A 112,753-nucleotide genomic window follows, 5' to 3' on the forward strand; every position below is an offset into this window, starting at 1 on the left:
GGGGAGTTCTAGATGCTGTTGAGCCTTGAGGACGCGACCGTAGGGTTCGGTGCCCGGCCGCCATGGACCGGTGCGTCACACGGACGCGGTCTCCGGCTCGTCCGAGGAATCGGCGGACTCGGCGGCCGACTGGTCCGGCGCTCCCGCCTTCTTCGCCCGCTTCGCCGCCCGCTTCTTCGCCCGGCGCTCCTTGCGGAGCTCCAGCATCGCGTACAGCGTCGGGACCAGCAGCAGGGTGAGCAGGGTCGACGTGACCAGGCCGCCGATCACGACCACCGCGAGCGGCTGGGCGATGAAGCCACCCTGGCCGGTGACGCCGAGGGCCATCGGGAGCAGCGCGAAGATCGTGGCCAGGGCCGTCATCAGGATCGGGCGCAGCCGGTGGCGGCCCCCTTCGACGACCGCCTCGACGACGCCGTATCCCCGCTGTCGGTACTGGTTGATCAGGTCGATCAGCACGATCGCGTTGGTGACCACGATGCCGATGAGCATCAGCATGCCGATCATCGCGGGGACGCCCATCGGGGTGCCCGTCGCCACCAGCAGACCGATCGCGCCGGTCGCCGCGAACGGGATGGACACCAGCAGGATCAGCGGCTGGGCCAGCGAGCGGAAGGTCGCGACCAGGAGCATGAACACGATCGCGATGGCCGCGAGCATCGCCAGGGCCAGGTTCTTGAACGCGTCGTCCTGGTCCTGGGAGACCCCGCCGATCTCGGCCGTGGCGCCCGCCGGCAGCTTGAGCGAGTCCAGCTTGGACGTCAGGTCCGCGCTCACCGCGCCCGTGTTGTCGCCGGTCGGCTTCGCCGTGATGGTCGCGGCGCGCTGACCGTCGATGCGGGTCATCGCGACCGGGCCGTCGACCAGCTTCACGTCCGCGATGTCACCCAGCTCCACCGGACCCAGCCGCAGGTTCCGCAGCTGGTCCAGCGTCCGGGCCGGCTTCGCCGACCTGATGACGACGTCCCGCTCCGTGTCGTCCAGGATCGCCTTGGCGGCCGTGGTGCCGCGGACGGCCTGGCCGACGGCCGCGCCGAGGGTCTGGTCGTTGAAACCGGCCGCCGCCGCCTTGGAGTTGGCCTTGACCGAGATGCGCGGGACGCTCTGCGAGAGGTCGCTGGTGACGTCCGTGACGTCGTCCAGGCCCGCCACGGTCTTGCGGACCTCCTCCGAGGCCTCGCGCAGGACGTTCGCGTCGGCGGCCTTGACGACCACGCTCAGGTCCTGGCTGCTGAAGCCGTCACCGGCGGCGACCGTGGTGGTGCCGATGCCGGACAGCTTGTGCAGGCCGTCCTCGATGGCGCTCTGCACGTCGTCGAACGACGCCGAGTCGTTCAGCATCACCTGGTACGACGCCTGGTTGGTGTCCGTGCCTCCGCCGAAGGCCGCCAGGAAACCGGAGGAGCCGATGGTGACCTGGTAGTCCTTCACGCCCTTGGTGGCGGAGAGCAGCTTCTCGACCTTCTTCGCCTGGGCGTCGGTCGCGGCCAGGCTCGCGCCGGGCTTCAACTCCTGCTTGACGGTGAGGACTTCCTGCTCGCCCTGGTCGAAGAAGTTCGTCTTCAGCAGCGGTGCCATGCCGAAGGTGCCGACCAGAATGACGGCGGCGAGCGCCAGGCTGGTCAGACGGCGCCGGGTGGCGAACTTGAGGACCGGGACGTAGAGGCGCTGGAGCCTGCTCCTCGCCTCCTTCTCCTCGGCCTGGCGGCGGGCTTCCTCGGCGTCCTCGGGGGTGCCCTTGGGGACCCGCAGGAACCAGTACGACAGGACCGGGACGACCGTCAGCGACACCAGCAGGGAGGCCAGCAGGGCCGCCGTGACGGTCAGGCTGAACGAGCCGAACAGCTCGCCCACCATGCCGCCGACCAGGCCGATCGGGAGGAAGACCGCGACGGTGGTGAGCGTCGAGGACGTCACCGCGCCGGCCACCTCACGGACCGCCTTCAGGATGGCGTCCTGCCGTTCCTCGCCGTAGCCGAGGTGACGCTTGATGTTCTCCAGCACGACGATCGAGTCGTCGACGACCCGGCCGATGGCGATGGTCAGCGCGCCCAGCGTGAGCATGTTCAGGGACAGGTCACGGGTCCACAGCACGATCAGCGCCAGGACCACGGAGAGCGGGATGCTCACCGCCGTGACCAGCGTCGAGCGGATCGACGCCAGGAAGACCAGGATGACGAGGACCGCGAAGAGCAGACCGAGGGCGCCCTCGGTGGTCAGGCCCTCGATGGCCTTGGAGACGGCCGGGCCCTGGTCGCTGACGACCGTGACGGTGGCCCCGGAACCGAGGTCCTTGCGCATGTCGGACAGCTTGTCCTGGACCGCGTCGGAGATGGCGACCGCGCTGCCGTCGTGGTCCATGGTGACGGTGACCGCGAGGCTCGGCCTGCCGTTCGTGCGGGTGATGGAGTCGGCGACGGCCTGCTGCTGCTCGACCGTGGCCACGTCGGCGAGACGTACGGGCTTCTTGCCGCCCTGGCCCGTGACCATCAGGTCCTGGATCTGCTTCAGCGAGGTGAAGCCGCCGCCCACCTGGACGGTGCGGTTGCCGCCGTCCTCGTCGAAGGACCCGGCCGGGACGGTCGCGCCGCCCGCCTGGAGCGCCTGCGAGAGGTCCTGCGAGGTCAGCCCCGCCTTCGCCAGCTTCGCGTCGTCGGGGGTGACGGTGACCTGGAGGTCCCGTACGCCGTCGACGGTGACCTGACCGACGCCGTCGATGTCCTTCAGATCCGGTACGACGGTCCGGTCGAGCCGGTCGGACAGGGCCTGCTGGTCCTGGTCGGAGGTGACGGCGAGGACCACGGTCGGGATGTCGTCCGTCGACCCGGCGACGACCTGCGGGTCCACGTCGTCGGGGAGCTGGACGCGGGCCCGGTTGACGGCCTGCTGGACGTCGGCGACCAGCTGCGCGGTGCCGGTGCCGTAGTCGAAGGACGCCATGATCAGGGCGTTGCCCTCGCTCGCCGTGGAGGTGACGGACGAGATGCCGTCGACGGCCTCCAGGCTGTCCTCGAGGGGCTCGACGACCTGCTTCTCCACGACGTCGGGAGCCGCGCCCTGGTAGGGCGCCAGCACCGACACGACCGGCAGTTCGATGGTGGGCAGCAGCTGCTGCTTCAGCTGCGGGATCGCGATCGCCCCGAAGGCGAGCGCGATGATGGACATCAGGCCTATCAGGGCCCGTTGCGCGAGGCTGAATCTCGACAGCCAGGACATGGGTGGGGGTCTCTCTTCTGGAGCGGCAGAAGTTCAAGCGGCCGCACATGTGAGCGCCCGCCCCTAGGGGGTGTTTCGAAAGTCCTGTGCGGTGCCCGCGGTGTCCGGTGCGGCGAGGGTGCGTGCCGGGCGCCGTGGGTGCTGTGCGGGACTTTCGAAACACCCCCTCAACCCTGTGCCATGCGAGGGTGCCGATCCGTAGGCCCCAGGTCCCGTTCCTTATACGGCGCATACTCCGCGCGCAGTACGGCGAGGTCGAGCTCACTCCACCCTTGGACGTACCAGGCCCGACTCGTACGCGATCACCACCAGTTGGGCCCGGTCCCGGGCGCCCAGCTTGGCCATGGCCCGGTTGACGTGCGTCTTCACGGTGAGCGGGCTGACCTCCAGCCGTTCCGCGATCTCGTCGTTGGAGTGCCCGCCGGCGACCTGGACGAGCACCTCGCGCTCCCGCCCGGTGAGCGCGGCGAGGCGCTGTGCGCGGGCGGGGTCGCGGTCCTCGTCCGCGTCGCCCTGGGCGAGGAAGCGGGCGATCAGCCCCTTGGTGGCCGCCGGGGACAAGAGGGCCTCGCCGCCCGCGGCGACCCGGATGGCGCTGAGGAGTTCGTCGGGTTCGGAACCCTTGCCGAGGAACCCGGAGGCGCCCGCGCGCAGCGACTGCACGACGTAGTCGTCGACCTCGAAGGTGGTCAGGATGACCACGCGGACATGGGCGAGGGAGGCGTCGGCACTGATCATGCGGGTGGCCGCGAGGCCGTCCGTGCCGGGCATCCGGATGTCCATCAGGACGACGTCGGCGCGCTCCTGCCGGGTCAGTCGGACGGCCTCCGCTCCGTCGGACGCCTCACCCACCACCTCCATGTCGGGCTCGGAGTCGACGAGTACCCGGAAGGCGCTGCGCAGCAGGGCCTGGTCGTCGGCGAGCAGGACACGGATGGTCATACGGGATCCCCCGGGCTCTGGGTGACGGCGGTGCGGGTCTTGACCGGCAGGATCGCATGGACCCGGAAACCGCCGCCGTAGCGGGGACCGGTGGTGAGGGTGCCGCGCAGGGCGGTCACCCGCTCCCGCATGCCGAGCAGTCCATGGCCGCCGCCGGTCTGCGGGTCGCCGTCCTCGCCCTTCCCGTCGTCGAGGACGGTGATCTCGATGTCGGGTCCCACCCGGACGACGCTGACCTCCGCCTTCGCCTCCGTCCCGGCGTGCTTCTGGACGTTGGTGAGGGCCTCCTGCACGATCCGGTAGGCGGCCAGACCGACGGCGGCGGGCAGGGTGGTGCCGTGGTCGGCGCGGGCGACCTCGACCCGCAGTCCGGCGCTGCGGAAGGTGCCGACGAGTTCGTCGAGCCGGTCCAGGCCGGGAGCGGGTTCGGTCGGCGCCTCCGGGTCCCCGGACTGGCGCAACAGGCCGACGGTGGCGCGCAGTTCGTTGAGCGCGGAGCGGCTGGCCTCCCGTACGTGGGCCAGCGCCTCCTTGGCCTGGTCGGGCCGCTTGTCCATGACGTGGGCGGCGACCCCGGCCTGGACGTTGACCAGGGCGATGTGGTGGGCGACGACGTCGTGCAGGTCACGGGCGATGCGCAGGCGTTCCTCGGCGACCCGGCGGCGGGCCTCCTCCTCGCGGGTGCGCTCGGCCCGTTCGGCGCGCTCCCTGATGGCGTGGATGAAGGCGCGGCGGCTGCGGACCGCGTCGCCGGCGGTGGCGCCGATGCCGGTCCAGGCGAAGATCGCGAGGTTCTCCTGGGCGTACCAGGGCAGCGGGCCGGCGAGCATGGAGGCGCCGGTGAGGACGGTCATGGTGAGAAGGCCGGCGCGCCAGGTGGTGGAGCGGTCCGTGGTGGCGGCGACGGTGTAGAGGGCGATCACCGCGGACATGGCGACGGGGGCACGGGGGTCGCTGGTGACGGCCTCGACGAGGGAGAAGGTTCCGGTGAGGGCGAGGACCGTCATGGGGGCTCGGCGGCGGAACACCAGGGCCACGGAAGCGAAGGCGATGAGGACCAGGCTCAGCGGGTCGGGGGTGCGGACGCCCCAGCTGACGCCGTGCTCTCCGTGCGGGTCCACGAACGAGCCGGCCACCATGCAGACGAGGACGCCGGCGGCGATGGCCGCGTCCAGCGTCAGGGGGTGCGCCTTCAGGTGACGCCGGGCGCGGTCGAGGGTGCTCACGTCTGCCAACGGTACGGGTGCCCTCGCGGCGGCGGAACGGGGGCCACCTGTACGTTTCCCGCCCGCTTCAGGTGTCGGCGCGGGGGTGTGCGGTGGGGGCTCAGCCGGGGATCAGTCCGTCGTCGCTCAGCAGTTCCCGTACGTCCTCCAGGGTTGCGTCCTGCGACGGGAGGATGAGTTCCGACGGCTCCAGGAAGTCGTCGGGGAGCGGCTCGCCCAGTTCGCGGACCTTGGACAGCAGGGCTTCCAGGGTGCGGCGGAAGCCGGGGCCGTCGCCGTTCTCCATTTCGGCCAGGAGCTCGTCGTCCAGCGTGTTCAGTTCGGTGAGGTGGCTGTCGGCCAGCCTCACCTGCCCCTCCCCCATGATCCGTACGATCATGTCGCCCTCCTCAGGCGTGGGCCCTACTGCCCGTCACTGCTGTCCGTGCTTGGTCTCGCTGTCACTGCTTGTCGAAGCGCGGGGTGTCCTGCGGCTGCTGCTGGGTCTGCTGCTGGCTCGTGCCACCTTCGATGGCCTGCTGCCCCGAGGTGCCACCGGCCAGCTCCGCCTTCATGCGCTGCAGCTCCAGCTCTACATCCGTACCACCGGAGAGCCGGTCCAGCTCGGCCTGGATGTCGTCCTTGTGCATGCCGGACTGGTCGTCGAGGGCGCCGGAGGCGAGGAGTTCGTCGATCGCTCCCGCCCGGGCCTGGAGCTGCGCCGTCTTGTCCTCGGCACGCTGGATGGCCAGGCCGACGTCGCCCATCTCCTCGGAAATGCCGGAGAACGCCTCGCCGATCCGGGTCTGCGCCTGGGCCGCCGTGTACGTGGCCTTGATCGTCTCCTTCTTGGTGCGGAAGGCGTCGACCTTGGCCTGCAGCCGTTGGGCCGCCAGGGTGAGCTTCTCCTCCTCGCCCTGCAGCGTGGAGTGCTGGGTCTCCAGGTCGGTCACCTGCTGCTGGAGCGCGGCGCGACGGGAGAGCGCCTCACGGGCCAGGTCCTCGCGGCCCAGCGCCAGCGCCTTGCGGCCCTGCTCCTCCAGCTTGGACGACTGCGACTGCAGCTGGTTCAGCTGGAGTTCCAGTCGCTTGCGGCTGGTCGCCACGTCGGCGACTCCACGGCGCACCTTCTGCAGCAGCTCCAGCTGCTTCTGGTACGAGTAATCGAGGGTTTCGCGCGGGTCCTCGGCCCGGTCAAGGGCCTTGTTCGCCTTCGCGCGGAAGATCATCCCCATACGCTTCATGACACCGCTCATGGGCTTCGCGCGCCCCCTTCTGACGGACTCCAGCTCAGCTGCTGCGACAGAACCCACAGTACGGGCCCTGCATCCATTACCGCACTGTTCAGGGACTGATGCGCTCATCCCCAAGGACGACTGCGCCAGGCCCCGCTCCCGCGTAGGGAGTAGGTGACTTTCAGGGTGGGCACCGGGTCACCGGGTGAGTACCGGGTCCCCGACGTCCCCTTCTGTCCCCTGTACAGACGACTGGTGTTGCCGGATCGTTCCCCACCGGGCTGGGGCCCACACGTGTGCACCCCGTACCCTTGGGTTTTGTGTTCCGTAGCCGTGCGAAGGATGAGAAGGCCCCCGCCGCCGCCAAGGCGTCGCTGACCGACTCCAAGCAGACCCGTGACCCGCAGGCCCCGAAGGGCCGGCCCACACCCAAGCGGAGTGAGGCCCAGTCGGTGCGCCGCAGCGTGGCCAACACGCCGACCTCACGCAAGGAGGCCAGCAAGCGTCAGCGCGACGAGCGCCGGGCGCAGATGGACCGGCAGCGCCAGGCGCTGGCCACCGGCGACGAGCGGTACCTGCCCGCGCGTGACAAGGGCCCCGTGCGCAAGTTCGCCCGCGACTACATCGACTCGCGGTTCAACGTGGCGGAGTTCTTCCTGCCGATGGCCGTGGTCATCCTCGTGCTGAGCATGGTGCGGGTGGGTTCGCTGCAGAGCATCGCGCTGCTGCTGTGGCTGGTCGTGATCGTCCTGATCGTGCTCGACTCGATCCTCACGGGCTTCCGCCTGAAGAAGCGGCTGGCCGAGCGCTTCCCTGACCAGAGCCGCCGGGGCGCGGTCGCCTACGCGCTGATGCGTTCCCTCCAGATGCGCCGGCTCCGGCTGCCCAAGCCGCAGGTCAAGCGTGGAGAGCGGCCCTGAGCACGACGCCGTTCACCGGGGGCGCGGCGGATGCCTGGCTGAACACGCTGGGCGGGCTGCGGGATGTCGTACGACAGGAGCTGGTGACCCGGCAGCTCGACGAGCAGATAGCCGGGCGGTTCCCGGTGGGGCAGCGGCTGCGGGTGCTCGACGTCGGGATGGGTCAGGGCACGCAGGCGCTGCGGCTGGCCCGGGCCGGGCACAAGGTCACCGGGGTCGAGCAGGACCACACGATGATCTCTGCCGCCCGGGAGGCCCTCGCCGCCGAGCCTGAGGGGATCCGGGCGCGGGTCCGGCTCGTCCAGAGCGACGGCCGGGACACCGGGGTGCACTTCCTACCGGGCAGTTTCGACGTGGTGCTGTGCCACGGCGTGCTGATGTACGTCGAGGAGCCGGATCCGCTGCTGGCGGGGCTGGCCCGGATGCTCGCCCCGGGCGGACTGCTGTCACTCCTGGTGCGCAACGGGAACGCGCTGGCGATGCGGCCGGGACTGACCGGGGACTGGACCGCGGCGCTCACCGCCTTCGACACCACCGCCTACGTCAACCGGCTGGGCCTCGGCGTCCGGGCCGACCGGCTGGAGACGCTGACCGCGACGCTCGCCGGCATCGGGGCGCCCTTGCAGGCCTGGTACGGCGTCCGGGTCTTCACGGACACGGCCGAGGACGGGGCCGAGGTCCCGGCCGACCTGTCGGCCCTCCTCGCGGTCGAGGAACGGGCGGGGCGCTCGGACCCGTACCGCGGAGTGGCCGCCCTGCTGCACCTGTGCGGAGTGCGCGGCTGAGCCGACCCGGGCCGCCGGGGACCTGACCCCGGCGAACTCCGAGACGGGGCGACCGGCGCACGGCCGCCCCGGTCCCGCCAGGCAGGACCTGGGCCCGCGAGCCCGGCGTGATCCAAACGAGAGGCCTACGCCTCTTCCGCCGCGCGCAGGCTCATCGGCCCATAGATCTCCGCGGCCTCCTCGAACAGCCGTACCTGTTCCGCGCCGCCGGCCAGCAGGTCCTTCCAGTACTCCCCGAGCCAGGACTCGGCGTCCCCCTGCGTGGTGAATTCCTCCGGCTGCACCGCGGGCTGGACCTCCGCCCCGTCGGCCTTCTCGAATCGCCACGTCCATGCCGCCATGTACGCCTCCCACGTCTGAGCACCAGCAGAGCAGAAGCCGGATCTTGGTCCGGCTCCTCTCCGCAGCCTATTCGCTCCGCTGGGTCAACTGTGAAGAACGGGGGGAGGTCCGTGCCGCGGGGGCGGTGCGGGCCGGGCGGCCCATGGGTGCCGGTGAGGGCTGCTGAGAGCCCGATGGGGAGCGCTCGCGCCGCCCGGCGGGGCCCCGGCCGGGAGGATCCCGCGCCCCTCGGGGGACTCGGGCGCGCACGAGCAGCGGCGACCGGCGAGAATCGGGGCCGTGGAAGCGACTCTGCTCGGTACCGGCGCCCCTGAGGGGCTCCCCCGCCCCGACTGCCCCTGCGCTGTGTGCGCCACCGCCCTCGGTGCGGCCGCCCGGGCGGCCACCGCGGTGCTCGTGGACGGGACGCTGCTGCTGGATCTGACACCCGGTGCGGCGTTCGCGGCGGCCCGGGCGGGGCATTCGCTGGGCCGGGTACGGCAGGTGCTGCTGTCGCATCCGCACGACGGGCCGGCGGTCGAGGTGCCGGCGGGCCTCCCGCAGCCCGGACGGGTGCCGGACGGGCGGGAGTTGGCGCTGCTGACGGGGCATCGGGTACGGGCGGTCGCGATGGACGCGCCGGGCACCGGGTACGCGGTGGCCGGGCCGGACGGGCAGCGACTGCTGTACCTGCCGCCCGGGGGCGCGCCCGCCGGCCTCGCGGAGGGCGCCACGGAGACGTACGACATGGTGGTCGCGGATGTCGTGGGTCGGCCGGACGCCCTGGCGCGGCTGCGGGCGGTGGGGGCGGTCGGACCCACGACGGACGTGGTCGCCGTGCACCTCGACCACGACGCGCCGCCGGGGCCCGAGATGCGGCGCCGGCTGGCCGCGGCGGGGGCGCGGGCGGTGCCGGACGGGACGACTCTGGCGGTGGGCGTGTACGAGGACGTACCGGATGTGCCGCGGCGGACCCTGGTGCTGGGCGGTGCCCGGTCGGGCAAGTCGGTGGAGGCCGAGCGGCGGCTGGAGGCGTTTCCGGACGTGCTGTATGTCGCGACCGGCGGAACCCGCAAAGAGGACGGCGAGTGGGCGGCCCGGGTCGCCGCGCACCGGGAACGGCGGCCGGGGTCGTGGCGTACGGCGGAGACCTGCGACCTGGTGCCGCTGTTGGAGGAGGACGGGCCGCCGTTGCTCGTCGACTGTCTGTCGCTGTGGCTGACGGACGCGATGGACGCCGTCGGGGCGTGGGACGACGCCCAGTGGGCCGACGGTGGCGAACGGGCGTTGCGGGCGCGGGTACGGGAGTTGACGGAGGCGGTCCGCGCCACCGGGCGGACCGTGGTCGCGGTGTCGAACGAGGTGGGCTCGGGGATCGTGCCGGCCACCGCGTCGGGGCGGCGTTACCGGGACGAACTCGGGCGGCTGAACGCGGCGTTCGCGAACGAGTGCGAGCAGGTACTGCTGGTGGTCGCGGGTCAGGCGCTGGTGCTACGGGGTTGACGCCTCGCGGCGGGCGATGAGCCGGTAGGCGTTGGCGAAACGGGTGAGTCCGAGCAGCGGGGCCAAGGCGTGGTCCAGCGCCCTGGCCGTGGCCACCAGGGGTCTGGTCACCCAGGGGGGCAGGAACCCGGGCAGGGACAGGGACAGCGCTGCCGACAGGTCGTCGGGGAGGTGCGCGACCCGGCGGTCCGTCCGGACGATCGCGCAGCCCTGGGACTCCAGTTCCGCGCACAGGTCGTCCAGGGACAGCAGCCGGAACCGGTGGGCCCGTGGCAGCCACCGTTCGCCGAGCAGCGCGGCGAACGCGCTCTGCGGGTCGGGGGCTTCGAGCAGGAGATGACCGCCGGGACGCAGGACGGCCACGGCCGCCTGGAGTTCGTCGCGGGGGTCCTGGGTGTGCGGCAGGTGGTGGAGCATGCTGACCACGTCGTAGCGGGCGCGCAGCCGGGTCGTGATCCGCGGGTCCGTCAGCAGGCCCACGTGGGCCTCCTCGACGCGCTCGGCGCGCCGGGCCTGCTCGACCCGGGGCGTGGCGTCCAGGCCGTCGAAGGACGTGTACGGGAAGAACTCCTTCGCCGCCTTCGGGAAACGGGCCTCGCCCGTGCCCACGTCCAGCCAGCTCTCGGGCTCGGGGAACGGCAGTATCGCCCGGGCGATGGAGCGCAGACGCCGCGTGGAGAGGGCGGACAGTGCGGGCATGGGCGGCTCCCAGGGACGTATGACAATCCGCTGCAAAACGGAACGTATGGGATGGCGATCTGGAGCGCAACGACGTCGCCCCGTCGTCGTGGCGACATGCCGCCGTCCCGTTCGATCGCGGCCGGTACTGTTCGGCGAATGAGCTCGCTTAATCTCGACGACTTCACCGATCTGATCGAGCGCCCCGACGGTGGTGTGCGCCGCGACGCCGAGGCGCGCCGGGAACGTCAGATCGTGCCGCCCGGAGCACTGGGCCGCCTCGACGACCTGGGTGAGTGGCTGGCCGCGGCCCAGGCCGCCGTGCCGGTACGCACGATCGAACAGCCGCGGGTCGTGCTGTTCGCCGGGGACCACGGGATCGCCGAACTGGGCGTCTCGGCCCGACCCGCGGGCACTGCGGCGGAGTTGGTGCGGGAGGTCCTGGAGGGCGGCCGTCCGGTGTCGGTGCTCGCGCGGCGGCTCGGGGTGCCGGTACGGGTGATCGACATGGCGCTGGACTGTGCGCCGGATGCCCTGCCCGGCGACGTCACGCGGCACCGGGTACGGCGCGGCAGCGGGCGCATCGACATCGAGGACGCGCTGACCCTGGAGGAGGCGGAGGCCGCGTTCCGTGCCGGGGTGGCGGTGGCCGACGAGGAGGCCGACTCCGGTACGGATCTGGTGGTGCTCGGCGATGTGAGCGTGGGCGGCACCACGGCGGCGGGCGTGCTGATCGCCGCGCTGTGCGGGACCGACGCGTCCGTGGTGACCGGGCGGGGCGGCCTGGCGATCGACGACCTGGCGTGGATGCGCAAGTGCGCGGCGATCCGGGACGCGCTGCGGCGGGCCCGGCCGGTGCTCGGGGAGCAGTTGCGGTTGCTGGCGACGGTGGGCGGAGCGGACCTCGCCGCGATCACCGGGTTCCTGCTGCAGAGCGCGGTGCGCAAGCTGCCGGTGATCCTGGACGGGGTCGTGGTGGCCGCGTGCGCGCTGGTGGGCCAGCGGATCGCGTTCCGGGCGCCGGACTGGTGGCTGGCCGGGCACAGCAGCGGGGAGCCGGGGCAGGCGAAGGCGCTGGACCGGATGGCGCTGGAGCCCCTGCTGGACCACGGCGTGACCGTCGGCGAGGGCGCGGGGGCGCTGTTGGCGCTGCCGCTGGTGCAGGCCGCGGCGGCGCTGGCGGCGGAGCTTCCCGAGAAGCCGGAGAAGCCGGAGAAGCCGGAGGCGCCTGAGGAGCCGGAGGAGTCCGGGGCACTGGAGGACTCCGGGGTGCTGGAGAAGGACGGGGTGCTTGAGAATGACGGGGTACTGGAGGAGGACGGGGCGCAGGCGAAAGACGTGCCGCCCGAGAAGGAGGCGTAACCTCCGGCGCGACGCTGGGGAGGGGCAGGCGCCGTCGCGGGCTCGCGCCGTTGTGCGACGGCGTCGTCGCGGGCTCCACGTCGCGCCGGGCGTCGTCGTGGCTGAGGGTCACGGCGGTGGAAAACGGGCATGATCCCCGTTCATGGGAGATGTCCGAATTGCCTCGGAACAGGACCGGCCCCGTACCCCACCGGGCACCACGGCCCGACCGGGTACGGCAGCCCCACCGCGTACGCCGGACCGGCGCGGGAGCACAGCGGGCCGGCGGTCGACGGCCGCTTCGCGGCGGGCCGCCGGGCTTGCCGTGTGGTACTTGCGAGCCGTCGCGTCCGTCAACTTCCTCGGTGCGGTGTGGGTGTCCCTGGGTCAGGACGTGCGGCGGCACAACCAGGAGAACTACTTCACGCCGTACTTGCTGACCGCCGGTTTCGCCTCCGGTGCCTTCACGGTGTTCCTCGCGATCACCATGGGGCGGCGCAAGCGGGCGGCGTGGATCCTGAACCTGGCGCTGGCCGGGCCGTTCCTGCTCCTGTTCACCTTGGCGATGGCGGCCCCGGAGGTGCGGCGGTACGCCCAGAACTGGATCTCGCTCGTCCTCACCGCCGCCTTCGTGACCGCGCTGCTGGTCGGGCGGCGGGAGTTCTACGCCAAGGGCGACCGGTCCAACCCGAGACTCGCCGCCGCCGTCGCGGTCGGCGGGCTGCTCGTCTCCTCGTTGCTCGCGGCGCTGCTGGTGACCGTCACCGACCAGGCACCCGGCCCGTCCGACTTCACCCAGCGCTGGCGTTACGGCGCCCTGCGGCTGGTCTCGGTCGCCGCAAACGACTCCCACCTCCCCGCAGTCGCCCCGCCGAACTGGGTGAACGTCGTCGTCAACGTGCTCAGCACGGTCCTCGTCCTGGCCGTCCTGTACGCCGCCTTCCGCTCCCGGCGGGCCGTGGACCCGCTCACCGAGGACGACGAGAAACGGCTGCGGGCTCTGCTGGAGCGGCACGGCGAACGGGACTCGCTCGGGTATTTCGCGTTGCGGCGGGAGAAGAGCGTCGTCTGGTCGCCGACCGGCAAGGCGGCCGTGGCGTACCGGGTCATCGGCGGGGTGTCGCTGGCCTCCGGTGATCCGCTCGGCGACCCGGAGGCCTGGCCCGGCGCGATCGGGCCCTGGCTCGCCGAGGCGCGGGCGCACGGCTGGATCCCGGCGGTGATGGGCGCGGGCGAGGAGGCGGGGACGGTGTACGCCCGACACGGTCTGGACGCCCTCGAACTCGGGGACGAGGCGATCGTCGAGGTGGCCGACTTCACGCTGGAGGGCCGGGCCATGCGGACCGTGCGGCAGGCCCACAACCGGGTCGGCCGGGCCGGGTACGCGGTACGCGTCCGACGGCACGAGGACATTCCGGCCGCCGAGATGACGTGTCTGCTGGAACGCGCCGACGCCTGGCGGGACGGGGCCACCGAACGCGGGTTCAGCATGGCGCTGGGGCGCCTCGGGGACCCGCGGGACGGGCGGTGCGTGATGATCGAGTGCACCGACGCCCGGGGTGAGTTGAGGGCCCTGCTGTCCTTCGTGCCCTGGGGACCGCACGGGCTGTCCCTCGACCTCATGCGGCGCGACCGCGACTGCGACAACGGCCTGATGGAGTTCATGGTGATCGAACTCCTGCGCCGCGCCCACGAGATCCAGGTCACCCAGGTCTCGCTCAACTTCGCGATGTTCCGTTCGGTCTTCGAACGAGGCGCACGTCTTGGTGCCGGACCGGTGCTGAGGCTGTGGCGGTCGCTGCTCAGCTTCTTCTCGCGCTGGTGGCAGATCGAGTCGCTGTACCGCGCCAACGCCAAGTACCGGCCGATCTGGGAGCCGCGGTTCCTGCTCTTCGAGAAGAGCGCGGACCTGCCGCGCATCGGCATCGCGTCGGCGCGCGCGGAGGGGTTCCTCAAGGCGCCGGGACTGCCGAAGCCCACAGCGACGGGAACGGAGGCGGGGCCCACCTGATGAGGACGCTCGTCCGCTGGGCCCGCGCCGAATGGGGGCTGTTGTACGTCACCGTGCGCGAGCCGCTGCTTGGGCGCGGGTGGCGGGCCGTCCCGATGACGCTCGGCGCGGTGTGTCTGACGGCGCTTCTGCACATGCTGCAGCACCAGTCGTGGGGCTACCGGTTCGTGCAGGACATCGGGGCCGTGCGCGCCGCGGACCCCCTGTGGCTGGCGCTGCTGCGCACCCCTTGCTCCCTGTTCGTGCCCGCGCTTGACCTGCCCGTGTGGGGTGCCCTGGCGCAGATCCTGCTGGTGTTCGGGATCGCCGAGATCTGCCTGGGCCGGTGGCGGACGCTCGCCCTGGCCTACGCCGCCACGCTCGCCGGGACCCTGTACGCGCGCCTCGGCATCCGGCTGGGCCCCGACCGTCCCCTGGGCCTGCCCGGCTCGGACGCGTACGTGGTGGACACCGGCCCGTCGGCGGCTGTGGTGGGCCTCGCGGTGTTCCTCGGGTGGCGCTACGGCGCCTACGTCACCGCAGGTGGGGTGATCGCCGCGATGGTGGCCGAGGTGGCGGTGCGGGAGAACCTGGCCGGCAAGGAACATCTGGCGGCCATCGTGGTGGTCCTGCTGCTGTGCGGGGTGTCGGCCCTGCGTCACCGGCGTGCGACGGCCGGGTCCGGCTTGCCGCCGATCAAGTCCTGAAGCCTGCGGCGGGGTCCCGCCCAGCGGCGGTCGTGGCGGTAGGCACGCAGGGTCGACCTGGCGCGGGCCCGTGGACGGCTCCGGTAGAAGCGCTTGGCCCAGGGGGATCCCGGGCGGGCCAGCCGGATGGCGCCGACCAGGCCGATCAGCGGGATGACCACGCTGAAGATCGCCATCCGGGCCTTGCCCTTGCTCAGCACCAGCAGGGCGAAGAGGAAGTTGACCGCCACGGTCGAGATGACGCCGCCGCGGTCGTGGAGCTCGTCGTCGGACATGCCGTTGACGCCGAGCGGCGAGAACCCGGCGAGCATGAGGCCGACCAGGGCCGCCGTGAGCACCACCACCTCGACGCTCTGCCGGCCGGCCTCGGTCCAGTAGACGTCGTCGAGGTGCAGGATCAGCGCGAACTCGTCCAGGACCAGGCCCGCGCCGATGCCGAAGACGACCGCGAAGGCGCCCGAGCCGAAGCCGTACCGGCTGCTGGCGACCGCGCCGAACCCGCCGAGGACGGTGAGGACGACACCGGGGACCACGTGATGGATGTGCACTCCCCCGGCGCTGACGTTGCCGAAGGGCCCCTTGCCCGCCCTGATCATGCGGGTGACGACCCGGGTGATCGCGAAGGTGAGGACGAAGGCGGTCAGGGCCAACAACAGCGGGAGTTTGCCCGGTTCGACGATGTTGCGATGCAGCCAGTGGCCCATGCCCCCAGTCTTCCGGGCAGCGGGCGGGCCCGCCCGGCGGACGTGGCGTCCGGGCTAGTTAGTCTTCCGGGGTGTCCCTGGCCCCGCCGCTCGACGGCTTCCGTTTCGCCTTCGGCACTCTCAGTGTGCTCCCCGTCAGGGTGAGCCGCTGGGACCGTCAGGCCGCCCGGGGCGGAATGCTCTGCGCTCCCCTGGTCGGAGTGGTGCTGGGCGGCCTCGCCGCCGTCGTCGGGCTCCTGCTGCTCCTCCTCGGTGCCTCGTCCCTCCTCGCCGCCGTCGCCACCGTCGCGGTGCCCGCCGTCCTCACCCGGGGTCTGCATCTCGACGGGCTCGCGGACACGGCGGACGGGCTCGGCAGCGGCAAGCCCGCCGAGGACGCCCTGCGGATCATGAAGCAGTCGGACATCGGGCCCTTCGGGGTGATCGCCCTCGTCCTCGTCCTGTTCGCGCAGGTGGCGGCCCTCTCCCAGCTGTACGGCGACTCGTGGACCCGGGGCGCGGTGGCCGCGGTCGTCTCGGCGACCGCCGCCCGCCTCGTACTCACCCTGGCGGCCCGCGCCGGGGTGCCGGCCGCGCGGCCGGAGGGGCTGGGGGCGGCGGTCGCGGGCGTGGTCCCGGCGGGCGCGGCCCTGCTCACCGCCCTCGGCACCGTCGTGGTCGCGGCCGGCGCGGGCGCGTTCCTCGGGACGTACGACATCGTCCGCACCGCGCTCTCGGTCCTCATCGCCGTCGGGGTCGCCGAACTCCTCCTGCGGCACTGCACCCGGCGGTTCGGCGGGGTGACGGGTGACGTGTTCGGAGGGCTCGCGGAGACGGCGGCGACCACCGCGCTCGTGGTGCTGACCCTGGGGTGACAACCGGGGTGTCAACAGGCCTCGCGCCACACCCCCAGGTCGTACTTCTTGAGCATCGAACTCAGCTTCAGACGGCGGGAGTCGGCGCAGAAGCGGTCGGTGGGCAGTTCGTACTCGACGTGGAACACCGCCTTGTCCGCCGCGATGAAGGGCTTCAGGTCCGCGCATTCCCCGTACTGGGCGCACTGTTCGTTGACCGCGAAGTCGAAGTCGTCCACCAGTTGCGGAATCTGGTCGAGGTCGTTCTTCAGGCCCACGGCCAGACCGCGGTCGTGGGCGAGCCTGGCGACCAGGCGGTTGTAGCGGAGTTGGTCGGCGGCCCTCAGCGGGAAGCCGGTGCGGTTGCGGTAGCCGTCCATGTTGTCCGGCTCCACCGCGTCGAAGCCCTTGTCGCGGCACATGTCGATACGGGCCGCCATCAGCGGCTCGAGGACGTCCGTGCGGCGGATGTCGAGCCAGCGCTCGCCCTCCCAGCCGTTGCCCTCGCCCAGCACCGACCGAGGGAACTTCTCGGCGTCGGGCCGCCAGTCCTCCCAGGCGCCGGTCGACAGGTAGCAGATCACCCGGCGGCCCTCGTCGTGCAGCGTGGCGACCGTGGCCTCGGACTGGTCGAAGCCATCGATGTCGTAGACCGGGACGTCGACGCCGGTGTCGACCCGGCCGGTGAGCTGCCACTGCCAGGCGACTGCGGGGCGCGGCCGCCAGTGTCCACCGGCCTGCCGGCCGACGTCCTTTCCGGGGGCTGTCGTACAGGCCGTCAGCAGCAGAATCAGGGCTGCGAACAGGACGGGTCGTCTCACCGGGCGGGCTCCAGAGTGTGCGGGCTGGGTACCCCCAAGGATGATCTACGGGGCGGGCTCGTTCCCCCGAACCGCGTGCGGGCCGACAGCCCGGGACCCGTGTGAGCACGCGCGGCCCCGAGCGTAGGCTCGTGCCGGGGCTCTGTCCGCCCTGTAGAGACCGTTCCGCAGGAGGGCTCCAGGGTCGCTAGTCGGGCCCGGTCGACCCACCCGTGTTCGGCCACAGCACACTTCAACGGAAGCGAGATTTCACCACCGTGACTGCTCTCACTCTCAGCACCGCCGGGGCACCCGGCCTGCGGGCCGACGCGATCGTGATCGGTGTTGCCAAGGGTGCCGAAGGCCCGGTCGTCGCACCGGGCGCCGAGGCCGTGGACAAGGCGTACGACGGCAAACTCGCCGGCGTCCTGGAGACTCTCGGCGCCGCCGGTGCCGAGGGCGAGGTGACGAAGCTGCCCGCGCCGGCAGGCTTCAAGGCGCCGCTCGTGGTGGCGGTGGGCCTGGGTGCCGAGCCCGAGAAGGACGCCGGGTTCGACGCGGAAGCGCTCCGCAAGGCCGCCGGTGTCGCGGCCCGGGCCCTCACCGGCACGAAGAAGGCCGCGTTCGCGCTGCCCCTCGCGGACGCCGCCGACGCCGGCGCGGTCGCGGAGGGCGTGCTGCTCGGCGCGTACCGCTTCGACGCGTACAAGGACAACGGGGGCGCGGCCGGCAGGGGCGCCAAGGCCAAGAACAGCAGGTCGCCACTTGGCGAGGCCGCGCTGCTCGGCGGCAAGTCCCGCGACCGGGCGTACAAGGCGGCGCTGGAGCGCGCCACCGCCGTGGTCGAGGAGCTGAACCGCGCCCGCGACCTCATCAACACCCCGCCGAACGACCTCGACCCGGAGGCGTTCGCCGCCGTCGCGCAGACCGCGGCGAAGGAGCACGGCATCAAGGTGCAGGTGCTCGACGAGAAGGCCCTCGTCAAGGGCGGCTACGGCGGCATCCTCGGGGTCGGCGCCGGGTCCGCGGCGGGCCCGCGGCTGGTGAAGCTGTCGTACACGTCCTCCAAGGCGAAGAAGCACCTGGCCTTCGTCGGCAAGGGCATCACGTACGACTCGGGCGGCATCTCGCTGAAGCCCGCCGGCCACAACGAGACGATGAAGTGCGACATGAGCGGGGCGGCCGCCGTCTTCGCCGCGGTCGTCGCCGCCGCGCGGCTGGGCCTGGAGGTCAATGTCACCGGCTGGCTGGCGCTGGCCGAGAACATGCCGTCGGGTTCCGCGACCCGGCCCGGTGACGTGCTGCGCATGTACAGCGGCAAGACCGTGGAGGTGCTCAACACGGACGCGGAGGGCCGGCTGGTGCTGGCCGACGCGCTGTGGGCGGCGTCGCAGGAGAAGCCGGACGCGATCGTGGACGTGGCGACGCTGACCGGTGCGATGATGCTGGCGCTGGGCAACCGGACGTTCGGGATCATGGCGAACGACGACGCGTTCCGCTCCGCGGTGCACGAGGCCGCCGAGGAGGTGGGCGAGCCGGCCTGGCCGATGCCGCTGCCGGAGCACCTGCGCAAGGGGATGGACTCCCCCACCGCCGACATCGCGAACATGGGTGAGCGGATGGGCGGCGGTCTGGTCGCCGGACTGTTCCTGCGGGAGTTCGTGGGCGAGGGGATCACCTGGGCGCACCTGGACATCGCCGGGCCCGCGTTCAACGAGGGCGGCCCGTTCGGATACACGCCCAAGGGCGGTACGGGCACGGCCGTGCGCACGCTGGTCCGGCTTGCCGAGCTGACCGCGGCGGGCGACCTGGGCTGAGTCGTGGTCGGCGGGGCCCCGCGTGCGGGTAGTACGGGGCCCCGCCACCCCCGACAGCCGGGTCAGCGCTCTCACGTGAGCGTGGTGCGTCTCACAGCCCGGCCCGGCGTCTCTTTCCCCGGCGACAGGTGCGAAGATGGGGCTCGGCAGGACAGGGCCCCCACCGAAGGGCCGAAGAACGAGCGGCCGGACACCAGCCGCCGACCGGTCACTGGAGACCGGCGTGGCGCACATGCATGGAGGACGTGACGTGGCGAACGACGCCAGCACCGTTTTCGACCTAGTGATCCTCGGCGGTGGTAGCGGTGGTTACGCCGCGGCCCTGCGCGGAGCGCAGCTGGGCCTGGACGTCGCCCTGATCGAGAAGGACAAGGTCGGCGGTACCTGCCTGCACCGGGGTTGCATTCCCACCAAGGCCCTGCTGCACGCGGGCGAGATCGCCGACCAGGCCCGCGAGAGCGAGCAGTTCGGTGTGAAGGCCACCCTCGAGGGCATCGACGTACCGGCCGTCCACAAGTACAAGGACGGCGTCATCGCGGGCCTGTACAAGGGTCTGCAGGGGCTCATCGCCTCCCGCAAGGTGACGTACATCGAGGGCGAGGGCCGGCTGTCCTCGGCAACCTCCGTCGATGTCAACGGTCAGCGCGTCCAGGGCCGCCACGTGCTGCTCGCGACCGGCTCCGTGCCGAAGTCGCTGCCGGGCCTGGAGATCGACGGCGACCGGATCATCTCCTCCGACCACGCTCTCGTGCTGGACCGGGTGCCGAAGTCGGCGATCGTCCTCGGCGGCGGTGTCATCGGCGTCGAGTTCGCCTCCGCCTGGAAGTCCTTCGGCTCGGACGTCACCGTGATCGAGGGCCTCAAGCACCTCGTCCCGGTCGAGGACGAGAACTCCTCCAAGCTTCTCGAGCGCGCGTTCCGCAAGCGCGGCATCAAGTTCAACCTGGGCACCTTCTTCTCGAAGGCCGAGTACACCCAGGACGGCGTCAAGGTCACCCTCGCCGACGGCAAGGAGTTCGAGGCGGAGGTCCTGCTGGTGGCCGTCGGCCGCGGCCCCGTGTCCCAGGGCCTGGGCTACGAGGAGCAGGGCGTCGCCATGGACCGCGGCTACGTCCTGGTCGACGAGTACATGCGCACCAACGTCCCGACCATCTCCGCCGTCGGTGACCTGGTCCCGACGCTCCAGCTCGCGCACGTCGGCTTCGCCGAGGGCATCCTGGTGGCAGAGCGTCTGGCCGGTCTCAAGACCGTCCCGATCGACTACGACGGTGTCCCCCGGGTGACGTACTGCCACCCCGAGGTCGCCTCCGTGGGCATCACCGAGGCCAAGGCCAAGGAGATCTACGGCGCGGACAAGGTCGTCGCTCTGAAGTACAGCCTCGCGGGCAACGGCAAGAGCAAGATCCTGAACACCTCGGGCGAGATCAAGCTCGTCCAGGTCAAGGACGGTGCCGTCGTCGGCGTCCACATGGTCGGCGACCGCATGGGCGAGCAGGTCGGCGAAGCCCAGCTGATCTACAACTGGGAGGCGCTGCCCGCCGAGGTCGCGCAGCTCATCCACGCCCACCCGACGCAGAACGAGGCGATGGGCGAGGCGCACCTGGCCCTGGCCGGCAAGCCCCTCCACGCGCACGACTGACCCTCGGTCGACAACGCGACTCCGCGACGAACCCAGACTTCCGCAATTCGTAAGGAGCAACCGAAACCATGGCGGTTTCCGTAACCCTTCCGGCGCTCGGCGAGAGCGTCACCGAGGGCACCGTCACCCGCTGGCTGAAGGCCGAGGGTGAGCGCGTAGAGGCCGACGAGCCGTTGCTCGAGGTCTCGACCGACAAGGTCGACACCGAGATCCCCTCGCCCGCCGCAGGTGTCCTGGCGTCCATCAAGGTCGCCGAGGACGAGACCGTGGAGGTCGGCGCCGAGCTCGCCGTCATCGACGACGGCACCGGCGCGCCGGCTGCTGCCCCGGCCCCCGCCGCCGAGGAGGTCGCGCCGCCGGCCCCCGAGCCGGAGCCGGCCGCCCAGCCGTCCACCGAGCAGGCCGCCCCGGCGCCCGCTCCCACCGCTGAGGCCGCCACCGGCGGCGGCAGCGCCGAGGGCACGGACGTCGTCCTGCCCGCGCTCGGCGAGTCCGTCACCGAAGGCACCGTAACCCGGTGGCTGAAGGAGGTCGGCGACTCCGTCGAGGCCGACGAGCCGCTGCTCGAGGTCTCCACGGACAAGGTCGACACCGAGATCCCGGCGCCCACCTCCGGTGTGCTGCTGGAGATCACCGTCGCCGAGGACGAGACCGCCGAGGTCGGCGCCAAGCTGGCCGTCATCGGCGCCCCGGGCGCGGCTCCGGCCGCCGCCCCGGCCCCCGCCGCCCCGGCTCCGGCCCCGGCCGCCGAGGCCCCCGCGCCCGCTCCGGCTCCCGCCCCGGCCGCCCCCGCGGCCCCGGCTCCGGCTCCGGCCCCGCAGGCGCCCACGGCTCCGGCCCCGCAGCAGCAGACCACCCCGGCTCCCGAGCCGGTCCCGTCCGCTCCCGCCCCGGCTCCGGCTCCGGCTCCGGCTCCGGCTCCGGCTCCGGCCGCGCAGGCTCCCGCCGCCACCTCCGGTGACGACGGCGCCTACGTGACCCCGCTGGTGCGCAAGCTCGCCGCCGAGAACGGCGTCGACCTGGCCACCGTCAAGGGCACCGGCGTCGGCGGCCGCATCCGCAAGCAGGACGTCACCGCCGCCGCCGAGGCCGCGAAGGCCGCCGCTGCCGCTCCGGCTCCGGCCGCCGCCGCTGCCCCGGCCGCCAAGAAGGCGCCGGCCCTGGAGGCGTCCCCGCTCCGTGGCCAGACCGTCAAGATGCCGCGCATCCGCAAGGTCATCGGCGACAACATGGTCAAGGCGCTGCACGAGCAGGCGCAGCTGTCCTCGGTCGTCGAGGTCGACGTCACGCGTCTGATGAAGCTGCGCGCCCGGGCGAAGGACTCGTTCGCGGCCCGCGAGGGCGTGAAGCTCTCCCCGATGCCGTTCTTCGTCAAGGCCGCGGCCCAGGCGCTGAAGGCGCACGCGCCCATCAACGCGAAGATCAACGAGGCCGACGGGACCATCACCTACTTCGACACCGAGAGCATCGGTATCGCGGTGGACTCCGAGAAGGGCCTGATGACCCCGGTCATCAAGCACGCCGGTGACCTCAACATCGCCGGTATCGCCAAGGCCACGGCGGAGCTCGCGGGCAAGGTCCGCGCCAACAAGATCACTCCGGACGAGCTGTCCGGCGCGACCTTCACCATCTCCAACACCGGTTCGCGCGGTGCGCTCTTCGACACGATCATCGTGCCGCCGGGCCAGGTCGCGATCCTCGGTATCGGTGCCACGGTCAAGCGTCCGGCCGTCATCGAGACGGAGGAGGGCACGGTCATCGGCGTCCGCGACATGACGTACCTGACCCTGTCCTACGACCACCGTCTGGTGGACGGCGCCGACGCGGCCCGTTACCTGACCGCGGTCAAGGCCATCCTGGAGGCGGGCGAGTTCGAGGTCGAGCTCGGCCTGTAGCCCCCAGCGGCAGCTGCACGGTGCCCCCGTCCGGAGTTTCCGGGCGGGGGCACCGCTTTTCCCACCTCGGCCGAAGACGCCCAGTTGAGAGCGTGTAAGCCTCGTCTCACCTGCGCGAAAGCGCCCCCGTGCGCCCCTCCTGGACGGGTCGGCGGCCGTATTGTCTAAACGTCAAACGCGCCAGGGGCCGAGGGGCGGCCCCTTTCTAAGGAGCTCTCATGACCGCGCCCGTCGTCCACTCGCTGCGCGAACAGATCCGCGAGCACATCGTGGAGGGGATCGTCAGCGGGCGCTGGCAGCCGGGCGAGCGGATCGTGGAGCGGCGGATCGCGACCGAGCTGGAGGTCAGCCAGACGCCGGTGCGGGAGGCGCTGCGCGAGCTGGAGTCGCTGCGGCTGATCGAGTCCGCGCCGAACAAGGGCGTGCGGGTGCGCAACCTGTCGGCGGCGGACCTGGAGGAGAGCTACCCGGTCCGGGCCGGTCTGGAGGCGATCGCCGCTGAGTTGGCGGCGGTGCGGCTGGCGGAGGACTGCTCGGCGCTGGAGCCGCATGTCGCGGCCCTGTACGAGGCCGACCGGGAGGCCGACGGCACGGCCCAGGTGCGGCACACGGTGGGCTTCCACCGGGAACTGGTCCGCGCGGCCGGCAACTCGGTGCTGCTGCACACCTGGGAGGGCCTGGGCATCGAGGTGTTCACGGCCCTGTCGATCCGCTGGCTGGGGACGGTGCAGCAGTCGTACGCGGAGGAGCACGAGGAACTGGTGCAGGCGTTCCGCAGGCGGGACCCCAGGATCGCGGAACTGGTCAAGGCACACGTGCTGGGGTGCGCTCCGCGAGCCTGACGCAGCCGAGCACACCGACGCTCACCTGCGAAAACGCCCGAAATTCCCGGCACGGCGTGCCTGTTCGAAAGGCACCGGGTGCCTACTTTCTCGTTATCAAGAAGTTTTACCCGCAACCCTTTGATCGATCATCGATCAGGGAGTTAAAGTCACCGACGGGCCGCGCGGCGCAAGCCGCAAGGTGTCACAGCACCGAGGCCCTCGCCCTGTCCTGCCAAAGACCAAGGGCACCCCGAACCCTTACCGATGAGGGAACCCCCCTTCGACTGAGGAAGGCGGCGACATGACCGACCTCAACGCCATCCAGCCGAGCGCGCTCGACCAGCTCCCGGACCGGGACCCGGAGGAGACCGCCGAATGGCAGGCCTCCCTGGACGCGGTCACCAAGGCCGCCGGGCCGCACCGTGCCGCGTACCTGATGCGGCGCACGCTGGAGCGTGCCGAGGGCAACGGCATCGCGCTGCCCAAGCTGCTGGAGACGGACTACGTCAACACCATCCCCACCGCCGCCGAGCCGTCCGTGCCCGGTGACGAGGAGATGGAGCGGAAGATCACCGCGTGGAACCGCTGGAACGCGGCCGCGATGGTCACCCGGGGCTCGAAACACGGGGTCGGCGGCCACATCGCCACCTTCGCCTCCGCGGCCTGGCTCTACGAGACCGGCTTCAACCACTTCTTCCAGGGCAAGGAGTCCCAGGAGTCGCCCGGCTCGGGCGACCAGCTCTACATCCAGGGACACGCCTCCCCCGGCATCTACGCCCGCGCCTTCCTCGACGGCCGGCTGGACGAGTCGCACCTCGACAACTTCCGCCGCGAGGCGGGCGGCGGCGGTCTCCCGTCGTACCCGCACCCGCGCCGGCTGCCCTGGCTGTGGGAGTTCCCGACGGTGTCGATGGGCCTGGGCCCGCTGTCCGCCATCTACCAGGCGCGCTTCAACCGCTACCTCACCAACCGCGCCGTCAAGGACGTCTCCGCGTCCCACGTGTGGGCGTTCCTCGGTGACGGCGAGATGGACGAGCCCGAGTCGACGGCGGCCCTCGCGCTCGCCGCCCGCGAGGAGCTCGACAACCTCACCTTCGTCATCAACTGCAACCTGCAGCGCCTCGACGGCCCGGTCCGCGCCAACTTCAAGATCGTGCAGGAGCTGGAGGCCCAGTTCCGCGGCGCCGGCTGGAACGTCGTCAAGACGCTGTGGGGCACCGCCTGGGACGAGCTGTTCCAGCTCGACACCACCGGCGCGCTGGTACGCCGGCTGCGCGAGGTACCCGACGCCCAGGTGCAGACGTACCAGACCCGCGACGTCGCCTACATCCGCCAGGACTTCTTCGGATCCGACCCGGCGCTCGTGGAGCTGTCGAAGCTGCTGAGCGACGACAAGATCCTGGAGTGTTTCCACCTCTCCCGCGGCGGTCACGAGGCCCGCAAGGTGTACGCGGCCTACAAGGCGGCCGTCGAGCACAAGGGCGCCCCGACGGTCATCCTGGCGCAGACGGTCAAGGGACACACCCTCGGCGAGGGCTTCGCGTCGAAGAACGCCAACCACCAGATGAAGAAGCTCTCGGTGGACGAGTTCAAGTCGATGCGGGACCTGCTCGAACTGCCCATCTCGGACAGCCAGTTCGTCGACGGCGTGGTCCCCTACGGCCACCCGGGCGCCGACTCCCCCGAGGTCCGCTACCTCCAGGAGCGTCGCGCGGCCCTCGGCGGCCCGGCCCCGGCCCGCCGCGTCCACCCGGTCGCGCCGCTGCCCGCCCCGGCGGACAAGGCGTTCGCCTCCTTCGACAAGGGCTCCGGCTCGCAGAACGTGGCCACCACCATGGCCTTCGTCCGGCTCGTCAAGGACCTGGTCCGCGACAAGGAGACCGGCAAGCGCTGGGTGCCGATCGTCCCCGACGAGGCGCGCACCTTCGGCATGGAGTCGCTGTTCCCGTCGCTCGGCATCTACTCGCCCAAGGGCCAGACGTACGAGCCGGTCGACCGCGACCAGCTGATGTACTACAAGGAGGCCCAGAACGGCCAGATCCTCAACGAGGGGATCACCGAGGCCGGTTCGATGGCCGACTTCATCGCCGCTTCGACGTCGTACGCGACGCACGGCGAGGCGATGATCCCGTTCTACATCTTCTACTCGATGTTCGGCTGGCAGCGCACGGCCGACCAGATGTGGCAGCTCGGCGACCAGCTCGGCCGCGGCTTCCTGGTCGGCGCCACGGCCGGCCGGACCACGCTGACCGGTGAGGGTCTCCAGCACGCCGACGGGCACTCCCCCGTCATCGCGGCGACCAACCCCGCCGCCCTGTCCTACGACCCGGCGTTCGCCTACGAGATCGCGGCGATCGTGAAGGAGGGCCTGCGCCGGATGTACGGCGAGGCGGCCCCGGGCGAGGACCAGAACGTCTTCTACTACCTGACCGTGTACAACGAGCCGATGCCGCAGCCGGCCAAGCCGTCCGGCGACGGCGTCGACGAGGGCATCGTCAAGGGCCTGTACCGCTTCAACACGGCGGAGTCGGCCGGGCTGTCCCCCGTGGCCGACGCCCCGCGGATCCAGCTGCTGGGTTCCGGTACGGCGATCCACTGGGTGCTTCAGGCGCAGCGGCTGCTCGCCGAGGAGTGGGGTGTGGCCGCCGACGTGTGGTCCGCGACCTCCTGGACCGAGCTGCGCCGGGACGCGCTGGAGGCCGACGCGGACCTGCTGCGCGGCGAGGAGCGGATCCCGTTCGTCCGTCGGGCGCTGCAGGGCGCCGAGGGCCCGGTGCTCGCCGTCTCCGACTACATGCGCCAGGTCCCGGACCAGATCGCGCAGTGGGTCGAGCAGGACTACTCCTCGCTGGGCGCCGACGGCTTCGGCCTGTCGGACACCCGTGAGGCGGCCCGCCGCCACTTCGGGGTGGACGCCGAGTCGGTCGTCGTGGCGGCCCTGGCCCAGCTGGCCCGCCGCGGCGAGGTCAAGGCGGCCGCGGTGAAGGAAGCCCGGGAGAAGTACGGCCTGTAGGAACCGCACATCGATGGACGGGCCCGGCGTTCTCGCCGGGCCCCTTCGTTGTCGGTGGCTGACGGCATCATGAACGTATGCGTGCCGCCCGTCTCATCAAAATGGTGTTGCTGCTCCAGTCCCGGCCGTCCATGACCGCCGCCGAACTGGCGCGGGAGCTGGAGGTGTCCGAGCGGACCGTCACGCGGGACGCGCAGGCGCTGTCGGAGGCGGGGGTGCCGGTGTACGCGGACCGGGGCCGGGCGGGTGGTTACCGGCTGATCGGCGGGTACCGCACCCGGCTGACCGGGCTGGCGCGCGGTGAGGCCGAGGCGCTGTTCCTGTCGGGGGTACCGGGGGCGCTGCGCGAGATGGGCCTCGAGGACGTGGGCTCGGCGGCCCGGTTGAAGGTATCCGCGGCCCTGCTGCCGTCGGTGCGGGACGCCTCGCGCACGGCGGCGCAGCGGTTCCATCTGGACGCGCCGAGCTGGTTCAAGGAGCCGGAGACACCCGAGCTGTTGCCGGCCGTCGCGGACGCGGTGTGGGACGACAGGTCGATCACCGCACGCTACTGGCGCGGTGAGGGCGAGGTCGTGCGGGAGCTGGAGCCGTACGGGCTCGTCCTGAAGGCGGGTGTCTGGTATCTGTGCGCGCGGGTGGCGGGGCACGGGTCCTACCGGGTGTACCGGATAGACCGGTTCACGGAGGTGGGTGCGGGGGTGCACCGGTTCGCGCGGGACGAGGCGTTCGACCTGCCGGGTTTCTGGGCGGAGCGGGCCGAGCAGTTCGCCCGCTCGATCCTGCGCTGCGAGGTCGTCGTACGGCTGTCCCGGGACGGGGTGCGGGCCCTGCCGTACGCGGTCGACGCCCCGTCCGCGCGGGAGGCGCTGCAAGCCGCCGCTCCCGCGGACGAGTTCGGGCGGGTGACGGTGACCCTGCCGGTGGAGTCCGAGGAGGTCGCGCACAGCCAGCTCGCGGCGCTCGGGCCGGAGGCGGAGGTCCTGGCGCCGCAGAGTCTGCGGGCACGTTTCGCCGAGGACGCGATACGCCTCTCCGCCCTCTATCGGACATAGCGCCGTGCGGGACATAACAATCCGTCGCACTCCACGTGCGCCCCACCCTCCCAGGGCCGATGCTGGACCCGTGATGGACGAGACGGAGTTCTGGGAGCTGGTGGACGCCACCCGCGAGGCCGCCGGCGGCGACCCCGAGGAGCAGGCGGACCTGCTGGTGGAACGGCTGCTCCAGCTCGACCCGGAGATGGTCCTCGACTTCGCCCGTCACTTCGAGGCCCGCTACAACCGCGCGTACACCTGGGACCTGTGGGGCGCCGCCTGGGTCCTGCTGGACGGGGCGAGCGACGACGCCTTCGACTTCTTCCGGTGCTGGCTGATCGGCCAGGGCCGCGAGGTGTACGAGGGTGCCGTGCACGCCCCGGACTCCCTGGCCGACCTCCTGAACGACTTCGACGAGGACCTCGACGGCGACGGCGAGGAGCTCGGCTACGCCGCGGACGAGGCCTACGAGCAGCTCACCGGTGCCGTCGCCCCCGACCTGGGGATCCCGCCCGCGGCCTCGGAGCCGGTCGGGGCCCCGGTCGACTTCGAGAACGATCGGGCGCTGGCGGAGCGCTATCCCAGGCTGTGGGAGCGGTTCAGGGACTGAGGGGCCTGAGGGGTCCTGGGGGCTACGCGGTGACCCGGCGGCGGGTCGGGTCCGTCGGGATGTACGCCTGTGTGCGGTCGGCTGTCAGGCTGGCCCGCACGGCGTGGTGCATCGGTGCCTTGTTGGCCTGGTCGAGGGCGGACGCCGTCACGGCGGCGGGCCCCAGGACTACGGCCGCGACCGTGCAGACCACCGTCCAGACCCGCCTGTTGCCGCTCATGCCTTGGCTCATGATCCCCACCTCCGGTCGACTTGTGCTGACGACCGTAGGGAGCGGATCTCGCAGTTGCCTGCGGGTGGGCTGTGGCGTGCCTGTGGGTCTCGGCACCCTCAGGTCCTGCCCTGGAGCCGTGCCGCCCGCTCCCTGATCTCCGGCAGCCGGGCGCTGAGGGCCGCGCCGGGGCAGGTCGTCCGGTAGGCGTCGTCGTGGCCCGAGAGGGCGGGCAGCAGGGCGGCGGTGCCGGACCGGTACCGGCTGAGGCTGTTGCTGGAGACCAGGCGGACCTTCGCGCGGGGGTCGATATCGGCCAGGCCCAGCTTCCAGGCGGCCAGCGCGGCGATCGAGTCGGTCATCGCCTTCGGCACCGGCACTCCGGCGGTGAACGTGCCGAGGGCGGCGATGCCCGTGGTGCGGTGGTTGAAGCCCTGGGTGTGGGCACCGGTCACGGGCCGGCCGGGGCCGCCCGCGCGGCCCTCGTAGATGGTGCCGCAGCGGTCGACGAGGAAGTTGTAGCCGAGGTCGTCCCAGTCCCGGGAGCCGGTCTGGCCCGCGTACAGGTAGCGGATGATGCGGGGCGTGTCGGCACAGTCGTAGGCGTTGGGCGAGTCGGTGTGGTGGACGAAGACGGCGACGACCTTGTCGTCGTAGCGCGGCGGCGGCTGGGGGCGGCGGGTGTCACCGTCCAGCCAGGCGGCGCGGGGTCTGATGGGCGGTCTGGCCGCCAGGTGCGGGACGGCGGCCCGGCGGGGGACGGTCGCCCGGTGGGCGGCGTGGTCGGTGGCCGCGTGCTCGACGCCCTTCGCGCACAGCACCAGCGCGGCGGCCGCGGCCAGACCGGGCAGGCAGCCCAGCAGCACGAGTGCGGCGCCCGGTGTCCGGCCCGCGCGTCGTCTCCGTGCCGGCCGCTGTCGCCCCGGCCGTCGCGAGACACCCATGAACCCACTGTCGGCCTGATCCGGTGCGCCCGCGATGTGTGCTGTGCCACCCGGTGGAACCATCGTCCGGGTCCGCGACGTTTTTCCAGGTGCACGCACGCGTGGCCGGTTCCGGTGGCCATGCGCGCGGGTGACTGATCACTGGGACCGTCCCGCGCGTACTAGGAGAGACGCCCTCTGAGGGTCCGATAGAAAGGCGGCTCCGTGGACCTGCTCGACATCCTGCTGTTGCTGGTGATCCTCGCCTACGCGGCGTCCGGCTACCGGCGCGGACTGGTGGCCGGCTGTGTCTCGTTCGCCGGTTTCGTGGGCGGCGCGGTCGTCGGCGTGTGGGTGCTGCCGTGGATGATGGACCTGGCCACGCCGGGGACGACCGCGGCGACGGTGACCGCGGTGCTGACCGTGCTGGTTCCGGCGGTGATGGGCCACGAGCTCGCGGGGCGGCTGGCGCTGAAGCTGCGCCGGGAGCTGGACCGGGGAGTGCTCAGGGCGGCCGACGGGGTCGGCGGGGCCGTGGCCAACTCGGTGGCGGTGCTGGTCGTGGCGTGGGTGGTCGCGAGTGTGCTCGGCGCGTCCTCGTCACTGCTGGTCACGACCGCTATCCGGGACTCCGCGCTGCTGGGCGCCGTCCAGGACACCATGCCGGACACGACTCCCGCCTGGTTCTCGCGGGCCACGTCCGCGCTGACCCAGGCGGGCTTCCCGCAGGTCTTCAACCCGTTCGAGAACGAGTCGACGGCCGAGGTCGCCAAGCCGACCGGCGACAGTGTCACGGCGAGCGCGACGAACGCGGCCAAGCTGAGCACCGTGAAGATCGAGGGCGTCGCGGGCACCCAGGGCCGCGAGGGCAGCGGCTTCGTGTACGCCCCGCAGCATGTGATGACCAACGCGCACGTGGTGGCCGGCATCGACAGTCCCAGCGTCCGGATCGGGGGTGTGGGGCGGGCCTACGAGTCACGGGTGGTGCTCTTCGACCCGAACAAGGACGTGGCGGTGCTGTACGTCCCCGAGCTGAAGGCCCCGGTGCTGAAGTTCGACGACACCGCCAGACGCGGCGACTCGGCGGTGGTCGCCGGCTATCCGCAGGACGGCGACCTGAATCTGCAGGCGGCGACGGTGGCGAACCGGGTGCAGGCGACCGGCCAGAACATCTACAGCGACGCGACGGTCACCCGCGAGATCTACTCGATCCGCTCCACCGTCCGCCCCGGCAACTCCGGCGGCCCGCTGCTGACCACCGGCGGCCAGGTGTTCGGCGTCGTCTTCGCCCGCTCCACCTCGGACGACGAGACGGGGTACGTGCTCACGGTGAACGAGGTCGCCGACGACGCCCAGCGCGCCGCCGACGCGACGGCACCGGTGGACACGGGCGACCTGGTCACGTCCTGAGCAACGCGGATCCGTGGGGCGCCGCGCCCGGCCCCGCACGGGCGTACGACCGCACCGCGGAGCAGGTCACAGGGTGCGGCCCATGAGCACGTCGTCGACGTAGGCGCCCTCCAGCCAGAACTCCTCGGGCAGGATCCCCTCCACCACGAAGCCCTCGGACTCGTACAGCCTGCGTGCGGGGGTGTTGTGCCCCAGCACCCGCAGGGTGAGCCGGCGCGCCCCCTGCCGCCGGGCCTCCTCCCGCACGGCCCGCAGCAGAGCCCGGCCGACCCCCGCGCCGCGCGCCTGGTCGGACACCACGAGCCCCTGGATCTGGCGGACGTGGGCGTTGCAGGCCAGCGATGTCGGGTGGGCCAGCCGGACGTAGCCGACGAGGGTCCCGGCCAGTTCGGCGACGAGGTGGTCCCGGGGCCCGAACCGCTCGTTGTAGAAGGGTTCGTAGGGCGGCCGGGGGCGTGGCTGGACGGAGTGCAGCGGGGACCACGCCTCGCGGTCGAGTCGGCCCAGCGTCTCCTCGTCGTCGAGGGCGGCGTGGCGTATGTGAGGTACCGGCATGCCGGTCACCCTAAGCCGGGGTACGGACGGACCCCGATCGGGCCGGAGCGGGAAAGCTGAGCGAGGATGACGCTCATGACACGTTCGCGAATCGCGGTGGCCGGCGCGTCCGGTCTGATCGGCGGTGCTCTGGTGCGGTCCCTGACCGCGGACGGGCACGAGGTGGTGCGCCTGGTCCGCCGGGACCCCCGGGCGCGGGACGAGGTCCGGTGGGACCCCGCGTCGCGGTACGTCGACCCGGCCGGGCTCGTCGGGTGTGACGTCGTGGTCAACCTGGCCGGGGCGGGGGTGGGCTCGCACCGCTGGACGGACGCGTACAAGGCGAGGATCCGGGACAGCAGGGTGCTGGGCACGGCCGCCCTCGCCGAGGCGATCGCGTCCCTGGAGGCGCCGCCGCGTGTCTTCGTGAACGGCAGCGCGATGGGGATCTACGGCGAGACCGGTGACCGGCCCGTCGACGAGGACGCGCCGCCCGGGGAGGGCTTCCTGCCCGAGCTGTGCGTGGAGTGGGAGGGTGCCGCGGCACCGGCCCAGGAGGCGGGCGTACGGACCGTGTTCACTCGGACGGGTCTGGTGGTGGCCCGGCAGGGCGGGGCCTGGGGGCGGCTGTTCCCGCTGTTTCAGGCCGGGCTCGGCGGGCGGATGGGCGACGGGCGGCAGTACTGGTCGTTCGTCTCGCTACACGACGAGGTGGCGGCGATCCGGCATCTCATCGACACCGACGGCCTGTCGGGGCCGTTCAACATCACCGCTCCGCGGCCGCTGACGAACCGTGAGATCACCGCGGCGATGGGGCGGGTTCTGCGTAGGCCGACCCTGTTCGCGGTGCCGGCGCCGGTGCTGCGGGCCGTGCTCGGGGAGATGGCGGGGGACGTTCTCGGCAGCCAACGGGTGTTGCCGATGCGGCTGTTGGAGTCAGGGTTCACCTTCGCGTTCCCGGAGATCGAGGAGGCGATCCGGGCGGCCCTGTGACCGCTGCGATCGAATGCGACCGTCGTGCGACCGTGCCCTGTCGATGCGCGACTGTCCGCGACCGATCACGGCCCTACCCTCGACCCGAACTCGGGTATCCCTGAGGCCAGTCGGAGGCGGGACGTCTCCCCCGGCCGCGCAACCTCGAGGAGGGGCACGTGCTTGAGCCCGCGTACCAGGCGGACGTCGTGATCGTGGGAGCCGGTGTCGCCGGGCTCGCCGCGGCGCATCGACTGACCAGCGCAGGAGTGACGACCGCGGTGCTGGAGGCCGCCGGGTGGGTCGGTGGCCGCATGTCGACGGAGAAGGTCGACGGCTTCCGGCTCGATCGCGTCGGACAGCTGCTGTCCACGGCGTATCCCGACCTACGGCTGACGCCGGGGCTGGACGCCCTGGTCCTGCGTCCCTTCGCCCCCGGTGTCCTGCTGCACAGCGACGGACGCCATCACCGGGCGGCCGCCCTCGCCCACCCGGGGGGCGCACGGGGCGCACTCCATGCTGTGCGCGCCCTGGCGAGCGCCCCCAGGCCGTCCGTCGCACCGAGGGGACGGGTTCTGTCGCGCCAGGCCTCCGTGTCCCGGGACTGGGGGGAACCGGTACCGGCCACCGCACAGAGGGGCCGGGCGGGTTCTCGGACCGTCGGCGCGCCCGGCGCCGTCCGCACCGCCCCCCGAGGCACGTCACCGCTCGGCACCGCCGTCGACCAGGCCCGGCTCGGTGCCGCGCTCACCCGGATCGGGGGGCTGCCCGTCGAACGGCTGCTGGCCCGGCCCGAGTTGCCCGCCGGGCAGGCCCTCGCGGAGCGCGGGGTGCCCGCCCGCACGATCGACGGCTTCCTGCGCCCGCTGCTCGCCGCGCTGCTGTGCGACCCGGAGCTGACCACCTCCAGCCGGTGCGCGGACCTCGCGCTGCGGGCCTTCGCCCGGGGTCGCCTGTGTGTGCCGGAGGGTGGTGCCGAGGCGCTGCCGGAGCTGCTCGCGCGGACGCTGCCCGCGGGCACCGTGCGGACCGGGGTCCGGGTCACCTCGGTCTCCACGACCTCGGTGTCGACCGCCGAGCACGGTGAGATCCGCTGCCGGGCGGTGCTCGTGGCGACCGACGCGCGGGCCGCGGCCGAGCTGCTGCCAGGCCTGCGGGTGCCGGAGTTCCACCCGGTGACGGTGGTGCACCACACGGCGGACGAGCCCCCGGCCACGGGCGCGTCCCTGCTGCTCGACGCGGACCGGGGCGGTCCGGTCGCGCACACGGCGGTGGTCAGCCGGGTCGACCCGGCGCGCGCGCCGGCCGGCCGCACCCTCGTCTCCTCGACGGTCCTCGGCCCGCCCCCGGCCGACCTCGACGCCGCCGTCCGCACCCACCTGGCACGCCTGTACGGCACCTCGACCCGACGCTGGGAGACCCTCGCCGTCCACCACACCGCCGAGGCGGTACCCGCCATGCGCCCACCACACGACCCACGCCGCCCGGTACGCCTGCTGGCAGGCCTCTACGTATGCGGCGACCACCGCGACACCAGCACCGTCCAGGGCGCCCTGCACTCGGCCCACCGAGCCGCCGCGGCCATCCTCACGGACCTGCGAGCCGCCGGCTCCCTGCACAGGGCAGACCCCCCGAGCACCCCCCTACCGAGGGCCGCCTGACCCACCAAAGGGGCGCGGGGAACCGCGCGACCAGCCCCAACGAAACCCGCACCCACCCCCCACCGCCCGCAGCCCGACCACCTCCCCACCAAGGGCCACCCGACCCACCTAAGGGGCGCGGGGAACTGCGCGCCCAGCCCCAACGACAGCCGCACACACCCCCCACCGCCCGCAGCCCGACCACCTCCCCACCAAGGGCCACCCGACCCACCAAAGGGGCGCGGGGAACTGCGCGCTCAGCCCCAACGAAACCCGCACACACCCCGCACGGGTCGAAGCCAAGGCCGACACCCCCTAGCCCAGCGCAGCGACCTTGTCCCGGTACCCCCTCACCGGCGTCGCGTCCTTGTACGGCTCCAGCCTCCGCTCGAAGTCCCGCACGTACTCGATCGCCCGCACCGACCGCATCTCGGCCGCCGCACAAGCCGCCTCGGCACCGAGAACGCAGGCCTGATCGAGTTCACCGAGCCCGAGGCGGGCGGAGGCCAGCACGACCCGGCAGAACAGACGGCTGCGGGCGTACGCGGGGGCGCGCAGTTGCAGCGAGCGTTCCGCGTGCTGGGCAGCCGCGCGGAACTGCTGGAGGTCCCGGTGGCAGTGCCCGAACTCGTCGGCGAGCTGCGCCTCGTCGAAGAACCGCGCCCAGTGCGGGACCTCGTCGGCGGGCCGGGCCGCCTCCAGCGCGCGCTCGGCCCGCACCAGTGAGGCGGTGCAGGCCCGCACCTCGCCCAGTACGCCGTGCGCGCGTGCCTCGACGGCGTGCAGCAGCGCCTGGACGAGCGGCGGGGCGCCGGTCCCGACGCCCTGCTGCGCCACCCGCGCGAGCTGCACGGCCTCCCGCCCGTGCCCGAGGTAGACGGCCTGCCTGCTCATCGTGACCAGCACATAGGAGCCGTACGCCCGGTCCCCGGCCGCCTGGGCGAGCCGCAGCGCCTGCACGAAGTAGCGCTGGGCGAGACCGTGCGCCGCGATGTCGTACGAGGTCCAGCCGGCGAGCCTGGTCAGGTCGGCGGTGGCGGCGAACAGTCGGCGGCCGGTCTGCTCGCCGTAGGTGCCGCGCAGCATCGGTTCGCACTCGTGCTCCAGGTAGCGCACCAGGGCCTGCCGTGCGTGGCCGCCGCCGTACATGTCGTCGAGGGAGCGGAACAGCTCGCCGACCGAGCGGAGGGCGGAGATGTCGCCGCCGGTGACCCGGTGGCCGGGACCGCGCTCGGTGTGGCCGCGCTGGCGCGGGACGGCGGGGCGGCCCTGCGGAGCCGCCCTGAGGGGCGTCTCACCGCGGGTCACCCGGTCGTCGGGGCGGCCGATCAGCCAGTCCCGGCTCGGCACCACCAGCCCCGCCGGGGTGAACGCGATCTTGCGGAGCTCGGCGTGGCTGCCGGAGTCCTTGCGCCACAGCCCGCTGACGATGTCGACGGCCTCCTCCGGGGAGGACGCGAACTCGAGGCCCGCGTAGACCGGTGCGCAGGCGTCAAGACCGAGGTCCTGGGCGGTGAGCCTGCGGCCGAGGCGACGGGTGAAGACCTCGGCGATCAGGGCGGGGGTGGTGCCCCGGGGCTGCTGCCCACGCAGCCACCGGGTCACGGAGGTCTTGTCGTATCTGAGGTCCAGCCCGTGTTCGAGACCGAGCTGGTCCACTCGCCGGGCGAGACCCGCGTTGGAGAACCCCGCTTCTGCGATGAGCGCGGCGAGCTGACGGTTGGGAGTGCGCTGCGCGGGTCGTTCCGTCATCTGCGGTGCGGTCTCCTGCCTTCGGGCCTCGCGTCCGCCGGTGCGGTCGCCGCGTGGCCCGGATTGCCTGTGAGCAGCCCTTATGGCCTCTGTGAACGGCGCGAATGTAGCGGAGAGTGAGGAGTCGATCGCACACTTCGACGTTCGTTCATCCGATCGTGTGAGGATTGGCCGCCGGGCTGACGCGCGATGAGCGGTCGTACAGTGGCGTAGGCACACGTCGTGCCTTACCGGCTTCTAGCTTCTAGGGAGGCGCTTGCCGTGAGTGGGTTGCGGTTCGTCCGCATGGGGTTCGGTGCCGACGCGGTCGAGTACCAGGAGGCGTGGGACGAGCAGCGCCGGGTGCACGCGGCCCGATTCGCCGACGAGGTCCCCGACACCGTGCTGCTCCTCGAACACCCGCCGGTCTACACGGCCGGCCGGCGCACGGCGGACAACGAACGACCGCTCGACGGCACCCCGGTCGTCGACGTCGACCGCGGCGGCAAGATCACCTGGCACGGCCCGGGCCAGCTGGTGGGCTACCCGATCCAGAAGCTCCCGCGTCCGGTGGACGTCGTGGCACACCTGCGCCGCCTCGAGGACGCGATGATCCGGGTCTGCGCGGAGTTCGGCGTGGAGACCAGCCGGGTGGAGGGGCGGGCCGGCGTCTGGGTCCTCGGCGACCCGGTGGAGCAGCGTCCCGCGCCGGGCGGACTCTCCCTCGACTTCGACCCCCGGCTGACCGACGACGAGTTCGATCCCCGCCTCAACGGCCCCGAGTACGCCCCGTCCAACGCGGGCCAGCGCCGCGAGGACCGCAAGATCTGCGCCATGGGCATCAGGGTCGCCAAGGGCGTCACCATGCACGGCTTCGCCCTGAACGTGAACCCGGACACATCCAACTTCGACAAGATCATCCCCTGTGGCATCCGTGACGCGGGCGTCACCTCCCTCTCCCACGAACTGGCCCGCGAGGTCACCATCGAAGAGGTGCTGCCGGTCGTCGAGCACCACCTCGCCGACGTCCTGGGCAACGCGGACCTGAAGCCGAGGGAGATCGAGGAAGCACCGGCAACACTCAGCCCGTCCGGCGCTTGAGGACGAGGCCCGTTCAGGGCCGTAGCGGGGGCCTGGGGGCGGCAGCCCCCAGCAGGGCCAGCACCGACGCCGGGCATTCAAATCAACGGGCGTACCCTTGAGCACGCCGAAGAATCAATCGCTAGGGAGCCGATGTGTCCGCAGTCGCACCCGACGGACGCAAGATGCTGCGCCTGGAGGTCAGGAACGCCCAGACCCCCATCGAGCGCAAGCCCGAGTGGATCAAGACCCGGGCGAAAATGGGTCCCGAATACACCAAGATGCAGAACCTCGTGAAGAGCGAGGGCCTGCACACCGTTTGCCAGGAAGCCGGCTGCCCCAACATCTACGAGTGCTGGGAGGACCGCGAGGCGACCTTCCTCATCGGCGGCGACCAGTGCACCAGGCGCTGCGACTTCTGCCAGATCGACACTGGCAAGCCCGAGGCGCTTGACCGGGACGAGCCGCGGCGCGTCGGCGAGTCCGTGGTCACCATGGACCTGAACTACGCCACCATCACCGGCGTCGCCCGCGACGACCTGGAGGACGGCGGCGCCTGGCTGTACGCCGAAACGGTCCGGCAGATCCACGAGCAGACCGCGGGCCGCGAGGCCGGCCGTACCAAGGTCGAGCTGCTGGCCCCCGACTTCAACGCCGTCCCGGAGCTGCTCCAGCAGGTCTTCGAGTCCCGCCCCGAGGTCTTCGCGCACAACGTGGAGACGGTCCCCCGGATCTTCAAGCGCATCCGCCCCGGCTTCCGCTACGAGCGCTCGCTGAAGGTCATCACCGAGGCGCGCGACTTCGGCCTGGTCACCAAGTCGAACCTGATCCTCGGCATGGGCGAGACCCGCGAGGAGATCAGCGAGGCGCTCCAGCAGCTGCACGACGCCGGCTGCGAGCTGGTCACCATCACGCAGTACCTGCGTCCGAGCGTGCGCCACCACCCCGTGGAGCGCTGGGTCAAGCCGCACGAGTTCGTGGAGCTGCAGCAGGAGGCCGAGCAGATCGGCTTCTCCGGTGTGATGTCCGGCCCGCTGGTCCGGTCCTCGTACCGCGCCGGACGGCTGTACCGGATGGCCGTCGAGCAGCGTGAGGCGTCCGAGCCTCGGCGAGAGGACTCCTACGCGGCCTCACAGGCCGTGTGACCTGCACGACAAACCCTCGCCCGCCCTGCCCGGCAGCGAGTGGTGCAAGCGTGTGAATTCGCGCACAAGGGGCTACCGGCCAGTAAAGGCTGATATGACGCGGTCCTGACCGTCCTCGCAGCTGAGGACGCCCATCAGGACCGCGTCAGCTTGCGAGGCCCCCACATCAAGGCTTCATTGGTGTTTGACCGGTCAGTCACGCACTGGTAACACCAGTCAGTGACCCTGAACTCACACCACGTGCACCCGCACCCGAAGCGGTATCAAGGGGGGACCTCCATCATGCAGGCCGCGCCCGTTCGCGCCACAGCGATTCCTTCGTTCACCGACGCGCTCCGTGCCGTCGAATCCCTGCTCATGAGCAGCGGCCAGCGCACCGCTCGCCGCAACGCCTGGACATCCGTGCTGGAGGATCGCCGCCGCGCCAAGGACAGGGTCGAGGCGCAGCGTGTCCTGGAGCAGACCTTCACCGCCCTTCCCTGACACGCCCCTTCCGCCGTCCCGCGGGCACTGCCGTCGTAGGCGCTTGCGGGGCCACGTAGACTTCGTGCCATGGCGAGGAAGGACACGGCAGCGAACGCTGCGGACCAAGGGCGACTCAAGCAGATCGCCCTGACCTACAAGATGACTCGCAAGGCCGACAAGAAGATCGGTCTTGTACTCGCGGCTGTCGGAATCGTCACCTTCGGTGTCTTCCTCGCGATCGGTTTCTTGATCGGTCACCCCGTATATCTCGGCATCCTGGGCCTCCTGCTCGCCTTCCTCGCGTCGGCGATCGTATTCGGGCGCAGGGCCGAGAGGGCAGCCTTCGGGCAGATGGAGGGACAGCCGGGCGCCGCCGCGGCCGTACTGGACAACGTCGGCCGGGGCTGGACCACGACCCCCGCGGTCGCGATGAACCGCAGCCAGGACGTGGTGCACCGGGCCGTCGGCAAGGCCGGCATCGTGCTGGTCGCCGAGGGCAACCCGAACCGGGTGAAGAGCCTGCTGGCCGCCGAGAAGAAGAAGATGAACCGCATCGTGGCCGATGTGCCGGTGCACGACCTGATCGTCGGCACGGGTGAGGGCCAGGTCGAGCTGAAGAAGCTGCGCACCACGATGCTGAAGCTTCCGCGCGTGCTCACCGGCCCCCAGGTCACCGCGACCAACGACCGGTTGCGGGCGCTGGGCGACCTGATGAGCAACATGCCGCTGCCGAAGGGGCCGATGCCGAAGGGCATGAAGCTCCCGAAGGGCGGGCCCAAGGCCCGCTGACCCCCTCCCACGTCAGAAAGGGGGCGCCCGGATCACTCCGGGCGCCCCCTTTGTCGTCTCCTCAGCGGACGTCCTCCGTCAGCGGAGGGGTACGACCGTCAGATCCGTACCTCGACCGTGCGGGCCAGCCGGTCGTGCAGGCCGCGGCCGTCGCGGTCCCAGATCAGAGCCGGGATCGCCAGACACAACAGGGCGGTGCGCAGCATCCCCCGCCAGGGGCTGACCCTGCCGGTGTCCAGAGCCACCACTCGCACGCCGAAGAGGCGCTTGCCCGGGGTGAAGCCGACGGTACCGACCGTGAGGGCACCCATCACGAAGAAGACCAGCAAGGCCCAGTTGGACGTCGTCTGGTCATAGCTCTGAGTGATCAACCGGGATGCAATCAGGACGCTCATCGCCCAGTCCACCGCCAGTGCCCCGAGGCGCCGCCCCGGGCGGGCGATCGAACCCGGCCCCTCCTCCGGAAGTCCGAGCTGTTCACCCCGGTAACCGAAGGCGACACCGGCCTGCTCGGCGGTCTCGCGGGGCCCCGAGAGCCACGAACCGATTGCTTCCCTCTTGTCCACGCGTACACCGTACTGCGCCCGTTTCGCGATACGGACGGGTGGGGTGGAGCGGGCCGTGTCCGGTTAACTTGTGCGAAACAAATGGGTCACGCATGAGAAACCACCCGTCCCTAGGGTCGAGGTCAGCGTGTGCCACCGCACTGGCCGCACGAACGAACTACCACCCCGGCACGGGAACGGCCGGGAGTAGGAGGAGCTGGATGTTCCAGAACGCCGACGAGGCCAAGAAGTTCATCGCGGACGAGGACGTCAAGTTCATCGACGTCCGCTTCTGCGACCTGCCGGGCGTCATGCAGCACTTCACGGTGCCCGTCGAGTCGTTCGACCCGGACGAGGAGCTGGCCTTCGACGGATCCTCGATCCGTGGTTTCCAGGCCATCCACGAGTCCGACATGGCTCTGCGCGCGGACCTGTCGACCTCTCGGGTCGACCCCTTCCGCCGTGACAAGACCCTGAACATCAACTTCTTCATCCACGACCCGATCACCGGCGAGCAGTACAGCCGTGACCCGCGCAACGTGGCGAAGAAGGCGGAGGCCTACCTCGCCTCCACCGGGATCGCCGACACCGCGTACTTCGGCCCCGAGGCCGAGTTCTACGTGTTCGACAGCGTCCGCTTCGCGACCACCGCGAACGAGTCCTTCTACCACATCGACTCCGAAGCGGGTGCCTGGAACACCGGTGCCCTCGAGGACAACCGTGGTTACAAGGTCCGCTACAAGGGCGGCTACTTCCCGGTCCCGCCGGTCGACCACTTCGCCGACCTGCGTGCCGAGATCTCGCTGGAGCTGGGCAGGGCCGGTCTCCAGGTCGAGCGCCAGCACCACGAGGTGGGCACCGCCGGCCAGGCCGAGATCAACTACAAGTTCAACACGCTGCTCGCCGCGGCCGACGACCTCCAGCTCTTCAAGTACATCGTGAAGAACGTGGCCTGGCGCAACGGCAAGACCGCGACCTTCATGCCGAAGCCGATCTTCGGCGACAACGGCTCGGGCATGCACGTCCACCAGTCGCTGTGGACGGGCGGCTCCCCGCTGTTCTACGACGAGGCCGGTTACGCGGGCCTGTCGGACACGGCCCGCTACTACATCGGCGGCATCCTCAAGCACGCCCCGTCGCTGTTGGCCTTCACCAACCCGACGGTGAACTCGTACCACCGTCTGGTGCCGGGCTTCGAGGCCCCGATCAACCTGGTGTACTCGCAGCGCAACCGCTCCGCGGCCATGCGTATCCCGATCACCGGTTCGAACCCGAAGGCCAAGCGCGTCGAGTTCCGTGCGCCCGACTCCTCCGGCAACCCGTACCTGGCGTTCTCCGCGCTGCTGCTCGCGGGCCTGGACGGCATCAAGAACAAGATCGAGCCGGCCGAGCCGATCGACAAGGACCTGTACGAGCTGGCTCCCGAGGAGCACGCGAGCGTGGCGCAGGTCCCGACCTCCCTGCCGGCCGTCCTCGACCGTCTCGAGGCCGACCACGAGTTCCTCCTCCAGGGCGACGTGTTCACGCCGGACCTGATCGAGACGTGGATCGACTTCAAGCGCACCAACGAGATCGCCCCGCTGCAGCTGCGTCCGCACCCGCACGAGTTCGAGCTGTACTTCGACGTCTAAACCGGGTCGCCGCAGTCGGCGAGCTTGTTGAACCGCCGGCCGGCCCCCAGTTGCAACGCTGAGCCCCTGCCACTCCTCGCGGAGCGGCAGGGGCTCAGTCGTGCGCGCACCTTGTTGGGCCCCCGCGCCTGAGTCTTTGCTGGTCCTAGAGCCGATCGCGACCGCTTCATGGCTGGGGCGGGTGCACACTGGGCTGTGGGGCGAGTGCCTGAGTGCGGGGTGATGCGAGATGCAGAGCCGCTTTAGGAGCGACCGGCGACTGACCGTGCGGATGACGGTCACCATGTTTCTGCTGGGGCTGCTGTACGTGGCCTTCGTCGTCGCGCTGATCGTGCTGCTGAAGTCGTGGCTGTTGGTCGTCGGACTGATCGCGGTGATGTTCGTCGCGCAGTTCTGGTTCTCCGACCGGATCGCGCTGTTCGCGATGCGCGGGCGAGTGGTGGAGCGGGAGGAGTATCCCGAACTGCACGCCGTGATCGACCGGTTGTGCGCGATCGCCGACATGCCCAAACCGGTGGTCGCCGTGTCGGCCATGGACATGCCGAACGCGTTCGCGACCGGCCGGAATCCCGACAACGCGGTCGTCTGCGTCACCACCGGCCTGCTGCGGCGGCTGGAGCCGGCGGAGCTGGAGGGTGTCCTCGCGCACGAGCTGTCGCATGTGGCGCACAAGGACGTCGCGGTGATCACCATCGCGTCCTTCCTCGGGGTGATCGCCGGGTTGGTCGTGCGGTTCGCCTTCTACTCGCAGCTGTTCGGCGGCGGGCGCCGGGACCAGAACACCGCTGTCGTCTTCGCCGCCGTGATGGGGGTCTCGGCGGCCGTGTACGCGATCAGCTTCCTGCTGATCCGGGCGCTGTCCCGGTACCGGGAGCTGGCGGCGGACCGGGCGGCGGCGCTGCTCACCGGCCGCCCCTCGGCGCTGGCGTCCGCGCTGACCAAGGTCTCGGGCGACATCGCCCGGATCCCGACCAAGGACCTGCGGACGGCGCAGGCCTTCAACGCCTTCTACTTCACCCCGGCGCTGGGTTCCGAGCCGGGTGTCGCGCGGCTGTTCTCGACCCACCCGAGTCTGGAGCAGCGGCTGGAGCAGCTGGGCAGTATCTCCGGGGAACTGGGTGAGGCGGCGACCCCGGGGAGGGCCGGCTGAGGTGGGGCTGCTGGACATCCTGCTCGGCCGTACGAAACCGGTCGTGCCCGATCTCGACCAGCTCTTCGCGCTGCCCTCGGCGGCGGTGACACTGGAGGCGACCACCTCCTTCACCCCCACCGGGCGCGGCGCGGTGTGCTTCGCCACGGTGGAGGGCGCGGCCTTCGAGCAGACCCACCGCGAGGTCCAGGCCCTGCTGGACGCCGACACCGACCGCGACGGTCCGCCGGTGGAACTGCGGCGGGACGAGTACGGGTACTCGTGGCTGGTGTCGGAGCGTGCCCCCGACCAGCTGCCGCTCCTGGTCAATGATCTGCACGCGGTGAACAGCGCGATGGAGGTCAACGGCTTCGGGCCGCAGCTGCTGTGCTCACTGGCCGGGTTCCAGGACCCCCAGGGCCGGTCGCTCGCGCTGGTCTACCTGTACAAGCGGGGCACCTTCTACCCCTTCGCGCCGCTGCCCGGTCAGAGGCAGCGGCGCGACAACGCGCTCGAACTGCGGGTGAAGGCGACGCTCTCGAACGACGTGCGGATCGAGCAGGACCTCAACCGCTGGTTCCCGGTGTGGGGTGCCCCGGGCCTTTGACCGGGGCCCAGGTGTCCGGGGTGAGGTCCGCCCCGCCGGACGGTTCGTCGATGTCGGCCCGGAAGCCCGGACGCCCGGATGCCTGGAAGCCCAGACGCCCGCAAGCCCGGATGTCAGTGGTGTCCGGCAGGATGCCCACCCTGGGGACGTTACGGGCGAGGGTGGAGGCCGGCATGGGTGGCGCACAGCGGTACATCGACGTGGCGGAGCGGCGGGCGCGGCTCGCGCTGCGGCACCGGCTGGCAGGGCCGGCGCGGGCGGGGAGCACGGAGGAGGTCGCCGCCTCCCTGGTCGCCCTGCACGGCACGGACCCCGCGACGGTGTACCTGGCGGTGGGCGCACGGCTGGTGGACCCGGCGCGGACGGTGGCGGAGACGAGCCGGGCCCTGTACGAGGATCGGGCGCTGGTCCGGATGCACGGCATGCGGCACACCGTCTTCGTGTTCCCGACGGACCTGACCGCGGTGGTGCACGCCTCCACCGGGCTCACGGTCGCGGCCCGGGAGCGGGCCAAGCTGCTGAAGGACATGGCGACGGCCGGGGCGCCGGACGCGACCTGGCTCAAGGAGGTCGAGGAATCGGCGCTGGCCGCGCTGGCCCGGCGCGGCCAGGCGACGGCGGCGGAGCTCGCCGAGGACGAACCGCGGCTGCGGCAGCAGTTCGTGTACGCGGCCGGGAAGCGCTACGAGGGTGTCCACACCGTCTCCACGCGCCTGTTGAAGGTGCTCGGCGTCGAGGGCAAGGTCGTCCGGGGCCGGCCGCTCGGGTCGTGGACCTCCAGCCTGTTCCGCTGGGCGGTGGCTCCCGCGCACCCCGAACTGGACCCGGCCGAGGCCCAGGCGGCCCTCCTGCGCCGCTGGCTCACCGTCTGCGGCCCGGCCACCGAGGCCGACCTGAAGTGGTGGACGGGATGGCGGGTCACGGAGGTGCGCCGGGCCCTGTCCGCGATCGGTGCGCGGACGGTGGCGTTGGACGAGGGCGTCGGCCATGTCGTCGACGGCGACACCGACCCGGTGACCGGGCCCGCCGAACCCTGGGCTGCACTGCTGCCCGCGCTCGATCCGACGGCGATGGGGTGGCAGCAGCGGGACTGGTACCTGGCGCCGGGGTTGCGGGGGGCTTTGTTCGACGGCAGCGGCAACGTGGGGCCGACGGTCTGGTGGGAGGGCCGGGTGGTGGGCGGGTGGGCGCAGCGGCCGGACGGCGAGATCGTCTGGCGGATCCTCGACACCGACGGCGTGGGCCAGGAGGCACGGGCGGCGATCACCGTGGAGGCGGAGCGGCTGCGGGGGTGGGTCGGGGCGACGAAGGTGACGCCACGGTTCCGGACGCCACTGGAGAAGGAGTTGGCTCAGTAGGAGCGCGAGCGGGCAACGAGCGTGCGCTGTACGGGCGTTGGCACGTGAGGGCAATGGCGCCGGGCGCCCTGAGGAGACAGGGCGCCCGCCGCCACGGCTCACCTCGAGTACCGCATCAGCGCCCGGACCATGTGGCACGTGGTGTCCGACGGCGGGTGCACACCGATCATCTCGGCAGCGCTCCGGATCGTCTCGTTGCGTGCCTGGTTGGGCAGGTACACACCCGAGTCGAGCAGGGCGATCGCAAGGCGCATCGCCTTGAGACGCCGGTTGTGGCTCACGTACCACTCGCGCGGACGCCCCGGGGGCAACGGCCGCTTCTCCACCGGCCCGTAGGGCAGGTCGAGCAGAACGGCACGCTTCGCGGTGGACTGGGTCGGCAACGGCTTCGGCTTCAGTGCGGCAGCGGGCACAGGCATCCTCCTGTCGCGGTCAGGGCGCCCCCGCCGGGAACATCGGCGAACCCGGCAACACCCTCGAACACTGCTTCTATTCTACTGCCCACCACTGACAAAAGTCCCTGGCCACAAGGGCTTTCGGGGGTGCTGTGACGTACGTGGAAGACGGGTTTTCGCGTACCGTGGGCGGCATGGAAATCTGGATCAATCCCGCCTGCTCCAAGTGCCGCAGCGCGATCTCACTGCTCGACGCCGAGGGCGCGGACTACACCGTCCGCCGTTACCTGGAGGACGTACCGAGCGCGGACGAGATCCGGGGCGTACTGGACCGTCTGGGCCTCGAACCCTGGGACATCACCCGCACCCAGGAGCCCGCGGCGAAGGAGCTCGGGCTCAAGGACTGGCCGCGTGACGAGGGCGCGCGCGACCGCTGGATCGAAGCGCTGGTCGCACACCCGAAGCTGATCCAGCGTCCGATCATCACGGCGGAGGACGGGACGGCGGTGGTGGCCCGCAGCGAGGAGTCCGTACGGGACGCCCTGTCCCGTCACTGACAGCTCGCACACCACAGCGCGGCCCAACTCCCGTGTGATGCAGGACACTTCGGTGACTCCTGTAAACCGCTGAGTGCCATCGTTCGGTATCTCGTACATAGCGACGTACGCTCCCCGACCTCCCAGGAGGCGCGCATGTCGCGTAGGAGAACACTCGGCACCAAGAAGAAGGTCGCGCTGCTGGTGAGCGCGGTGGCGGTGGCGGGAGGTGGCGCCTTCGTCATGGCGAGCACGTCGAACGCCGCGGCTCCGCAGACCGCGGCGGAGTCGACCGTCTGTCAGGGGCTCGCCACCGCCCTGGGCAACAACCAGAAGTTCATCGCGGGTCAACAGGCCGCCCCGGACGCCCAGTCCGAGGCCAGGATCGCCAACCGCGAGGCGGTCATCGCCCAGATCCAGCGCCAGCAGGAGGCGTCCGGCTGTGTCGTCGGGGAGTCGGCTCAGGGCTCCCAGGCCACACAACCGGCGCAGGCCTCGCAACCGGCCCAGTCCGCTCCGCCCACGCAGGCCGGTCAGCCCGCGACGAGCGCCCCCGCCTCGCAGCCCCCGGCCGCGGGGAACGCCGGAGATGCCGCCGCCACCGGACAGCAGGTGTGCAACGGCTCGACCGTCACCCTCTCCGGTGAGGACGGCGCCCCGGCCGCGTCCAGCAACCAGTTCCCGGCCGGCACCAAGTTGAAGGTCACCAACCTGGACAACAACAAGTCCACGACGGTGGAGGTCACCTCGGTCTCCGGCAGTTGCGCCCTGCTGAACAACGCCGCCTTCGAACAGGTCCGTGAGCCCGGCAAGTTCCTGATCCGCCGGGCCGTGATCGAGAAGGTGGGGTGAGGCTATCCGCGTAGGAACTCGCTGAGGCGGCGGCCCAGTTCGGGCGGTGCGGCCTGCGGCAGCGCATGGTGCGAGACGTCCGGGACCACGACGCTCTCCACCCGCGGCAGCAGCGCTCCCGCCCTGCTCGCCACCTCGTACGTGTCCAGTGTCCTGCTGCTCCCGGCCAGGAGCAGCAGGACCGGAACGTCCAGCCCACGCAGCGCCTCCGGCGCCGGACGCGGGCCGGTCACCGGCTTCACGACGGAGGGGAAGCCGGCGGCCGCCTCCTGGAGGCGGAGCCAGTCGGGGTCCAGGACCGCTCCCCCGCACTCCCACTCCAGGAAGGCCCGGACGCGGCACGGCGTGGGCCGCAACAGCATCGGCAGGGCACGCAGCAGGTAGGCAGCCCGGTACCCGGCGAAGCACTGGGTCGGGTCCAGGAGGAACAGCCGGCGCACCCGGTCGGGAGACCGCAGGGCGTGGTGCAGGGCGATCCAGGCACCGTAGGAGTGCCCGCCGACGTCGGCCACCGGGACGCCGAGGCCGTCGAGCAGGGCGTCCAGCCATGCGACCAGGTCGGCGACCGTACGAGGGTGATGTCCGGCGGCCGGTTCACTGCGGCCGGGAGAGCCGATCAGATCGACGGCGTGGACGCGGTGGGCGCGGGCCAGGTCGGCGGCCTGGGCGTACCAGGAGGCGGATGTCGCTCCCCCGCCTCCCGGCAGGAGCACGAGCGGGGGCGCGTCCGCCGGGCCGCACACGGTGACGTACGTCGCGCCGAAGGGGGTCGGGACGGTCAGCGCCTCCCGCTCGGCGGGCCACTTCGCCATGACCTTGTCGTACGCGGCCCGGAAGCCGTCGCTGTCGTACGCACCTCGACCGCGGACACCCATGAGCGACTCCCCCTCTATTATCTCGTTGAACGAGATACTCGGTGAGCGAGATGATAGCCGGAGGAGCGTCATGCCGAACCAGGGCCCCGAGATGGAGATCGTCCATCTGCTGCGGGCGGTGACCGTCGAACTCGGCCTGCACAGCGCCCGGTTCGCGCAGCGCAACGGGATGCACGCCACCGACGTGCGCGCCCTGATCGCCCTCATGGACGCCGCGCGCGCGGGTGAGGAGATGACGGCGGGCCGGCTCGGGGCCGCGCTCGGGCTCAACTCGGCGGGGACGACCGCGCTGGTCGACCGGCTGGAGCGGGCCGGACGGGTGCGCCGGGTACGCGGTGAGAGCGACCGGCGCAAGGTCGTCATCGAGGTGGACGAGCGGGCGGTGGAGCTCGGCCAGTCCTTCTTCGGGCCGTTGATCGACCGGACCGCGGGACTGCTCGAGGGGTACGACGAGCGGGAGCTGGCCGCGATCAGGGGGTTCCTGCGCGGGGTCCGGGATGCGTCCGCGGAGGGTTCCTGAACAAGGGGCGCGTGAGTCGCGAGCCGTGAGCCGGGACACAGAACGGCCAGGTAACACGGGGTTCACATGCGAGCAATGGTCGGGAAATCGCCTGTTGACAGGCTGCCCGGCATCAACCGCGGCGCCCCAGTGCCGCAGCGCCGCAGCACCCGCAAGTGCGCCCGGACACACCCCGAAGGAAGTGCCTCGTGACCTTCAAGGCTGAGTACATCTGGATCGACGGCACCCAGCCGACGGCCAAGCTCCGTTCCAAGACGAAGATACTGGCGGACTCCGCGAAGGGTGCCGAGCTGGGGATCTGGGGATTCGACGGCTCTTCCACGAACCAGGCCGAGGGCCACTCCTCGGACCGTGTCCTCAAGCCGGTCTTCTCCTGCCCGGACCCGATCCGTGGCGGCGACGACATCCTCGTCCTGTGCGAGGTCCTCGACATCGACATGACGCCGCACGAGTCCAACACCCGTGCCGCGCTCACCGAGGTCGCCGAGAGGTTCGCCGCGCAGGAGCCGATCTTCGGCATCGAGCAGGAGTACACGTTCTTCAAGGACGGCTACCCGCTCGGCTTCCCCAAGGGCGGCTTCCCGGCCCCGCAGGGCGGCTACTACTGCGGTGTCGGCGCCGACGAGATCTTCGGCCGTGACATCGTCGAGGCGCACCTGGACAACTGCCTGAAGGCAGGCCTGGCCATCTCCGGCATCAACGCCGAGGTCATGCCCGGCCAGTGGGAGTTCCAGGTCGGTCCGGTCTCGCCGCTCGAGGTCTCCGACCACCTGTGGGTCGCCCGCTGGCTGCTCTACCGCACCGCCGAGGAGTTCGGTGTCTCCGCGACGCTGGACCCGAAGCCGGTGAAGGGCGACTGGAACGGCGCCGGTGCGCACACCAACTTCTCCACCAAGGCGATGCGCGAGACCTACGAGGCGATCATCACCGCCGCCGAGTCGCTCGGTGAGGGCTCCAAGCCGCTCGACCACGTCAAGAACTACGGCGCCGGGATCGACGACCGTCTGACCGGTCTGCACGAGACCGCCCCGTGGAACGAGTACTCCTACGGTGTCTCCGACCGTGGCGCGTCGGTCCGTATCCCGTGGCAGGTCGAGAAGGACGGCAAGGGCTACATCGAGGACCGCCGTCCGAACGCCAACGTCGACCCGTACCTGGTGACCCGCCTGATCGTGGACACCTGCTGCTCCGCCCTGGAGAAGGCCGGCCAGGTCTGATCCGCACCGCGTCCTCGTGAGGGGCGCCCACCGTCATGGTGGGCGCCCCTCACGTGTGCGTGCCCGCTCATCGGCCCCACCTCGCGAAGAGGGAGTCCAAGGTGTGAAAGGAGGGTCCTCTTGGCGCCGTCCGTCTGCTTCAATGGGCTCATGGCCAGCATCCAGAAGGACACCGCGACAGGTCGCGACGACCTGGAGCCGTTCTGGCCCTCCCGTCAGCACCACGACTTCGACCGGGTGTGTTGCCGCGCGACGAACGCGCCGGCCCTCTAACGCCGTACCTCCCGGCCTTCGGCCAGCGCGACACGACGTACGTCCCCTCGACGACTCCTCGCGCGAAAGCTGACACCTCATGGCGACCACTCGTTCCCTCTCCGCCGCCCGCACCGCCACCTCCGCCCCGGCCAACGGCCCCGCCCGGCACCGCCTGCGTGCCGTCGACCGGGACGAGGTGGTCGAGATCGCGGACTTCCTGCCGCCGGGTGCCACCTGGCTGCCCGCTCCCCCGCACACCCTGCCCACGCTGCCGGGCCAGCCGCCGATGGTCGGCTACCTGGTGCTGGTCCCGGCCGACCAGCATCCGCCGTTCCTTCCCACGGCGGTACCCGACCGCCCGGACACTCCGGTGGCGCCGAGGGGTCCGGAGGCCGACGACAAGGCCGTCGGTACGGTCGACCCGCTCGTCCGGGTCGACACCGTGCGCCGCACCGCCTCGGTGGACGGCCGTGCGCTCGACCTCACCTACCTGGAGTTCGAGCTGCTCGCCCATCTCGTCGCCCACCCGCACCGGGTGCACACCCGCGATCAGCTGGTGACCACCGTCTGGGGCTACGGACACGTGGGCGACGGCCGCACCGTCGACGTCCACATCGCCCGGCTGCGCCGCAAGCTGGGCGCCGAGCACCGCCGGGCGATCCAGACGGTGCGACGGGTCGGCTACAAGTACACGCCGCCGACCGGGCGTTGAGCCCAAGGGGGCCTTGCACCATGCCCGCCCGGGTCGCGGTTCCCCGCTGGTCGATCCTCTGCTGACGGCAGAGGGCTGTTCCCTTCCGCGGCCGGTCCCCGCACAGTCTCCGACATGAGACTTCTTCTGCTGGGTGGGACCGAGTTCGCGGGACGGGCCGTCGCCGAGGCGGCCCTCGGGCGCGGCTGGGAGGTGACCGTCTTCCACCGGGGGCACCACGAGCCGCCGGCCGGGGTGCGGTCGCTGCACGGGGACCGCACCGCGCCCGAGGGACTCGCCGCCCTGGCCGAGACGCCCGGCGACGGGCACTGGGACGCCGTCGTCGACACCTGGTCGGGGGCGCCCCGGGCGGTACGGGACGCCGCACGGCTGCTGCGGGGCCGCGCCGGACGGTACGTGTACGTGTCGAGCTGCTCGGTGTACGCCTGGCCCCGGGACGCCGGATACACCGAGCAGTCGCCGCTGGTGGAGGGCGCGTCCCCTGACGCCGACCAGACCGACTACGCCCGGGACAAGCGGGGCGGTGAGCTGGCCGCCGTCGAGGCGTTCGGGGCGGACGCCTCGGTGCTGGTGCGGGCCGGGTTGATCCTCGGGCCGTACGAGAACATCGGGCGGCTGCCGTGGTGGCTGAACCGAGCCGCCCGAGGCGGGCGGCTCCTCGCGCCCGGACCACGGGACCTGCCACTCCAGTACGTGGACGTCCGTGACCTGGCCGAATGGATCCTGGACTCGGTGGAGCGGGGCACGAGCGGGCCGTACAACCTGGTCGGTCCGCCGGGACACACCACGATGGGCGCGCTGCTCGACGCCTGCGTGGCGGTCACCGGCGGGGCCGCCGAACTGTGCTGGACCGACCCGGACGTGATCCTCGGCGCGGGCGTCGAACCATGGCTGCACCTGCCGGTCTGGGTACCCCCGGGCAGCGAGGACCACGCGGCCGTGCACGGCGCCGACGTCTCCCGCGCCCTCGCCTCGGGCCTGCGTCCCCGCCCGGTCACGGACACCGTCGCCGACACCTGGCACTGGCTGCGCACCCTCGACGGACCAGCACCCCAACGCCCCGACCGGCCGACGGTCGGCCTCGACCCGGAACTGGAGGCGAAGGCTCTGCTCGCGGCAGGCGGAAGTGGAGCGGCCGCCGACGGGTGGGTGTAGCTGGCACCACCCCTGAGCCGCCGTTCAAGCCCCGTGTCCCGTGGCGGCGCCTCGGCCAGACTTACGGCATGACCACAGAGACGAAGAGCGACGGGGGCCGCACCCGGGGGTCCGGGCGGGCGGCGCTACGGGGGTTCAGGCTGGCGCTCGTGCTGTTGCCGGTGGCGGTGGCCCTGTTCACGCTCACGCTGGTGTCGATCGCGCTGATACCGATCGGGGTCGGGATCGTCACCACCCCGTGGATGCTCACGGCGGTGCGGGCGTTCGCGGACCGGCGCCGGATCATGGCCGCCGAGTGGTACGGGGTGCGGATCCCGTCGGCGTACCGGCCGATGCCCGAGCACGCCAACCCGTGGACACGCACCTCCGGCATGCTGCGGGACCCGGCGACCTGGCGCGACCTGATGTGGCTGCCGGTGGACATGACGGCCGGGTTCCTCACCGCGCTGCTGCCGGCCGCGCTGCTGCTCTACCCCTTCGAGGGGTTCGCGTTGGCGGCCGGGCTGTGGCGGGTCTTCCCCGACGACGACACGTACTGGTACGGGTTCGTGCCGGTGACCGGGCAGGCCTCCGCGTTCGGCGCGGCCGCCCTCGGCCTGGTCCTGCTGTTCTTCGCGCACTTCCTCAACCCCCGGCTGCTGGAGGCCCACTTCTGGCTGACCCGGTCGGTGCTCGCCCCAGGCCAGGACGACCTGTCGGAGCGGGTAAGGGTGCTGACCGAGACCCGGCGGGACGCCGTCGACACCTCCGCGGCCGAACTGCGGCGCATCGAGCGGGACCTGCACGACGGCGCGCAGGCCCGACTGGTCGCCATGGGCATGGACCTCGGCACCATCGAGGTACTGGTGGAGAAGGACCCGGAGCAGGCCAAGCGGCTGCTCTCACAGGCCCGCCGGTCCTCCGCCGAAGCACTGGCCGAACTGCGCGACCTGGTCCGCGGCATCCACCCCCCGGTGCTCGCCGAGCGCGGACTGGGCGACGCGGTACGGGCGTTGGCACTGCGGCTGCCCGTCACCACCGAGGTGGACGTGGACCTGGCCGGGCGGGCGGACGCGCCCGTGGAGTCGGCCGCGTACTTCGCCGTCAGCGAGGTGCTGACCAACGCGGTCAAGCATTCCGGCGCGGATCGCGTCTGGGTCGACCTGCATCACGCGAAGGACATGCTGCGGATCTCGGTCACCGACAACGGCCAGGGCGGCGCGGAGATCGGGACGGGCTCGGGCCTGGCCGGGGTGGAGCGGCGACTGGGTACATTCGACGGCGTCCTGGCCGTCAGCTCTCCCGCGGGCGGTCCCACCATGGTCACCATGGAGATCCCTTGCGCGTTGTCCTAGCCGAAGACCTGTTCCTGCTGCGCGACGGACTCGTCCGGCTCCTTGAGGCCTACGACTTCGAGATCGCCGCCGCCGTCGAGACCGGGCCGGAGCTGGCCCGGGCGCTGGCCGAACTGGAGCCGGACGTCGCCGTGGTCGACGTCCGGCTCCCGCCGACGCACACCGACGAGGGCCTGCAGTGCGCACTCGACGCCCGCCGGAACAGACCCGGGCTGCCGGTGCTGGTGCTGTCCCAGCACGTGGAGCAGCTGTACGCGCGCGAACTGCTGGCCGACGGCACCGGCGGGGTCGGGTATCTGCTCAAGGACCGGGTGTTCGACGCGGAGCAGTTCGTGGACGCCGTACGACGGGTCGCGGCGGGCGGGACGGCGATGGATCCACAGGTGATCCAGCAGCTGCTGTCCCGGCGGGGAGCCGACGACCGGCCGCTGGGCCGGCTGACGCCCCGTGAGCGGGAGGTGCTGGAGCTGATGGCGCAGGGCCGGTCCAACGCGGCGATCGCGGCACAACTCGTCGTCACGGAACGGGCGATCGCCAAACACACCTCCAACATTTTCGTCAAACTGGGCCTGGAGGTGTCGGACGACGACAACCGTCGCGTCCTGGCGGTTCTCGCCCATCTGGACCAGGACCACTGAAAACGGACCCCGACTCGCACGTGCCGTAAGGGATCAACAACTCCTGGTATCGATCGCGCAGTTGGGGCTCAATTGCTTCACGTATCTCTCATCAATTTCTGAGTCGGCTGAACACTCGTGGGACTGACTGCGTATGGATGGGGGCCGCTTCACTCCTGTCGGGCGCCTCGATGCTGCCCCGCAAGGAAGTCAGAGGAGTTCCATGGGACGCAACACACGTAAACGCCGTTCGTCGATGGCCAACAAGGCCATAGCCGCGTCGGCGGCCCTAGCGCTCGGTGGGGGCGGGCTGATCTGGGCGAACTTCTACGCTTCGGCGCACGAGTCCAACAGCTCGGGCCAGAACCAGACCAAGGCCGCCGCCGCTCAGGTCGCGACCATCGCCTGCCCTGATGTGGGGCAGAAGCTGACCGACGTGCCGGAGAAGGCGCGCGCCGGCGTGGACAAGGAGCTGGCGAACCTCGACAAGCAGATCACCGAGGCCTACAGCCGGCTCGCCTCCACCCGCCAGGCTCAGGCAGGTGACGCCAGCTTCGTCCAGAACGCGATCGTCGGCCCGCTCAAGGACAAGCGGACCGCGACGATCGACCGGATCCGGCTCGACGTCGAGCGCGTCGGGGGCAAGTTCGACAGCTCCATGAGCCAGCTCTCCGCCTGCACCACGCAGACGGCCGAGCCGCAGACCAACGCCGGTGAACAGAACGGCGGCCAGCAGGACGGTCAGAACCAGGACGGCCAGCAGGACGGCCAGCAGGACGGCCAGAACCAGGACGGCCAGCAGGACGGTCAGAACCAGGACGGCCAGCAGGACGGCCAGAACGGCGGTCAGCAGGGCGGCCAGGAGGGCAACGGCGGTCAGGGCGGCAACGGCCCGGTCGCGGCGGACTTCGTGGACATCACCAAGGTCCAGGGCAACGCCCAGCTGGGTGTCGGTCAGAACGGGCTTCCCGCGAACGGCGGCAGCGGGTCGCAGGGCACCTTCACCTCGGACTGTGGCACCAACGGGAACGACAACCACAACACGGACAACGTGATCGTCGCCCCCGGTGTCACCAACGGCGCCCACCACCTGCACGACTACGTCGGCAACCAGAACAACGACGCGTTCGCCAGCGACCAGGAGCTCGCCGGTGCGGGCACCAGCTGCCAGAACCAGGGCGACAAGTCGTCGTACTTCTGGCCGGTGCTGCGTGTGCAGGACGGCACGCAGGACTTCGACCAGAACAACGACGGTGGTGGCAAGGAGGGCAACGTCGGCAAGATCCTCCAGCCGGCGTCCGCCGAGCTGAAGTTCGTCGGCAACAAGAAGGGCGACGTCGTCGCCATGCCGTCGGCGCTGCGCATCATCACCGGTGACGCCAAGTCCTTCGTCAACGGCAACGCCAACGCCAACGTCAACTGGAGCTGCACCGGCTTCGAGGACAAGGTGCAGCTGAAGGACCAGTACCCGATCTGCCCGCAGGGCAGCCAGGTGGTCCGGACGACCAACTTCCAGAGCTGCTGGGACGGCCAGAACATCGACAGCGCCAACCACCGGACGCACGTGGCATTCGCCCAGGCCGACGGTACCTGCGCCAACAATTTCAAGGCGATCCCCCAGCTCCAGGTCCGTCTGACCTACGACGTCCCGACCCCGAAGCTGGAGAACGGCGCCGTGACGAACCCGTACGCGGTGGACACCTTCCCGGAGCAGCTGCACAAGCCGATCACCGACCACAACGACTTCATCAACTTCTTCTCGCAGGACACGATGAACCAGATGGTCCAGTGCATCAACTCCGGACAGCAGTGCAAGTGACGGCCTGACGGCCTGACCTGACGCTGAAGGCCGGCGGTGAGGATTCCTCACCGCCGGCCTTCGCGTTTTGCCCCAACCGGCCGCCCACGCGCCCGGGTTGGGTTGCCGGACTGCTCGGCGGCCGGTGGCCGCGGTTGTCAGTGTTCGGAGTGCGAGGCGCCGTCGGAAGGCTCGTGGGACCCCTCGTGCGCCGAGTGGTCCGTGCCCTCCTCAAGGTCGCCGCCGAGCGTGCCGCGCAGCGCCGTCATCGTCTTGGTCTCGCCCACGGCGACCCACTTGCGGCCGACCAGGTAGTGACCGCCGTAGTCCTTCGCCCCGTTGATCCACTCGCGCTGGCCGCGGTCGGTGGCGAAGGTCGCGAGGATGAACTTGCCGTCGGGGTTCTTGCAGATGGCCTGCCGGATCTCGTCGGCGTCGGTCTGCATGTTCGGTGTGCACTTCACCTCGGCGGCCAGGTGCTCCAGACTGCCGGTGGCCGACGACGGGACGGCCTTCGCCTCTCCGTCGGAGTCGGAGCCGGAGCCGCAGCCCGCCAGTGCCAGCACCAGCGCCGCGCCGCCCAGCGCGAGTATCGGTCGGGTCAGCCTCATCTGTTCCTCCGGTCGCATGTATCAGACCATGCCTCAGGCGGCCCCGGCGAGGGGCCCTTCCTCTTCGATACGGCTGTGAGGCGCGCCGCGCTCAAATCGGATGTCCGGACGGGCGCGCACATGCCAAGGTGGCCCGATGAACCAAGACTGGGAAGACCGCGTGACCGCCGCCTGGGCGACCTTCGACGACTACGCGGAACAGGACGCGGCCGACTTCCGTGCGGTGATCGACACCCTGGTCGCCGAACTGCCTGCCGACAGCCCCCTCGGCCCCTTCGAGCAGGCCTGCGCCTGGGACTCGACCGGTCACTCGGACCGGGCCGTGCCGCTGTACCAGGAGGCGCTCGCGCGCGGTCTGAGCGGTTACAAGGGGCGGCGCGCGAAGATCCAGCTCTCCAGTTCGCTGCGCAACGTCGGGCAGGCGGAGCAGGGCGTCAAGCTGCTGACGCCCGAACTGGACGCGCCCTCCGACGAGTTGGACGACGCGGTACGGGCCACTCTGGCGCTGTGCCTGTCCAGCCTGGGCCGCGATCGTGAGGGCCTGTCCCTCGTGCTCGGCGCCCTGGCCCCGCATCTGCCGCGGTACCAGCGGTCGATGGCGAACTATGCCCGGGCCCTGGTCACGCCGGAGGGGTGAGTCCCCCGGGCGGCGGTGACCATCCGGTGATTCGCTCGTTCTGCTGAACGTGCAGTCACAGGATGTCGCCCCGGGCCCTGGCCGCCCCTCCTCCTCAGCGGCCTCGACAGCCGCGTCAGCCGCCTCGACGGGTCCGCTCGTCGACGTCGAGCAGGCCGAGGCCGCACTCGTCGAGCACTACCCGCGGCTCGCGCGGCTCGCCTATCTGGTGCTCCCGCCGGATCTCGGCCGGGGCAGGCGCGTCATGACCGCGCACGCGCTGACCCAGCGCGCCCTGCCCCGCGGCCGTACGCCCGTGCCCGTGATCCCGGCCCAGTCCACCGGCCCCGACGGCGACCCCGGATACACCCTCGTCCGCCTCCAGGTGCTGCGTACGGCGCTGGAGGCCGGCCGGCCGCTGAAGCGCCTGGCGTGGCCCAGGCGCTCCCAGTTGCCGCCGTCCCTCCCCCAGGTCTGGGGCCTCAAGCTGTTCCCGCGCTCGGGAGGTGCCGAGGAACTCGCCCTGGACCAGCGGCTGTCGGCCCTGTCCGGCCCGGCTCGGGCCGCGTATGTGCTGCGCGGCCTGGAGAAGCTCCCGGACACCGACGTACGCAAGGTGCTGACGGCCGCGGGCGTCGACGACGTGGACGCCGCGCTGAGCGAGGCGGGCGGTGTCGCGGCGCGGTACGCGCTGCTGGAGTCCCCCGCGTTCGACCCCTGTTCGTTGCAGGCGCGGCCCACCGACCTGATGCGGCGCAGGCAGCACACCAAGGCGGCGCTCGCCGCGGTGGCCGCCGTCGTCGTGTGCGGGGCGCTGCTCGGTCTGCCCGGCGACGGCTGGGGGCCGGACGGCGCCGCCGCGCCCGCGTACGCGCGCAACCCCGCCGCCGAGGCCGCCCTGGACCCGGCCAGGGTGACCAGGGTGGCCCCCACCGCGTGGCAGACCTCCGCGCGCACCGACTTCTCCGTGTGGCCGGCCCGCGGCGGTCTCACCGCTGACCGGGAACTCCTCCGCCGCGCCCTCGCGGTCTGGGCCCGCCCCGGCGAGAACGTCCGGGTTGCCGCGACCACCGGCACCCCGTCGGGCGGCCCGGCCGGACCGCCCCAGCTGCTGTACGCGGGGGCCGTGGACGACGTGCGCGTGGTGATCCTGTACGACGGTCTGCGCATCGCCCGGTACGCCGAGCCGAAGGACGGAACGACGGGGGCCGCCCTCGACTTCGCGCGGGTCGACGGCGCGACCGGGCCCGAGGCCAACGCGGTGGTGCTCAGCCGGACCGACGGCAACGTCCGCTTCCTGACGGCGCCCTGGGTGCGGAAGGCGGCCGAGCGGGACCTGCTGAAGCCGGGTGCCGGTGCGATGGACCTCGCCCTGACCGACGGCGTCACCGCAGCGCTGGCCGCCCCGGCCGTCCAGAGCGGCACCTGCACCTCGTGGAACGTGCTCCAGGTGACGGACTCCTCCGGCACCCGGCTGCTGACGGACCTCAGCGAGCTGGTCCCGGCCCGCCTCACCACCGGCCGGCCCGGCTCGACCCACGAGGCGTCCTCTGCCCGTGGGCTGCGCGCCTGGGCCCCGTTCGCCTGCTCCCTGTCCGCCGTGCGCGGCGCGGGCGTACGCACCGTGAACACCTGGGAGTACGCCACCCAGCCGCTGCCCGACGCGAGCGGGCTGGCCGCCTGGGTGTGCACCCGGGCCGAGACCTGGCGGGGCGACGGCGCCCGGGTACTGGCCCAGTTCCAGACTCCGGGCGGAAAGTACGGGTCGGTCGCGACGAAGGCCGAGAACGTGCCGGCCTGCGGCCCGCGCGATCCGCATGTGCTGGCCGGCGTGCTGTGGAAGTCGCAGGCGGGTTCCTGGTACGTGCTGGCGGCCGGCAGCCGGGGCACCACGTCGATCACGGCGACGGGCGCGGCCGGCGGGTCCGCGCAGGGCAGTCTGCTGGCCGTGAAGACCAAGCAGGGCGCGCACGCCGAGCTGAAGGGAACCCTGCGGGACGGGCGGTCGATCAACGGCCTGGGATAGGTCAGGGCACGCCTCGGTGGTCGAACTCCCTTACTGCGAGCGGGTGTTGAAGATGCCGTCGGACTCGACTGCTCGGACGCGCGGTGCGCGTCTCGCGCCGGACACGTGAACACCGCTGTTCGGTGCGGTCCGTTCGGGGCCGGATCCGATCGGTAAGGTGTTCGTATGACTACCGTGGTACGCCGCAGAATGGGTGTCGAGGAGCGGCGGCAGCAGTTGATCGGCGTCGCGCTCGACCTGTTCAGCCGCCGGTCGCCGGACGAGGTCTCCATCGACGAGGTAGCCGCGGCCGCCGGCATCTCACGCCCGCTGGTCTACCACTACTTCCCCGGCAAAGTCAGCCTGTACGAGGCCGCGTTGCAGCGTGCCGCCGATGATCTGGCGAGCCGGTTCGTGGAGCCGCACGAGGGGCCGCTGGGGTCGCGGATGCTGCGGGTGATGCGCCGGTTCTTCGACTTCGTCGACGAGCACGGGCCCGGTTTCGCGGCGTTGCTGCGCGGCGGTCCGGCGGTGGGCTCCTCGGCGACGAACGCGCTCATCGGCTCCGTACGACAGGCCGCGTACGACCAGATTCTGACGCATCTCGGCGTACCGGATCCGCCCGCGCGACTGGAACTGGTCGTCCGCTCATGGATCTCGCTCGCCGAGTCGACGGCGCTGATCTGGCTGGAGGGGCGACGCATTCCGCGCGCCGACCTGGAGGTGCAACTCGTGCACGACTTCGCCGCGCTCGCGGCCGTGAGCGCGGCGCACGACGAGGAGATGAGCGGGCTGCTGCGCCACATGCTCAAGGACGAGCCGGGCGACGGGCCGTTCGGCGACCTCGCGACCCGGCTCATCTCGCTCGCTTCCTAGGAAGGCCCCCCTGAGGCCTAGCGTTCGAACTTCCGGTACGACGGGTCGAGGTCGCGGGTCTCGGCGGAGGCGTGCACCGTCAGGCCGTCGGTGGGCTGGACGTACTTGCCCAGCAGCTCCAGCACGGCCTCGGTGAGCCGCGCCTTGGTCTCGTCGGTCCGGCCGGCCAGCAGGGCGATCGAGACATTGACGATGGCGTGCCCCTGCGCCTGCGCTCCCACCACGTCGTCCTCGGTCCGCACGATCCGCGTCTTGCACGCCTCCAGGCGCGCGGCGGCCGTCTCGACGACCACGGGGTGCAGGTCCTGGGCGAATCCGCGCCAGTCGACGTGGTCGAGCCCCGAGGAGACTTCTACGATGATCTGCGGCATGGGCAGGAACTCCTGTTCTACAGCGGCAACCCGCTCAGCCTAGGGCCTCTCGTTTGGATCAGGCCGGGCTCGCGGGGTCCGGCCTGATCCAAACGAAAGACCCTAGCCGTGGCCCTCATCCCTCAGTTGCAGTGCCAGCATGGCGATGTCGTCCTCGCGGTCGTGACCGAAGCAGGCCAGCAGGGTGTCGCACAGGGCGGCCGGGCCGGGCAGTGCGCCGCCGGCGGCCGAGCGGAGGTGTTCCATCGAGACCTCCAGGTCGGTGCCCCGGGTCTCGATCAGGCCGTCGGTGACCATGAGGAGCCGGTCGGTGGACTCGAGGAACAGCTCGGTGGGCGGCGGGTGGGGCAGGCCCAGACCGAGCAGCGGGCCCGAGGCCTTGACGTAGTCGGCGCCGCCGGTGTCCCCGATGACCAGGGGTGGGATGTGGCCCGCGTTGGCGATGCGGGTGCGTCCGGTGCCGGGGTCGATCAGGGCCAGGCAGACGGTGGCCGTGACGTCGGCGTGGTAGTGCTGAAGCATCCGGTCGAGGCGCTCGGCGAGGACCGCGGGGTCGCTCTCGTCGACGCAGTAGGCGCGCAGCGCGTGCCGGATCTCGACCATGACGGTGGCCGCCTCGAGGGAGTGCCCGACGACGTCGCCGACCGCGGCGAGCACACCCTCGGGGGTACGCAGCGCGGCGTAGAAGTCGCCGCCGATCTCGGTGTCCCGGGACGCGGGCACATAGCGGACCACGACGTCGACGCCGGGCAGCTCGGGCAGCCGGTGCGGCTGGGGCAGGAAGCTGTGCTGGAGGGTGAGGGCGACGTGCCGCTCGACCTGGTACATGAGCAGCGGTTCGGCGGCGAGCGCGGTGGCCTGGGCGAGCCGGGCCAGCAGGGCCTCGGCCTCGGGGCCGGCCCGGCGCAGTCCGCGGGTGGGCACGGCCAGGCACACCGGGGACTTTCCGTCCTGGGTGAGGACCAGCGCCAGCCGGGCGTCGTGCTGCACGCCGGGCCGGAAGTACCCGGCGGGCCACAGCGGCGCGGGCACCGTGGTGATCTGCACCCCGGCCTGCCCCCGGGCCAGCCGCCGCAGCAGACCGGCCACGGTCTGGTGGGCGCTCTCGTCCGGCAGCGCGACCGAGGTGCGGTCCCGGGAGTGGCCCCAGTGCAGTTCGTCGTCCTGGTCGAGGACGAAGACGGCGGCGGGAGAGCCGATGAGTCGCGCGGTGCCCTCGGCTGCGGCGTCGGCGAGTTCCTGCGGGGAACGCGCGGCCTGGATGGTGACGATCGTCTCCGCGAGCAACGTCAGCCGCCGTACCAGCGCCCGGTCGTCGGCCCGCAGCCGCGCGCCGCGCGCCGCTCCCCGGACCGCCGCCTCGATCTCCTCGGGCTCGGCGGGCACCGTCAGATACGCCTCGGCGCCCTCGTCCAGCCCCTGGCAGCGATTGCCCGGAGTCACCGCGAGGGCGGAGAAGTGCACGACGGGAAGCCTGGCCGTGTGCGGGCGTTCCTTGAGCAGACGGCACAGTTCGAAGCCGCTCATGTCCGGCAGGTTGACGTCGATCAGGGCCACCTCGGGCAGGGTCCCCTTGCGCAGCCGCGCGTCGAGTTCGCTGAGCGCCTCACCACCGGTGGCGACCGGGACGACCCGGTGACCGGCACGGCTCAGCATCGCGGCCATGGCGTACCGGCTGTCCGCCACGTCGTCCACGACCAGGACGGTCGTACCTGTCCGCTTGCCCTCGACATCCATTTGCCAGCCTTTGGACACACCGGTGGGGCAGACCGGAATCAAGGCCTGCCCCACCACGGTAATGCCCTTGTCAGGAAATCGGGGAGAATACGGCCACGGTCCGCCCCGGAACGGTGAACGTGCCGACCCCGGCCATGACGTCAGCAGGTGGAGTTGGTCTGGGTCAGCAGGCCGAGCCGCCAGGGCAGGGTGTTGTAGGGGCCGGTGGCGGACGGGTTCATGCCCTGGTACAGGTACTGCAGGCGGCACGAGTTGATGGTGAGCGTCTGGTCGGTCCCGCTGCGGACCATCTCGCCGTGGCTGAAGTCCCGGGTCCACGCGGTGCCGTCGAAGGTGACGTTGTTCGACCTGGCGAAGGGCTTGGTCTCGGTGTCGGCGAGCGGGGTCCAGGTGCCGGTGATGCCGCTCGACGTCCAGGACCTGAAGTACCGCCTGCCGTCGCCGCCGATCGCCTCGTTGAGCAGCAGGTAGGTGTTGGAGTCGCTGAGCTTGTAGACGTTGGAGGCCTCCCACAGGCGGTACTTGTTGGAGTCCTGCATCACCATGACGGTGCTGCCGAAGCCGTTCGGGAAGTTCGCCACGCTGGTCTGCGACCGGTACAGGTGCCCGTTGTCGTCGGAGGAGAACAGGTAGCAGTTCGCGCTGTCGCAGATGTTCCAGAAGTCGACCCAGTAGCCGCTGCCGATGTTGTCCCTGATGATCTGCGGCATGCCCGCGGAGTAGAACTTCCTCGGCGCGCTCCAGGAACTCGGGTTGGCGATGTCCGTGGTGGTGGAGTAGGCCGCGTTGTCCCCGGTCTGGTACACGAGGTACCACAGCTTCTGCGGCGCGAAGTAGAACACCTGCGGCGCCGCCTTGTATCCGGCGCCGATCGGGGTCTGGTCCAGGTAGTACTGCCGCGCCGCGCCCGCCTGCGACCAGTCGGTGAAGTTCAGGTACACCATGCTGTACCCGCCGGTGCTGCTCGCGCTGCTGGCGAACACGTGCCACCGGCCGTTGTGGTACACGACCGATGGGTCCTTGATCGCGGCGAGGTTGTGGGTCGCGTCCGACTTCGGGGCGATCAGCGCCCCGCTGGACTTCCAGGTGAAGCTGCTCGGCAGTGCGGCCGCCGCCGCGTCGGACGGCTCGGGCGCCGCGGCCGACGGTGACACCAGTGCGCCGAGCAGCAGGCCGAGCCCGCCGAGTAAGACGCCCAGACGACTTCTCACGCGCATCGCGACTCCTATCGGTGGATGTGTGGGGCACCGGGGCGCACGGAGCGATGGGAGCGCTGGGAGCGCTCCCATATCCATGCGGAAGGTAGGGCCGGGTTCCGGCACCGTCAACCCCTCGCGTACCTCGCGTCGCCGAGACGCCGACGGCCCGCTGCCTGGAACGGCAGCGGGCCGGTGCGTGGTTGGTGCGGGGACTCTTGGACGGGCTGCGTCAGGCCCGCGTCCACCACACCGTCGTGTCGGCCGGCAGCTTCGCCTCGCCGTCCTCCGTCTCGGCCACTTCGCCGCTGGCGAGGAGCAGACGACCGTAGGCCGGGGTGGTCACCGACTCGCCGCCGGTGTTGGTGACGCAGACGAAGTCGCCGCGGCGGAAGGCCAGAATGCCCTCGGGGGCCTTGAGCCACTCCACACGGTCGCCCGCGCCGAGGTCGGGGTGCGCGCGGCGGGCGGCGAGGGCGCTCCGGTACAGCTCCAGGGTGGAGTCGTCGACACCGGTCTGCGCCTCGACGCTGAGGTCGCCCCAGCCGGCCGGCTGCGGCAGCCAGCTGCCTCGGTCGCCGAAGCCGTACGACGATCCCGTGCGGGTCCAGGGGATCGGCACCCGGCAGCCGTCCCGGAAGCCGTCCTGGCCGGCGCCGCGGAAGAAGGCCGGGTCCTGACGGACCTCGTCCGGCAGGTCGACGACGTCCGGGAGGCCGAGTTCCTCGCCCTGGTAGACGTACGCCGAACCGGGCAGCGCCAGCATGAGCAGGGTGGCGGCGCGCGCCCGGCGCAGGCCCAGGTCGCGGTCGCCTGCGGTACGGATCTGGGTGCCGAGGCCGGGTGGGTTGGCGAAGCGGGTGGCGTGGCGGGTGACGTCGTGGTTGGACAGGACCCAGGTGGCGGGGGCGCCCACCGGGCGCATGGCCTCCAGGGTCCGGTCGATGACCTGGCGCAGCTCGGTCGCGTCCCACTCCGTGGTCAGGTACTGGAAGTTGAACGCCTGGTGGAGTTCGTCGGGGCGGACGTAGTTGGCGGTGCGCTCGACCGTCGGGGTCCAGGCCTCGGCCACGAAGATCCGCCCGCCGAGGGCCCGTCCCCGCCCGTCCGGGGAAGACCGTTCGGGCAGCCCTGTCTCGTCGCCCGCGTACTCGTCGAGCACGAGCCGCCACTGGCGGTAGACCTCGTGCACGCCGTCCTGGTCGAAGAACGGCATGACCTCGTTGCCCAGCAGTTTCACCTGGTCGCGGGTTCCCAGGTCCGGCAGGCCCGCCGCCTTCACCAGGCCGTGGGCCACGTCGATGCGGAAGCCGTCGACGCCCATGTCGAGCCAGAAACGCAGGATGGAGCGGAACTCGTCGCCGACGGCCGGGTGGTCCCAGTTGAAGTCGGGCTGCTCGGGGGCGAAGAGGTGCAGGTACCACTCCCCCGCGGTGCCGTCCGGTTCGGTGACCCGCGTCCACGCGGGGCCGCCGAAGACGGACTCCCAGTCGTTGGGCGGGAGCGCGCCGCCCGCGCCCTTGCCGGGGCGGAAGTGGTAGCGCTCCCGCAGGGGTGAGCCGGGGCCCTCGGCGACCGCCCGCCTGAACCACTCGTGCTGGTCGGAGGAGTGGTTGGGGACCAGGTCGACGATGATCCGCATGCCCAGCCCGTGCGCGTCGCGGATCAGCGCGTCGGCGTCCAGGAGGGTGCCGAACATGGGGTCCACGGCCCGGTAGTCGGCGACGTCGTATCCGGCGTCGGCCTGCGGGGAGGCGTAGAAGGGGCTGAGCCAGACGGCGTCCACGCCGAGGTCGCGCAGATACGGCAGTCGGGTGCGGACACCCTCCAGGTCGCCCATGCCGTCGCCGTTGCTGTCGGCGAAACTGCGCGGATAGACCTGGTAGATCACCGCCTCCCGCCACCAGTCGCGACGCCCCGCGACGGTGGCGACAGCTGCTTCGCGAAGGGAGGTGGGGGCGTGGTCGGCGGAGTGCTGCTGGCTCATGACGTCCTTGGTGCGTGATGGGGTTTCGGTCATCGAGTCTTGTGTGTGTACGGGTCTGTGTCCACGGCGGCGGGTGATCAGGCGGCCGGGGTCGGCGGAGGTCCGGTGAAGACGATCAGTATCGCCAGCAGCAGGATGCCGTAGGCGGCCGACGGTGCGCAGTCACACTGCTGCTGTCCGAAGCCGGGGTCTTGATGCATCGCGGGCCCGCGCGCGCCGGGCAGCGCGGAGGTGCGCCCCGGACCCGGCCGAGAGATGATCGATGGGAGATGGCTTTTCTGGCAAACTCTGCGCCTATGGGCGAGACGACTGTTACGACACGGGATGGCCGCGAAGCGTCCGTTCCGTCCCTGGTCGCGGCGAAAACGGAGCAGGGCTCCCGACGCCGTCCGCGTACCCCGCGTCGGCCCCGCCTCTGGTTCGAGATCCTGTTGGTCGCCGTGAGCTACTGGACGTACTCACAGATCCGCAACGCGGTCCCGGAGCAGCGGGCCGGGGCGTTGCGCAACGCCGACTGGATCTGGAGGGCCGAGCACGGCATCGGCCTCGCCTTCGAGCAGTCGGTCAACCACGCGGTGAACTCGGTGACCTGGCTCATCGTGAGCATGAACTACTACTACGCGACGCTGCACTTCGTGGTGACGCTCGTGGTGCTGGTCTGGCTCTACCGCAGTCATCCCGGCCGCTACGCCGCGGCCCGTCTGGTGCTCTTCTCGACCACCGGGGTCGCCCTGGTGGGGTACTACCTGTATCCGCTGGCCCCGCCGCGCCTGATGAACGGCACCCACTTCATCGACACCGTCATGGTCCACCAGACGTGGGGGTCGATGGCCTCCGGTGACTTGAAGCAGATGTCGAACCAGTACGCCGCGATGCCGTCGATGCACATCGGCTGGTCCGTGTGGTGCGGTCTGACGATCTTCGCGTTGGCGTCGGTGCCGTGGGTGCGGGTGCTGGGCGTGCTGTACCCGGTGCTCACGCTGGTGGTCATCGTCGCCACCGCCAACCACTTCTGGCTCGACGCGGTGGGCGGTCTGCTGTGCCTGGCCTTCGGCTTCATGGTCGCGCGGCTCTGGTACGGCGCCCTGCCGTACGCGCTGCCGCGCCGGGTCGCGGAGACGGGGGACGGCAAGAAGCGGAAGGGGAGGAAGGGGAGGGGCACGACAGGGCACGGGACGGGGCCCGGGTCCGGGTCCGGGTCAGGAGAAGGGGAGGGTGCGGACCGCCCCTTGCTCGCGAACCGGTTGTAGGCGCCATCCGCCCGGAGGCGTCGGCCGGCGTCGGCTCAGCCGCCGTAGAACAGTTCCTCGACCACGCCCCGGGCCCGGCGTGCGGTCCGCCGGTAGTCGTCCAGCATGTCCCCCACGTGCCCGGGGCCGTACCCGAGGTAGCGCCCCACGGCGGCCAGTTCTCGGGGCTCCGACGGGAACGTGTCGCCGGCCCGCCCCCGCACCAGCATCACCGCGTTGCGCACCCGGGTCGCCAGCACCCACGCCTCGTCGAGGGTCGCGGCGTCCTCCGTCGTGAGGAGGTCGGCGGTGCGGGCGGCGGTGAGGGCGGCCCGGGTGCGGGTGGTCCGCAGTCCGGGCAGCTGTGCCGCGTGCCGCATCTGCAGCAGCTGCACGGTCCACTCGACGTCGGACAGCCCGCCGGGCCCGAGCTTGGTGTGCAGTTTGGGGTCGGCGCCGCGCGGCATCCGTTCCGACTCCATGCGTGCCTTCAGCCGCCGGATCTCGCGTACGGCGTCGTCGCCCAGCCCTGCCGCCGGGTATCGCAGCGGATCGATCAGCTCGATGAAACGGCGCCCGAGCTCCTCGTCCCCGGCGACGTGCTCGGCCCGCAGCAGGGACTGCGCCTCCCAGACCAGGGCCCAGCGGCGGTAGTACGCCTCGTAGGACTTGAGGGTGCGGACCAGCGGCCCGGACTTGCCCTCCGGTCGCAGGTCCGCGTCGACAAGCAGCGGCGGGTCGGCGCTGGGGATCTGCAGCAGCCGGCGCATCTCGGAGACGACCTTGTTGGCCGCCTGGGAGGCCTCGCGTTCCTCGACGCCCTCGCGGGGCTCGTGGACGAACAGCACGTCGGCGTCGGAGCCGTAACCCAGTTCGTGGCCGCCGAAGCGGCCCACGCCGATGATCGCGAACCGGGTGGGCAGGGTGTCCCCCCAGGTGTCCCGCACCACCGCGCGCAGGGTACCCGCGAGGGTGGCCGCGGTCAGGTCGGACACCGCACCGCCGACCCGGTCCACGAGGGCGCCCTGGTCGGCCTCGGCCTGCTGGGCCTCGGTGCCGTAGGTGGCGACGATGTCCGTGGCGGTCGTACGGAACAGTTCGCGGCGGCGGACCCCGCGGGCGGCGGTGACCGCCTGTACGGCCCCGTCCGCGCGGCCGACCGCGGCGAGGATCTCCTGCTCCAGGTGGGCCCGCCCACGCGGTTCGAGGCCGCCGCCTCCGCCGTCGCCGTCGCCGAGCAGGGCGACCGCCTCGGGCGCGCGCATCAGCAGGTCCGGGGCGAGCCGGCCGGCCGACAGCACGCGCGCCAGGTTCTCCGCCGCCGCGCCCTCGTCCCGCAGCAGCCGCAGGTACCAGGGTGTCTTGCCCAACGCGTCCGACACCTTGCGGAAGTTGAGCAGTCCCGCGTCCGGGTCGGCGGAGTCGGCGAACCACCCCAGCAGCACCGGCAGCAGCGTGCGCTGGATGGCGGCCTTGCGGGTCACGCCGGAGGCCAGCGCCTCCAGATGCCGCAGTGCCGCCGCCGGGTCCGCGTACCCGAGGGCGACCAGCCGCTCCCGGGCCGCCTCGAGGCTCAACCTGGCCTCGCCCGGGGCCAGTTGGGCGACCGCGTCGAGCAGCGGACGGTAGAACAGTTTCTCGTGCAGCCGTCGTACGACGCCGGCGTGCCGTTTCCATTCGCGGGTCAGCTCGGTCACCGGGTCGGCGCGCAGCCCCAGCGAACGACCCAGCCGCCGCAGGTCGGCCTGGTCCTCGGGAACGAGATGGGTGCGCCGCAGCCGGTAGAGCTGGATGCGGTGCTCCATGGAACGCAGGAAGCGGTAGGCGTCGTCGAGCTGTACGGCGTCCGAGCGCCCGACGTACCCGCCGGTCGCGAGCGCCTGGAGCGCCCTCAGGGTGGTGCCGCTGCGGACGGCGGCGTCGGCCCGCCCGTGCACCAGCTGGAGCAGCTGCACGGCGAATTCGACGTCCCTAAGACCTCCCGGGCCGAGCTTCAGCTCGCGTTCGATCTCGGCGACGGGGATGTTCTCGACCACCCGGCGGCGCATCTTCTGCACGTCGGGGACGAAGTTCTCCCGCTCGGCCGCCTTCCAGACGAGGGGTTCGACGGCGGCGACGTACTCCTCGCCGAGTTCGATGTCGCCGGCCACCGGGCGGGCCTTGAGCAGGGCCTGGAACTCCCAGGTCTTGGCCCAGCGCTGGTAGTAGGCGAGGTGGCTGGAGAGCGTGCGCACCAGCGGGCCGTTCCTGCCCTCGGGGCGGAGGTTGGCGTCGACCGGCCAGATGGATCCCTCGACGGTGGTCTCGGAGCAGATCCGCATCATGTGCGAGGCGATCTTGGTGGCGGACCTGACGGCCTTGCCCTCGTCGGCGCCGTCGGCCGCCTCGCCGACGAAGATGACGTCGACGTCGGAGACGTAGTTCAGTTCGTGGCCGCCGCACTTGCCCATCGCGATCACCGCGAGCCGGCACCGCGCGGCGTCCTCCGGCGCGGCGGCGCGGGCCAGGGCGAGGGCGGCGCGCAGGGTCGCGGTGGCCAGGTCGGCGAGCTCGGCCGCGGTCTGGGAGAGGTCGATGGTGCCGCAGACGTCCCGGGCGGCGATCGACAGCAGGCAGCGCCGGTAGGCGACGCGCAGGGTGACGGGGTCGGTGGCCTCCGCGAGGCCGCGTTCGAACTCCTCCACACCGGGGTGCAGGTCGTGCGGCTCGTACATGAACAGGGTGTGCCAGTCGTTCGGGTGCCGGGCCAGGTGGTCGGCGAGCGCGGCGGACGCGCCGAGCACACCGAGCAGCCGGTCGCGCAGCGGCTTGGCCGCTATCACCGTATCGAGCAGTTCACGCCGGGCGGTGGGGTCCGGCTGCGCCTCCAGCAGTCGTACGAGACCGTGCAGCGCGAGGTCGGGGTCGGCGGTCGCGCCCAGCGCCTCCAGCAGGACCGGATCGCGGCTGATGGGGGCGAGCTCCACGCTGTCGAGCAGGCGTTCTGCGGCGGAGGGATCGGTGAAACCGTGCCGCAGCAGCCGCGTGAAGGTACTGCTCCTGCGCCCCGGCGCCGTCATCCCGGCCTCCTGTCCGATCAAGGTCGTACCCGCCCGAGCCTAACCGGAGAGGTGGCGACAAGCGCCGGGGTATGCCCGGATGAGTTGTGACAGCTCGGCGGGTCTGTACCGGGGTGGTCGGGGAAAACCTGGGGTGAGAGATGTCTGGAGGGCCGACTGATGACGGACAAGGACACGGGGACGGGCGCCGCCGCCGGGACCGGTGAGGAGACGGGTGTGGGCACGAGCGCGGGTACGGGTGCGGGTGCCGGGCTGACGCCCGTGTCCCGGCTCGATCCGCGCTACAGCGACGAAACGGCCGTCGCGATCCCCTGGCCGGACGCCGAGGCGTTGCTGGCCGCGGCCGAGCTGTTCTGGATCTCGACGGTACGGCCGGACGGGCGACCGCATGTGACACCGCTGCCCGCGGTCTGGGCGCACGGCGCGCTGCACTTCTGCACCGGGCCGGACGAGCGCAAGGCGAAGAACCTCGCACACAACCCGAACGTCGTGCTGACGACCGGCACGAACATCTGGGACAAGGGCTACGACCTGGTGGTGGAGGGCGAGGCGGTGCGGGTGTCGGACGACGGCCGGCTGCGGGAGCTGGCCGCCGCGTGGCGGACCAAGTACGGCGACTTCTGGCACTTCGAGGTACGGGAGGGGTATTTCCACCACGGTCCCGGCCACGCCGTCGTCTATGCGGTGGCGCCCCACACGGTTTTCGGCTTCGGTAAGGGGGAGCCGTTCAGCCAGACGCGGTGGCGGTTCACCTGACGCACCGATCACCCCATGCACCTCTTCCGTCTACGGCGACCTGGAGGACCAGCGATGGACTTCACCCTCGAAGTGATCCCGCTGCCCGTGACCGACATCGACCGAGCCCGGGACTTCTACCGGGACCGGGTCGGCTTCCACGTGGACATCGACCAGGAGGTCATGCCGGGGATGCGGATCGTCCAGCTGACGCCTCCGGGTTCCGGCTGTTCGATCGCCCTCGGTGACACCGTCTGGGAACTGGCGAAGGGCCCGAAGCCGGCGCCCGGCTCCTACCAGGGCCTCCAGCTGTGCGTGGCGGACATCGAGGCCGCCCGGGCCGAACTGGTGGAGCGCGGCCTTGAGGTCTCCGAGCCGGTGCGGTACTCGCCCGACGACGGTGCGACGTTCATGTACTTCCAGGACCCGGACGGCAACGGCTGGTCGATCCAGGAGTACCGGCGCCGCGAGAGCGAGCCACTGCACAAGGCCCTGGCCGACTTGGCCGGCCAGGAGCGCTGAGGGTCAGATCCTCCCGGTCTGCACATATCGGCAGCCTTCCAGCCGGCGGTACCACCAGACGTGCGGACGCCATCCCCGCCGGGTGGCGACGAACGGGTCCGGCAGGGTGCGGGCGAGATAGACGGCGTCCAGCGCGGCGACCAGGCGCCACAGCTCGGCACGGGCCCGCGGAGGCAGGTTCCGCAGGACTGTGCCGAGCATGTCGCGGGCGTGTCTGACGTCCCTGAGGGAGCAGCCCCGGCAGTCGCAGTCGTCCAGGTACGGGTACCGGATCCCCCGCCCCGGCGGACTCAGGAAGGCCCGGTAGCGCCGCAACGCGGCGGCGGTGACGCCGGGGAAGACGTAGTAGTCGGTCGAGAGCGCCTCGTACCGGTGAATCGCGAGGCTGGTGCGGGCGGAGAGGCCGTGGATGCGGTCCGGGGCGGGGGTTTCCCGACCGCGCGGACGGTGTCGAAGCCGCTGCGTCGCACGCAGCGCGCCGGGCCGGTTACGCGGCATCGGCCTTTCGGTGAGGAGTCATGGGGTCATTGTGCCAGTGCCCTCAGACCGGCCAGGCGCACCGCCCCGCACCCGCTGAGCCTTCAGCCGTCCGTCTCCGGCGGGTCGAAGCGGGCCAGGTCGCGCAGCCAGGCGCGGGCCGTGCTGTCGGACGGTGCGCGCCAGTCTCCGCGCGGGGAGAGCGAACCGCCGGCCGCGACCTTCGGCCCGTTCGGCATGGCGGATCGCTTGAACTGCGCGAACGCGAAGAAGCGACGGCAGAACACGTCCAGCCACTGCCGGATCTGAGGCAGGTCGTACGCCACCCGCTTGGCCTCCGGGAAGTTCGGCGGCCAGGCGCCGGCCTCCGCGTCGTGCCAGGCGTGCCAGGCCAGGAAGGCGATCTTCGACGGCCGGAAGCCGTAGCGCAGCACGTGGAAGAGGGTGAAGTCGTGCAGCGCGTACGGGCCGATCTTGGACTCGGTGGACTGCATCTCCTCGCCCGGTACGAGTTCCGGGCTGATCTCGGTGTCGAGGATCGCGGCGAGTGTCTTCCCGGTCTCCTCGTCGAACTGGCCGCTGCCGATGACCCAGCGGATCAGGTGCTGCATCAGGGTCTTCGGTACGCCCGAGTTGACGTTGTAGTGGCTCATCTGGTCGCCCACGCCGTACGTGGACCAGCCGAGCGCCAGCTCCGACAGGTCACCGGTGCCGAGCACGATGCCGCCGCGCTGGTTGGCGAGCCGGAACAGGTAGTCGGTGCGCAGTCCGGCCTGCACGTTCTCGAAGGTGACGTCGTACACCGGCTCGCCGGAGGCGAACGGGTGGTCCATCTCCTTCAGCATCAGCCGCGCGGTCGGCGTGATGTCCAGCTCCGCCGCGGTGACGCCGAGGGAGCGCATCAGCTTGTGGGCGTTGTCCTTGGTGTGGTCGCTGGTGGCGAAGCCGGGCAGGGTGAAGGCCAGGATGTCGCTGCGCGGCCGGCCGGCGCGGTCCATCGCCTGGGCGGCGACGATCAACGCGTGCGTGGAGTCCAGGCCGCCGGACACCCCGATGACCACCTTCGGGCCGCCGATCGCGGCGAGCCGCTGCTGCAGTCCGGCGACCTGGATGTTGTACGCCTCGTAGCAGTCCAGGGCGAGCCGGTCGGCGTCGGCGGGCACGAACGGGAAACGCTCCAGGCGGCGGCGCAGCCCCAGGTCCCCGGCCGGCGGGTCGAGTTCGAAGGAGACCGTCCGGAATTCCCCGGTCCGCGCGGCGTGCGTACGGCGGTTGTCGTCGAACGTGCCCATCCTCATCCGCTCCTGCCGCAGCAGGTCGAGGTCCACGTCGGCCACCGCGTACTGGTCGCCCATCGGGAAGCGGTCGGACTCCGCGAGCAGGACGCCGTTCTCGTAGATCATGGTCTGCCCGTCCCAGGACAGGTCGGTGGTCGACTCGCCCAGGCCGGCCGCCGAGTAGACGTACGCGGCGAGGCAGCGGGAGGACGCCGAGCGGCACAGCAGCTTGCGGTCCTCGGCCCGGCCGACCGTGATCGGGCTGCCGGAGAGGTTGACGAGGACGGTCGCGCCCGCCAGGGCGGCCTCGGCGCTCGGCGGCACCGGGATCCACATGTCCTCGCAGACCTCCGCGTGCAGCACCAGGCCGGGGACGTCCGCCGCCTCGAAGAGCAGGTCCACGCCGAACGGCACGGTCTCACCGCCGACCCGGATCGTCCCGCCCCGCTCGTCGTCGCCCGCGGCGATCTGCCGGCGCTCGTAGAACTCCCGGTAGTTCGGGGGGTACGACTTGGGCACGACGCCGAGGACCCGGCCGCGGTGCACGATCACCGCGCAGTTGTAGACCCGGTTGCGGTGACGCAGCGGGGCGCCGACGACCAGGACCGGGAGCAGGTCCGCCGACCCCTCGACCACGGTTTTGACCGCCTGCTCGACCTCGTCCAGCAGAGCGTCCTGAAGCAGCAGGTCCTCGATCGAGTAGCCGCACAGGCCCAGCTCGGGGAAGACGGCGACCGCGACCCCCTCCTGCGCGCACTCGCGCGCCTGGCGCAGGACCGCTTCGGCGTTGGCGGGCGGGTCCGCGATGACGGTGTGACCCGTGCACGCGGCGATGCGGGCGAAGCCGTGCTGATAGACCGACCAGAAGTTCAACGGTGCTTCCTCGGGAGAAGGGGGCGGGCACGGAGGGCGGGCGCGGAGCATCTCGTCGGCACGAGTCGGAGTCGAGACACACGGCCAGTGTAATCGTCAGAGCGACGCGATGGGCTGGCGGCCCCTCCGTATCGTCGGTGTCACAGCCCGCCCCCACCGCGGGTGCGATCCGGGCGAATCAGCACAGGCGGCCCGCTTCTGCACTACACCTGCGTACGACGCGATGGGGCGGCGCGAGGTGTGGGCCACCCCACGCCACCGAGCCGGCCGGGCAGTCCGGTCAGACCGGACTGCCCACGGCGCGGGTGACGTGCCGCCACGCACCGCACCGGACGCCGCGGCCTGACCCGGACAGCATCTCCTAGGCTCGCTCGGCGGCCTTCCCCCGGCGCGCCTCGGCGAGTTCGAGGGCAGCGCTCCAGTCGGCGCGCTGCGCGATCAGCCGCCGGTACTTCATGACCTCGGCAGGCATGTCCACGCAGAGGGCGCCGATGACCCGGTCGTTCGCCCGGTAGAGCGCTGTGAACGGATCCCCGTTCGCGTCGTCGCCGCGACCACCTCGATGTGCACGTCATGCCCGTCGGCGGTGGGGATCCCAGCGAACTGGATCCGGCTCGCGTACCAGTCCGACCAGAAGTACGGCACCGTCTCGTAGGGCCGCATCCGTGACGGGGCGACGGCGTTGCGTGCGGCCCGGGCCCCCTGCTCGGCGGCGGTCGTCCAGTGCTGCAGGCGCATCGGGCCGTCGAGGACATCGTCGTGCTGACCTGCTGCGGGGTGTTCACCGTCGGTCACGTCAGCCCCCGCGCCCTCGACCACCTCGCCGCCACTGTCCGGCACGGCGGCGTCCTCGCTCTCAGTACCCGGCTCAGCTACTTACGCGAATCGGGTTTTGCCCAGCACCTGGAGGAACTCATCACCAAAGGAGAGCTCACCCTTGTCGAGGCCTACGACAACGGACCGTACATCGACGAGGAGGGCGCCACGTACTGGGTGCTCCGCAAGGATCGGTGAGGCCCCGCAGCGGGGAACGCGGACGGAGTGAGGCGAAGCATGTCCACCTCGGGTCGGGCGGCCGTCGGTACACGCTGGGATCTGGTGTGTGCCGGGACCGCGCTCATCGGCACCTGCTACGGGTTCGCCCGGTTCGCCTACGGGCTGTTCGCCCCCGAGTTCCAGGACTCCTTCACGATCTCCTCAACGGTGTCGGGGATCATCGGCTCCGGCAGCTACATCGGGTACTGCGTCGCCATCGTCGCCAGCCTGATCCTCACCGAACGGATCGGAGCCCGCCGGATGGCGGTGGCCGCCGGTGCCATGGCGACCGCGGGCACCGCGATGGTCGCACTGGCCCCGTCCACGCCGGTCCTGGCCGCAGGTGTGCTCATCGCGGGTTCCAGCACCGGCCTGGCCTCGCCGCCGCTGGCGGCGGCCGTGAGCCGCTGGGTGCTGTCCGGGATCCAGGACCGCGCGCAGAGCGTGGTCAACGCCGGCACCGGCATCGGCGTCATGGTCTCCGGTCCGATCGCCCTCCTGCTGATCGACCAGTGGCGCTGGGCGTGGGGAGTGTTCGCCGTCCTCGCCGCCGCGGTCACCCTCTGGGTGCACCTGGTCGTTCCGTTCACCTCCTCCGAGGCCGGCACCGAATCCGGGCGGCCAGGCCGGGCCCGCGGCACCGCCCTCATGGTCCTGGCCGCCTTCCTCATGGGGCTGGGCAGCGTCGCGGTGTGGACCTTCGGCCGCGATCTCGTCACGACCGTCGGCGGCGCCGGCAGCTTGGTCTCGACGTCCATGTGGACCGTGCTCGGTGCTGCCGGTTTCATCGGGGCGCTCAGCGGCGACCTCGTGGCGCGCGCCGGGCTCGCCCGGTCCTGGACCCTGGTCATGATCACCATGGCCGGTGCCACACTCCTGCTCGCACTCGCGCCGGGATCGGCCGTCGCTGCATTCGTCGCCGCCGCGGTCTTCGGGGCGTCGTACGTCTGCCTGTGCGGTCTGACGCTGCTGTGGAGCACCCGGATCCACCCCGACCGTGCCTCCTTCGGCGTCGGGGTGTCCTTCCTGATGATCGCCGTCGGTCAGGCCGTCGGAGCGCCGCTGGCCGGTGCGCTGACCGATGCGGCCGGGGGCACCAGCGCGTTCTTCACCTGCGCCGGCATCGCGCTGCTGGGCGCCTTCGTACGCCCCGGACGGGCCATCAGCGCCTCGCACGGCGACGCCGTCCCGGATACCGCCGGAATACCAGCCGGAATACCACATGACAGGGACGAGGCCGGACTCGACGAGACCACGGAGGATCCCGGCCATGCGAGGCGTCATCCTGACCGGGTTCGGCGGCCTTGACACGCTGGAGTACCGCGAGGCCCTCCCGGAGCCCCGCCCCGGCCCCGGTGAGGTCGTCGTACGGGTGGCGGCCGCGGGCCTCAACAACACCGACGTCTGGACGCGTGAGGGGGCCTACAGCGCCCACCCCGCCGCACCCGCGGGGTGGCGGGGAGAGGCCGTCGACTTCCCCCGGATCCAGGGCGCCGACGTCGTCGGCCACGTCGCGCAGGTCGGCTCCGGGACGCCCGGGGCACGGGTGGGCGAGCGCGTCCTGGTCGACCCCATGCTCTACACGGGCGGCGAACGCGAATTGGTGAGGACGCGCTACCTCGGCAGCGAACAGGACGGCGGATACGCCGAGTTCGTGGCCGTGCCGGCCGAGAACGCCCATCCGATCGACAGCGCTTGCGGCGACGCCGAACTCGCGACGTTTCCCACCGCGTACCTCACCGCGATGAGAATGCTCGACCGGGCGCGTGTCACCGCCGGCGAGACGGTGCTCGTCACCGGCGCCTCCGGCGGTGTGGGTTCCGCCCTGGTCCAGTTGTGCGTCCTGCGCGGTGCCCGGGTCGTCGCTCTCACCTCGGCGGAGCGCGCCGCCGAGGTCGCGCAGCTCGGTGCCCACACCGTCCTCCACCGCGAGGGTTTCGCACCGGCCGCCGTCACCGACGAGATCGACGTCGTCGCCGATGTCGTCGGCGGGCTCCTTTTCAACGACCTGCTCGGTGAGGTCGTCCGGCCGCTCGGCCGCTATGTCACCGCGGGCGCCGTGGCAGGTCCGCTCGTCACGGCCGACCTGCGCAGGCTCCATCTGAAACAGGTCGAACTCATCGGCTCGTCCTTCGGCTCCCACGACGACTTCACCGAGTTGGTGGCGCTCATCCGCAGCGGCTCCCTCAGACCGCTCCTCGCGCGCACCTACCCCCTCGCGGACCTCGTGTCGGCCCAGCGGGAGTTCATGGGAAGGAACTTCGTGGGCAACATCGTCGTCATCCCCTGACTCCGGCACGGCGGGACGCGCCACACACACGCCCGCCCCCGACGGGAAACCGTCGGGGGCGGGCGCTCCGTTGCCGGGCCGGATGTCAGTTCCGGCGGTACGACTCCACGTAACCACTCGCGGGCGTACCCACGCCGGTGACGTCGTCGTAGCCCTTCACGGCCTTGAGGGAGCTGTCCGCGCCGAGGGTGCGGACGGAGGTGAGCAGGCCCTCGGACGCGTCGTAGCTGTTGGCGTAGTCGACGCGGGCCACCGCGAGGCCGGAGCCCGTGGGGTTGTCCGTGACGTCGTGGTACGCCTTCGTACCGTACTTCGCGTAGATCGACGGGTTGGCGAAACCGATCGCCTTGCCGCCGCGTGCCTGCTGGGCGAGCGCCTGGACCGCCGCGATCACCGGCGAGGCCAGCGAGGTGCCGCCGATGCGGTACTCGCTGTACTTCTGCGACCCGTCGGGGAAGGTCTGCGTCTGGCCGACCTTGAAGCCGGTGTTCGGGTCGGCGATCGCCGCGATGTCCGGGACGACGCGGTTGCCGGCGGCGCTGTTGGCCGTGGCGAGCGCGTTCGGGACGACACCCTTCTGGTAGAAGGGCTCGGCGACCGTCCTGCTGGTGCCGCCGCCCGCGCCCGAGGTGAACGCGCCGGGGAAGTCCGTCCAGCTCTTGCCGTCCGCGGACAGCGAGGCCTTCTCGGTGCCCCAGCCGGTCTCCCACAGGTACTTGTCGCCCTTGCCGACCGCCAGCGAGGTACCGCCGACCGCCGTCACCCACGCCGAGTTGGCCGGGGTGTCGACCTGCTTGGTCCCGGTGTTGGCGACCTCGTCGCCGTTGTCGCCGGAGGAGAAGTAGAAGCCGATGCCCTGGACCGCGCCCAGCTGGAAGACCTGGTCGTAGGCGGCCGCGAGGTCCGGCGTCTGGTTGGCCTCGATGTCGCCCCAGGAGTTGGTGACGATGTCGGCCAGGTGCTTGTCGACGACCTTGCCCAGCGAGTCGAGCAGGTCGTCGTCACCGCAGGAGGCGGCGCCGACGTACGTGATGTTCGCGGCGGGCGCGACCGCGTGCACGGCCTCGACGTCGAGGGTCTCCTCGCCGTACCAGCCGGAGGCGTCGCAGGCGTCGGTGTTCGTGTACTTCTTGGGCAGGACCTGGCGCAGCTGTCCGCTGCCGTAGGCCGCGTCACCGTGCTTGCTCGCGTAGGTGGACGCGTCGTACGCGATGGTCGGCGAGGCGTACGCGTCGGTGATGGCGACCCGCACGCCCTTGCCGGTGTAGCTGCCCGCGCCGTACGCGGCGCGCAGCTGCTTGCCGGTGTAGCCCTGGACCGCGTAGGGGACCTTCCCGCCGTAGGCGTCCGGCAGGGTGCTCGCGGTGTTCGAGCCGTAGTAGGAGGAGAACGGTCCGGCGTTCTTGAACACGGCGGCGGGCGACGGCAGTTGGTCGGCGTGCCGCGCCACGTGCGGTGCGGTGTCCAGACCGGTGACGGTGAGGACGGCGCCGTTCAGGCTGTCCGGCGCGGAGGCCGTCTTCGTCGGCGCGCGGTAGGTCTTGGAACCCTTGGCGTAGTTGTGCAGCTGGGTGCCGAAGGCCTTCTCGGCGGCGGCGACGTCACCGGAGACGGTGAGGTAGTGCCGGGTGACCCCGGTGACCTTCAGACCCGCCGAGGTCAGCCACGCCCTGACCGCGGCGACCTGCGCCTTGGTCGCTCCGAACTGGGCCTGCGCCTGATGGGCGCTCAGGTAATTGCCGTACGAGGCCGAGGTCGGGTCGGACACGGCCTTCGCGTACGCGGCGAGGCCGGCGGCGTCCCGGCCGGCGAGGTAGACGCGGGCGGTGACCTGGGAGGCGTCCGCGGTGGCGCCCTGGTCGGCCTTGGCGGTGGCCCAGGCGGGCTTGGTGCCCGCGAGCAGGTCCCGGCCCGGGTTGTCGGCGGCGTGCGCCGCGGGTATGCCGAGCGCCAGCGCACCGGCGAGCATGGGCAGAGTCGCTGCCATGCTCATCCCGGCGCGCACCTTGGCGCGGTTGGATCTCATGGAACCCCCTGTGCGGTTCGACGCGAGTAGATCACTCGACGGTGGCCACTCTCGCGACGAACCGTTCATGCCAGGGGAATGCCAGGGCCAAGAAGGACCCAAGTAACCTAATGACATGGCCATTTGAGGGTTACCCCGCGACCGGCCCGCGACCAGGACCGAGGGTTAACCCTTCACGCCCTTCACGGACGGGCTTTCGCGCCCCGCTCCTTCAACATGCCCGCCATCAGATCGATCTCCGACTGCTGCGCGTCCACCATGCCCTGGGCTAGTCGTTTCTCCACCCCGACCGTGCACCTGTCCACGCAGCCCTCGGCCATGTGGATGCCGCCTTTGTGGTGGTCTGTCATCAACTGGAGGTAGAGAACCTCGGCCTGCTTGCCGCTCAGCTTGTTCAGCTGCTTCAGCTCGCTGTTGGTCGCCATGCCCGGCATCAACGCCCCGTCCTTGCCGGTGGCCATGTCCCCCATGCCCTGCCAGGTCATCGGCGGGTCGGCGGACACCTTCGGCAGTCCCCACAGGTCGAGCCAGCCCAGCAGCATGCCGCGCTGGTTGGCCTGCGTCTGCGCGATGTCGTACGCGAGCCGGCGCACCTCCTCGTCGTCGGTGCGGTCACGCACGATGTACGACATCTCGACGGCCTGCTGGTGGTGCACCGCCATGTCCCGGGCGAACCCGGCGTCGGCGGACTCGGCGGCGGGGACGCTGTCCGAACTCCCGTCCTCGGCGACGGCGTAGCTGATGGCGCCCGCCGCGACCAGCACCCCGGCCACGGCGACGGCCACTGAGGCGATCCTCACTGCGGCAGACCCCCCGTGCACGCGGCGCCCGGCTCCGGCGTCTGCTCGCCCTGCACGAACTTCTCGAAGAACTTGTCGACGTTCGGGTCGTCGGCGCTGGTCACCGTGCGCTGGTGCCCCCACGCGGTCAGCATGATCGGGTCCTTCTGCTGGTCGTCCGGGCTCATCAGTGTGTACGGCGTCTTCTTCACCTTCGCCGCCAGCGCGTCCACGTCGGCCTTCGAGGCCTTGCTGGTGTACGTCACCCACACCGCGCCATGCTCCAGGGAGTGCACGGCGTTCATGTTGTTGAGGTCCTTGGTGTAGACGTCGCCGTTGCAGTTCATCCATACCTGGTTGTGGTCGCCGCCGACCGGGGGCTCCGTCGGGTACTTCACGGTCTTGGTGACGTGGGTGCGGCCCAGCGTCCCCTTCCAGGTCTTCACACCGTCCGAGCCCGTGACGAAGTGCCCCTTGCCCTTCCCGTCGGCGGCCGTGCTGCCGCCGTCGTCGGACTGCGACTGCACGAGGACGACCGTCCCCACCACGAGACCCACGGCGACCACGACACTCGCGGCGATGACCAGGACGCGGTTGCGCCGCTCCCGGCTCTGCTCGGCGCGCCGCATCTCCTCTATGCGCGCCTTGCGGGCCGTGCCACTGCCGTCTTTGGCACTGCCGTCCTTGGCGCTGCTGTTCTTGGCGGAGCCCATGAGATGTCCTTCTGGGGGAAGAGGGGCCGGTCGGGTCAGCTGATCGTAATAGGGAGGGAAGGGGCTCTCGTGGCGAGGGCGCGGGATTGGCCGTGACGGCTCGGGAATGGCCGAAGAAGGGCCTGCGGATCCCGGCATTACGGATGCGGGTGCGAACAGGCAAGATGGGCAGCGGAGCAGTACACCTGCCGTATGGGAGGCGTTCGCACCGAGGTCGATTTCCCGATCATGGTGCGCAATGCGCACGAAACGCGGTTGTGGTGGGATGCTCAGGTGCCCGACCGCCTCCCGTTGGACCGGAAACAGGCGGCCTGACCAGCAAGGATGGGGAAGCGGAAGATGGACAAGCAGCAGGAGTTCGTGCTCCGGACGTTGGAGGAGCGCGACATCCGGTTCGTACGCCTTTGGTTCACGGACGTGCTGGGCTTCCTCAAGTCCGTCGCCGTGGCCCCGGCCGAACTCGAACAGGCCTTCGATGAAGGCATCGGTTTCGACGGCTCCGCGATCGAGGGCTTCGCCCGGGTCTACGAGTCCGACATGATCGCCAAGCCCGACCCCTCGACCTTCCAGGTCCTGCCCTGGCGCGCGGAGGCCCCCGGCACCGCCCGGATGTTCTGCGACATCCTCATGCCGGACGGCTCCCCGTCCTTCGCGGACCCGCGGTATGTGCTCAAGCGCGCCCTGGCCCGCACCTCCGACCAGGGCTTCACCTTCTACACCCACCCGGAGATCGAGTTCTTCCTGCTGAAGGACCGCCCGCTGGACGGCTCCCGCCCGACACCGGCCGACAACTCGGGCTACTTCGACCACACCCCGCAGAACATCGGCATGGACTTCCGCCGTCAGGCGATCACCATGCTGGAGTCGATGGGCATCTCGGTCGAGTTCTCCCACCACGAGGGCGCCCCCGGCCAGCAGGAGATCGACCTCCGCTACGCCGACGCGCTCTCCACGGCGGACAACATCATGACGTTCCGCCTGGTCATGAAGCAGGTGGCGCTGGAGCAGGGGGTCCAGGCGACCTTCATGCCGAAGCCGTTCTCCGAGCACCCGGGCTCCGGCATGCACACCCACCTCTCCCTCTTCGAGGGTGACCGCAACGCGTTCTACGAGTCGGGCTCGGAGTACCAGCTCTCGAAGGTCGGACGCTCCTTCATCGCGGGCCTGCTCAAGCACGCGGCGGAGATCTCGGCCGTCACCAACCAGTGGGTGAACTCCTACAAGCGCATCTGGGGCGGCACCGAGCGCACCGCGGGCGCCGGCGGCGAGGCCCCCTCGTACATCTGCTGGGGCCACAACAACCGCTCCGCCCTGGTCCGGGTCCCGATGTACAAGCCCGGCAAGACCGGCTCGGCCCGCATCGAGGTCCGTTCCATCGACTCCGGCGCCAACCCGTACCTCACGTACGCGGTCCTCCTCGCCGCCGGCCTCAAGGGCATCGAGGAGGGCTACGAGCTTCCCCCGGGCGCCGAGGACGACGTCTGGGCCCTCTCCGACGCCGAGCGCCGCGCACTCGGCATCGAGCCGCTCCCCCAGAACCTGGGCGAGGCCCTGACCCTGATGGAACGCAGCGACCTGGTCGCCGAGACCCTCGGCGAGCACGTCTTCGACTTCTTCCTGCGCAACAAGCGCCAGGAGTGGGAGGAGTACCGCTCCGAGGTCACCGCGTTCGAGCTGCGGAAGAACCTTCCGGCGCTGTAGGGGCAGGTCGGAGCGGGTTTCCTGCTGGTGGCTGATGGGGCCGACGGTCGTGGACCGTCGGCCCCGTGGCGTTTCACTCCCTCTGGGCCGTGCCGGGTCCACGTAAAGGTGATCGTCCGGCCGGGAGACGGCAGCCGGGCTTGCGGACCGCCCACCGGGTTTGCAGGCTTCGCGTCACACCAGCAGGAAGGAATGCCAACCATGATCCTCCCGAAGGTCAGGGACCCTCGCTTCGTGACGATCCGCCGCGGTGGGACTCTCACCGATGCGGATCACCATCTCCTGGCCCTGTGGGCGGCGGCTTGCGCGGAGCACGTCCTTGACCTCTTCGAGTCGGCTCAGCCCGAGGACCCACGGCCGCGCCAGGCGATCGAGCATGCCCGCGCCTGGGTGCGTGGCGAGGTCAAGATGATGGAGGCCCGCGCGGCAGGCGGCCATGCCATGGGCGCGGCCCGTGACCTGCGTGGCGCGGCACGGCATGCCGCTTACGCCGCCGGCCAGGCGGCAGTCGTCGCACACGTCGCCGCGCACGAGCTCGGTGCCGCCGCTTATGCGATCAAGGCCGCACGCGCTGCCGCGCCGAAAGGCGAGAGCGAGGCCGCAGGGCGACTCGAGTGCCAGTGGCAGCGCGACCAGCTCGCGGAGCCGATTCGCGAACTCGTCCTTGACGACCAGCGATTACGCAATGACATTTGCTGGTCGGTGTTCGACTGCTGAACTCGCGCGGTGCGGCACGTCATCAGCGAGGCAAGGTCAGTCTCGCCGACGCAGCGCGTCAACCGAGTACTGGCCGCAGGAGCGGTTGAGCGGGCTGCAAGGTGGCAGCCGATCGCCGACCAGGGCGTGTTGCGAACCTCCCGTCGTTCGCCCGAAGGGCGCCTCGCGGGCGTCAGGCGCGTGCTCTCGGCGTGGCGATCGCGATGCCTCGGGGCCGACAGTCCGTCGACTGTCGGCCCCGAGGCGTCTCAGCACCTACGTGCAGGTCACCACCCGCGGCTCAGTGCCGCACCGCCTCCGCGTCCTGCGGGACGTGGGAGGCGACCAGGCGGCCACGGCTGGTCGCCGGGGCCCGGCGGCGGTCCACGGCGTACGCGGCGCCGGCCACCGCCAGCCCGAGTACGGCCAGGGCCGACCCGGCCGTCGCCGGAGAGGTCACGCCGAAGCCGGCGGCGAGGGCGGCGCCGCCGATCCACGCACCCCCGGCGTTCGCCAGGTTGAATGCGGCCTGGTTGGCGGAGGACGCCAGGGACGGGGCCGCCGACGCCTTCTCCATGACCATCAGCTGGAGCGGGGAGCCGGTGGCGAACGCCGCCGAGCCGAGCAGTACGACCGCCACGGCCGCGCTCCACGCGGTGCTCATCAGCACCGGGAACAGCGCCAGCACCGCCACCAGCGACACCAGTCCGCCGAACAGCGTGCCGCGCAGCGAGTGGTCGGCCAGCCGGCCGCCCAGCAGGTTGCCCGCGGTCGCGCCGACACCGAACAGCGCCAGCAGCAGGGTCACGCTGGAGTCGGCGTACCCGGCGGCGTCGGTCAGCATCGGCGTGATGTAGCTGTACGCGGCGAACAGGGCGCCGAAGCCCGCGACGGTCGTACCGAGCGCCAGCCAGACGGGGAGGGACTTCAGCGCCGCGAGTTCGCCGCGCAGACCCGTTTCCGCGGCCGCCGCCCGGTCGTGCGGGATCAGCAGGGCCAGCGCGGCTATCGCCGCCAGGCCGATGGCGCCGACGCCGAGGAACGTGGCCCGCCAGCCCATGTGCTGGCCCATCAGCGTGGCGACGGGGACGCCCGCCACGTTGGCGACCGTCAGCCCGAGGAACATCAGGGACACCGAGCGGGCCTTGCGCTCCGGCGCCACCATGGTCGTGGCGACGACGGCGCCCACGCCGAAGAAGGCGCCGTGCGGGAGGCCGCTGAGGAAGCGGGCCGCCAGCAGCCAGTGGTAGTCGGGGGCGAACGCGGAGAGCACGTTGCCCGCCACGAACAGCGCCATCAGGCCGATCAGGACCGTCCGGCGGGACATCCGCGAGGTGACCGCGGCCAGCAGCGGCGCGCCGATCACCACACCGAGCGCGTACGCCGAGACCAGGTGTCCGGCGGTGGGGATCGAGATGTGCAGATCGTTCGCGACGTCGGGCAGCAGGCCCATCATCACGAACTCGGTCGTACCGATGCCGAAGGCGCCCACGGCTAGGGCGAGCAGGGCCAGGGGCATGAAGAGACCATTGCCTTTCAAAGGGAGAGCAGAGTTCCGTACGTCTTGCTGTTTCTTATGTTCAAGTACGGAACAAAGCCGCCCTGGCCCGGTATTCCAGCCGTCCCGGTCAGGACGACGTGTCGACACTCACACGTGCCGCCACCGGCAGGTGGTCGCTCCCGGTCTCCGGCAGCGTCCACGAGCTCTCGGGCTCGATCCCCTTCACCAGGATCTGGTCGATCCGCGCCATCGGGAACGAGGCCGGCCAGCTGAACCCGAACCCGCTGCCCGCCGCACCCTGCGTGGAACGCATCTGGGAGGTCACGCCGTTGAGCGCGCGGTCGTTCATCGTGCCGTTCAGGTCACCGAGCAGCACGACCTTCGTGAGCTTCTCGTCGGCGATGGCCTCGCCCAGCGCGTCCGCGCTCTTGTCCCGCTGCCGGGCCGTGAACCCCGCCTCCATCTTCACCCGCACCGACGGCATGTGGGCGACGTACACCGCGACCTGCCCCTCGGGGGTGGTCACCGTGGCCCGCATGGCGCGCGTCCAGCCGAGCTGGATGTCGACGGCCCGGACGCCGGTCATGGGGTACTTGCTCCACAGACCGACCGTGCCCTGCACCGAGTGGTACCGGTACGTCGACGCCAGCGCCTTCTCGTAGACCGGGACCGCCGAGGTCTTCAGCTCCTCCAGGGCCACCACGTCCGCGCCGGACGCGGCCACGTCACGGGCGGTGCCGGCCGGGTCCGGGTTGTCGGCGTTGACGTTGTGCGTGGCCACCGTGAGGTCGCCGCCGGTGCCCGCCTTGTCGCCGAGCAGCCCGCCGAAGAGGTTCAGCCAGACGATCGCCGGGAACAGCACGGCGATCAGCGCGGTCGCCGACCTGCGCACCAGCGCGAGCACCAGCAGGACCGGGACGGACACGCCCAGCCAGGGCAGGAAGGTTTCAATGAGGCTGCCGGAGTTGCCGATCGTGTTCGGGACCTGCGCGTGCAGCAGCATGATCAGGCCGACCAGGACCGCGAGGGCGGTGAGCACCATCCCCCGGCGCCAGATCCCCCGGCCGTCCCGCCCGCCGGCGAACAGACGGTTCGCCAGCCGGCTCATCAGGCGCCGGATCCGGGTTCCCCGAGGCTCGTGACCCGAGCCCTGGTTGTCCGTCTCCGTCATGTACGCCTGCTGCGCCATACCGTTGCCTCACTGCCCGCCGTGCCCACCGTTCGCCCCCCGTGCCCCTAAGGGGTGCTTTCACTATGCCCGCCCGGGTCGCGCGGCCTGGCACCGCACCTCGCCGCGTTGCCGAAACGCCCACGTGGCTCCTCCCCCACTCTCGGCTGCGCTCGAGCGGGGGGACCCCCATCGAGGACGCTCCGGCGCCTTGCGATGCACGGCACCAGACCACGCGACCTCACCGGGCGCTCATAGCGAAAGCACCCCTAAACCCTAGGGGATGACGGGCACCTTCCTGTCCGTCCCCGGGACGTCCGTACGGGCACGATGACGAACAAGTCGGCGACACCAGTTCCGCTCCTGGTCACGAAAGCGCGCTCTGTGACGAAACACGCACATGCGCTACGCCGGTCAGGAAGTGACGGGTGGTGAGTTCGGCGGCCTCAGTCCTTCGAGGAGCGCGTCGACGAGTTGCTCCGCCAGGCCCTCCGGAAGGTCGGCGTCCGGGCGCATCACGGTGCGCAGCAGCATGGGCCCGACGAGCAGGTCGTTCATCAACTCGGCGTCCATGTCGGCACGGAGTTGGCCGCTGCGCTGCCCGCGGCGCAGGACCTCGAGCTGGATCCGGCGGCGCGGCTCGATGACCGTCGCGTGATACGCGGCCCAGATCTTCGGGCTGCTCTTCATCTGGGCGTAGACGCTGTGCAGGACCACCGACGAACGGGTCATCAGGCCACGTTGGCGTAGCTGTTCCAGCAGTGCCACCAGGTCGTCGCGTACCGAGATGCCGGGCAGCTCGGGGTCCTGTGGCTCGGTCGCGCGTACGACGTCGACGAAGAGCTCGTCCTTGCCGCTCCAGCGGCGGTAGATGGTGGCCTTGCCGACGCCCGCGGTGCGGGCGATGCGCTCGATGGACAGCTCCGCGAGGGGTACGCCCTCCTCCAGGAGCTTCACCACCCCTTCGACGATGGCGTGTTCCACGGCCTCGCTCCGTGGGCGGCCCCGGGCGGGGCCCTCCTGCCGGGGCCGGCCGTCGGTGAGACCGCTCACGTCGCTCACGTCGCTTGGTCCTTTCCTTTGCTGTGGTGATTCTCCCCGGTCGGCGTCGGCACGCTGCCGCCGGGGCCGGGGAACCGGTCGCGGCGGCTACTCCGTCGCCACCAACTCCTGCTCCTCCTCGCCCCGCTGAGGGGCCTTCGGCTTCCCCGGCAGGTAGAGGGCGACCACGATCGCGCCGACCACCGCGACGCCCGCTCCCCACAGCGCGGTGACGTGCATCGCGTGCAGGAAGGCGTCGTTGGCCGGGTCGATGAGGGCCTTGCCGCGCGGGCCGATCCTGGCGGCGACTCCCAGGGTCGCCTCGATGGACTCGCCCGCGGTGTGCCGCAGGCCCGCGGGCAGCATGCCGAGCTTGTCCTCGATGCCGTTGCGGTACGCCGTGGACAGGACCGAGCCGAGGACGGCGATACCGAGGGCGCCGCCGACCTGGCGGAAGGTGTTGCTGAGCGCGGAGGCGGAGCCGGCCTTCTCGCGGGGCAGGGCCTGCATGATGACGACGCTGACCGGGGTCATGATGTGCGCCATGCCGGTGCCCATGAGGAAGAAGATCACCTCCAGGAGCCAGATCGGTGTGTCCGCCTCCAGGGTGGCGAACGCGGCCAGCATCGCGGCGATGACCGTCATGCCGCCCGTGGTGGTGGCCCGGTATCCGAAGCGGTCCACGACCAGCCGGGCGCGTGGCGCGAAGATCATCTGCGCGGCGGCCAGCGGCAGCATCAGCAGGCCGGTCTGCAGCGGGGAGTAACCGCGCACGCTCTGGGTGTAGAAGACCGAGAAGAAGGTCACGCCCATCAGCGCGAAGAAGACCAGCGCGATGGCCGCGATCGCGGCCGAGAACACCTTGTTCTTGAAGTAGGTGACGTCGATGGACGGGTGGTCGCTGCGCTTCTCGAACACGACGAAGGCGACGAGTACGGCCAGACCGGCGGCGATGGTCGCGAGGACGGTCGCGTCGGTGAAGTCGGCGAGCTGGCCGCCCTTGATGATGCCGTAGACGAGCAGGACCAGGCCGACGACGGACAGCACCACGCCGACGGGGTCGATCCGGCCGGGGTTCGGGTCGCGGGAGTCGGGCACCAGCCACAGCATCAGCGCGAGGGCGAGGACGACGATCGGCACGTTGATGAGGAAGACCGAGCCCCACCAGAAGTGGTCGAGCAGGACGCCGCCGGTGATCGGGCCGATGGCGATGGCCAGTCCGACCCCGCCCGCCCAGATGCCGATGGCCTTGGGCTGTTCCTCACGCTCGAAGACGTTCATGAGGACGGCGAGGGTGGCGGGCATGACGAAGGCGGCGCCCAGACCCATCACCGCCCGGAAGGCGATCAGCTCACCCGGCGAGCCGGAGGTGGCGGCGAGAGCGGAGCCGACGCCGAAGACGAAGAGGCCGCCGAGCAGGACCCTCTTACGGCCGAGCCGGTCGCCGAGGAGGCCCGCGCTGAAGAGGAGCCCCGCGAAGACCAGGGTGTAGGCGTTGATCGCCCACTCCAGTTCGCTCTGGGTGGCGCCCAGGCCGGTGGGGGCGGGGGTGGAGATCGTCTTGATGGCGACGTTCAGGATCGAGTTGTCGAGCACCACGATCAAAAGGCTCAGCATGAGCACACCGAGGATCGCCCAGCGGCGCCGGTGCACCGCTTCCGGTATGCGGGAATCAGGGACTGCGGTAGTCATACGATCGACCTTAGAGCCATTCCGATACGGAACCGTCTCGTATCGTAAATCCTTACCCTGTTCTTACGTGCCGGAACGCTCACAGCGACCTCCCCTAGCCCTCCCTGGCACGAGGTGCCACCATGGAGGGGATCCGGGGACGCCGTCAGGGCGCCTCGAGATGACTGAAGGAGCCGTTGCCATGACGCAGCTCTCGGCTGCCCAGACCAAGCCCTCCGACGGCAGCAAGGCGCTGTACGGGGGTAAGAGCACCCGCCGCATCACCGTTCGCGACCTCTCCGCCGCCAAGGAGCGGGGCGAGAAGTGGCCCATGCTCACCGCGTACGACGCGACCACCGCGTCCGTCTTCGACGAGGCCGGAATCCCGGTCATGCTGGTCGGCGACTCGGCGGGCAACTGTCACCTGGGGTACGAGACCACCGTGCCCGTCACCCTCGACGAGATGACCATGCTCTCCGCGGCCGTCGTACGAGGCACCCAGCGCGCCCTGATCGTCGGCGACCTGCCCTTCGGTTCCTACCAGGAGGGCCCGGTGCAGGCGCTGCGCTCGGCGACCCGGCTGGTCAAGGAGGCCGGCGTCGGGGCGGTCAAGCTGGAGGGCGGGGAGCGCTCGCACCGGCAGATCGAGCTGCTGGTGGAGTCCGGGATCCCGGTGATGGCCCACATCGGGCTCACCCCCCAGTCCGTCAACTCCATGGGCTACCGCGTCCAGGGGCGCGGCGAGGAGGCGGCCCAGCAACTGCTGCGGGACGCGAAGGCGGTTCAGGACGCCGGGGCGTTCGCGGTGGTCCTGGAGCTGGTTCCGGCGGAGCTGGCGGCCGAGGTGACCCGGGTGCTGCACATTCCGACGGTCGGAATCGGCGCCGGGCCCGAGACCGACGCGCAGGTACTGGTGTGGACGGACATGCTCGGGCTGACGGGTGGCCGGGTACCGAAGTTCGTGAAGCAGTACGCGAACCTGCGTGAGGTCATGGGGAACGCGGTCAAGGCGTTCGCGGAGGACGTGGTCGGCGGAACGTTCCCGCTGGAGGAGCACTCCGTCCACTGAGCCGAGTTGAGCCATTGCGGCACCATGGCAGCCCGCCGATCTTCCCCCGTCGGCGGGCTGCCCGTTTGTTAACCCGGCGGCCGTCCCGCGATCGGCCGATCAGACGTCGGGCTCAGTCCCGTAGTACTCTGCCTGAAGTGGTTTCAATGGAGTACGGCACCTGGAGCGGCCCTGATGGTGAGACGGAACGACCAGCGGCGTGCGGCCCTCGTCGACGCGGCGATCGAGGTGCTGGCACGGGAAGGCGCGCGCGGGCTGACGTTCCGGGCCGTGGACACCGAGGCCGCCGTTCCGGTCGGCACGGCGTCCAACTACTTCGCCAGCCGTGACGAGCTGTTCACCCAGGCCGGCGCCCGGGTCTACGAGCGACTCCAGCCCGACGAGGCCACCATGGCCCGACAGTTGGCGGCCGGCCGCGACCGGGAGACCTACGTCGGGCTGATGCGCGAGCTCGTGGGCCGCGTCGCCTCCTTCCGCACCGGTTACCTCGCGCTGCTGGAACTTCGCCTCGAGGCCACCCGCCGCCCCGAACTGCGCAGGGTCCTCACGGAGCGGGTGCGGGCCGACGTCGACGCCAACGTCGCCCATCACGAGGCTTCCGGCTTCCCCGGCGACGCCACCGCCGTCAAGCTGCTGATCCTGACGCTGAACTGGCTGATCGTCGAGCAGCTCACCCTGCCGGACGTCTTCCCGGAGGCAGAACGTGAACGGCTGGTGACGGCCGCGGTGGAGCGCATCGTGGCGGCGGAGTAGACACCCCGCCCCGGGCCCGGGGCTGAGCCCCCGAGGTGGGTCGCAGCCGCTGTCGGCGCCCTGTAGGGGGCTGTCGGCGCGGTGTCGGTCGTTTGTCGGTGGTGCCTGACACCGTCGTCGGCATGAAGCGAATCGACAACAACCCCAGCGACGGGAAGGCCGCCGTCACCGTACGGGGGATGGTCAAGCACTACGGCGAGACCAAGGCGCTGGACGGCGTCGACCTCGACGTGCGCGAGGGCACCGTGATGGGTGTGCTCGGCCCGAACGGCGCCGGCAAGACCACCCTCGTACGCATCCTGTCCACCCTGCTCGCCCCCGACGCCGGCCAGGCGACCGTCGCCGGATACGACGTCGTACGGCAGCCCAGGCAGCTGCGGCGGGTGATCGGGCTCACCGGGCAGTACGCCTCGGTCGACGAGAAGCTCCCCGGCTGGGAGAACCTCTACATGATCGGGCGGCTGCTCGACCTGCCCCGCAAGGACGCCCGCACCCGCGCCGACGAACTGCTGGAGCGGTTCTCGCTGACCGACGCCGCCAAGCGGCCGGCGAGCACGTACTCGGGCGGCATGCGGCGGCGGCTCGACCTCGCCGCCTCCATGATCGGGCGCCCGCAGGTGCTGTTCCTCGACGAACCGACCACCGGACTCGACCCGCGCACCCGCCAAGAGGTGTGGACCGAGGTGAAGGCCATGGTCGGCGAGGGGGTGACGGTCCTGCTGACCACGCAGTACATGGAGGAGGCCGAGCAGCTCGCCTCCGAGCTGACCGTCGTGGACCGCGGCAAGGTCATCGCGAACGGCGCCATCGACGAGCTGAAGGCGACGGTCGGCGGCCGCACGCTGCGGGTCAGGCCCGCCGATCCGGCACAACTGCGTCCGCTCGCCTCCGCGTTGGACGACCTCGGCATCACAGGCCTGGCGACCACCACGGTGGACGCCGACACCGGCACCGTCCTGGTCCCGATCCTCAACGACGAGCAGCTGACCGCCGTGGTCGGCGCGGTCACCGCGCGCGGTATCACGCTCTCCTCCATCAGCACCGAACTCCCCAGCCTGGACGAGGTGTTCCTGTCCCTCACCGGCCACCGCGCCAGCGCCCCGCAGGACACCGTGCCCGCCGAGACCCGCGAGGAGGTCGCCGTATGAGCGCCGCAACCGCCACCACGACAGCCGACACCGACGCCCGCATCCCGCTGCGCGGCCACCTGCGCCACACGGGCGCGCTGGTGCGCCGCAACCTGCTGTGGATCCGGCAGGATCCCGAGTCGATGTTCGACGCGCTGCTGATGCCCATTGTCTTCACCTTGCTGTTCGTCTACGTCTTCGGCGGCTCGATCGGGCAGGCCCTGGGCGGCGGGCAGGACGGGTACGTGCAGTACGTGATCCCCGGCATGATCGCGATGATGAGCATGACGCTGTCCCAGGGTGTCGGCACCGGGTTCAGCCAGGACTTCAACTCCGGCGTCATGGACCGCTTCCGCTCCCTGCCGATCGGGCGTGGCTCGGTGCTCTTCGCGAAGATCTCGGTGGAACTGGCGCGGATGCTGTTCGCGACCGCCGTGCTGATGATCGTCGCCGTCCTCGTCGGTTTCGACATCAATCACTGGGGCGGACTCTTCGCCGCCGTGGGCCTGTCCGCGGTGTTCGCCTCGTCGATCATGTGGGTGTTCCTCACCCTGGGCGTGATCCTGAAGAACGCGCAGTCCGTGCAGGCGATGGGGTTCCTGGTGCTGTTCCCGCTGCAGTTCGGTTCGTCGATCTTCGCACCGACGCAGTCGATGCCGGGCTGGCTGCAGGCCTTCACCGACTACAACCCGCTGTCCACGCTCGCGGACGCGGCGCGCGGCCTGATGGTGGGCGGCCCGGTCGCGCACGACCTGTGGGTGACGCTGGGCTGGTCGGTGGCGATCACCGCCGTGATGGCACCGGTAGCGATCCACAAGTTCCGCACCAAGAGCTGACCGCGGGCTCCGTGACCGGGGCCGGACCGAGCGTTTCAGACCAGGGCGGTGGCCTCCTCTGCGGAGAGGCCACCGCCCTCCGCGTACGCCGCCTCGTACGCCTCGTCACCGAGTGCGGCACGGGCCCCCTCGACAGCGCGCCGATACCCGTCGCGCTCCAGTGACGAGGCGACATGGCCGGGCAGCAACAGCGCGTCGGCGGCGCCGATGCAGCGGGCGGCGTCGCGGGCGCGGCTGCCGCCATCGACGGCGGACAGGGCTGAAGCGGCGATGACGAGGACGTAGGAGCGCATGGACGGAGCGATGGCCTCGGCCAGCGGGTCACGGGCCTGCGCCAGCGCCAGCCGGGCCGCTTCCAGGGACTTCTCGTAACAGCCGTCGACCATCTCCAGCCAGGCCTCCGCGGTGAGGATGAAGGCGTCGAAGACAGCGAAGTGGGAGATGCTGAACTCCTCGCGCAGTAAACGGATTTGTTCGCGCGCCTCGGGGACCCGGTCGGTCATGCCGAACCGGCCCGCGAGGAAGAGCCGGGCGGCAGGCATCGCTTCGTTGCCCAAGCCGTTACGCCCGTCGATCACCTCACGCAGCAGACGCTCGCCGCGCTCGAAGTCTCCCGCCTCCAGCGAGGCGCCGCCCAGCCGGGATTTCAGCAGTGCCACCTGGGCGTGTGCGCCGAGCCGTTCGGCTTGCTCGACCGCCGCCTCGTAGTCGGCTGCGGCCAAGCGGTACTCGCCCCGCTTCTCGTTGGCCTCACCGCGCGCGGCGAGCGCCTCGGCGGTCCCCCACATGTCACCGAGGCCCTGGTAGATCTCCAGTGCCTCCTCGGCGTCGCGGGACGCGTCGCCCGCCAGGTCGCTACGGTTCGAGAGCAGGTTGGCGCGCATGTGCAGGGCGGCGGCGAGCTCCCACTCGTACCCGGGCGTCGCCCGGCAGGTGCGGACGGTGGCGTGGATGACCTCGAACAGCCGGTCCATGTCGCCGGAGAGCATGACGGCGAAGAACCAGAAGGCGCCGGGCATGCGGCAGGTCTGTGGCAGGCCGGGCTGGTAGGTCTGGGCGATGGCACGCAGCTTCGCCTGCGACTGCGGGGTCTGCCAGGCGCCCAACTCGGTGTCCATGCACGCCAGATGAACGAGATGAAGACCGCGGCGGGCCTCGGCGAGGACCTCGCCGGTCCACGGGAGCGGGGTGTCCGTGCAGCGTTCCCACACTGGGGCGGCGGGGCGCACCGGTTCGGTGAAGGGGTCGGGGCCGAGCAACTGCGCCTCCCGCGACAGGTTGCGGGCCTCGATGCGCAGGTCGCGCATCTGCCAGTACCAGGCCAGCGACAGGATCAGGCATATGCTCTCCTGCTCGTCGCGCAGGGCGATGGCGTGGCGCAGGGCGGTGCGCAGGTTCTCGTACTCGCGCTCCAGCCGCTCAATGGCGGCGAGTTGGCCGGGTCCGCGCAGCAACGGGTCGATGGTGCGGGCGAGTTCGCGGTAGTACGTGAGGTGCGCGCGCTCGGTCTGCTCCCGTGCGCCGACCTCGTCGAGCCGTTCGTCCGCGTACTCGGCGACGGTCTCCAGCAGCCGGTAGCGCATCCCGCCCTCGCCCGAAGGCGCCGCCACGACCAGGGACTTGTCGACGAGCGAACCGAGCGCGTCGAAGGCGTCCGGGCCGCACACCGCCTCGGCGGCGGCGAGATCACAGCCGCCCGCGAAGACGGACAGCCGGCACAGTACGTCCCGTTCGGCCTCGTCCAACAGGCCCCAGGACCAGTCGACGACGGCCCTGAGGGTCTGCTGGCGGGGCAGGACGGTGCGACTGCCGGAGGTGAGCAGGCGGAAACGGTCGTCGAGCCGGTCGGCGATCTGGCGTGGCGTCAACATGCGGAGGCGGGCGGCCGCCAGCTCGATGGCGAGAGGCAGTCCGTCGAGGCGCCGGCAGATCTCGGCGCAGGCCTCCGGATCGTCCTCGCCCCGGAAGCCGGGCCGGGCCGCCGCGCCCCGCTCGGCGAACAGCCGCAGCGCGACCGGCTCGGGCAGCGGCTCCACGGGGCGCAGCAACTCCCCCGGCACGCCGAGGGGTTCGCGGCTGGTGGCCAGGATCGTCAGGCCGGGGCAGCGCTCCAGCAGTTCCCCGGCGAGCCGGGCGGCCGCGTCGACGACGTGCTCGCAGTTGTCGAGGATGATCAGCATGCGCCGCCTGCCGCAGTGCTCGGCCAGCCGGTCGACGGGGTCGTCGTGCCGCTCCGCCCCGGCCCGCATCGCCTCGGCGCCGGCACCGTACAACACGGTCTCGCGCGCCCCCACGGCGGTGAGCACGGCCTCGGGCACGGCGTCCGGGTCGTCGACGGGCGCCAGCTCGGCCAGCCACACCCCGTCCCGGGCCGCGTCCCGAACGGTCTCGGCGACCTCCTGCGACAGCCGTGTCTTCCCCGCGCCACCGGGTCCGAGCAGGGTGACCAGCCGGGACCCCGCGAGGTGCCCCCGGATGTCCGCGATGTCCCCCTCCCGTCCGACGAAGGAGGTGAGGCGGGCACGGAGGTTGCCGGGGGGCGCGGGGGTGGCCGTACCGTGCGGACCGGGGCGGTCGCCGGGGGTGGCCGGGGCAGCTGAACCCGGCCCGTCCGGACCGGGGAGGCCGGAAGGGCGCGGGTCGCCGTCGGGAGAGCGGGAGGCCGGCGCGCCCTGGCCGTGAGGGCCGGAGCGGTGACTGGCGGGGGCCTGGGCACCCGTCCCGGAGTCCGCCGGGCCGTGTGCGCCCGAAGAGTACGGGCCCTGGCCGCGAGGGCCCTGGCCATGGGAGCTCTCGCCATGGGGACCGGACACTGGGGTGCCCGGGGCGCCTTGAGCCGGACTCAGCAACTCGCCGTGCAGGGATCGCAGTTCGGGCCCCGGGTCCGTTCCGAGCTGGTTGGCCAGCAGGTGGCGTACGTCCTCGTAGGCGGCCAGGGCCTCCGCCGGGCGGCCGGTGTCGCGCAGGGCGCGCAGGCGGAGGGCCTGGAGGGACTCGTCCAGGGGGTGGCTGTCGCACAGGGCGGTCAGCTCGGGCAGGGCCTGGTCGGCGTGGCCGAGGGCGAGGGCGGCGGTGTGGCGGGCGCGCCGCACGTCGAGCCGCCGGGTCTCCCAGCGGGCGGCCTCGGCGGTGCGGTCGGGAAGGTCGGCGAGGGCGGGACCGCGCCACAGGGCGAGGGCGTCGTCGAGGACGACGGCCGCCTTGGCGGGGTCGCCGTCGGCCAGCGCCCGGGTGCCCTCGCCGGCCAGTCGCTCGAAACGGTGCAGGTCGATGTCGTCGGGCGGGGCGGTGAGCCGGTAGCCGCCGTCCACCGAGGCGACCGCGTCCGCGCCGAGCGCCCGGCGCAGCCGGCCCACCAGGGCCTGCAGCGCGCCGGTCGCGTCGGCGGGCGGGTCGCCGTCCCACACCTCGTCCACGAGGAGGCTCGCGGGTACGGTGCGGCCGGGCCGCAGGGCGAGGACGGTCAACAGCGCACGCAGCCGCGCCCCGCCGACCGGGACGGACGTACCGTCGGGGCGAAGTACCTGGGTGGTGCCGAGAATGCGGTAGCGCACGGGGTCCATTGTCTCCGGTGGTGTCGGAGCCGGTCACGGGGTTTTGGCGGTGTGGCGGGTACTGAACGGGTACGGAGGTGGTCGGCGGCGGGGCGCGACGGGAGTGGCGAATGGGTCCGGTGGGACCGACTCACTTGCGGAACCCCCGGGGGAGGTCGAGACGTTCTCCCCGTACGCCCGGTACGGTCGGGCAGGCCCACCGCGTGCACGACTGTCCAGGGAGCCCCATGACCACCGCCACCACCCGCCACAGCGACCGGCGGATCAGCCCCGTCTTCGTCGGGATCCTAGCCGTCACGGCGGTCACCGGCTGGGCCACCTGGACCGGGTTCGCCGCGCAGCCCGGAGTGGCGGTGTTCCTGTTCGTGACGTCCGCCTGGATCGTCTCCCTCTGTCTGCACGAGTACGCGCACGCCCGCACCGCCCTGCACAGCGGCGACATCTCGGTGGGCGCCAAGGGTTATCTCACGCTGAACCCGCTGAAGTACACGCACGCCCTGCTCAGCATCGTGCTCCCGGTGATCTTCGTGATCATGGGCGGTATCGGGCTGCCCGGTGGTGCCGTGTTCATCGAGCGGGGGCGGATCCGGGGGCGCTGGCGGCACAGCCTGATCTCGGCGGCCGGTCCGCTGACGAACGTCCTGTTCGCGATCGTGTGCACGGCCCCGTTCTGGCTGGACGCGCTGGACGGGGTGCCGTCGGACTTCAGGTTCGCGCTGGCCTTCCTCGCCCTGCTCCAGGTCACGGCCGCGATCCTGAACTTCCTGCCGGTGCCGGGCCTGGACGGCTACGGGGTCGTCGAGCCCTGGCTGTCGTACAACATCAAGCGTCAGGTGGAGCCGTTCGCACCGTTCGGCCTGCTGTTCGTGTTCGCGCTGCTGTGGGTGCCGGCCGTCAACACCGCGTTCTTCGACGTGATCGACACGATCCTGAAGAGCCTCGGGATCAGCGACCTGGACACGTACTGCGGGCAGGAGTTCTACCGCTTCTGGCAGGGCACGAACGAGTTCTGCTCGGTCAGCCCGTGACGGACTTCCGGTCCTTCTCGCGCTTCAGGTAGTACCAGCACATGTTGGACGACAGGCCCGCGAGCAGCACCCACACGATCCCGAGGAGGTTGCCCCGCGCGAAGGAGACGACCGCCGCGGCGACGGCGAGGACGCAGACGACAAGGGCGTAGAGGGCCAGGCGGGGCATGCGGGGAATCTCCTGTCGGGGGACATGTCGGGGGGACACGGGCCGGGTCCGACCAGTGTCCCCCATCCCCTCACACGTCCGTGACCCGCAGCCCCGCGTGCGCCTTGTAGCGGCGGTTCACCGAGATCAGGTTCGCGACCAGCGACTCGACCTGGTGGGCATTGCGCAGGCGGCCCGCGAAGACGCCGCGCATGCCGGGGATCCGGCCGGCCAGCGCCTGCACGATCTCCACGTCGGCGCGTTCCTCGCCGAGGACCATGACGTCGGTGTCGATCTCGTCGATCTCCGGGTCCTGGAGGAGGACCGCCGAGAGGTGGTGGAACGCGGCGGTGACCCGGGAGCCGGGCAGCAGGGCGGCGGCCTGCTCGGCGGCGCTGCCCTCCTCCGGCTTGAGGGCGTAGGCGCCCTTCTTGTCGAAGCCGAGCGGGTTGACGCAGTCCACGACGAGCTTGCCGGTCAGTTCCTCGCGCAGCGACTCCAGGGTCTTGCCGTGGCCGTCCCAGGGCACCGCGACGATCACGATGTCGCTGCGGCGGGCGGTGTCGGCGTTGTCGGCACCCTCGACGCCGTGCCCGAGTTCCGCCGCGGCGGCCTCGGCGCGGTCGGCCGCGCGCGAGCCGATGATCACCTTCTGGCCGGCCCTGGCGAGCCGGTAGGCGAGGCCCTTGCCCTGCGGGCCGGTGCCGCCGAGCACGCCGACGACGAGCCCGGAGACGTCGGGCAGGTCCCACGGGTCCTTGGCGGGGGCCTTCTGTGCACTGTCGGTGTCGGTAGAGGTCATGGGCCGACCTTACGTCCGCCCCGCCGACCGCGATCAGGCAGGTGAGCGGCGTCACGGGGTCCCGCCCGAGGACACTCCTCGCCGCCTTCCCCAAGAGGGCGAATTCGGGGTGAACCGGGGGTTACCCACGTCCGGTTGCGGCAGGATGCCGTCGCATGGACGCCGTACGGGTCGCCTTGTTGCGCGACGTGCTCGCCGGGACCGAGTGGCTGGGGGCCACGCGGCGGTTCGCGGGGACGCTGCGCGGGTCGGTGGTGTCGCACGGCGGGGGGCTGCTGCTGGTGGGCGGCTCGGGCTACGAGCCCTGGCACCTCGCGGCCCATCTGGTCGACGAGGCGGCGTGGTCGGCGACTCCGGAGCTGGCCCCGACTCTCGTACGGCAGGACGCGCGTCCCTCGGATCCGGCCCACCTGGCGGTCGGTCCCGGGAGGCTGGCCGCGGCTCGGCGGGGTGAGACGCTGCTCGTGGTGTCCCCGGCGGAACCGGGGGCGGCGTTGCTGGAGGGCGTGCACGACGCCCGCCGGGCCGGGGCGACGGTGCTGGCGCTCGGCGGCGAGGGCGGCGAGGGCGATGGCGCCGGTGCGGGCGAGCTGGCGGCGATGGCGCACGAGGTGCTGGCCGTGCCGGACGGCGCGGAGCTGGACCTGGACACCGTGCAGCACCTGGTGAGCGCGGCGGCCGGGGAGAACGCGGCGCCGTCTCCGGCACGCGGGCGCCGGCGTTTCCGGGACAGGTTGTCCCGGCTGGCGGACGAACTGACGGCACCGCCTCCGCCCCGCTGGTGAGCCGCGCCCGGCGCCCCGAAGTGCGGCCGGGGGAAAAGCAGTTGCCCGGCAGCGGCCCGCGTCCGACCATGACCCCTCGTGACCGACCACTCCCCCACGCCTCCCGTTCCCGCCGAAGACCCAGCCTTCCTTCCCGTCGAGGCCCCGCCTTCCGGGCTCCGTGCGCTCCTGCCCGATCTCGCTCCCTGGCGGGCGTCCGTCGACTTCCGGCGGCTGTGGATCTCGGGATTGATCTCGAACTTCGGGACGTTCCTGACGTTCGTCGCGCTTCCGGTGCAGTTGAAGGAGCTGACCGGGTCGGCCGCGGCGGTGGGGGCGATCGGGGCGGTGGAGCTGGTGCCGCTGGTGGTGTTCGGGCTGTACGGCGGGGCGCTCGCGGACGCCTGGGACAAGCGGAAGCTGATCGTGTGGACGGAGGCGGGGCAAGGTCTGCTCTCCGCCGTGCTGCTGCTGAACGCCCTGATGCCGGCGCCCGCCGTCTGGCCGCTGTATGTCGTCGCCGCGCTGTCGTCCGCCCTCTTCTCCGTGCAGCGGCCCGCGCTCGACTCGCTGTGGCCGCGGATCGTGGCCCATGACCATCTACCGGCGGCGGCATCACTGAACTCCCTGCGCTGGACCGTCGGCGGGGTCGCGGGCCCGGCCGTGGCGGGCGTGGTCGTCGCGTACGCGGGTCTCGGCTGGGCCTACGCGGCGGACGCGGCCACCTTCGTCGTCTCCGTGTTCCTGGTCGTGCGCATCGCCGCCTCCCCCGCCTCCCACGAGGCCGCGAAGCCCTCGCTCCGGGCGATCGCCGAGGGAGCCCGCTACGCGTGGGGACGCAAGGAACTGCTCGGCACCTACGCCGTGGACCTCGCGGCGATGTTCCTGGCGATGCCGCTCGCCGTCCTGCCCTTCCTCGCGGACGAGTTGGACGCCGAGTGGTCGCTGGGTCTGATGTACGCCTCGGTCCCCGCCGGGGCGATGCTGGTGAGCCTGACCAGCGGCTGGACCTCACGGATCCAGCGGCACGGGCGGATGGTGGTGCTGTCGGCCGCGCTGTGGGGCCTGGCGATCGCGGGTGCCGGGCTGGTCGGCAACGTCTGGCTGGTGCTGCTGTTCCTGACGATGGCCGGCGGCTGCGACATGGTCAGCGGCATCTTCCGCGCGGCCATGTGGAACCAGACCATCCCGGACGAGCTACGGGGCCGGCTCGCCGGTATCGAGCTGCTGTCGTACTCGGTGGGGCCGACGCTCGGCCAGGTGCGGACCGGCGGGTTCGCGGCCTGGCTGGGGGTACGGTCGGCCGTCTGGTCGGGCGGGCTGCTGTGCGTGGGCGCGGTGGGGCTGCTCGCCCTGTGCCTGCCGAAGCTGATGACGTACGACGTGCGGACGAACGAGCACGCGGTGCGGCTGCGGGAACAGCGGGCGGCAGCCGCACCGGCCGAGGCGGCGTAGCCCCGGAAGGGTCAGGGCCCTAGTCGTCGTCCCGGCCCGCCGCGGGTGCGTCGTGCCACTTGGGGTCGTTCTCCCACTCGAGGTTGCGCTCCCGGGCCGTGCTCATCGCGTGCTCGGCCTCCTGACGTGAGGCGTACGGCCCGAAACGGTCCTTGGCGGGGCACTCCGGCCCCTCCTCGACCTTCTGGTGCTCCAGGCAGTAGTACCACTCGCCGGGCTTTCCGGCCGTGCGCTTCTTGAACAAGGACATGACCTGCTCCTCTCGCCATCGACATGTTCCCCCATGCCCGCTGGTTAGACTCGCTGGCATGTCTGGCCAGTCGCTGCTCGTACCAGGGGAGCTGTCTCCCACCCGTTCCGTACCCGGAAACATCCGCCGGCCCGAGTACGTCGGCAAGCCGGCGCCGACGCCGTACACCGGACCGGAGGTGCAGACGCCCGAGACGATCGAGGCGATGCGCCTCGCGGGCCGGATCGCGGCGCGGGCGATGGCGGAGGCCGCGAAGCTGATCGCGCCGGGGGTCACCACCGACGAGCTGGACAAGGTGGCGCACGCGTACATGTGCGACCACGGCGCCTATCCGTCGACGCTGGGCTACCGCGGCTTCCCGAAGTCCCTGTGCACCAGCGTCAACGAGGTGATCTGCCACGGGATCCCGGACTCGACGGTGCTGCGGGACGGCGACATCGTCAACCTGGACGTGACGGCGTACATCGGCGGGGTGCACGGCGACAACAACGCCACGTACCTGGTCGGGGACGTCGACGAGGAGAGCCGGCTGCTGGTGGAGCGGACCCGGGAGTCCCTCGACCGGGCGATCAAGGCGGTCCGGCCGGGCCGCCAGATCAACATCATCGGCCGGGTCATCGAGTCGTACGCGAAGCGCTTCGGTTACGGCGTGGTCCGCGACTTCACCGGACACGGGATCAACACCTCGTTCCACTCGGGCCTGATCATCCCGCACTACGACAGCCCGCACGCGACGACCGTGATCCGCCCCGGGATGACCTTCACCATCGAGCCGATGCTGACGCTCGGGACGCACGAGTACGACATGTGGGACGACGGCTGGACGGTCGTGACGAAGGACCGCCGGCGGACGGCCCAGTTCGAGCACACGCTGGTGGTGACGGAGTCGGGGGCCGAGATCCTCACGCTCCCGTAGCCCCGCCCCACCGGGAGGACACCGCCCCGGTCACCGTTCGCTTCCCGGTCACCGTTCCAGGAAGACGCGACCGCCGACCTCCACCCAGCCACCGGGCTGCGGGGCGGTGAGGATCTGCGAGCCGGCGCCCTGAGTGATGTTCAGGGCGCGGCCCAGCCGGTCGGTGAGGAGCAGGGCGGCCGCGCCGGTCGCCTCGTCCTCGTCGATGCCGTCGCCGCGCCCGGGGAAGCCACGGGCCCGGATCCGGCCGGCGGACTCGTCCTCCCAGGCCCAGGCGTAGATCCACTCCCCCGTCGGCGGAACGGCCAGGTCGTCGACCTCGGCGGCCGTGGCGTACTGGCGCAGGGTGCGCGGCGGCGCCCACTCGGCCCGCGCCTCGATCCAGCTGAACTCCCCGTCCAGGCGGGTGCCCACGACTCCGGCCGGGGTGACCAGTTCGGGCACGTCGAGCAGCCAGGCCGTGCCGACGCAGGGGTGGCCGGCGAACGGCAGGCGCAGGGTCGGTGTGTAGATGTCGATGACCCCGCGCTCGGGGTCGTCGACGAACACGGTCTCGCTGAACCCGAGTTTCCCGGCGAGCTCCTGCCGCTCGGCCGGGCCTGGCAGGACGGAGCCGTCGCGGACGACGCCGAGTTCGTTGCCGTATCCGCCGTTCGCTCCGCAGAAGACCCGGAGCACGTCGTAGTCAGTCACGCGCAAAATTGTGCCCGGAGTGACCCGCCCGCACCGACCACTCGTCCATGACCAGCGGATGGACAGGTCGCCGCACCCGCGCACGGGGGCTCCTCAGGCGCACTCCGAAGCGGAATCTTTGAATCTCCTTTGACCTTCCGTTGACGTCCGTTTTAATCCTCCGTGATCAGGTCGTGCCCTTACAGCGTCTATGAGAGCTGAATCACGGCATGCGGGGGTATCACTCAGGTAAGCCTCGGATAAGTTAGGTGAGCCTCACCAATCTTTGTGAGCCCCGTCACGTGATTTTTCAGCCAGGCACCGGGAGCCCGAATGCGCGCCGCCAGACTCTCCGTCGTCACCGCCACCGCCACCGTGGCGGCTCTGACCGCCGTCACGGGGTGCACCGAGAAAGGCAGTTCCGACAGCAAGGGTGACCGCGTGATCAACGTGACCGCCACCGACAGCAAGTGCGAGATCTCCAAGAAGGAGTTCCCGGCCGGGCACGTCGAACTCGCCATCGAGAACAAGGGCTCCAAGGTCACCGAGGTCTACGTCCTCTTCCCGGACGACAGGATCGTCACCGAGCGGGAGAACATCGGCCCCGGCACCAGGCAGAAGGTCACCGCCGAGGTGAAGGCCGGCGACTACCAGATCGCCTGCAAGCCCGGCATGAAGGGCAAGGGCATCCGCCAGGACGTCAAGGCCACCGGCGGCAAGGCCGTCCAGCGCGACCCCCGCCTGGACAAGGCCGTCGCCACCTACCGCACCTACGTGCAGGAACAGGCCGACGAGACCCTGCCCAAGGCCGAGGCGTTCGCCAAGGCGGTCAAGGACGGCGACCTGGCGGCCGCGAAGAAGGCCTACGCGCCCTCCCGGATCGGCTGGGAGCGCACCGAGCCGGTCGCGGAGTCCTTCGGCGACATCGACCCGAAGGTCGACGTCCGCGCGGACGGCCTGGAGGACGGCCAGAAGTGGACCGGCTGGCACCGCCTGGAGAAGTCCCTGTGGCAGGACAAGAAGATCACCGCCGCGGACAAGACCCTCGCCGACCAGCTGATCACCGACCTCACCGACTGGCAGAAGCGGGTCGGCAAGGCCGACATCACCCCGACCTCCATGGCCAACGGCGCCAAGGAACTCCTCGACGAGGTCGCCACCGGCAAGGTCACCGGCGAGGAGGAGCGCTACTCGCACACCGACCTCGTCGACTTCAAGGCCAACGTGGAGGGCGCCGAGAAGTCGTACGAGCTGCTGAAGCCGGTCGCCAAGGAGAACGACGCGCCGCTGGCCACCGAGCTGGACAAGCAGTTCGCCGCGTTGAACACGCTGCTCGACAAGTACCGCGCGGACAAGGCGTCGTACGACTTCACCTCGTACGACAAGGTCGGCGAGGCGGACCGCAAGAAGCTGTCGGACGCGGTGAACGCGCTCGCCGAGCCGCTGTCCAAGCTCGCCGCCGCCGTCGCGAAGTAGGGAAGCAGGAACAGTGGAGCAAGGGACGGACGACACCCAGGAGACCGCCGCGCCCTCCCGGCGCGCGCTGATCGGCTGGGGCGGTGCCGGGCTCGCGCTCGGCGCCGTCGCGGCCGGCGGCACGGTCGCGATGACCCGCACCGGCGAGTCCACCGACGACGCGGCCCCAGCCGGCGCCGAGACGGGCGCCGCGGTCGCCTTCCACGGCGCCCACCAGGCCGGCATCGCCACGCCCGTGCAGGACAGGCTGCACTTCGCCGCGTTCGACGTGACCACCGAGGACCGCGCCGAGTTCGTCCAGATGCTGAAGGACTGGACCGAGGCCGCGCGGAGGATGACCGCCGGGCACGCGGTCGGCGAGGGCGCGTACGGCGGGCTCGCCGAGGCCCCGCCGGACGACACCGGGGAGGCACTCGGGCTGAAGCCTTCGCGGCTGACCCTGACGGTCGGCTTCGGGCCCGGCCTGTTCGACAAGTTCGACCTCGGGGACCGACGGCCCGAGGCCCTGGTGGACCTGCCCAAGTTCGCCGGCGACAACCTCGACAAGAACCGCAGCGGCGGCGACCTGTGCGTCCAGGCCTGTGCGGACGACCCGCAGGTCGCCGTGCACGCGATCCGCAACCTGGCCCGGATCGGCTTCGGCAAGGTCGTCATCCGCTGGTCGCAGCTGGGCTTCGGCAAGACGTCCTCGACCACGCCGGACGCGCAGACCCCGCGCAACCTGATGGGGTTCAAGGACGGCACCCGCAACATCGCCGGAACCGAGAGCGACCGCCTGAAGAAGTTCGTGTGGGTGGACCCCGCCGACGGCCCGGAGTGGATGAACGGCGGCTCCTACCTCGTCGCCCGCCGTATCCGGATGCACATCGAGACCTGGGACCGCACCTCGCTGCAGGAGCAGGAGGACGTCTTCGGCCGCGACAAGGGCGAGGGCGCCCCGGTCGGCAAGGCCAAGGAGCGCGACAAACCGTTCCTGAAGGCGATGAAGCCCGACGCGCACGTCCGGCTCGCCCACCCCGACTCCAACCACGGGGCGACGATCCTGCGCCGCGGCTACTCGTTCACCGACGGCACGGACGGCCTGGGCCGGCTGGAGGCGGGGCTGTTCTTCCTCGCCTACCAGCGGGACGTCCGCGAGGGCTTCATCCGCATCCAGCGCAACCTGGCCACGGACGCGCTCAACGAGTACATCCAGCACGTGGGTTCGGCGCTGTTCGCCGTCCCGCCGGGCGTCCGCGACAAGGACGACTGGTGGGGCAGCACGCTGTTCTCCGAGGAGGCGTAGCCCGTGTTCTCCAACTATCTGATCGGTCTGCGCGAGGGGCTGGAAGCCAGCCTCGTCGTCTGCATCCTCATCGCGTACTTGGTCAAGACGGGCCGCAGGGACGCTCTCAAACCCATCTGGGCCGGTATCGCGGTCGCGATCGTGATCGCGCTCGGTTTCGGCTGCGCGCTGGAATTCGGCTCGCAGGAGCTGACGTTCGAGGCGCAGGAGGCGCTCGGCGGGTCCCTGTCGATCCTCGCGGTGGGCCTGGTGACGTGGATGGTGTTCTGGATGCGGCGTACCGCCCGGCACCTCAAGTCGGAGCTGCACGGCAAGCTGGACGCGGCCCTCGCGATGGGCACGGGCGCGTTGGTGGCCACCGCGTTCCTCGCGGTCGGCCGGGAGGGCCTGGAGACCGCGCTGTTCGTGTGGGCGTCGGTGCACGCGGCCAGCGACGGCACCCCGCGCCCGCTGATCGGCGTGGCCCTCGGTATCGCGACGGCGGTGTTCCTGGGCTGGCTGTTCTACCGGGGCGCGTTGCGCATCAACCTCGCCAAGTTCTTCACCTGGACCGGCGGCATGCTGGTCGTGGTGGCCGCGGGCGTGCTCGCGTACGGCTTCCACGACCTCCAGGAGGCGGACTGGTTGCCGGGCCTGAACGACAAGTCCTTCGACATCAGCGACACCATCCCGCCGGACAGTTGGTACGGCACCCTCCTCAAGGGCGTCTTCAACTTCCAGCCCGACCCGACGGTCCTCCAGGTCACGGTGTGGCTGCTGTACCTGATCCCGACGCTCGCGCTGTTCCTCGCCCCGGTAGGGTTCGCCTCCGGGAAGGGGAAGGTGAAGGAACCTGATGAGCAGGGATCGCGGCCCTCGAAGGCTCCGCAGGCTTGACCGGAGCGCACTGATAGCGGCCTCACTGACCGCTTTGTCGTTGACAGCGAGCGGTTGTGTGGTGGTCCACGGGGAACGGGAGGTACTTCCCGGGGCCACCGGCGCGGAGGCCGCCAAGGCTCTCCGTCAGTTCACAACCGCGTACAACGCTGCCGACAAGGCCTACGACAGTTCGCTGGACGCCGACCATGTCACCGGCGCCCTCTCCGACATCGACGAGGCCCGGTTGAAGGCCGGCGCGGCGAACCACCCGGGCGGCAACCCGACGCACACACCCCTGGAGCTCTCGGACGCCAAGTACACGATCCCGAAGAAGGCGGGCTGGCCGCGCTGGTTCGTCGCCGACGCGGCCGGCAACAAGGGCGGCAGCGCGCGCTGGCTGATCGTGTTCACCCGGGGCGGCCTGGACGAACCGTGGCAGGCGGCCTATCTGACGCTGGTCGCGCCGGACAAGGTGCCGAAGTTCAAGAAGGACGCGGACGGCTGGGCGGAGCCGGTGCCGGTGAACTCGGCCGAACTCGCCGTCCCCCCGGGCGACTTGAGCAAGGACTACACGACGTATCTGAAGAGCGGCGGGAAGTCCTTCGCGGCCGGTCCGCACACCGACCAGTGGCGTGCGCAGCGCGCGAAGAACACCAAGCGCCCCGGTCTCGCCACCCAGTACATCGACAAGCCGCTGAACAGTGGCGACTACGCCCCCCTCGCGCTGCGCACGGCCGACGGCGGGTCGTTGGTGTTCTTCGCCACGCAGCACTACGAGAAGCAGACGGCCGCGCCGAACGCCGCGGTGCCCGACCCGGGCCAGGACGTGCTGGCCCTGACGACCGGTGAGATCAAGCAGTCACTCACCATGGAGTTCGTCTCCAACGAGGTAGCCCTGGACCCGGCGAAGAGCTCGGGCGACCCACGGGTGTCCCTGCTGGGGCGAATCCAGGGCCTGACCTCGGCACAGGGGTCCTAGAGCGTACCCGCGATGCCCCCCCGCTCAACGACGAGAGGGCCAGGCCGCGTTCGCGTGGTCCGGCTCCTCGCCGATGTGCCGGGCGCAGGCATCGGTGAGGACTTCCAGGAGGGTCAGCGGGTCGGGCAGCGGGTGTTCGAGTCCGCGGACCCAGCTCACGGTCTGGTCGCCGGGGAGCCGGGCGGGCGGGACGAGCACGTAGGAGCCGCGGCAGTGCCAGCGCAGGCCCGGGTGTTCGTCCATCGTCTCGGGGTGGCAGTCCAGTTCGCAGGGCCACCACTCGTCCTCGTCCTCGGGGGTGCCGCGGGTGAGGGTGAAGAAGAGCAGCCGCCCGTCGTCGCTCTCGGCCACCGGGCCGACGTCGATACCGGCGTCGAGCAGCCGTTCCAGGGCCTCCGCACCGGCTTCCAGCGGCACGTCGAGGACGTCGTGCACCATGCCGGTCGCGGTGATGAAGTTGGCCTGCGGCTGGTTGCGGGCCCAACGCTCGATCTGCGCGCGGTCGGTGGTCGACTGGGTCTGCCAGGCGAACGACACCGGATGCCGGGCGGGGGTGGGACAGCCGACGCGGTCGCAGGAACAGCGGTAGCCGGGGGCGGGATACGCGGCGGGAGCCAGCGGCAGGCCCGCCTCGGCGGCGGCGAGCAGCAGGGCCTCACGGCCGCCCTCGTCCGCGGCGGCCTCCTTAGGGCGGCGTCCGCGCAGCCATTGGGAGAGTTTGCCCTGCCGGCCGGTGCCACCGAACTCCGCGCTCATCTATCCCCTCGCCTCGCTGTCGTGCGAAACAGCATGCCCTATGGTCCCACCATCCCGTGCCGTGGGGGGCCGGAGCCGACAAATGGGCCAGGTGGGACGAGGCGCGACGAAGGGTCAACTACGGGGCCCGCGGGGCCCGATGCCGTACAGCGCGTAGTCGACGAGGGTGTCGGTGTACTCGTAGGAGATCGGGCCCGTGTACTGGAGCCAGCGCTGGGCGAGGGGTGAGACCCAGAGTTCCAGGGCGATGCGCGGGTCGATCTCCTGGCGCACCTGACCGGCCTCCTGCGCGGCGCGCAGCCGGTCGACGTACAGCTGGAGCGACGGTTCGAGAAGCTTGGCCATCATGATCCGGCCGAGTTCCTCGTCGACGACCCCCTCGGCGGCCAGCGCACGGGAGGGGACCTCGAACCGGGGGTCCCTGAGCTGGTCGACGGTGAGCCGCAATACGGTCTTGAGGTCGGCGGCGAGGTCCCCGGTGTCCGGGATCGTGAACTGGCCCTCGGGCTCCGCCTCCCGCGCCGCCTGCTCGGAGAGATCGAGGAACGCCTCCAGCAGGACGTCGGCCTTCGACGTCCACCAGCGGTAGATCGTCTGTTTACCCACACCGGCGCGGGCGGCGATGCCCTCGATCGTCGTCCTGGGGTAGCCGACCTCTCCGACGAGGGCGAGGGCGGCGTCGTAGATCGCACGACGGGACCTCTCGCTGCGGCGGGTGGTGTCGGGAACGGGCTGGGCTGACTTCTTGACGGCCATGGGATCGAACTTATCACTTGACAAGACGCACCGTCTCGCCTGACAGTGGTGGACACATCGAGACGAGACGTCTCGTCACACACTGAAGAAAACCAGAAGGAGAAGACCCCATGACCCGTGGTGGATCAGGAAACATGCTCGGCGTCGGCGGCACCCGCAGCAACCTCGGCCGCAAGGCACTGAGGGGCGGCGGGCGCGGCCAACGAATCGGCGGCGGCCTCGACCCCCAAACCCAGAAACGGGAGTTGCTGCGCAGGCTCCAGCAAAAACGCCAGGAGGAAGAAGCTGGGCTGTGTCTCGCATTGCAGTAGGACAGGGGGACTTCGTCGATGCTCGTGGCCTCATGGCGTGGCATCCACCGGCCCCACCACCCCGCATTGCTGCTTCCTGTGATGGGAAGACGTTGAGGGGGGACGCCGGACGGCGCCCCCCCTCCCAGGTAGGCCTGCTGCGTGAGCCGCGTGCCGGTGCTGCCCGCTGTCGCTGCGGCAGCGACGTTCTGAGTGCGCATGCAGGCACGGCCCCCCTCCCTTCGCATTTGCCAGGAGCGCTTCGTGCCCGTGCTGCTTCCCCCTGCCCTTGAACTATCTCTCGACCTGCTGCGCTGCCCCACATGCCGCGCACGCCGCCTGCACCCCGACCGCGGCGCACTGCGCTGCCCTGCCGGCCACACCTTCGACATCGCCCGCCACGGCTACGCCAGCCTGCTGACGGGCACCCGTGCCACCAGCGGGGACGACGCGGCCATGGCCCAGGCCCGGGACCGATTCCTGTCCACACGCACGTACGCGCGCATCCGCAAAACCGCGGCCCGCCTGGTGGCCGATGCCGTACCCGAGCAGGCCACGGTCGTGGACGTGGGGTGCGGCACGGGCTACTACCTGGCCGGCGTGCTCGACCAGCTGCCCGGCGCCCGTGGTTTGGGTCTGGACACGTCGGTGCGTGCGCTGCGCTCGGCAGCCCGTGCCCACGAACGAGCCGCCGCGGCGTCGTGGGACGTTTTCCGTCCCTTCCCGCTGGCCGACGGGGCGTCCGATGTCGTTTTGGACGTGTTCGCCCCACGTAACCCGGCCGAGTTCCACCGAGTACTCCGGCCGACCGGCCGGTTGATCGTGGTCCGTCCTACCGGACGGCATCTGGCCGAGCTGCGTGGCCGGCTGCCGGCGATGGTCGCAATCGACCCGGCCAAGGAACAGCGCCTGCACCGGGCGCTGAATCCCTTTTTCGAGGCCGCCGTCACCGAACGGGTGGAGTACTCCGCGACCCTGGCCAGGCCGGATGCCCTGGACCTGGTGGCGATGACACCGAGCGCCCACCACTTGAGCCGTGCGGACCTGAACGATGAAGGCTTCCTGCCCGACCAAGTCACCGTCTCCGTGCTGGCCACCGCCTACCAGCCTCGGTGATCACGAGCGGGCGCATGCGCCCGCTGCCCGACAAGCAGTGGGCCACTGGAATCCCCGAAAGATCTTGCCCCGCGAAGCGTTCGGGGCCCTGGCGGACGGTGCGGAAGCACCATCGCAGGTGGGCGGCTGATCTCGCGATGCTCTATCGCTCTACGGACATGCCGGCCGCCGTAATCACCTGGCTACGCAGCCAACCAGACACCACCTAACGGTCCGCCGGAGGCCAGTCGTCGCCCCAGTCCGCGTCGCGAGCCGCCTTGTAGAGGTCGCCGTGGCGCTTGGTGACCGTGCGGCGACTCAGCCCCTCATCCGTCTCGCACAGGTCGAGCAGCACCTGCCCCTTGCGGATCTGGGGGCGCCGGACCACCCGGGAGGGAGCCGGCGCCACCGGGAAGCGGGCGGCGGCGACATAGGCGAACTTCTCGTCCTCGTAGGCGAGGGAGCCGCCCTTGACCTGGCGGTGCAGGGAGGAACGGCTGACCCGGGCGGAGAAGTGGCACCAGTCCTCGCCGGGGACGATCGGGCAGGCGGCGCTGTGCGGGCAGGGCGCGGCGACCCGGAACCCCGCGGCGACGAGTCGGTCACGCGCCTCGATCACACGGGCATAGCCGTCAGGGGTCCCCGGCTCCACGATCACCACGGCCTGCGCGGCGCCCGCGGCGGCGTCGACCAGGGCCGCCCGATCGGGTCCGGTGAGTTCGTTGAGGACGTAGGACACGGTGACCAGGTCGGCGTCCTCAAGGCTGAGCGCCGTTCCGATCCGCGAGCGCTGCCACCGGACGTTCCGCAACGCCGGGTTGGCGGCGGCGACCTCCCGGCCGAGAGCGAGTGCGGCTTCCGACCAGTCGATCACGGTGACGGGCCGCTCACCGTCCCAAGTAGCACTGACCGCCCACGTCGCCGCCCCCGTACCACCGCCGACGTCGACATGCCCGGCGGGAGCCCACTCAGGAACGGCCGCCGCGAACGCGCCCAGAGCCGACCGTACGGCCTCGAAGGTGGCCGGCATCCGATAGGCGGCGTACGCCGCGACATCCGCACGGTCACGCAGAATCGGGGCGTCAGTAGGGGTGCTGCCCCGATAGTTGGCGATCAGACGCTCCACCGCCGAGGCGGCCTGCCGCGCCGGAAGCCCGTCAAGCAGACCCCCAAGGGCACCACGCAGGTTCTCGGCCGAGGACACAGGAACGTTCACCCCACAATCCTATGGCCGCCGCACACCCCGTAGCCGCGCGACGGCTTCCCCACCGGCGGGCGGGGGACCCCACGGTCCACGCTCCCGCACCCGCGCACGGCGGCAAGGGGACGTGTCGGGGGGTGTCCGCCCGCAGCGGTTGGCGCGTCAACACCGTCAAGTTGGTAACCGACCGATTCCGCGCCGTTCCGAGGACGGACACCCCCCGACGCGGCCCCGACCCCACCACAAGCCGCAGGCGCAACGCGCAGAGGCCACCGCGGGCCCCCTACGCCCCCCGCACAGCCCGAGCCACCCGAGTCCCCGCCCCCGCCCGAGGCCCACTGTCCGCCCCCCGCCTCCTCGGATGAACCGTGTTGGCCAGCAGAACCAGAAACGTGTCCGTAGCCCGGTCCAGCACCAGCGAGGTCCCCGTGAAGCCGGTGTGCCCGGCCGCCCCCCGCCCCGCCAGTTCGCCCATGAACCACGGCTGATCCAGCGCGAAGCCCAGCCCCGGCGGAGTGAACATCAGCTCGACGAAGTCCGGCCCGAGGATGCGCGCGGGCCCGTAGGACCCGCCCGCAAGCAGAGCACGGCAGAACACCGCCAGATCCCGCCCGGTCGAGAACAGCCCCGCATGCCCAGCCACCCCACCCAACGCCCAGGCGTTCTCGTCGTGCACGACACCCCGCACCATCCCCCGGTCGACCTTGGCCCAGGGCCGCCGCTGATCCTCCGTGGCCGCCGCGTCCGGACAGGGCCCGAACCGGGTCGCCGTCATGCCCAGCGGGCGGGTGATGCCGTGATGGACGAGGTCGTCGAGAGTACGGCCGGTGACACGTTCGAGGACGTGCTGCAGAAGAAGCGGATTCAAGTCGGAGTAAACGTAAGTACCGGGCACCCCCACAGGGGCCTCCGCACGCAGCAGCGCCAACCGTTCCTCGGCGTCCACGCAGTCGTACAACGGAAGTTCCGGACGCAGTCCAGAAGTGTGGGTGAGCAGTTCCCGCACGGTCACACCGTGTTCCGCGGCGCCCCGGAACTCCGGCAGGAACGCCCCGACCCGCGCATCCATCCCCAGCGTGCCCCGCTCGATCTGCTGGACGGCCGCGACAGCGGTGAACAGCTTGGTAAGAGAGGCCAGATCGAAGGGCGTGTCAACGCCCACCGGCACGCGGTCGTCCGGCGGCAGTTCCACGCCGGCGTCCGCCTCTGGATCGTAGGACGCGTAGCGAACGGCCCACCCCGCCGCCTCCTCCACGGCGATCACCGGCCCACGCCCGACGACCAGCACGGCACCCGGCGCCCAGGGACGCTCCCCGGCCGTGAGCGCGTGGAACTCCACGACGAGCCGCCGAAGTTCCCCCGGATCGAGCCCGGCCCGCTCCGGTGTGTCGTGGCGCAGTCTCGGTGCGCTCAGCTCTCTGCCCCCTCCACGGTCGCCCGGCCCTTCCGGGGACGGCACATTCCCACGAAGCAGGCCAGGGCCACCACCGCACCGGCCAGTTGGACGACGGCCATCGGAACCGCGGTGTGCTCCCCGGCGACCCCGACGAGCGGCGAGGCGATCGCGCCGACCAAAAAGGACGACGTACCGAGCAGCGCGGAGGCGGACCCCGCGGCGTGCCGGACACGCATGAGGGCGAGCGCCTGGGTGTTGGGCATGGTGATACCCATCGCCGACATCAGCACGAACAGCGCGCAAGCCATCGGCGCGAGTCCGACCTCACCGAAGACACCCACGGACATCAGCAGCAGCGCCGTCGCCGCGGTGGTGACGATCGCGAGGCCCACGGCCAGGACCCGGTCCAGGCTCACCCGCCCGACCAGCACCTTCCCGTTGATCTGACCGGCGATCACCAGACCGACCGAGTTGATCCCGAACAGCAGGCTGAACGTCTGCGGGGAGGCGCCGTAGATCTCCTGGATCACGAACGGCGAGGCCGAGATGTAGGCGAAGAGCGCGGCGAAGGTGAAGCCGCCGGTGAGCATGTAGCCGGAGAAGCGACGGTCGGCGAGCAGGGTGCGCATCGAGCGCAGCGCCTCACCGACCCCGCCGGAATGGCGATCGGCGGGTGCCAGCGTCTCGGGGAGCTTCGCCCACACGAGCCCCGCCAGCAGCGCGCCGACCACCGTCAGCACCATGAACACGCCCCGCCAGTCCGTGACCCGCAGGATCTGCCCGCCGATGAGCGGCGCGACGATCGGGGCGACCCCGGAGATCAGCATGAGGGTGGAGAAGAAGCGGGCCATGGCCGTGCCGTCGTAGAGGTCACGGACGACGGCCCGCGCGATGACTATCCCGGCCGCCCCGGCGAGGCCCTGTGCCAGCCGGAAGGCGACCAGGGTCTCGACCGTGGGCGCCAGGGCGCACAGGGCGGTGGCGACGACGTAGACGGCGAGGCCGATGAGCAGGGGGCGTCGGCGGCCCCACCTGTCGCTCATCGGCCCGACCACCAGCTGACCGAGGGCCATGCCGGCGAGGCAGGCGGTGAGGGTGAGCTGGACGGTCGCGGCGGGGGCGTGCAGGGACTGGGTGACCTCCGGGAGGGAAGGGAGGTACATGTCCATCGCCAGCGGGGGCGTCGCCGTGAGACCACCGAGGATCAGGGTCACCAGCAGGCCGGTGCGGCGCAACGCGCGGGTGGCCGGTTCCGTCGCCGGCACCGCCGCCCGCGCCACGTCCGGAGTCGAGGTCGGCGACGGCAGCGACGGTACCGATGGCGGCTGCGTCGCGGATGTCTCTGATGCCGGTGATGTCGATGCCCACTGCTCGGGCATGTGCCCCTCCCTTTCCAAGTGATCCGCCACCTATGCTCTCAGCTCGTACAGAGTGCCGAGGGTCACGTGAGCGAGGGTGGGGCCGGATGACGGAGCAGAGCGTGCGCTGGGGGATCCTGGCGACGGGCGGAATCGCGGCGTCGTTCACCGCGGGCCTGGTGGACCTGCCGGACGCGGAGGTCGTGGCGGTGGCCTCGCGGACCGAGGAGTCGGCGAAGGCGTTCGCGGAGCGTTTCGGGATACCGCGGGCCTACGGCGGCTGGGAGGACCTCGCGCACGACGAGGACGTCGACGTCGTGTACGTCGCCACCCCGCACTCGGCGCACCGGGCGGCCGCCGGCCTGTGTCTGGAGGCCGGGCGCAACGTGCTGTGCGAGAAGGCGTTCACGCTGAACGCGCGGGAGGCCGAGGAACTGGTCGCGCTGGCGAAGGAGCGCGGGAGCTTCCTGATGGAGGCCATGTGGATGTACTGCAACCCGCTGATCCGGCGTCTGGCCGGCCTGGTGCGGGACGGCGCCGTCGGCGAAGTACGCAGTGTGCACGCCGACTTCGGCCTGGCGGGGCCCTTCCCGCCCGCGCACCGGCTGCGCGACCCGGCGCAGGGCGGCGGCGCGCTGCTCGACCTCGGGGTGTACCCGGTGTCGTTCGCCCAGCTGCTGCTCGGTGAGCCGGCGGACGTCTCGGCGCGGGCGCAGCTGTCCGACGAGGGCGTCGACCTCCAGACGGCCGCGCTGCTGTCCTGGGAGAGCGGCGCGCTCGCCTCGGTGCACTGCTCCCTCGTCGGCGGTACGGCCACCACCGCCTCGGTCACCGGCTCGCAGGGCCGCATCGACATCCCGTACGGCTTCTTCCACACCGACCGCTTCGTACTGCACCGCGACGGCCGCGAACCGGAGGAGTTCACCACCGGCCCGGCGGACCGGGGCAGCCTCAAGCACGAGGCGGTGGAGGTGATGCGGGCCCTGCGCGCGGGCGAGACCGAGTCGCCGCTGGTGCCGCTCGACGGCACCCTCGCGGTGATGCGGACCCTGGACGCGATCCGGGACCGGGTCGGCGTCCGCTACCCGAGCGAGACCGGCGAGGCGGAACTCACCCCGGCCTGATCCTTCCCGGACCCGCCCCGCACTACGCTGCCGCCCCATGAACGCGATGCGAACGGGCAAGGAAGCGAAGGTCGCGGTGGTGACCGGCGCGGGTTCCGGCATCGGCCGCGCGGTCGCCGTGGAACTGCTGGCCGCGGGCTGGTCGGTGGCGCTGGCGGGCCGTCG

The 112,753-nt window shown here is 71.3% G+C and carries 103 protein-coding genes and 2 pseudogenes (1 of these 105 cut by a window edge); 62 read left to right on the top strand and 43 right to left on the bottom strand.

Annotation, left to right across the window (positions count from 1 at the left end):
• Positions 1-75 precede the first annotated feature (75 nt).
• The 5 genes from ABZ027_RS06350 to ABZ027_RS06370 all read right to left on the bottom strand — a co-directional run bounded on the left by ABZ027_RS06350 (position 76) and on the right by ABZ027_RS06370 (position 6,592).
• Positions 76-3,216: an efflux RND transporter permease subunit gene (locus ABZ027_RS06350; RefSeq protein ID WP_356764930.1), complete on the bottom strand. Its 3,141-nt coding sequence runs from the start codon at positions 3,214-3,216 to the stop codon at positions 76-78.
• A 261-nt stretch (positions 3,217-3,477) separates the two neighbouring features.
• Positions 3,478-4,158 (bottom strand): response regulator transcription factor, encoded by a 681-nt coding sequence (locus ABZ027_RS06355; RefSeq protein ID WP_356764932.1) that lies wholly within the window; start codon positions 4,156-4,158, stop codon positions 3,478-3,480.
• A complete protein-coding gene (locus ABZ027_RS06360) occupies positions 4,155-5,384 on the bottom strand; it encodes a sensor histidine kinase (protein ID WP_356764934.1) in 1,230 nt (409 codons plus the stop codon). The genes ABZ027_RS06355 and ABZ027_RS06360 overlap by 4 nt, the downstream gene beginning before the upstream one ends.
• A gap of 100 nt (positions 5,385-5,484) precedes the next feature.
• Positions 5,485-5,763: a hypothetical protein gene (locus tag ABZ027_RS06365; protein ID WP_356764936.1), complete on the bottom strand. Its 279-nt coding sequence runs from the start codon at positions 5,761-5,763 to the stop codon at positions 5,485-5,487.
• Between the two features lie 61 nt (positions 5,764-5,824).
• The gene (locus ABZ027_RS06370; RefSeq protein WP_356765360.1) at positions 5,825-6,592 is read right to left on the bottom strand and encodes a PspA/IM30 family protein; all 768 of its coding nucleotides are present in this window, start codon (positions 6,590-6,592) and stop codon (positions 5,825-5,827) included.
• 287 nt (positions 6,593-6,879) lie between these two features.
• On the opposite strand from ABZ027_RS06370, the gene ABZ027_RS06375 reads away from it, so the two are divergent.
• Both ABZ027_RS06375 and ABZ027_RS06380 read left to right on the top strand, forming a co-directional pair.
• Entirely contained in the window at positions 6,880-7,518 is a 639-nt protein-coding gene (locus tag ABZ027_RS06375; RefSeq protein WP_356765362.1) for a DUF3043 domain-containing protein, read from the top strand.
• A gap of 83 nt (positions 7,519-7,601) precedes the next feature.
• Positions 7,602-8,303 (top strand): methyltransferase domain-containing protein, encoded by a 702-nt coding sequence (locus ABZ027_RS06380; RefSeq protein ID WP_356764938.1) that lies wholly within the window; start codon positions 7,602-7,604, stop codon positions 8,301-8,303.
• A gap of 125 nt (positions 8,304-8,428) precedes the next feature.
• Here ABZ027_RS06380 and ABZ027_RS06385 read toward each other — a convergent pair whose 3' ends face one another.
• A complete protein-coding gene (locus tag ABZ027_RS06385; protein WP_356764940.1) occupies positions 8,429-8,644 on the bottom strand; it encodes a hypothetical protein in 216 nt (71 codons plus the stop codon).
• Positions 8,645-8,924: 280 nt separating this feature from the next.
• Between ABZ027_RS06385 and ABZ027_RS06390 the strand changes: the two genes are divergently transcribed.
• Positions 8,925-10,127 (top strand): bifunctional adenosylcobinamide kinase/adenosylcobinamide-phosphate guanylyltransferase, encoded by a 1,203-nt coding sequence (locus ABZ027_RS06390; protein WP_356764942.1) that lies wholly within the window; start codon positions 8,925-8,927, stop codon positions 10,125-10,127.
• Here ABZ027_RS06390 and ABZ027_RS06395 read toward each other — a convergent pair.
• Positions 10,116-10,826: a class I SAM-dependent methyltransferase gene (locus ABZ027_RS06395; RefSeq protein ID WP_356764944.1), complete on the bottom strand. Its 711-nt coding sequence runs from the start codon at positions 10,824-10,826 to the stop codon at positions 10,116-10,118. The two genes, ABZ027_RS06390 and ABZ027_RS06395, sit on opposite strands and share 12 nt — an antisense overlap.
• A 138-nt stretch (positions 10,827-10,964) precedes the next feature.
• On the opposite strand from ABZ027_RS06395, the gene cobT reads away from it, so the two are divergent.
• The 3 genes from cobT to ABZ027_RS06410 all read left to right on the top strand — a co-directional run bounded on the left by cobT (position 10,965) and on the right by ABZ027_RS06410 (position 14,843).
• The gene (gene cobT / locus ABZ027_RS06400; RefSeq protein WP_356764946.1) at positions 10,965-12,167 is read left to right on the top strand and encodes a nicotinate-nucleotide--dimethylbenzimidazole phosphoribosyltransferase; all 1,203 of its coding nucleotides are present in this window, start codon (positions 10,965-10,967) and stop codon (positions 12,165-12,167) included.
• 142 nt (positions 12,168-12,309) lie between these two features.
• A complete protein-coding gene (locus ABZ027_RS06405; protein WP_356764948.1) occupies positions 12,310-14,157 on the top strand; it encodes a phosphatidylglycerol lysyltransferase domain-containing protein in 1,848 nt (615 codons plus the stop codon).
• Positions 14,157-14,843, top strand: a complete 687-nt coding sequence (locus ABZ027_RS06410; RefSeq protein ID WP_356764950.1) for a hypothetical protein — start codon at positions 14,157-14,159, stop codon at positions 14,841-14,843. Before ABZ027_RS06405 ends, ABZ027_RS06410 begins: the two co-directional genes overlap by 1 nt.
• On the opposite strand, the gene ABZ027_RS06415 is transcribed toward ABZ027_RS06410, so the two are convergent.
• Positions 14,795-15,547: a hypothetical protein gene (locus ABZ027_RS06415; protein WP_356764952.1), complete on the bottom strand. Its 753-nt coding sequence runs from the start codon at positions 15,545-15,547 to the stop codon at positions 14,795-14,797. The genes ABZ027_RS06410 and ABZ027_RS06415 overlap by 49 nt on opposite strands.
• 71 nt (positions 15,548-15,618) lie before the next feature.
• On the opposite strand from ABZ027_RS06415, the gene ABZ027_RS06420 reads away from it, so the two are divergent.
• Positions 15,619-16,401, top strand: a complete 783-nt coding sequence (locus ABZ027_RS06420) for an adenosylcobinamide-GDP ribazoletransferase (RefSeq protein ID WP_356764954.1) — start codon at positions 15,619-15,621, stop codon at positions 16,399-16,401.
• Positions 16,402-16,412: 11 nt separating this feature from the next.
• Here ABZ027_RS06420 and ABZ027_RS06425 read toward each other — a convergent pair whose 3' ends face one another.
• Positions 16,413-17,201 carry an endo alpha-1,4 polygalactosaminidase gene (locus tag ABZ027_RS06425; protein WP_356764956.1) on the bottom strand — a complete coding sequence of 263 codons (789 nt, stop codon included), beginning with the start codon at positions 17,199-17,201 and terminating at the stop codon, positions 16,413-16,415.
• A 257-nt stretch (positions 17,202-17,458) separates the two neighbouring features.
• Here ABZ027_RS06425 and ABZ027_RS06430 point away from each other — a divergent pair, with 257 nt between their 5' ends.
• The 7 genes from ABZ027_RS06430 to ABZ027_RS06460 all read left to right on the top strand — a co-directional run bounded on the left by ABZ027_RS06430 (position 17,459) and on the right by ABZ027_RS06460 (position 28,012).
• Complete coding sequence (locus ABZ027_RS06430; protein WP_356764958.1) at positions 17,459-18,997, top strand: leucyl aminopeptidase; 1,539 nt, start codon at positions 17,459-17,461, stop codon at positions 18,995-18,997.
• A 250-nt stretch (positions 18,998-19,247) separates the two neighbouring features.
• The gene (lpdA, locus tag ABZ027_RS06435; protein ID WP_356764960.1) at positions 19,248-20,636 is read left to right on the top strand and encodes a dihydrolipoyl dehydrogenase; all 1,389 of its coding nucleotides are present in this window, start codon (positions 19,248-19,250) and stop codon (positions 20,634-20,636) included.
• Between the two features lie 68 nt (positions 20,637-20,704).
• A complete protein-coding gene (gene sucB / locus ABZ027_RS06440) occupies positions 20,705-22,531 on the top strand; it encodes a 2-oxoglutarate dehydrogenase, E2 component, dihydrolipoamide succinyltransferase (RefSeq protein ID WP_356764962.1) in 1,827 nt (608 codons plus the stop codon).
• 218 nt (positions 22,532-22,749) lie between these two features.
• On the top strand, positions 22,750-23,373 hold the full coding sequence (locus tag ABZ027_RS06445) for a GntR family transcriptional regulator (protein ID WP_356764964.1): 624 nt from the start codon (positions 22,750-22,752) through the stop codon (positions 23,371-23,373).
• A gap of 283 nt (positions 23,374-23,656) precedes the next feature.
• The gene (aceE, locus tag ABZ027_RS06450; protein ID WP_356764966.1) at positions 23,657-26,368 is read left to right on the top strand and encodes a pyruvate dehydrogenase (acetyl-transferring), homodimeric type; all 2,712 of its coding nucleotides are present in this window, start codon (positions 23,657-23,659) and stop codon (positions 26,366-26,368) included.
• Positions 26,369-26,445: 77 nt separating this feature from the next.
• Positions 26,446-27,420: a WYL domain-containing protein gene (locus ABZ027_RS06455; RefSeq protein WP_356764968.1), complete on the top strand. Its 975-nt coding sequence runs from the start codon at positions 26,446-26,448 to the stop codon at positions 27,418-27,420.
• 73 nt (positions 27,421-27,493) lie between these two features.
• Positions 27,494-28,012 (top strand): DUF4240 domain-containing protein, encoded by a 519-nt coding sequence (locus ABZ027_RS06460; RefSeq protein ID WP_356765364.1) that lies wholly within the window; start codon positions 27,494-27,496, stop codon positions 28,010-28,012.
• Between the two features lie 22 nt (positions 28,013-28,034).
• Here ABZ027_RS06460 and ABZ027_RS06465 read toward each other — a convergent pair whose 3' ends face one another.
• On the bottom strand, positions 28,035-28,244 hold the full coding sequence (locus tag ABZ027_RS06465) for a hypothetical protein (RefSeq protein WP_356764970.1): 210 nt from the start codon (positions 28,242-28,244) through the stop codon (positions 28,035-28,037).
• 98 nt (positions 28,245-28,342) lie between these two features.
• Positions 28,343-29,167, bottom strand: coding sequence for a peptidoglycan recognition protein (locus ABZ027_RS06470; protein ID WP_356764972.1), 825 nt, complete (start codon positions 29,165-29,167; stop codon positions 28,343-28,345).
• A gap of 204 nt (positions 29,168-29,371) precedes the next feature.
• Here ABZ027_RS06470 and ABZ027_RS06475 point away from each other — a divergent pair, with 204 nt between their 5' ends.
• On the top strand, positions 29,372-30,556 hold the full coding sequence (locus ABZ027_RS06475) for a MarP family serine protease (protein WP_356764974.1): 1,185 nt from the start codon (positions 29,372-29,374) through the stop codon (positions 30,554-30,556).
• Positions 30,557-30,622: 66 nt separating this feature from the next.
• Here the strand turns inward: ABZ027_RS06475 and ABZ027_RS06480 are convergent, their stop codons facing one another.
• Entirely contained in the window at positions 30,623-31,111 is a 489-nt protein-coding gene (locus ABZ027_RS06480) for a GNAT family N-acetyltransferase (RefSeq protein WP_356764976.1), read from the bottom strand.
• A gap of 75 nt (positions 31,112-31,186) precedes the next feature.
• On the opposite strand from ABZ027_RS06480, the gene ABZ027_RS06485 reads away from it, so the two are divergent.
• A complete protein-coding gene (locus ABZ027_RS06485; RefSeq protein WP_356764978.1) occupies positions 31,187-32,083 on the top strand; it encodes a TIGR01777 family oxidoreductase in 897 nt (298 codons plus the stop codon).
• Positions 32,084-32,241: 158 nt separating this feature from the next.
• Entirely contained in the window at positions 32,242-33,723 is a 1,482-nt protein-coding gene (locus ABZ027_RS06490) for an NAD(P)/FAD-dependent oxidoreductase (protein WP_356764980.1), read from the top strand.
• Positions 33,724-34,017: 294 nt separating this feature from the next.
• On the opposite strand, the gene ABZ027_RS06495 is transcribed toward ABZ027_RS06490, so the two are convergent.
• Complete coding sequence (locus ABZ027_RS06495; RefSeq protein ID WP_356764982.1) at positions 34,018-35,454, bottom strand: regulator; 1,437 nt, start codon at positions 35,452-35,454, stop codon at positions 34,018-34,020.
• Positions 35,455-35,715: 261 nt separating this feature from the next.
• On the opposite strand from ABZ027_RS06495, the gene lipB reads away from it, so the two are divergent.
• The 4 genes from lipB to ABZ027_RS06515 all read left to right on the top strand — a co-directional run bounded on the left by lipB (position 35,716) and on the right by ABZ027_RS06515 (position 38,912).
• Complete coding sequence (gene lipB, locus ABZ027_RS06500; protein WP_356764984.1) at positions 35,716-36,534, top strand: lipoyl(octanoyl) transferase LipB; 819 nt, start codon at positions 35,716-35,718, stop codon at positions 36,532-36,534.
• 134 nt (positions 36,535-36,668) lie between these two features.
• Positions 36,669-37,658 (top strand): lipoyl synthase, encoded by a 990-nt coding sequence (lipA, locus tag ABZ027_RS06505; protein WP_356764986.1) that lies wholly within the window; start codon positions 36,669-36,671, stop codon positions 37,656-37,658.
• 282 nt (positions 37,659-37,940) lie between these two features.
• A complete protein-coding gene (locus ABZ027_RS06510) occupies positions 37,941-38,141 on the top strand; it encodes a hypothetical protein (protein ID WP_356764988.1) in 201 nt (66 codons plus the stop codon).
• A gap of 69 nt (positions 38,142-38,210) precedes the next feature.
• Positions 38,211-38,912, top strand: coding sequence for a DUF4191 domain-containing protein (locus ABZ027_RS06515; protein ID WP_356764990.1), 702 nt, complete (start codon positions 38,211-38,213; stop codon positions 38,910-38,912).
• 98 nt (positions 38,913-39,010) lie between these two features.
• Here ABZ027_RS06515 and ABZ027_RS06520 read toward each other — a convergent pair whose 3' ends face one another.
• On the bottom strand, positions 39,011-39,478 hold the full coding sequence (locus tag ABZ027_RS06520; RefSeq protein ID WP_356764992.1) for an RDD family protein: 468 nt from the start codon (positions 39,476-39,478) through the stop codon (positions 39,011-39,013).
• Between the two features lie 200 nt (positions 39,479-39,678).
• On the opposite strand from ABZ027_RS06520, the gene glnA (ABZ027_RS06525) reads away from it, so the two are divergent.
• The 4 genes from glnA (ABZ027_RS06525) (at position 39,679) to ABZ027_RS06540 (ending at position 44,182) form a co-directional block, all read left to right on the top strand.
• Positions 39,679-41,088 carry a type I glutamate--ammonia ligase gene (glnA, locus tag ABZ027_RS06525; RefSeq protein WP_356764994.1) on the top strand — a complete coding sequence of 470 codons (1,410 nt, stop codon included), beginning with the start codon at positions 39,679-39,681 and terminating at the stop codon, positions 41,086-41,088.
• A 229-nt stretch (positions 41,089-41,317) separates the two neighbouring features.
• Positions 41,318-42,238 (top strand): zinc metalloprotease HtpX, encoded by a 921-nt coding sequence (htpX, locus tag ABZ027_RS06530; RefSeq protein ID WP_356764996.1) that lies wholly within the window; start codon positions 41,318-41,320, stop codon positions 42,236-42,238.
• 1 nt (position 42,239) lies between these two features.
• Positions 42,240-42,824, top strand: coding sequence for a hypothetical protein (locus ABZ027_RS06535; RefSeq protein ID WP_356764998.1), 585 nt, complete (start codon positions 42,240-42,242; stop codon positions 42,822-42,824).
• 173 nt (positions 42,825-42,997) lie between these two features.
• Positions 42,998-44,182, top strand: coding sequence for a winged helix DNA-binding domain-containing protein (locus ABZ027_RS06540; protein ID WP_356765000.1), 1,185 nt, complete (start codon positions 42,998-43,000; stop codon positions 44,180-44,182).
• Positions 44,183-44,280: 98 nt separating this feature from the next.
• Here the strand turns inward: ABZ027_RS06540 and ABZ027_RS06545 are convergent, their stop codons facing one another.
• The gene (locus tag ABZ027_RS06545; RefSeq protein WP_356765002.1) at positions 44,281-44,595 is read right to left on the bottom strand and encodes a hypothetical protein; all 315 of its coding nucleotides are present in this window, start codon (positions 44,593-44,595) and stop codon (positions 44,281-44,283) included.
• A gap of 176 nt (positions 44,596-44,771) precedes the next feature.
• On the opposite strand from ABZ027_RS06545, the gene ABZ027_RS06550 reads away from it, so the two are divergent.
• Positions 44,772-45,134 carry an arsenate reductase family protein gene (locus ABZ027_RS06550; RefSeq protein WP_356765004.1) on the top strand — a complete coding sequence of 121 codons (363 nt, stop codon included), beginning with the start codon at positions 44,772-44,774 and terminating at the stop codon, positions 45,132-45,134.
• A 135-nt stretch (positions 45,135-45,269) separates the two neighbouring features.
• Positions 45,270-45,965 (top strand): hypothetical protein, encoded by a 696-nt coding sequence (locus ABZ027_RS06555; RefSeq protein WP_356765006.1) that lies wholly within the window; start codon positions 45,270-45,272, stop codon positions 45,963-45,965.
• A 2-nt stretch (positions 45,966-45,967) separates the two neighbouring features.
• Here the strand turns inward: ABZ027_RS06555 and ABZ027_RS06560 are convergent, their stop codons facing one another.
• Positions 45,968-46,840 carry an alpha/beta fold hydrolase gene (locus tag ABZ027_RS06560; RefSeq protein ID WP_356765008.1) on the bottom strand — a complete coding sequence of 291 codons (873 nt, stop codon included), beginning with the start codon at positions 46,838-46,840 and terminating at the stop codon, positions 45,968-45,970.
• 70 nt (positions 46,841-46,910) lie between these two features.
• On the opposite strand from ABZ027_RS06560, the gene ABZ027_RS06565 reads away from it, so the two are divergent.
• From ABZ027_RS06565 to ABZ027_RS06600, 8 genes are all read left to right on the top strand, one after another.
• A complete protein-coding gene (locus ABZ027_RS06565) occupies positions 46,911-47,360 on the top strand; it encodes a MarR family transcriptional regulator (RefSeq protein WP_356765010.1) in 450 nt (149 codons plus the stop codon).
• 188 nt (positions 47,361-47,548) lie between these two features.
• Entirely contained in the window at positions 47,549-48,577 is a 1,029-nt protein-coding gene (glnII, locus tag ABZ027_RS06570) for a glutamine synthetase (protein ID WP_356765012.1), read from the top strand.
• A gap of 150 nt (positions 48,578-48,727) precedes the next feature.
• The gene (locus ABZ027_RS06575) at positions 48,728-48,850 is read left to right on the top strand and encodes a hypothetical protein (protein WP_356765014.1); all 123 of its coding nucleotides are present in this window, start codon (positions 48,728-48,730) and stop codon (positions 48,848-48,850) included.
• A 79-nt stretch (positions 48,851-48,929) separates the two neighbouring features.
• Positions 48,930-49,544, top strand: a complete 615-nt coding sequence (locus ABZ027_RS06580) for a winged helix-turn-helix domain-containing protein (protein WP_356765016.1) — start codon at positions 48,930-48,932, stop codon at positions 49,542-49,544.
• A 114-nt stretch (positions 49,545-49,658) separates the two neighbouring features.
• Positions 49,659-50,699, top strand: a complete 1,041-nt coding sequence (locus ABZ027_RS06585) for an NAD-dependent epimerase/dehydratase family protein (protein ID WP_356765018.1) — start codon at positions 49,659-49,661, stop codon at positions 50,697-50,699.
• Between the two features lie 68 nt (positions 50,700-50,767).
• Complete coding sequence (locus tag ABZ027_RS06590; RefSeq protein ID WP_356765020.1) at positions 50,768-52,033, top strand: sensor histidine kinase; 1,266 nt, start codon at positions 50,768-50,770, stop codon at positions 52,031-52,033.
• Positions 52,018-52,671, top strand: a complete 654-nt coding sequence (locus ABZ027_RS06595; RefSeq protein ID WP_356765022.1) for a response regulator transcription factor — start codon at positions 52,018-52,020, stop codon at positions 52,669-52,671. Before ABZ027_RS06590 ends, ABZ027_RS06595 begins: the two co-directional genes overlap by 16 nt.
• A 202-nt stretch (positions 52,672-52,873) precedes the next feature.
• The gene (locus ABZ027_RS06600) at positions 52,874-54,469 is read left to right on the top strand and encodes a DUF1996 domain-containing protein (RefSeq protein WP_356765024.1); all 1,596 of its coding nucleotides are present in this window, start codon (positions 52,874-52,876) and stop codon (positions 54,467-54,469) included.
• 137 nt (positions 54,470-54,606) lie between these two features.
• Here ABZ027_RS06600 and ABZ027_RS06605 read toward each other — a convergent pair whose 3' ends face one another.
• Entirely contained in the window at positions 54,607-55,059 is a 453-nt protein-coding gene (locus ABZ027_RS06605) for a hypothetical protein (RefSeq protein WP_356765026.1), read from the bottom strand.
• Positions 55,060-55,195: 136 nt separating this feature from the next.
• Between ABZ027_RS06605 and ABZ027_RS06610 the strand changes: the two genes are divergently transcribed.
• The 3 genes from ABZ027_RS06610 to ABZ027_RS06620 all read left to right on the top strand — a co-directional run bounded on the left by ABZ027_RS06610 (position 55,196) and on the right by ABZ027_RS06620 (position 58,556).
• The gene (locus ABZ027_RS06610) at positions 55,196-55,696 is read left to right on the top strand and encodes a tetratricopeptide repeat protein (protein ID WP_356765028.1); all 501 of its coding nucleotides are present in this window, start codon (positions 55,196-55,198) and stop codon (positions 55,694-55,696) included.
• Between the two features lie 49 nt (positions 55,697-55,745).
• Positions 55,746-57,701: a hypothetical protein gene (locus tag ABZ027_RS06615; RefSeq protein WP_356765030.1), complete on the top strand. Its 1,956-nt coding sequence runs from the start codon at positions 55,746-55,748 to the stop codon at positions 57,699-57,701.
• Between the two features lie 165 nt (positions 57,702-57,866).
• A complete protein-coding gene (locus ABZ027_RS06620) occupies positions 57,867-58,556 on the top strand; it encodes a TetR/AcrR family transcriptional regulator (RefSeq protein WP_356765032.1) in 690 nt (229 codons plus the stop codon).
• A gap of 17 nt (positions 58,557-58,573) precedes the next feature.
• On the opposite strand, the gene ABZ027_RS06625 is transcribed toward ABZ027_RS06620, so the two are convergent.
• The 5 genes and pseudogenes from ABZ027_RS06625 to ABZ027_RS06645 all read right to left on the bottom strand — a co-directional run bounded on the left by ABZ027_RS06625 (position 58,574) and on the right by ABZ027_RS06645 (position 64,047).
• The gene (locus ABZ027_RS06625; RefSeq protein ID WP_356765034.1) at positions 58,574-58,927 is read right to left on the bottom strand and encodes an isomerase; all 354 of its coding nucleotides are present in this window, start codon (positions 58,925-58,927) and stop codon (positions 58,574-58,576) included.
• Between the two features lie 102 nt (positions 58,928-59,029).
• Entirely contained in the window at positions 59,030-60,664 is a 1,635-nt protein-coding gene (locus ABZ027_RS06630) for a fused response regulator/phosphatase (protein WP_356765036.1), read from the bottom strand.
• Between the two features lie 140 nt (positions 60,665-60,804).
• A pseudogene (locus tag ABZ027_RS06635) lies at positions 60,805-61,776 on the bottom strand (non-reducing end alpha-L-arabinofuranosidase family hydrolase); the annotation flags it as partial.
• Positions 61,777-62,092: 316 nt separating this feature from the next.
• On the bottom strand, positions 62,093-63,847 hold the full coding sequence (locus tag ABZ027_RS06640) for a glycoside hydrolase family 13 protein (RefSeq protein ID WP_356765366.1): 1,755 nt from the start codon (positions 63,845-63,847) through the stop codon (positions 62,093-62,095).
• A gap of 77 nt (positions 63,848-63,924) precedes the next feature.
• The gene (locus ABZ027_RS06645; RefSeq protein WP_356765384.1) at positions 63,925-64,047 is read right to left on the bottom strand and encodes a hypothetical protein; all 123 of its coding nucleotides are present in this window, start codon (positions 64,045-64,047) and stop codon (positions 63,925-63,927) included.
• 96 nt (positions 64,048-64,143) lie between these two features.
• Between ABZ027_RS06645 and ABZ027_RS06650 the strand changes: the two genes are divergently transcribed.
• Positions 64,144-65,097: a phosphatase PAP2 family protein gene (locus ABZ027_RS06650; RefSeq protein WP_356765038.1), complete on the top strand. Its 954-nt coding sequence runs from the start codon at positions 64,144-64,146 to the stop codon at positions 65,095-65,097.
• A 35-nt stretch (positions 65,098-65,132) separates the two neighbouring features.
• Here ABZ027_RS06650 and ABZ027_RS06655 read toward each other — a convergent pair whose 3' ends face one another.
• Complete coding sequence (locus tag ABZ027_RS06655; protein WP_356765040.1) at positions 65,133-68,135, bottom strand: bifunctional [glutamine synthetase] adenylyltransferase/[glutamine synthetase]-adenylyl-L-tyrosine phosphorylase; 3,003 nt, start codon at positions 68,133-68,135, stop codon at positions 65,133-65,135.
• 159 nt (positions 68,136-68,294) lie between these two features.
• Between ABZ027_RS06655 and ABZ027_RS06660 the strand changes: the two genes are divergently transcribed.
• Together ABZ027_RS06660 and ABZ027_RS06665 are read left to right on the top strand one after the other, a co-directional pair.
• Positions 68,295-68,891: a pyridoxamine 5'-phosphate oxidase family protein gene (locus ABZ027_RS06660; protein ID WP_356765042.1), complete on the top strand. Its 597-nt coding sequence runs from the start codon at positions 68,295-68,297 to the stop codon at positions 68,889-68,891.
• Between the two features lie 54 nt (positions 68,892-68,945).
• Positions 68,946-69,392 carry a VOC family protein gene (locus ABZ027_RS06665; RefSeq protein ID WP_356765044.1) on the top strand — a complete coding sequence of 149 codons (447 nt, stop codon included), beginning with the start codon at positions 68,946-68,948 and terminating at the stop codon, positions 69,390-69,392.
• A 3-nt stretch (positions 69,393-69,395) separates the two neighbouring features.
• Here the strand turns inward: ABZ027_RS06665 and ABZ027_RS06670 are convergent, their stop codons facing one another.
• The 3 genes and pseudogenes from ABZ027_RS06670 to ABZ027_RS06680 all read right to left on the bottom strand — a co-directional run.
• Positions 69,396-69,890, bottom strand: coding sequence for a hypothetical protein (locus ABZ027_RS06670; protein WP_356765046.1), 495 nt, complete (start codon positions 69,888-69,890; stop codon positions 69,396-69,398).
• An 83-nt stretch (positions 69,891-69,973) separates the two neighbouring features.
• Positions 69,974-72,019 carry an NAD(+) synthase gene (locus ABZ027_RS06675; RefSeq protein ID WP_356765048.1) on the bottom strand — a complete coding sequence of 682 codons (2,046 nt, stop codon included), beginning with the start codon at positions 72,017-72,019 and terminating at the stop codon, positions 69,974-69,976.
• Positions 72,020-72,380: 361 nt separating this feature from the next.
• A pseudogene (locus tag ABZ027_RS06680) lies at positions 72,381-72,560 on the bottom strand (oxidoreductase C-terminal domain-containing protein); the annotation flags it as partial.
• A 182-nt stretch (positions 72,561-72,742) separates the two neighbouring features.
• Here ABZ027_RS06680 and ABZ027_RS06685 point away from each other — a divergent pair.
• Genes ABZ027_RS06685 through ABZ027_RS06695 form a run of 3 tightly spaced genes read left to right on the top strand, consistent with a single transcriptional unit; the run spans position 72,743 to position 75,344 of the window.
• Positions 72,743-73,033, top strand: coding sequence for a hypothetical protein (locus ABZ027_RS06685; protein ID WP_356765050.1), 291 nt, complete (start codon positions 72,743-72,745; stop codon positions 73,031-73,033).
• Positions 73,034-73,072: 39 nt separating this feature from the next.
• Positions 73,073-74,362 (top strand): MFS transporter, encoded by a 1,290-nt coding sequence (locus ABZ027_RS06690; RefSeq protein WP_356765052.1) that lies wholly within the window; start codon positions 73,073-73,075, stop codon positions 74,360-74,362.
• Complete coding sequence (locus ABZ027_RS06695; RefSeq protein ID WP_356765054.1) at positions 74,325-75,344, top strand: zinc-binding dehydrogenase; 1,020 nt, start codon at positions 74,325-74,327, stop codon at positions 75,342-75,344. The genes ABZ027_RS06690 and ABZ027_RS06695 overlap by 38 nt, the downstream gene beginning before the upstream one ends.
• Positions 75,345-75,429: 85 nt before the next feature.
• Here ABZ027_RS06695 and ABZ027_RS06700 read toward each other — a convergent pair whose 3' ends face one another.
• The 3 genes from ABZ027_RS06700 to ABZ027_RS06710 form a co-directional block, all read right to left on the bottom strand.
• Positions 75,430-77,370: a S53 family peptidase gene (locus ABZ027_RS06700; RefSeq protein ID WP_356765056.1), complete on the bottom strand. Its 1,941-nt coding sequence runs from the start codon at positions 77,368-77,370 to the stop codon at positions 75,430-75,432.
• Positions 77,371-77,552: 182 nt separating this feature from the next.
• Positions 77,553-78,155 carry a DUF305 domain-containing protein gene (locus tag ABZ027_RS06705; protein ID WP_356765058.1) on the bottom strand — a complete coding sequence of 201 codons (603 nt, stop codon included), beginning with the start codon at positions 78,153-78,155 and terminating at the stop codon, positions 77,553-77,555.
• A gap of 11 nt (positions 78,156-78,166) precedes the next feature.
• Entirely contained in the window at positions 78,167-78,862 is a 696-nt protein-coding gene (locus tag ABZ027_RS06710; RefSeq protein WP_356765060.1) for a DUF3105 domain-containing protein, read from the bottom strand.
• Positions 78,863-79,201: 339 nt separating this feature from the next.
• Between ABZ027_RS06710 and glnA (ABZ027_RS06715) the strand changes: the two genes are divergently transcribed.
• Both glnA (ABZ027_RS06715) and ABZ027_RS06720 read left to right on the top strand, forming a co-directional pair.
• Complete coding sequence (gene glnA, locus ABZ027_RS06715; protein WP_356765062.1) at positions 79,202-80,563, top strand: type I glutamate--ammonia ligase; 1,362 nt, start codon at positions 79,202-79,204, stop codon at positions 80,561-80,563.
• Between the two features lie 201 nt (positions 80,564-80,764).
• Positions 80,765-81,280, top strand: a complete 516-nt coding sequence (locus tag ABZ027_RS06720; protein WP_356765063.1) for a putative immunity protein — start codon at positions 80,765-80,767, stop codon at positions 81,278-81,280.
• Positions 81,281-81,560: 280 nt separating this feature from the next.
• On the opposite strand, the gene ABZ027_RS06725 is transcribed toward ABZ027_RS06720, so the two are convergent.
• The 4 genes from ABZ027_RS06725 to ABZ027_RS06740 all read right to left on the bottom strand — a co-directional run bounded on the left by ABZ027_RS06725 (position 81,561) and on the right by ABZ027_RS06740 (position 86,661).
• Positions 81,561-82,778, bottom strand: coding sequence for an MFS transporter (locus ABZ027_RS06725; RefSeq protein ID WP_356765065.1), 1,218 nt, complete (start codon positions 82,776-82,778; stop codon positions 81,561-81,563).
• A 109-nt stretch (positions 82,779-82,887) separates the two neighbouring features.
• On the bottom strand, positions 82,888-83,949 hold the full coding sequence (locus ABZ027_RS06730; RefSeq protein ID WP_356765067.1) for an endonuclease/exonuclease/phosphatase family protein: 1,062 nt from the start codon (positions 83,947-83,949) through the stop codon (positions 82,888-82,890).
• 393 nt (positions 83,950-84,342) lie between these two features.
• Entirely contained in the window at positions 84,343-84,981 is a 639-nt protein-coding gene (locus ABZ027_RS06735) for a TetR/AcrR family transcriptional regulator (protein ID WP_356765368.1), read from the bottom strand.
• Between the two features lie 96 nt (positions 84,982-85,077).
• Entirely contained in the window at positions 85,078-86,661 is a 1,584-nt protein-coding gene (locus ABZ027_RS06740; RefSeq protein WP_356765069.1) for an MFS transporter, read from the bottom strand.
• A 181-nt stretch (positions 86,662-86,842) separates the two neighbouring features.
• On the opposite strand from ABZ027_RS06740, the gene panB reads away from it, so the two are divergent.
• The 4 genes from panB (at position 86,843) to ABZ027_RS06760 (ending at position 90,425) form a co-directional block, all read left to right on the top strand.
• Positions 86,843-87,709, top strand: coding sequence for a 3-methyl-2-oxobutanoate hydroxymethyltransferase (gene panB, locus ABZ027_RS06745; RefSeq protein ID WP_356765071.1), 867 nt, complete (start codon positions 86,843-86,845; stop codon positions 87,707-87,709).
• A gap of 174 nt (positions 87,710-87,883) precedes the next feature.
• Positions 87,884-88,462 carry a TetR family transcriptional regulator gene (locus ABZ027_RS06750; protein ID WP_356765073.1) on the top strand — a complete coding sequence of 193 codons (579 nt, stop codon included), beginning with the start codon at positions 87,884-87,886 and terminating at the stop codon, positions 88,460-88,462.
• Positions 88,463-88,584: 122 nt separating this feature from the next.
• Positions 88,585-89,610, top strand: coding sequence for an ATP-binding cassette domain-containing protein (locus ABZ027_RS06755; RefSeq protein ID WP_356765075.1), 1,026 nt, complete (start codon positions 88,585-88,587; stop codon positions 89,608-89,610).
• Positions 89,607-90,425 (top strand): ABC transporter permease, encoded by an 819-nt coding sequence (locus ABZ027_RS06760; protein WP_356765077.1) that lies wholly within the window; start codon positions 89,607-89,609, stop codon positions 90,423-90,425. Before ABZ027_RS06755 ends, ABZ027_RS06760 begins: the two co-directional genes overlap by 4 nt.
• A 35-nt stretch (positions 90,426-90,460) precedes the next feature.
• On the opposite strand, the gene ABZ027_RS06765 is transcribed toward ABZ027_RS06760, so the two are convergent.
• Positions 90,461-93,988, bottom strand: a complete 3,528-nt coding sequence (locus ABZ027_RS06765) for a BTAD domain-containing putative transcriptional regulator (RefSeq protein WP_356765079.1) — start codon at positions 93,986-93,988, stop codon at positions 90,461-90,463.
• 218 nt (positions 93,989-94,206) lie between these two features.
• Between ABZ027_RS06765 and ABZ027_RS06770 the strand changes: the two genes are divergently transcribed.
• Positions 94,207-95,007 carry a site-2 protease family protein gene (locus ABZ027_RS06770; RefSeq protein WP_356765081.1) on the top strand — a complete coding sequence of 267 codons (801 nt, stop codon included), beginning with the start codon at positions 94,207-94,209 and terminating at the stop codon, positions 95,005-95,007.
• Here ABZ027_RS06770 and ABZ027_RS06775 read toward each other — a convergent pair.
• Both ABZ027_RS06775 and npdG read right to left on the bottom strand, forming a co-directional pair.
• The gene (locus tag ABZ027_RS06775) at positions 94,997-95,242 is read right to left on the bottom strand and encodes a hypothetical protein (protein WP_356765083.1); all 246 of its coding nucleotides are present in this window, start codon (positions 95,240-95,242) and stop codon (positions 94,997-94,999) included. The two genes, ABZ027_RS06770 and ABZ027_RS06775, sit on opposite strands and share 11 nt — an antisense overlap.
• 4 nt (positions 95,243-95,246) lie before the next feature.
• Positions 95,247-95,957 (bottom strand): NADPH-dependent F420 reductase, encoded by a 711-nt coding sequence (npdG, locus tag ABZ027_RS06780; RefSeq protein ID WP_356765085.1) that lies wholly within the window; start codon positions 95,955-95,957, stop codon positions 95,247-95,249.
• Between the two features lie 155 nt (positions 95,958-96,112).
• On the opposite strand from npdG, the gene ABZ027_RS06785 reads away from it, so the two are divergent.
• Both ABZ027_RS06785 and ABZ027_RS06790 read left to right on the top strand, forming a co-directional pair.
• Positions 96,113-96,742 (top strand): hypothetical protein, encoded by a 630-nt coding sequence (locus tag ABZ027_RS06785; RefSeq protein WP_356765087.1) that lies wholly within the window; start codon positions 96,113-96,115, stop codon positions 96,740-96,742.
• A gap of 168 nt (positions 96,743-96,910) precedes the next feature.
• Complete coding sequence (locus ABZ027_RS06790) at positions 96,911-98,176, top strand: MFS transporter (protein WP_356765370.1); 1,266 nt, start codon at positions 96,911-96,913, stop codon at positions 98,174-98,176.
• 19 nt (positions 98,177-98,195) lie between these two features.
• Here the strand turns inward: ABZ027_RS06790 and ABZ027_RS06795 are convergent, their stop codons facing one another.
• Positions 98,196-98,426 (bottom strand): hypothetical protein, encoded by a 231-nt coding sequence (locus ABZ027_RS06795; RefSeq protein WP_356765089.1) that lies wholly within the window; start codon positions 98,424-98,426, stop codon positions 98,196-98,198.
• A gap of 58 nt (positions 98,427-98,484) precedes the next feature.
• Here ABZ027_RS06795 and map point away from each other — a divergent pair, with 58 nt between their 5' ends.
• Positions 98,485-99,342 carry a type I methionyl aminopeptidase gene (map, locus tag ABZ027_RS06800; protein WP_356765091.1) on the top strand — a complete coding sequence of 286 codons (858 nt, stop codon included), beginning with the start codon at positions 98,485-98,487 and terminating at the stop codon, positions 99,340-99,342.
• Positions 99,343-99,390: 48 nt separating this feature from the next.
• Here map and ABZ027_RS06805 read toward each other — a convergent pair whose 3' ends face one another.
• Positions 99,391-100,035 (bottom strand): PhzF family phenazine biosynthesis protein, encoded by a 645-nt coding sequence (locus ABZ027_RS06805; protein ID WP_356765093.1) that lies wholly within the window; start codon positions 100,033-100,035, stop codon positions 99,391-99,393.
• A gap of 312 nt (positions 100,036-100,347) precedes the next feature.
• Between ABZ027_RS06805 and efeO the strand changes: the two genes are divergently transcribed.
• Genes efeO through ABZ027_RS06825 form a run of 4 tightly spaced genes read left to right on the top strand, consistent with a single transcriptional unit; the run spans position 100,348 to position 104,612 of the window.
• Complete coding sequence (gene efeO, locus ABZ027_RS06810) at positions 100,348-101,490, top strand: iron uptake system protein EfeO (protein ID WP_356765095.1); 1,143 nt, start codon at positions 100,348-100,350, stop codon at positions 101,488-101,490.
• A 13-nt stretch (positions 101,491-101,503) separates the two neighbouring features.
• Complete coding sequence (efeB, locus tag ABZ027_RS06815; RefSeq protein ID WP_356765097.1) at positions 101,504-102,775, top strand: iron uptake transporter deferrochelatase/peroxidase subunit; 1,272 nt, start codon at positions 101,504-101,506, stop codon at positions 102,773-102,775.
• 3 nt (positions 102,776-102,778) lie between these two features.
• Positions 102,779-103,651, top strand: a complete 873-nt coding sequence (efeU, locus tag ABZ027_RS06820) for an iron uptake transporter permease EfeU (protein WP_356765099.1) — start codon at positions 102,779-102,781, stop codon at positions 103,649-103,651.
• The gene (locus ABZ027_RS06825; protein WP_356765101.1) at positions 103,611-104,612 is read left to right on the top strand and encodes a hypothetical protein; all 1,002 of its coding nucleotides are present in this window, start codon (positions 103,611-103,613) and stop codon (positions 104,610-104,612) included. The genes efeU and ABZ027_RS06825 overlap by 41 nt, the downstream gene beginning before the upstream one ends.
• 24 nt (positions 104,613-104,636) lie before the next feature.
• Here the strand turns inward: ABZ027_RS06825 and ABZ027_RS06830 are convergent, their stop codons facing one another.
• Positions 104,637-105,368: a bifunctional DNA primase/polymerase gene (locus tag ABZ027_RS06830; RefSeq protein ID WP_356765103.1), complete on the bottom strand. Its 732-nt coding sequence runs from the start codon at positions 105,366-105,368 to the stop codon at positions 104,637-104,639.
• A 114-nt stretch (positions 105,369-105,482) separates the two neighbouring features.
• Positions 105,483-106,124: a TetR/AcrR family transcriptional regulator gene (locus tag ABZ027_RS06835; protein WP_356765105.1), complete on the bottom strand. Its 642-nt coding sequence runs from the start codon at positions 106,122-106,124 to the stop codon at positions 105,483-105,485.
• Positions 106,125-106,234: 110 nt separating this feature from the next.
• Between ABZ027_RS06835 and ABZ027_RS06840 the strand changes: the two genes are divergently transcribed.
• Both ABZ027_RS06840 and ABZ027_RS06845 read left to right on the top strand, forming a co-directional pair.
• Positions 106,235-106,435, top strand: coding sequence for a DUF6243 family protein (locus ABZ027_RS06840; protein WP_356765107.1), 201 nt, complete (start codon positions 106,235-106,237; stop codon positions 106,433-106,435).
• 243 nt (positions 106,436-106,678) lie between these two features.
• Entirely contained in the window at positions 106,679-107,530 is an 852-nt protein-coding gene (locus ABZ027_RS06845) for a methyltransferase (protein WP_356765109.1), read from the top strand.
• Between the two features lie 205 nt (positions 107,531-107,735).
• On the opposite strand, the gene ABZ027_RS06850 is transcribed toward ABZ027_RS06845, so the two are convergent.
• The 3 genes from ABZ027_RS06850 to ABZ027_RS06860 all read right to left on the bottom strand — a co-directional run bounded on the left by ABZ027_RS06850 (position 107,736) and on the right by ABZ027_RS06860 (position 111,485).
• Positions 107,736-108,725 (bottom strand): small ribosomal subunit Rsm22 family protein, encoded by a 990-nt coding sequence (locus ABZ027_RS06850; protein ID WP_356765111.1) that lies wholly within the window; start codon positions 108,723-108,725, stop codon positions 107,736-107,738.
• A gap of 268 nt (positions 108,726-108,993) precedes the next feature.
• Positions 108,994-110,169, bottom strand: a complete 1,176-nt coding sequence (locus ABZ027_RS06855; RefSeq protein WP_356765113.1) for a serine hydrolase domain-containing protein — start codon at positions 110,167-110,169, stop codon at positions 108,994-108,996.
• A complete protein-coding gene (locus tag ABZ027_RS06860; RefSeq protein ID WP_356765115.1) occupies positions 110,121-111,485 on the bottom strand; it encodes a multidrug effflux MFS transporter in 1,365 nt (454 codons plus the stop codon). Before ABZ027_RS06860 ends, ABZ027_RS06855 begins: the two co-directional genes overlap by 49 nt.
• Before the next feature lie 86 nt (positions 111,486-111,571).
• On the opposite strand from ABZ027_RS06860, the gene ABZ027_RS06865 reads away from it, so the two are divergent.
• Positions 111,572-112,588: a Gfo/Idh/MocA family oxidoreductase gene (locus ABZ027_RS06865; RefSeq protein ID WP_356765117.1), complete on the top strand. Its 1,017-nt coding sequence runs from the start codon at positions 111,572-111,574 to the stop codon at positions 112,586-112,588.
• Between the two features lie 37 nt (positions 112,589-112,625).
• Positions 112,626-112,753 carry the beginning of an SDR family oxidoreductase gene (locus ABZ027_RS06870; RefSeq protein WP_356765119.1) on the top strand. 661 nt of this gene lie beyond the right edge of the window, so 128 of the gene's 789 nt are visible here — the first part of the coding sequence; its start codon is at positions 112,626-112,628; its stop codon lies beyond the right edge, outside the window.

The organism is Streptomyces sp. NPDC006332, assembly GCF_040612855.1.
In the GTDB taxonomy this organism is placed as follows: Bacteria; Actinomycetota; Actinomycetes; order Streptomycetales; family Streptomycetaceae; genus Streptomyces.

Bases quoted from the DNA above. Each gene is read 5' to 3' on its own strand.
- ABZ027_RS06355 (WP_356764932.1), bottom strand. From the start codon at position 4,158: ATGACCATCCGTGTCCTGCTCGCCGACGACCAGGCCCTGCTGCGCAGC.
- ABZ027_RS06695 (WP_356765054.1), top strand. From the start codon at position 74,325: ATGCGAGGCGTCATCCTGACCGGGTTCGGCGGCCTTGACACGCTGGAG.
- ABZ027_RS06620 (WP_356765032.1), top strand. From the start codon at position 57,867: ATGACTACCGTGGTACGCCGCAGAATGGGTGTCGAGGAGCGGCGGCAG.
- ABZ027_RS06700 (WP_356765056.1), bottom strand. From the start codon at position 77,370: ATGAGATCCAACCGCGCCAAGGTGCGCGCCGGGATGAGCATGGCAGCG.
- ABZ027_RS06470 (WP_356764972.1), bottom strand. From the start codon at position 29,167: ATGGGTGTCTCGCGACGGCCGGGGCGACAGCGGCCGGCACGGAGACGA.
- ABZ027_RS06350 (WP_356764930.1), bottom strand. From the start codon at position 3,216: ATGTCCTGGCTGTCGAGATTCAGCCTCGCGCAACGGGCCCTGATAGGC.
- ABZ027_RS06765 (WP_356765079.1), bottom strand. From the start codon at position 93,988: ATGGACCCCGTGCGCTACCGCATTCTCGGCACCACCCAGGTACTTCGC.
- ABZ027_RS06555 (WP_356765006.1), top strand. From the start codon at position 45,270: ATGTCGCGTAGGAGAACACTCGGCACCAAGAAGAAGGTCGCGCTGCTG.
- ABZ027_RS06585 (WP_356765018.1), top strand. From the start codon at position 49,659: ATGAGACTTCTTCTGCTGGGTGGGACCGAGTTCGCGGGACGGGCCGTC.
- ABZ027_RS06650 (WP_356765038.1), top strand. From the start codon at position 64,144: ATGGGCGAGACGACTGTTACGACACGGGATGGCCGCGAAGCGTCCGTT.
- ABZ027_RS06665 (WP_356765044.1), top strand. From the start codon at position 68,946: ATGGACTTCACCCTCGAAGTGATCCCGCTGCCCGTGACCGACATCGAC.
- glnA (WP_356764994.1), top strand. From the start codon at position 39,679: ATGTTCCAGAACGCCGACGAGGCCAAGAAGTTCATCGCGGACGAGGAC.
- ABZ027_RS06540 (WP_356765000.1), top strand. From the start codon at position 42,998: ATGGGTGGCGCACAGCGGTACATCGACGTGGCGGAGCGGCGGGCGCGG.
- ABZ027_RS06485 (WP_356764978.1), top strand. From the start codon at position 31,187: ATGACACGTTCGCGAATCGCGGTGGCCGGCGCGTCCGGTCTGATCGGC.
- cobT (WP_356764946.1), top strand. From the start codon at position 10,965: ATGAGCTCGCTTAATCTCGACGACTTCACCGATCTGATCGAGCGCCCC.
- ABZ027_RS06670 (WP_356765046.1), bottom strand. From the start codon at position 69,890: ATGCCGCGTAACCGGCCCGGCGCGCTGCGTGCGACGCAGCGGCTTCGA.
- ABZ027_RS06415 (WP_356764952.1), bottom strand. From the start codon at position 15,547: ATGGGCCACTGGCTGCATCGCAACATCGTCGAACCGGGCAAACTCCCG.
- ABZ027_RS06385 (WP_356764940.1), bottom strand. From the start codon at position 8,644: ATGGCGGCATGGACGTGGCGATTCGAGAAGGCCGACGGGGCGGAGGTC.
- ABZ027_RS06510 (WP_356764988.1), top strand. From the start codon at position 37,941: ATGCAGGCCGCGCCCGTTCGCGCCACAGCGATTCCTTCGTTCACCGAC.
- ABZ027_RS06730 (WP_356765067.1), bottom strand. From the start codon at position 83,949: ATGGCGCAGCAGGCGTACATGACGGAGACGGACAACCAGGGCTCGGGT.
- ABZ027_RS06575 (WP_356765014.1), top strand. From the start codon at position 48,728: ATGGCCAGCATCCAGAAGGACACCGCGACAGGTCGCGACGACCTGGAG.
- ABZ027_RS06465 (WP_356764970.1), bottom strand. From the start codon at position 28,244: ATGAGCCAAGGCATGAGCGGCAACAGGCGGGTCTGGACGGTGGTCTGC.
- sucB (WP_356764962.1), top strand. From the start codon at position 20,705: ATGGCGGTTTCCGTAACCCTTCCGGCGCTCGGCGAGAGCGTCACCGAG.
- ABZ027_RS06785 (WP_356765087.1), top strand. From the start codon at position 96,113: ATGGACGCCGTACGGGTCGCCTTGTTGCGCGACGTGCTCGCCGGGACC.
- ABZ027_RS06840 (WP_356765107.1), top strand. From the start codon at position 106,235: ATGACCCGTGGTGGATCAGGAAACATGCTCGGCGTCGGCGGCACCCGC.
- ABZ027_RS06750 (WP_356765073.1), top strand. From the start codon at position 87,884: ATGGTGAGACGGAACGACCAGCGGCGTGCGGCCCTCGTCGACGCGGCG.
- ABZ027_RS06460 (WP_356765364.1), top strand. From the start codon at position 27,494: ATGGACGAGACGGAGTTCTGGGAGCTGGTGGACGCCACCCGCGAGGCC.
- ABZ027_RS06725 (WP_356765065.1), bottom strand. From the start codon at position 82,778: ATGCCCCTGGCCCTGCTCGCCCTAGCCGTGGGCGCCTTCGGCATCGGT.
- ABZ027_RS06795 (WP_356765089.1), bottom strand. From the start codon at position 98,426: ATGTCCTTGTTCAAGAAGCGCACGGCCGGAAAGCCCGGCGAGTGGTAC.
- ABZ027_RS06600 (WP_356765024.1), top strand. From the start codon at position 52,874: ATGGGACGCAACACACGTAAACGCCGTTCGTCGATGGCCAACAAGGCC.
- ABZ027_RS06515 (WP_356764990.1), top strand. From the start codon at position 38,211: ATGGCGAGGAAGGACACGGCAGCGAACGCTGCGGACCAAGGGCGACTC.
- map (WP_356765091.1), top strand. From the start codon at position 98,485: ATGTCTGGCCAGTCGCTGCTCGTACCAGGGGAGCTGTCTCCCACCCGT.
- htpX (WP_356764996.1), top strand. From the start codon at position 41,318: ATGCAGAGCCGCTTTAGGAGCGACCGGCGACTGACCGTGCGGATGACG.
- ABZ027_RS06630 (WP_356765036.1), bottom strand. From the start codon at position 60,664: ATGGATGTCGAGGGCAAGCGGACAGGTACGACCGTCCTGGTCGTGGAC.
- ABZ027_RS06645 (WP_356765384.1), bottom strand. From the start codon at position 64,047: ATGCATCAAGACCCCGGCTTCGGACAGCAGCAGTGTGACTGCGCACCG.
- ABZ027_RS06410 (WP_356764950.1), top strand. From the start codon at position 14,157: ATGAGGACGCTCGTCCGCTGGGCCCGCGCCGAATGGGGGCTGTTGTAC.
- ABZ027_RS06480 (WP_356764976.1), bottom strand. From the start codon at position 31,111: ATGCCGGTACCTCACATACGCCACGCCGCCCTCGACGACGAGGAGACG.
- ABZ027_RS06565 (WP_356765010.1), top strand. From the start codon at position 46,911: ATGCCGAACCAGGGCCCCGAGATGGAGATCGTCCATCTGCTGCGGGCG.
- ABZ027_RS06755 (WP_356765075.1), top strand. From the start codon at position 88,585: ATGAAGCGAATCGACAACAACCCCAGCGACGGGAAGGCCGCCGTCACC.
- ABZ027_RS06860 (WP_356765115.1), bottom strand. From the start codon at position 111,485: ATGCCCGAGCAGTGGGCATCGACATCACCGGCATCAGAGACATCCGCG.
- ABZ027_RS06775 (WP_356765083.1), bottom strand. From the start codon at position 95,242: ATGGGGGACACTGGTCGGACCCGGCCCGTGTCCCCCCGACATGTCCCC.
- ABZ027_RS06495 (WP_356764982.1), bottom strand. From the start codon at position 35,454: ATGACGGAACGACCCGCGCAGCGCACTCCCAACCGTCAGCTCGCCGCG.
- ABZ027_RS06455 (WP_356764968.1), top strand. From the start codon at position 26,446: ATGCGTGCCGCCCGTCTCATCAAAATGGTGTTGCTGCTCCAGTCCCGG.
- ABZ027_RS06550 (WP_356765004.1), top strand. From the start codon at position 44,772: ATGGAAATCTGGATCAATCCCGCCTGCTCCAAGTGCCGCAGCGCGATC.
- ABZ027_RS06610 (WP_356765028.1), top strand. From the start codon at position 55,196: ATGAACCAAGACTGGGAAGACCGCGTGACCGCCGCCTGGGCGACCTTC.
- ABZ027_RS06405 (WP_356764948.1), top strand. From the start codon at position 12,310: ATGGGAGATGTCCGAATTGCCTCGGAACAGGACCGGCCCCGTACCCCA.
- npdG (WP_356765085.1), bottom strand. From the start codon at position 95,957: ATGACCTCTACCGACACCGACAGTGCACAGAAGGCCCCCGCCAAGGAC.
- ABZ027_RS06835 (WP_356765105.1), bottom strand. From the start codon at position 106,124: ATGGCCGTCAAGAAGTCAGCCCAGCCCGTTCCCGACACCACCCGCCGC.
- ABZ027_RS06690 (WP_356765052.1), top strand. From the start codon at position 73,073: ATGTCCACCTCGGGTCGGGCGGCCGTCGGTACACGCTGGGATCTGGTG.
- ABZ027_RS06660 (WP_356765042.1), top strand. From the start codon at position 68,295: ATGACGGACAAGGACACGGGGACGGGCGCCGCCGCCGGGACCGGTGAG.
- efeO (WP_356765095.1), top strand. From the start codon at position 100,348: ATGCGCGCCGCCAGACTCTCCGTCGTCACCGCCACCGCCACCGTGGCG.
- ABZ027_RS06560 (WP_356765008.1), bottom strand. From the start codon at position 46,840: ATGGGTGTCCGCGGTCGAGGTGCGTACGACAGCGACGGCTTCCGGGCC.
- ABZ027_RS06740 (WP_356765069.1), bottom strand. From the start codon at position 86,661: ATGACTACCGCAGTCCCTGATTCCCGCATACCGGAAGCGGTGCACCGG.
- ABZ027_RS06580 (WP_356765016.1), top strand. From the start codon at position 48,930: ATGGCGACCACTCGTTCCCTCTCCGCCGCCCGCACCGCCACCTCCGCC.
- ABZ027_RS06370 (WP_356765360.1), bottom strand. From the start codon at position 6,592: ATGATCTTCCGCGCGAAGGCGAACAAGGCCCTTGACCGGGCCGAGGAC.
- ABZ027_RS06830 (WP_356765103.1), bottom strand. From the start codon at position 105,368: ATGAGCGCGGAGTTCGGTGGCACCGGCCGGCAGGGCAAACTCTCCCAA.
- ABZ027_RS06605 (WP_356765026.1), bottom strand. From the start codon at position 55,059: ATGAGGCTGACCCGACCGATACTCGCGCTGGGCGGCGCGGCGCTGGTG.
- panB (WP_356765071.1), top strand. From the start codon at position 86,843: ATGACGCAGCTCTCGGCTGCCCAGACCAAGCCCTCCGACGGCAGCAAG.
- ABZ027_RS06720 (WP_356765063.1), top strand. From the start codon at position 80,765: ATGATCCTCCCGAAGGTCAGGGACCCTCGCTTCGTGACGATCCGCCGC.
- glnA (WP_356765062.1), top strand. From the start codon at position 79,202: ATGGACAAGCAGCAGGAGTTCGTGCTCCGGACGTTGGAGGAGCGCGAC.
- aceE (WP_356764966.1), top strand. From the start codon at position 23,657: ATGACCGACCTCAACGCCATCCAGCCGAGCGCGCTCGACCAGCTCCCG.
- ABZ027_RS06865 (WP_356765117.1), top strand. From the start codon at position 111,572: ATGACGGAGCAGAGCGTGCGCTGGGGGATCCTGGCGACGGGCGGAATC.
- ABZ027_RS06640 (WP_356765366.1), bottom strand. From the start codon at position 63,847: ATGAGCCAGCAGCACTCCGCCGACCACGCCCCCACCTCCCTTCGCGAA.
- ABZ027_RS06770 (WP_356765081.1), top strand. From the start codon at position 94,207: ATGACCACCGCCACCACCCGCCACAGCGACCGGCGGATCAGCCCCGTC.
- ABZ027_RS06365 (WP_356764936.1), bottom strand. From the start codon at position 5,763: ATGATCGTACGGATCATGGGGGAGGGGCAGGTGAGGCTGGCCGACAGC.
- ABZ027_RS06445 (WP_356764964.1), top strand. From the start codon at position 22,750: ATGACCGCGCCCGTCGTCCACTCGCTGCGCGAACAGATCCGCGAGCAC.
- ABZ027_RS06655 (WP_356765040.1), bottom strand. From the start codon at position 68,135: ATGACGGCGCCGGGGCGCAGGAGCAGTACCTTCACGCGGCTGCTGCGG.
- ABZ027_RS06625 (WP_356765034.1), bottom strand. From the start codon at position 58,927: ATGCCGCAGATCATCGTAGAAGTCTCCTCGGGGCTCGACCACGTCGAC.
- ABZ027_RS06590 (WP_356765020.1), top strand. From the start codon at position 50,768: ATGACCACAGAGACGAAGAGCGACGGGGGCCGCACCCGGGGGTCCGGG.
- ABZ027_RS06825 (WP_356765101.1), top strand. From the start codon at position 103,611: ATGAGCAGGGATCGCGGCCCTCGAAGGCTCCGCAGGCTTGACCGGAGC.
- ABZ027_RS06395 (WP_356764944.1), bottom strand. From the start codon at position 10,826: ATGCCCGCACTGTCCGCCCTCTCCACGCGGCGTCTGCGCTCCATCGCC.
- ABZ027_RS06710 (WP_356765060.1), bottom strand. From the start codon at position 78,862: ATGGGCTCCGCCAAGAACAGCAGCGCCAAGGACGGCAGTGCCAAAGAC.
- ABZ027_RS06760 (WP_356765077.1), top strand. From the start codon at position 89,607: ATGAGCGCCGCAACCGCCACCACGACAGCCGACACCGACGCCCGCATC.